General features: G+C 62.7%; 87 protein-coding genes, 1 tRNA gene, 2 rRNA genes and 5 pseudogenes (2 of these 95 running past the window's edge). 50 read left to right on the top strand and 45 right to left on the bottom strand.

Features of this window, described 5'->3' with window-relative positions; translation table 11 throughout:
- Together H7R73_RS22175 and rrf are read left to right on the top strand one after the other, a co-directional pair.
- Nucleotides 1-1,415: ribosomal RNA gene (locus H7R73_RS22175) — 23S ribosomal RNA — on the top strand; it begins 1,474 nt to the left of the window's first position.
- A 123-nt stretch (nucleotides 1,416-1,538) separates the two neighbouring features.
- A 5S ribosomal RNA gene (gene rrf / locus H7R73_RS22170) occupies nucleotides 1,539-1,653 on the top strand.
- Between the two features lie 101 nt (nucleotides 1,654-1,754).
- On the opposite strand, the gene H7R73_RS22165 is transcribed toward rrf, so the two are convergent.
- From H7R73_RS22165 to ilvY, 3 genes are all read right to left on the bottom strand, one after another.
- Nucleotides 1,755-4,328, bottom strand: a complete 2,574-nt coding sequence (locus H7R73_RS22165; protein WP_042864724.1) for a bifunctional acetate--CoA ligase family protein/GNAT family N-acetyltransferase — start codon at nucleotides 4,326-4,328, stop codon at nucleotides 1,755-1,757.
- A 90-nt stretch (nucleotides 4,329-4,418) separates the two neighbouring features.
- On the bottom strand, nucleotides 4,419-4,610 hold the full coding sequence (locus tag H7R73_RS22160; protein WP_010676124.1) for a hypothetical protein: 192 nt from the start codon (nucleotides 4,608-4,610) through the stop codon (nucleotides 4,419-4,421).
- A gap of 107 nt (nucleotides 4,611-4,717) precedes the next feature.
- The gene (gene ilvY, locus H7R73_RS22155; protein WP_010676123.1) at nucleotides 4,718-5,611 is read right to left on the bottom strand and encodes an HTH-type transcriptional activator IlvY; all 894 of its coding nucleotides are present in this window, start codon (nucleotides 5,609-5,611) and stop codon (nucleotides 4,718-4,720) included.
- A 193-nt stretch (nucleotides 5,612-5,804) separates the two neighbouring features.
- On the opposite strand from ilvY, the gene ilvC reads away from it, so the two are divergent.
- On the top strand, nucleotides 5,805-7,286 hold the full coding sequence (gene ilvC / locus H7R73_RS22150; protein WP_039041087.1) for a ketol-acid reductoisomerase: 1,482 nt from the start codon (nucleotides 5,805-5,807) through the stop codon (nucleotides 7,284-7,286).
- A gap of 163 nt (nucleotides 7,287-7,449) precedes the next feature.
- Here the strand turns inward: ilvC and pgi are convergent, their stop codons facing one another.
- Nucleotides 7,450-9,099 (bottom strand): glucose-6-phosphate isomerase, encoded by a 1,650-nt coding sequence (gene pgi / locus H7R73_RS22145; protein WP_103243929.1) that lies wholly within the window; start codon nucleotides 9,097-9,099, stop codon nucleotides 7,450-7,452.
- A gap of 421 nt (nucleotides 9,100-9,520) precedes the next feature.
- Here pgi and H7R73_RS22140 point away from each other — a divergent pair, with 421 nt between their 5' ends.
- Nucleotides 9,521-9,709, top strand: a complete 189-nt coding sequence (locus H7R73_RS22140; protein ID WP_029314882.1) for a hypothetical protein — start codon at nucleotides 9,521-9,523, stop codon at nucleotides 9,707-9,709.
- Between the two features lie 115 nt (nucleotides 9,710-9,824).
- On the opposite strand, the gene H7R73_RS22135 is transcribed toward H7R73_RS22140, so the two are convergent.
- The 6 genes and pseudogenes from H7R73_RS22135 to coaBC form a co-directional block, all read right to left on the bottom strand.
- Nucleotides 9,825-10,661 (bottom strand): mechanosensitive ion channel domain-containing protein, encoded by an 837-nt coding sequence (locus H7R73_RS22135; protein ID WP_042864726.1) that lies wholly within the window; start codon nucleotides 10,659-10,661, stop codon nucleotides 9,825-9,827.
- Nucleotides 10,662-10,945: 284 nt separating this feature from the next.
- Nucleotides 10,946-11,029: pseudogene (locus tag H7R73_RS24595) on the bottom strand (nucleoid occlusion factor SlmA); the annotation flags it as partial.
- 27 nt (nucleotides 11,030-11,056) lie between these two features.
- A pseudogene (locus H7R73_RS22130) lies at nucleotides 11,057-11,140 on the bottom strand (nucleoid occlusion factor SlmA); the annotation flags it as partial.
- Between the two features lie 138 nt (nucleotides 11,141-11,278).
- Nucleotides 11,279-11,986: pseudogene (slmA, locus tag H7R73_RS22120) on the bottom strand (nucleoid occlusion factor SlmA).
- A gap of 70 nt (nucleotides 11,987-12,056) precedes the next feature.
- Nucleotides 12,057-12,515, bottom strand: a complete 459-nt coding sequence (gene dut, locus H7R73_RS22115) for a dUTP diphosphatase (RefSeq protein WP_010676116.1) — start codon at nucleotides 12,513-12,515, stop codon at nucleotides 12,057-12,059.
- Between the two features lie 76 nt (nucleotides 12,516-12,591).
- Nucleotides 12,592-13,794, bottom strand: coding sequence for a bifunctional phosphopantothenoylcysteine decarboxylase/phosphopantothenate--cysteine ligase CoaBC (coaBC, locus tag H7R73_RS22110; protein ID WP_103260973.1), 1,203 nt, complete (start codon nucleotides 13,792-13,794; stop codon nucleotides 12,592-12,594).
- A gap of 147 nt (nucleotides 13,795-13,941) precedes the next feature.
- On the opposite strand from coaBC, the gene radC reads away from it, so the two are divergent.
- The 6 genes from radC to H7R73_RS22080 all read left to right on the top strand — a co-directional run bounded on the left by radC (nucleotide 13,942) and on the right by H7R73_RS22080 (nucleotide 17,590).
- Entirely contained in the window at nucleotides 13,942-14,616 is a 675-nt protein-coding gene (radC, locus tag H7R73_RS22105; protein ID WP_039040991.1) for a RadC family protein, read from the top strand.
- A gap of 136 nt (nucleotides 14,617-14,752) precedes the next feature.
- Complete coding sequence (gene rpmB / locus H7R73_RS22100; protein ID WP_005307492.1) at nucleotides 14,753-14,989, top strand: 50S ribosomal protein L28; 237 nt, start codon at nucleotides 14,753-14,755, stop codon at nucleotides 14,987-14,989.
- Between the two features lie 11 nt (nucleotides 14,990-15,000).
- Nucleotides 15,001-15,168, top strand: a complete 168-nt coding sequence (gene rpmG / locus H7R73_RS22095) for a 50S ribosomal protein L33 (RefSeq protein ID WP_005323752.1) — start codon at nucleotides 15,001-15,003, stop codon at nucleotides 15,166-15,168.
- 90 nt (nucleotides 15,169-15,258) lie between these two features.
- Nucleotides 15,259-15,714, top strand: a complete 456-nt coding sequence (locus H7R73_RS22090; RefSeq protein ID WP_102983710.1) for a hypothetical protein — start codon at nucleotides 15,259-15,261, stop codon at nucleotides 15,712-15,714.
- Between the two features lie 14 nt (nucleotides 15,715-15,728).
- Nucleotides 15,729-16,541 carry a bifunctional DNA-formamidopyrimidine glycosylase/DNA-(apurinic or apyrimidinic site) lyase gene (gene mutM / locus H7R73_RS22085; RefSeq protein WP_048209629.1) on the top strand — a complete coding sequence of 271 codons (813 nt, stop codon included), beginning with the start codon at nucleotides 15,729-15,731 and terminating at the stop codon, nucleotides 16,539-16,541.
- A gap of 176 nt (nucleotides 16,542-16,717) precedes the next feature.
- Nucleotides 16,718-17,590 carry a VirK/YbjX family protein gene (locus H7R73_RS22080; RefSeq protein WP_103260972.1) on the top strand — a complete coding sequence of 291 codons (873 nt, stop codon included), beginning with the start codon at nucleotides 16,718-16,720 and terminating at the stop codon, nucleotides 17,588-17,590.
- 79 nt (nucleotides 17,591-17,669) lie between these two features.
- On the opposite strand, the gene coaD is transcribed toward H7R73_RS22080, so the two are convergent.
- A complete protein-coding gene (coaD, locus tag H7R73_RS22075; protein WP_043153322.1) occupies nucleotides 17,670-18,152 on the bottom strand; it encodes a pantetheine-phosphate adenylyltransferase in 483 nt (160 codons plus the stop codon).
- A gap of 221 nt (nucleotides 18,153-18,373) precedes the next feature.
- Here coaD and H7R73_RS22070 point away from each other — a divergent pair, with 221 nt between their 5' ends.
- Nucleotides 18,374-19,417 (top strand): glycosyltransferase family 9 protein, encoded by a 1,044-nt coding sequence (locus H7R73_RS22070; protein ID WP_010676109.1) that lies wholly within the window; start codon nucleotides 18,374-18,376, stop codon nucleotides 19,415-19,417.
- Between the two features lie 341 nt (nucleotides 19,418-19,758).
- On the opposite strand, the gene H7R73_RS22065 is transcribed toward H7R73_RS22070, so the two are convergent.
- Nucleotides 19,759-20,535 carry a glycosyltransferase family 2 protein gene (locus H7R73_RS22065; RefSeq protein WP_010676108.1) on the bottom strand — a complete coding sequence of 259 codons (777 nt, stop codon included), beginning with the start codon at nucleotides 20,533-20,535 and terminating at the stop codon, nucleotides 19,759-19,761.
- Between the two features lie 282 nt (nucleotides 20,536-20,817).
- On the opposite strand from H7R73_RS22065, the gene waaF reads away from it, so the two are divergent.
- The 3 genes from waaF (at nucleotide 20,818) to H7R73_RS22050 (ending at nucleotide 24,178) form a co-directional block, all read left to right on the top strand.
- On the top strand, nucleotides 20,818-21,915 hold the full coding sequence (gene waaF, locus H7R73_RS22060) for a lipopolysaccharide heptosyltransferase II (protein WP_103260971.1): 1,098 nt from the start codon (nucleotides 20,818-20,820) through the stop codon (nucleotides 21,913-21,915).
- Nucleotide 21,916: 1 nt separating this feature from the next.
- A complete protein-coding gene (waaA, locus tag H7R73_RS22055) occupies nucleotides 21,917-23,185 on the top strand; it encodes a lipid IV(A) 3-deoxy-D-manno-octulosonic acid transferase (RefSeq protein ID WP_103260970.1) in 1,269 nt (422 codons plus the stop codon).
- A 111-nt stretch (nucleotides 23,186-23,296) separates the two neighbouring features.
- Nucleotides 23,297-24,178, top strand: coding sequence for a DMT family transporter (locus H7R73_RS22050; protein WP_042016405.1), 882 nt, complete (start codon nucleotides 23,297-23,299; stop codon nucleotides 24,176-24,178).
- A 139-nt stretch (nucleotides 24,179-24,317) separates the two neighbouring features.
- On the opposite strand, the gene H7R73_RS22045 is transcribed toward H7R73_RS22050, so the two are convergent.
- On the bottom strand, nucleotides 24,318-25,181 hold the full coding sequence (locus tag H7R73_RS22045) for a YicC/YloC family endoribonuclease (protein ID WP_052815767.1): 864 nt from the start codon (nucleotides 25,179-25,181) through the stop codon (nucleotides 24,318-24,320).
- Nucleotides 25,182-25,327: 146 nt separating this feature from the next.
- Between H7R73_RS22045 and rph the strand changes: the two genes are divergently transcribed.
- The 9 genes from rph (at nucleotide 25,328) to H7R73_RS22000 (ending at nucleotide 34,930) form a co-directional block, all read left to right on the top strand.
- Complete coding sequence (gene rph / locus H7R73_RS22040; RefSeq protein WP_045522734.1) at nucleotides 25,328-26,044, top strand: ribonuclease PH; 717 nt, start codon at nucleotides 25,328-25,330, stop codon at nucleotides 26,042-26,044.
- Between the two features lie 75 nt (nucleotides 26,045-26,119).
- Nucleotides 26,120-26,773, top strand: coding sequence for an orotate phosphoribosyltransferase (gene pyrE, locus H7R73_RS22035; RefSeq protein ID WP_010676102.1), 654 nt, complete (start codon nucleotides 26,120-26,122; stop codon nucleotides 26,771-26,773).
- 211 nt (nucleotides 26,774-26,984) lie between these two features.
- Nucleotides 26,985-29,414 (top strand): heavy metal translocating P-type ATPase, encoded by a 2,430-nt coding sequence (locus H7R73_RS22030; protein WP_103260968.1) that lies wholly within the window; start codon nucleotides 26,985-26,987, stop codon nucleotides 29,412-29,414.
- Nucleotides 29,411-29,800 carry a Cu(I)-responsive transcriptional regulator gene (gene cueR / locus H7R73_RS22025; RefSeq protein WP_010676100.1) on the top strand — a complete coding sequence of 130 codons (390 nt, stop codon included), beginning with the start codon at nucleotides 29,411-29,413 and terminating at the stop codon, nucleotides 29,798-29,800. The genes H7R73_RS22030 and cueR overlap by 4 nt, the downstream gene beginning before the upstream one ends.
- 153 nt (nucleotides 29,801-29,953) lie before the next feature.
- Nucleotides 29,954-31,108 (top strand): GGDEF domain-containing protein, encoded by a 1,155-nt coding sequence (locus H7R73_RS22020; protein ID WP_039039690.1) that lies wholly within the window; start codon nucleotides 29,954-29,956, stop codon nucleotides 31,106-31,108.
- Nucleotides 31,109-31,138: 30 nt separating this feature from the next.
- Nucleotides 31,139-31,402, top strand: coding sequence for a YihD family protein (locus H7R73_RS22015; RefSeq protein ID WP_010676098.1), 264 nt, complete (start codon nucleotides 31,139-31,141; stop codon nucleotides 31,400-31,402).
- 197 nt (nucleotides 31,403-31,599) lie between these two features.
- A complete protein-coding gene (ccoG, locus tag H7R73_RS22010; protein WP_010676097.1) occupies nucleotides 31,600-33,048 on the top strand; it encodes a cytochrome c oxidase accessory protein CcoG in 1,449 nt (482 codons plus the stop codon).
- Nucleotides 33,049-33,122: 74 nt separating this feature from the next.
- Nucleotides 33,123-34,112 (top strand): serine/threonine protein kinase, encoded by a 990-nt coding sequence (locus H7R73_RS22005; RefSeq protein WP_039039688.1) that lies wholly within the window; start codon nucleotides 33,123-33,125, stop codon nucleotides 34,110-34,112.
- A gap of 209 nt (nucleotides 34,113-34,321) precedes the next feature.
- Entirely contained in the window at nucleotides 34,322-34,930 is a 609-nt protein-coding gene (locus tag H7R73_RS22000) for a thiol:disulfide interchange protein DsbA/DsbL (protein WP_010676095.1), read from the top strand.
- Between the two features lie 74 nt (nucleotides 34,931-35,004).
- Here H7R73_RS22000 and pncB read toward each other — a convergent pair whose 3' ends face one another.
- Both pncB and H7R73_RS21990 read right to left on the bottom strand, forming a co-directional pair.
- Entirely contained in the window at nucleotides 35,005-36,183 is a 1,179-nt protein-coding gene (gene pncB, locus H7R73_RS21995; protein WP_010676094.1) for a nicotinate phosphoribosyltransferase, read from the bottom strand.
- 101 nt (nucleotides 36,184-36,284) lie between these two features.
- A complete protein-coding gene (locus tag H7R73_RS21990; protein ID WP_069652407.1) occupies nucleotides 36,285-36,920 on the bottom strand; it encodes a nicotinamidase in 636 nt (211 codons plus the stop codon).
- Nucleotides 36,921-36,994: 74 nt separating this feature from the next.
- Between H7R73_RS21990 and H7R73_RS21985 the strand changes: the two genes are divergently transcribed.
- Nucleotides 36,995-37,645 carry an NUDIX hydrolase gene (locus tag H7R73_RS21985; protein ID WP_029314880.1) on the top strand — a complete coding sequence of 217 codons (651 nt, stop codon included), beginning with the start codon at nucleotides 36,995-36,997 and terminating at the stop codon, nucleotides 37,643-37,645.
- Nucleotides 37,646-37,721: 76 nt separating this feature from the next.
- Nucleotides 37,722-38,207, top strand: a complete 486-nt coding sequence (locus tag H7R73_RS21980) for a DUF523 domain-containing protein (RefSeq protein ID WP_103255145.1) — start codon at nucleotides 37,722-37,724, stop codon at nucleotides 38,205-38,207.
- Here H7R73_RS21980 and H7R73_RS21975 read toward each other — a convergent pair.
- The 3 genes from H7R73_RS21975 to H7R73_RS21965 all read right to left on the bottom strand — a co-directional run bounded on the left by H7R73_RS21975 (nucleotide 38,153) and on the right by H7R73_RS21965 (nucleotide 41,666).
- Nucleotides 38,153-39,109 carry an acyltransferase gene (locus tag H7R73_RS21975; protein ID WP_039039684.1) on the bottom strand — a complete coding sequence of 319 codons (957 nt, stop codon included), beginning with the start codon at nucleotides 39,107-39,109 and terminating at the stop codon, nucleotides 38,153-38,155. The two genes, H7R73_RS21980 and H7R73_RS21975, sit on opposite strands and share 55 nt — an antisense overlap.
- 7 nt (nucleotides 39,110-39,116) lie before the next feature.
- On the bottom strand, nucleotides 39,117-40,016 hold the full coding sequence (locus H7R73_RS21970; protein WP_103255147.1) for an acyltransferase: 900 nt from the start codon (nucleotides 40,014-40,016) through the stop codon (nucleotides 39,117-39,119).
- A gap of 132 nt (nucleotides 40,017-40,148) precedes the next feature.
- Nucleotides 40,149-41,666, bottom strand: a complete 1,518-nt coding sequence (locus H7R73_RS21965) for a YifB family Mg chelatase-like AAA ATPase (RefSeq protein ID WP_042016430.1) — start codon at nucleotides 41,664-41,666, stop codon at nucleotides 40,149-40,151.
- Between the two features lie 384 nt (nucleotides 41,667-42,050).
- On the opposite strand from H7R73_RS21965, the gene ilvG reads away from it, so the two are divergent.
- The 6 genes from ilvG to ompA all read left to right on the top strand — a co-directional run bounded on the left by ilvG (nucleotide 42,051) and on the right by ompA (nucleotide 49,865).
- Nucleotides 42,051-43,697: an acetolactate synthase 2 catalytic subunit gene (gene ilvG, locus H7R73_RS21960; RefSeq protein ID WP_039039681.1), complete on the top strand. Its 1,647-nt coding sequence runs from the start codon at nucleotides 42,051-42,053 to the stop codon at nucleotides 43,695-43,697.
- Nucleotides 43,694-43,951: an acetolactate synthase 2 small subunit gene (ilvM, locus tag H7R73_RS21955; RefSeq protein WP_010676086.1), complete on the top strand. Its 258-nt coding sequence runs from the start codon at nucleotides 43,694-43,696 to the stop codon at nucleotides 43,949-43,951. The genes ilvG and ilvM overlap by 4 nt, the downstream gene beginning before the upstream one ends.
- A gap of 12 nt (nucleotides 43,952-43,963) precedes the next feature.
- Nucleotides 43,964-44,908, top strand: a complete 945-nt coding sequence (locus H7R73_RS21950; protein WP_182951416.1) for a branched-chain amino acid transaminase — start codon at nucleotides 43,964-43,966, stop codon at nucleotides 44,906-44,908.
- A 146-nt stretch (nucleotides 44,909-45,054) separates the two neighbouring features.
- The gene (gene ilvD / locus H7R73_RS21945; protein ID WP_103260967.1) at nucleotides 45,055-46,896 is read left to right on the top strand and encodes a dihydroxy-acid dehydratase; all 1,842 of its coding nucleotides are present in this window, start codon (nucleotides 45,055-45,057) and stop codon (nucleotides 46,894-46,896) included.
- Between the two features lie 64 nt (nucleotides 46,897-46,960).
- Nucleotides 46,961-48,493 (top strand): threonine ammonia-lyase, biosynthetic, encoded by a 1,533-nt coding sequence (gene ilvA, locus H7R73_RS21940; protein ID WP_041211987.1) that lies wholly within the window; start codon nucleotides 46,961-46,963, stop codon nucleotides 48,491-48,493.
- Nucleotides 48,494-48,734: 241 nt separating this feature from the next.
- On the top strand, nucleotides 48,735-49,865 hold the full coding sequence (gene ompA / locus H7R73_RS21935) for a porin OmpA (protein WP_041211986.1): 1,131 nt from the start codon (nucleotides 48,735-48,737) through the stop codon (nucleotides 49,863-49,865).
- A gap of 52 nt (nucleotides 49,866-49,917) precedes the next feature.
- On the opposite strand, the gene H7R73_RS21930 is transcribed toward ompA, so the two are convergent.
- A complete protein-coding gene (locus H7R73_RS21930) occupies nucleotides 49,918-50,376 on the bottom strand; it encodes an HPP family protein (RefSeq protein ID WP_420703384.1) in 459 nt (152 codons plus the stop codon).
- 87 nt (nucleotides 50,377-50,463) lie between these two features.
- Here H7R73_RS21930 and H7R73_RS21925 point away from each other — a divergent pair, with 87 nt between their 5' ends.
- The gene (locus H7R73_RS21925) at nucleotides 50,464-51,003 is read left to right on the top strand and encodes a TetR/AcrR family transcriptional regulator (protein ID WP_039039676.1); all 540 of its coding nucleotides are present in this window, start codon (nucleotides 50,464-50,466) and stop codon (nucleotides 51,001-51,003) included.
- Here H7R73_RS21925 and priA read toward each other — a convergent pair.
- A complete protein-coding gene (gene priA, locus H7R73_RS21920) occupies nucleotides 51,000-53,207 on the bottom strand; it encodes a primosomal protein N' (protein ID WP_103260966.1) in 2,208 nt (735 codons plus the stop codon). The genes H7R73_RS21925 and priA overlap by 4 nt on opposite strands.
- A 147-nt stretch (nucleotides 53,208-53,354) precedes the next feature.
- Between priA and rpmE the strand changes: the two genes are divergently transcribed.
- From rpmE to H7R73_RS21905, 3 genes are all read left to right on the top strand, one after another.
- Nucleotides 53,355-53,570, top strand: a complete 216-nt coding sequence (rpmE, locus tag H7R73_RS21915; protein ID WP_010676078.1) for a 50S ribosomal protein L31 — start codon at nucleotides 53,355-53,357, stop codon at nucleotides 53,568-53,570.
- Nucleotides 53,571-53,686: 116 nt separating this feature from the next.
- Nucleotides 53,687-55,120, top strand: a complete 1,434-nt coding sequence (locus tag H7R73_RS21910; RefSeq protein ID WP_103260965.1) for a DUF2867 domain-containing protein — start codon at nucleotides 53,687-53,689, stop codon at nucleotides 55,118-55,120.
- A gap of 179 nt (nucleotides 55,121-55,299) precedes the next feature.
- On the top strand, nucleotides 55,300-56,556 hold the full coding sequence (locus H7R73_RS21905; protein ID WP_103260964.1) for a malic enzyme-like NAD(P)-binding protein: 1,257 nt from the start codon (nucleotides 55,300-55,302) through the stop codon (nucleotides 56,554-56,556).
- Nucleotides 56,557-56,629: 73 nt separating this feature from the next.
- Here H7R73_RS21905 and H7R73_RS21900 read toward each other — a convergent pair whose 3' ends face one another.
- From H7R73_RS21900 to trmA, 6 genes and pseudogenes are all read right to left on the bottom strand, one after another.
- On the bottom strand, nucleotides 56,630-56,812 hold the full coding sequence (locus H7R73_RS21900; protein ID WP_182951415.1) for a hypothetical protein: 183 nt from the start codon (nucleotides 56,810-56,812) through the stop codon (nucleotides 56,630-56,632).
- Nucleotides 56,813-56,866: 54 nt separating this feature from the next.
- Nucleotides 56,867-58,159, bottom strand: a complete 1,293-nt coding sequence (gene rstB / locus H7R73_RS21895; protein WP_232092718.1) for a two-component system sensor histidine kinase RstB — start codon at nucleotides 58,157-58,159, stop codon at nucleotides 56,867-56,869.
- Nucleotides 58,160-58,179: 20 nt separating this feature from the next.
- A complete protein-coding gene (locus tag H7R73_RS21890) occupies nucleotides 58,180-59,127 on the bottom strand; it encodes an IS30-like element ISAs2 family transposase (protein ID WP_019706001.1) in 948 nt (315 codons plus the stop codon).
- A gap of 265 nt (nucleotides 59,128-59,392) precedes the next feature.
- Nucleotides 59,393-59,482 (bottom strand): annotated as a pseudogene (locus tag H7R73_RS24270) (two-component system response regulator RstA); the annotation flags it as partial.
- A 25-nt stretch (nucleotides 59,483-59,507) separates the two neighbouring features.
- Nucleotides 59,508-60,215 carry a two-component system response regulator RstA gene (gene rstA / locus H7R73_RS21885; RefSeq protein ID WP_010676073.1) on the bottom strand — a complete coding sequence of 236 codons (708 nt, stop codon included), beginning with the start codon at nucleotides 60,213-60,215 and terminating at the stop codon, nucleotides 59,508-59,510.
- A gap of 265 nt (nucleotides 60,216-60,480) precedes the next feature.
- Nucleotides 60,481-61,614 carry a tRNA (uridine(54)-C5)-methyltransferase TrmA gene (gene trmA, locus H7R73_RS21880; protein ID WP_103260961.1) on the bottom strand — a complete coding sequence of 378 codons (1,134 nt, stop codon included), beginning with the start codon at nucleotides 61,612-61,614 and terminating at the stop codon, nucleotides 60,481-60,483.
- A gap of 169 nt (nucleotides 61,615-61,783) precedes the next feature.
- Here trmA and H7R73_RS21875 point away from each other — a divergent pair, with 169 nt between their 5' ends.
- Complete coding sequence (locus H7R73_RS21875; protein ID WP_103260960.1) at nucleotides 61,784-62,905, top strand: DUF5610 domain-containing protein; 1,122 nt, start codon at nucleotides 61,784-61,786, stop codon at nucleotides 62,903-62,905.
- Between the two features lie 94 nt (nucleotides 62,906-62,999).
- Nucleotides 63,000-63,533: a cobalamin adenosyltransferase gene (locus H7R73_RS21870; protein ID WP_052815784.1), complete on the top strand. Its 534-nt coding sequence runs from the start codon at nucleotides 63,000-63,002 to the stop codon at nucleotides 63,531-63,533.
- A 154-nt stretch (nucleotides 63,534-63,687) separates the two neighbouring features.
- Here the strand turns inward: H7R73_RS21870 and malZ are convergent, their stop codons facing one another.
- From malZ to H7R73_RS21825, 9 genes are all read right to left on the bottom strand, one after another.
- Complete coding sequence (gene malZ, locus H7R73_RS21865; protein WP_103261197.1) at nucleotides 63,688-65,517, bottom strand: maltodextrin glucosidase; 1,830 nt, start codon at nucleotides 65,515-65,517, stop codon at nucleotides 63,688-63,690.
- Nucleotides 65,518-65,762: 245 nt separating this feature from the next.
- Nucleotides 65,763-66,611: an HDOD domain-containing protein gene (locus H7R73_RS21860; protein ID WP_039039670.1), complete on the bottom strand. Its 849-nt coding sequence runs from the start codon at nucleotides 66,609-66,611 to the stop codon at nucleotides 65,763-65,765.
- Between the two features lie 69 nt (nucleotides 66,612-66,680).
- A complete protein-coding gene (locus H7R73_RS21855) occupies nucleotides 66,681-67,100 on the bottom strand; it encodes an META domain-containing protein (RefSeq protein WP_010676067.1) in 420 nt (139 codons plus the stop codon).
- A gap of 178 nt (nucleotides 67,101-67,278) precedes the next feature.
- A complete protein-coding gene (gene yegD, locus H7R73_RS21850; protein ID WP_182951414.1) occupies nucleotides 67,279-68,640 on the bottom strand; it encodes a molecular chaperone in 1,362 nt (453 codons plus the stop codon).
- A 104-nt stretch (nucleotides 68,641-68,744) separates the two neighbouring features.
- Nucleotides 68,745-69,734 carry a 2-hydroxyacid dehydrogenase gene (locus H7R73_RS21845; protein ID WP_042864752.1) on the bottom strand — a complete coding sequence of 330 codons (990 nt, stop codon included), beginning with the start codon at nucleotides 69,732-69,734 and terminating at the stop codon, nucleotides 68,745-68,747.
- Nucleotides 69,735-69,811: 77 nt separating this feature from the next.
- Nucleotides 69,812-70,291 (bottom strand): CreA family protein, encoded by a 480-nt coding sequence (locus tag H7R73_RS21840; protein ID WP_041214236.1) that lies wholly within the window; start codon nucleotides 70,289-70,291, stop codon nucleotides 69,812-69,814.
- Between the two features lie 21 nt (nucleotides 70,292-70,312).
- A complete protein-coding gene (locus H7R73_RS21835) occupies nucleotides 70,313-70,759 on the bottom strand; it encodes an Mpo1 family 2-hydroxy fatty acid dioxygenase (RefSeq protein WP_041214237.1) in 447 nt (148 codons plus the stop codon).
- A 284-nt stretch (nucleotides 70,760-71,043) separates the two neighbouring features.
- On the bottom strand, nucleotides 71,044-71,904 hold the full coding sequence (locus H7R73_RS21830) for a hypothetical protein (protein ID WP_010676062.1): 861 nt from the start codon (nucleotides 71,902-71,904) through the stop codon (nucleotides 71,044-71,046).
- 156 nt (nucleotides 71,905-72,060) lie between these two features.
- Nucleotides 72,061-72,447, bottom strand: a complete 387-nt coding sequence (locus H7R73_RS21825; RefSeq protein WP_010676061.1) for a TraR/DksA family transcriptional regulator — start codon at nucleotides 72,445-72,447, stop codon at nucleotides 72,061-72,063.
- A gap of 462 nt (nucleotides 72,448-72,909) precedes the next feature.
- On the opposite strand from H7R73_RS21825, the gene H7R73_RS21820 reads away from it, so the two are divergent.
- The 9 genes from H7R73_RS21820 (at nucleotide 72,910) to H7R73_RS21780 (ending at nucleotide 82,211) form a co-directional block, all read left to right on the top strand.
- The gene (locus H7R73_RS21820; RefSeq protein ID WP_103260959.1) at nucleotides 72,910-74,241 is read left to right on the top strand and encodes a glutamine synthetase family protein; all 1,332 of its coding nucleotides are present in this window, start codon (nucleotides 72,910-72,912) and stop codon (nucleotides 74,239-74,241) included.
- A gap of 290 nt (nucleotides 74,242-74,531) precedes the next feature.
- The gene (locus H7R73_RS21815; RefSeq protein ID WP_010676059.1) at nucleotides 74,532-75,893 is read left to right on the top strand and encodes an aspartate aminotransferase family protein; all 1,362 of its coding nucleotides are present in this window, start codon (nucleotides 74,532-74,534) and stop codon (nucleotides 75,891-75,893) included.
- A gap of 54 nt (nucleotides 75,894-75,947) precedes the next feature.
- Nucleotides 75,948-77,045 carry a polyamine ABC transporter substrate-binding protein gene (locus H7R73_RS21810; protein WP_039039663.1) on the top strand — a complete coding sequence of 366 codons (1,098 nt, stop codon included), beginning with the start codon at nucleotides 75,948-75,950 and terminating at the stop codon, nucleotides 77,043-77,045.
- A 123-nt stretch (nucleotides 77,046-77,168) separates the two neighbouring features.
- Nucleotides 77,169-78,248, top strand: coding sequence for a polyamine ABC transporter substrate-binding protein (locus tag H7R73_RS21805; protein WP_045522886.1), 1,080 nt, complete (start codon nucleotides 77,169-77,171; stop codon nucleotides 78,246-78,248).
- 76 nt (nucleotides 78,249-78,324) lie between these two features.
- Nucleotides 78,325-79,479, top strand: coding sequence for a polyamine ABC transporter ATP-binding protein (gene potA, locus H7R73_RS21800; protein ID WP_010676056.1), 1,155 nt, complete (start codon nucleotides 78,325-78,327; stop codon nucleotides 79,477-79,479).
- Nucleotides 79,476-80,381, top strand: coding sequence for an ABC transporter permease subunit (locus H7R73_RS21795; protein WP_010676055.1), 906 nt, complete (start codon nucleotides 79,476-79,478; stop codon nucleotides 80,379-80,381). Before potA ends, H7R73_RS21795 begins: the two co-directional genes overlap by 4 nt.
- Entirely contained in the window at nucleotides 80,378-81,220 is an 843-nt protein-coding gene (locus H7R73_RS21790; protein WP_010676054.1) for an ABC transporter permease subunit, read from the top strand. The genes H7R73_RS21795 and H7R73_RS21790 overlap by 4 nt, the downstream gene beginning before the upstream one ends.
- Nucleotides 81,221-81,268: 48 nt before the next feature.
- Nucleotides 81,269-81,994, top strand: a complete 726-nt coding sequence (locus tag H7R73_RS21785; RefSeq protein ID WP_103260958.1) for an MOSC domain-containing protein — start codon at nucleotides 81,269-81,271, stop codon at nucleotides 81,992-81,994.
- Between the two features lie 140 nt (nucleotides 81,995-82,134).
- Nucleotides 82,135-82,211, top strand: a tRNA-Pro gene (locus H7R73_RS21780).
- 235 nt (nucleotides 82,212-82,446) lie between these two features.
- Here the strand turns inward: H7R73_RS21780 and H7R73_RS21775 are convergent.
- Together H7R73_RS21775 and H7R73_RS21770 are read right to left on the bottom strand one after the other, a co-directional pair.
- On the bottom strand, nucleotides 82,447-82,974 hold the full coding sequence (locus tag H7R73_RS21775; protein ID WP_182951413.1) for an AbiTii domain-containing protein: 528 nt from the start codon (nucleotides 82,972-82,974) through the stop codon (nucleotides 82,447-82,449).
- Nucleotides 82,975-83,097: 123 nt separating this feature from the next.
- On the bottom strand, nucleotides 83,098-83,562 hold the full coding sequence (locus H7R73_RS21770) for a thioesterase family protein (protein ID WP_182951412.1): 465 nt from the start codon (nucleotides 83,560-83,562) through the stop codon (nucleotides 83,098-83,100).
- Between the two features lie 131 nt (nucleotides 83,563-83,693).
- On the opposite strand from H7R73_RS21770, the gene recQ reads away from it, so the two are divergent.
- Nucleotides 83,694-85,529: an ATP-dependent DNA helicase RecQ gene (gene recQ / locus H7R73_RS21765; RefSeq protein ID WP_103260956.1), complete on the top strand. Its 1,836-nt coding sequence runs from the start codon at nucleotides 83,694-83,696 to the stop codon at nucleotides 85,527-85,529.
- Between the two features lie 48 nt (nucleotides 85,530-85,577).
- On the opposite strand, the gene H7R73_RS21760 is transcribed toward recQ, so the two are convergent.
- Nucleotides 85,578-85,880, bottom strand: a complete 303-nt coding sequence (locus H7R73_RS21760) for a c-type cytochrome (RefSeq protein ID WP_103260955.1) — start codon at nucleotides 85,878-85,880, stop codon at nucleotides 85,578-85,580.
- Nucleotides 85,881-85,984: 104 nt separating this feature from the next.
- Between H7R73_RS21760 and H7R73_RS21755 the strand changes: the two genes are divergently transcribed.
- From H7R73_RS21755 to H7R73_RS21745, 3 genes are all read left to right on the top strand, one after another.
- Nucleotides 85,985-87,412, top strand: coding sequence for a protein adenylyltransferase SelO (locus tag H7R73_RS21755; protein WP_103260954.1), 1,428 nt, complete (start codon nucleotides 85,985-85,987; stop codon nucleotides 87,410-87,412).
- Nucleotides 87,413-87,422: 10 nt separating this feature from the next.
- A complete protein-coding gene (locus H7R73_RS21750) occupies nucleotides 87,423-87,710 on the top strand; it encodes a DUF3630 family protein (RefSeq protein WP_041211964.1) in 288 nt (95 codons plus the stop codon).
- Nucleotides 87,711-87,854: 144 nt separating this feature from the next.
- Complete coding sequence (locus tag H7R73_RS21745; RefSeq protein ID WP_010676046.1) at nucleotides 87,855-88,529, top strand: 7-cyano-7-deazaguanine/7-aminomethyl-7-deazaguanine transporter; 675 nt, start codon at nucleotides 87,855-87,857, stop codon at nucleotides 88,527-88,529.
- A 271-nt stretch (nucleotides 88,530-88,800) separates the two neighbouring features.
- Here H7R73_RS21745 and rraA read toward each other — a convergent pair whose 3' ends face one another.
- Nucleotides 88,801-89,286 (bottom strand): ribonuclease E activity regulator RraA, encoded by a 486-nt coding sequence (gene rraA, locus H7R73_RS21740; protein ID WP_103260953.1) that lies wholly within the window; start codon nucleotides 89,284-89,286, stop codon nucleotides 88,801-88,803.
- A 154-nt stretch (nucleotides 89,287-89,440) separates the two neighbouring features.
- Entirely contained in the window at nucleotides 89,441-90,865 is a 1,425-nt protein-coding gene (gene mgtE, locus H7R73_RS21735; protein WP_167826166.1) for a magnesium transporter, read from the bottom strand.
- Nucleotides 90,866-90,997: 132 nt separating this feature from the next.
- Entirely contained in the window at nucleotides 90,998-92,404 is a 1,407-nt protein-coding gene (gene cysG / locus H7R73_RS21730; RefSeq protein ID WP_103260951.1) for a siroheme synthase CysG, read from the bottom strand.
- Nucleotides 92,405-92,416: 12 nt separating this feature from the next.
- Nucleotides 92,417-93,229, bottom strand: a complete 813-nt coding sequence (gene nirC / locus H7R73_RS21725) for a nitrite transporter NirC (RefSeq protein ID WP_103260950.1) — start codon at nucleotides 93,227-93,229, stop codon at nucleotides 92,417-92,419.
- A gap of 136 nt (nucleotides 93,230-93,365) precedes the next feature.
- Nucleotides 93,366-93,683 (bottom strand): nitrite reductase small subunit NirD, encoded by a 318-nt coding sequence (gene nirD, locus H7R73_RS21720; protein WP_039039697.1) that lies wholly within the window; start codon nucleotides 93,681-93,683, stop codon nucleotides 93,366-93,368.
- Between the two features lie 35 nt (nucleotides 93,684-93,718).
- Nucleotides 93,719-93,790 (bottom strand): annotated as a pseudogene (gene nirD, locus H7R73_RS24100) (nitrite reductase small subunit NirD); the annotation flags it as partial.
- Nucleotide 93,790, bottom strand: a 1-nt sliver of a protein-coding gene (nirB, locus tag H7R73_RS21715) for a nitrite reductase large subunit NirB (protein WP_182951411.1). Its footprint extends 2,546 nt past the window's final position; a 1-nt sliver of its 2,547-nt coding sequence is all that appears in the window; its start codon lies off the right edge, out of view — the gene reads right to left on this strand; the stop codon is cut by the window's right edge — 1 of its three bases falls inside, at nucleotide 93,790. The gene nirB and the pseudogene nirD (H7R73_RS24100), both read right to left, overlap by 1 nt.

Here is a 93,790-nt window from a genome sequence, read left to right as displayed (position 1 = left end):
TAGGCAAATCCGGAGACACAACACTGAGACACGAGACGAACGCACTACGGTGCGGAAGCCATTGATGCCCTGCTTCCAGGAAAAGCCTCTAAGCTTCAGATTACAAGTCATCGTACCCCAAACCGACACAGGTGGTCGGGTAGAGAATACCAAGGCGCTTGAGAGAACTCGGGTGAAGGAACTAGGCAAAATAGAACCGTAACTTCGGGAGAAGGTTCGCTCTTGATGGTGAAGTCCCTTGCGGATGGAGCTGTCGGGAGTCGCAGTGACCAGATGGCTGGGACTGTTTATCAAAAACACAGCACTCTGCAAACACGAAAGTGGACGTATAGGGTGTGACACCTGCCCGGTGCCGGAAGGTTAATTGATGGGGTTAGCGCAAGCGAAGCTCTTGATCGAAGCCCCGGTAAACGGCGGCCGTAACTATAACGGTCCTAAGGTAGCGAAATTCCTTGTCGGGTAAGTTCCGACCTGCACGAATGGTGTAACCATGGCCATGCTGTCTCCACCCGAGACTCAGTGAAATCGAATTCGCCGTGAAGATGCGGTGTACCCGCGGCTAGACGGAAAGACCCCGTGAACCTTTACTACAGCTTGGCACTGAACATTGAACCTACATGTGTAGGATAGGTGGGAGGCTTTGAAGGCGTGACGCCAGTTGCGCTGGAGCCGTCCTTGAAATACCACCCTTGTATGTTTGATGTTCTAACGCAGGGCCCTGAATCGGGCTCGCGGACAGTGCCTGGTGGGTAGTTTGACTGGGGCGGTCTCCTCCCAAAGAGTAACGGAGGAGCACGAAGGTTGGCTAATCCTGGTCGGACATCAGGAGGTTAGTGCAATGGCATAAGCCAGCTTAACTGCGAGACGGACAGGTCGAGCAGGTACGAAAGTAGGTCATAGTGATCCGGTGGTTCTGAATGGAAGGGCCATCGCTCAACGGATAAAAGGTACTCCGGGGATAACAGGCTGATACCGCCCAAGAGTTCATATCGACGGCGGTGTTTGGCACCTCGATGTCGGCTCATCACATCCTGGGGCTGAAGTCGGTCCCAAGGGTATGGCTGTTCGCCATTTAAAGTGGTACGCGAGCTGGGTTCAGAACGTCGTGAGACAGTTCGGTCCCTATCTGCCGTGGGCGTTGGATGATTGAAGGGAGTTGCTCCTAGTACGAGAGGACCGGAGTGAACGAACCTCTGGTGTTCGGGTTGTCACGCCAGTGGCACTGCCCGGTAGCTAAGTTCGGAATCGATAACCGCTGAAAGCATCTAAGCGGGAAGCGAGCCCTGAGATGAGTCATCCCTGACCCCTTGAGGGTCCTAAAGGGCCGTTGGAGACCACAACGTTGATAGGTGGGGTGTGTAAGCGTAGCGATACGTTGAGCTAACCCATACTAATTACCCGTGAGGCTTAACCATACAACACCCAAGAAGTGTTTCTGGCCTTGTAGCGAATGAGCGAACTACTTACGAATTCAGTGGTAATGACAACGCAAACTAGCGAAGTCGTTATACACATCAGCTTTCTGGATTAAGAATTTGCCTGGCGGCAATAGCGCAGTGGAACCACCTGACCCCATGCCGAACTCAGAAGTGAAACGCTGTAGCGCCGATGGTAGTGTGGCATTCGCCATGCGAGAGTAGGACACTGCCAGGCACCCAATACAAGAAACCCCGCTCACTCGAGCGGGGTTTTTTATTGCCTGAAGTTCACGTTATCCATCCATATCTGGTTGATTTACCACCACGATTGTATCGTTATACAACCTGATCAGCACAGGGCAGCTCCATGTTGACTATCCCATCTTCCAGCTGAATATCGATCTTGAAACCGAGCCGTTTGGCCAGATTGATCATGCCGCGATTGCTGGGCATGGTCATGCCAGAGAGCTGGCCTATGCCACGCTCTCTGGCATAGCGCACGATCTTTTCCATCATCAACTTGCCGAGTCCGAGCCCTTTCAAGTCTGAGCGGACCAGGATGGCAAACTCCGCATCCGATTGATCCGGGCTGGCAATGGCTCGCACCACTCCCAGGATCTGCTGGCTGAAAGGGCCGTCCTGACCCACGGCGACGAAGGCCATTTCCCGGTCATAATCGATCTGGGTCATGCGGGCCAGCTCCTCATGCCCCAGCTCCCCTACGTCGGCGAAGAAGCGTTTGTACCTGTCTTCATCAGACACCTGCCGCACGAACTGCTTGTGGGCCGGCTCGTCTTCGGGGCGGATGGGGCGCAGCAGTACATGACTCTGATCTTTCAGCCAGGCACCCTCTTCCAGTTCGGTGGGATAGGGGCGAATGGCCAGTGGCAGCACTTGTTGTCCTCGCTCTGCCAGGACGAGCCGGGCATCCAGGATCACCATCTCTTCACCACAGGCCTGCAGCGGGTGCAGATCCAGTTCTTGTATCTCGGGGAAGGCCAGCAGCAGCTCGGAGAGCTGGCACAGCACCTGGCCGAGGGCGTCGATATCGAGCCGTACCGGACTGGCCTGCTCGCGGATCTTGCCATCCTTGAGGGCACCAATGATCTGGTAGCGAGCCAGTGCCTGGTTGAGGGGAGGAAGGGCCGCGACCATCTCGCGGGGCTCGGCACCGGATTCCCCGAGCAGGATGACGGGGCCGAAAACCGGATCCTGCTGCAAGCGGATCCGTAGCTCCAGACCCCCGCTGCGGCGTGCCATGCGTTGTACCAGAAGCCCTTCTATGCGGGCGCCAGGATCGTGCTGACGTACCCTGTCCAGAATGGCATCCGCCGCCAGGGCGACTTCCGCCGAGGTGCGTAGGTTCAGCATGACACCGTGTACATCGGATTTGTGGGCGATGTCGGGAGATCGCAGCTTCACCGCTACGGGGTAGCCGATCTGTTCTGCAGTCAGTGCGGCCTCTATGGCATCGGAAACGATCCAGGTCGCGAGGGTGGATAGCCCGGCTGCCTGCAAGATGGGATGGGCCAGGTGGGTGTCCAGCACACGCTGCTGGCGCTCCAGCGCTTGCCCAAGGAGCTGCTGGCAGCGCTCGACATCGAGCCTGTCGCCCTGCAGGGAGGCTGGTGTTTCCATCAACTGCTTCTGGTTGCGGCGATATTCCACCATGTGCATGAAGGCCGTGACGGCGCTTTCCGGGGTGCGATAGGTCGGGATGCCCGCCTCGTTGAACAGGCGTCTCCCCTCCTGGGCGGAGTATTCGCCTGCCCAGTTGGTCAGGATGTTGAATCGTCTGGCCCTGGGATGCTGCTTGATGAAGTCGATCAGGCTGCTGGCGAGGGTGACACCTCGGGCGGTGAGGGACGGTGCATGGATCAGCAGGATGGCATCGGCACTGTCCCCTTGGAGCAGCGTCTCGAGTGCACTCTTGTAGGCCTCGATATCTGCATCGCTGCCGATGTCGAGGGGCGGCATCGCCAGCTTGCCTCCCCGAGACAGCAGTACGTCTGCGGCCATGTTAGCGAGGCCGCGCCCATTGGAGAGGATGGCGAGCCGCTCCCCCTTGAGGGTCAGGGAGTGGCTCAGGGTCTCGACAGTGGCAAACAGTTCGTGGGTATCCCGGACGCGCAGCATGCCAGCCCGGCGGATGGCGGCATCATAGACATTGTCGAGACCGTTGGCCGGGTCGTGCCGACCGCTCTTGAGGATCAGGATGGGTTTGTTGCGCGAGGCGGCACGGGCGGCGGAGAGAAAGTGCCTAGCATCGTGCAGCTTGTCCATGTAGATCAGGATGGCGCGGGTCGTCCCGTCCCGGGAGAGCTGATCCAGCAGTTGGCCAAAGTCGATGTCGCAATGATCGCCCAGGGAGATGAAGGCCGAGAAGCCGATTTCGCGCTGCTTGGCCCAATCCAGGATGGTGGTGCTGACCGCTGCCGACTGGGAGAGAAACGCCACCTGTCCCGGAGTCGCTGCAATGGGGGAAAAGCTGGCGTTGATACCCTGCCCGGGGAGCAGCATGCCCATGCTGTTGGGGCCGAGCAGCCGGATGCCGTATTGCTGGCACAGATGCTTGAGCCGCAGGCGCTCGTCAGTGGAGAACTGGGCGGCCAGTATGATGGCGGCTCCGGTTCCTTTCTTGCCGAGCTCCTCGATGAGCGGCAGTACCCGTTCGCGCCGGGTACAGACGATGGCGAGATCGGGGGAGAGGGGAAGGCTCTCTATGTCCGGATAGGCGAGCACGCCAGCGATGGCCTGGCTGCGGGGGGCTACGGGTAGTATAGGGCCCTGGAACTGACCCGCCAGCAGGTGCCGGATGACCACATGGCCTGCTTTCTGCGGATCACTGGAGGCGCCGATGACGGCGATCGAGTGAGGTTTGAAGAGCCGATCCAGGCCGCTTTGTTTCATGGGCACTCCTCGTGGTGGCCCCCGGGGCGAGGGGGACGGATGGTGCCAGTCTAATACGCTTTGCGTGCGGGTACTGTGACCGATTGCGGATCACGATCTGGCCAGTGCGCTGGCGCGCAGATAAAAGCGCAGCTCCCCCTGAATGCATTGCACCGTGGCGAGGTGCCTGTCCTGGAGATAGATCTCCTGCTCCCGATCGAGTTCATGGCGCTGGACCCCGAGGCTTTGCAGATATTCTGCGAACAGGATGGCACTGCGGATTTCGACAAGATGCTGGCTCACGCTCTATTCCTTGATGGTGGCTGGATGGTGTCGGCCAGTGTCCCCTCTTCTCCCCCACTTTCATACTGATACATTTGACACTCACTGTGGCTCCGACGCCTGCCGGATCAGCGAAGGCCTCCCTGGCCGCGTGCGGTGTCCCAGAAGGCGCGGATCAGCGGCTCTTCAAGCCGCTTCTTGAGCACGGCGATGCCGACGTCGAACGCCTTGAGCGCCGGTTTGGGCTCGACCACACGCACCTTGTCCCCCATGGGGCTGTGATCGATGACGGCGGCAGGCACGACACCTACACCGAATCCGAGGGCCACCATGGCGACGATGCCCTCGTTGCCCGCCACTTCTGCATAGATGTTGGGAGCTATCCCCTTGTTGCGAAACCATTGATCACAGCGCTTTCGGGCCAGCCCCTGTTCGGAGAGGATCAGCGGCAGGCGCTCCCAGTCAGGTTCGCCCTGGGGGAACCACTGACCCTGCTGGGGGGCATTGCGGGGGGCGATGAACACCAGAGGGACTTGTTGCAGGCTGGCGAATTCCAGCTTGGACGAGAGCGCATCCGGCCTCGCTGCGATGGCGAGATCGGCTTCGTCAGCCAGGATCTTGTCCACTGCCAGTGCAGGGTCGCCGGTCTCCAGCTTGATCTCCAGCTGGGGATAACGGCGACGAAAGCGTTCCAGTACCTCGGGCAGCAGAAAGTAGCTGGCGGTGACCGAGCAGAACACCCGCAGCCGCCCTTGCAGCGGCTCGTCGCTGCGCTTGAGCTCCTGTTTGAGTTGGCGCCACTCCTGCAGCAAGGCACCGCCAAACTCCCGCAGCTTGTCACCAGCAGGGGTGAGCCGCACCGAGCGGTTGTCCCGCTCGAAGAGCACGCAGCCGGTCTCCTGCTCCAGTCGCTGGATGGCGCGGCTCAGGGTGGAGGGGCTGACCGCCATGGCATCGGCGCTTTTGCCGAAGTGGAGGGAGTCGGCGAGGTGGAGAAACAGTTCGAGATTGCGAAGGTCCATCTTTTTATTCCTGCGGCGTTGTCAGGCGCCCTGTAGCACGATGGCTCGGCGGCGGGAGATTGCGGGAAATCACATTTCAATTCCTGCAACGTACTGTTTCGAATATATCAGTTCAGGCAATAAGTGTCCCGCGCTATAGTGGTTTCGACAACGCCGCTATCCGGCATGGAATCAATCGAACGGAGCAATCACCATGGCTAACTATTTCAACACCTTGAACCTGCGTCAGCAGTTGGCCCAACTGGGCAAGTGTCGTTTCATGCAGCGCGAAGAGTTCGCGGACGGCTGCAACGTGCTGAAGGGCAAGAAGGTGGTGATTGTGGGCTGTGGCGCCCAGGGCTTGAACCAGGGTCTGAACATGCGCGACTCCGGGCTGGACATCTCCTACGCCCTGCGCAAGGCCGCCATCACCGAGAAGCGCGCCTCCTGGCAGAAGGCCACCGACAACGGCTTCGTGGTCGGCACCTATGAAGAGCTGATCCCGACCGCCGATCTGGTGCTGAACCTGACTCCGGACAAGCAGCACTCCGACGTCGTCAAAACCGTGATGCCGCTGATGAAGCAGGGCGCCGCTCTGGGCTACTCCCACGGCTTCAACGTGGTGGAAGAGGGTCAGCAGATCCGTTCCGACATCACCGTCGTGATGGTTGCACCCAAATGCCCGGGCACCGAAGTGCGTGAAGAGTACAAGCGTGGTTTCGGCGTACCGACCCTGATCGCCGTCCACCCGGAGAACGATCCCCAGGGTGAGGGCATGGCCATCGCCAAGGCGTGGGCCTCTGCTACCGGTGGCGACCGTGCCGGCGTGCTGGAATCTTCCTTCGTCGCGGAAGTGAAATCCGATCTGATGGGCGAGCAGACCATTCTGTGCGGCATGCTGCAGGCCGGTTCCCTGCTCTGCTACGACAAGCTGGTTGCCGAGGGCACTGACCCGGCCTATGCCGGCAAGCTGATCCAGTTCGGCTGGGAGACCATCACCGAGGCCCTGAAGCAGGGCGGCATCAGCCTGATGATGGACCGTCTCTCCAACCCGGCCAAGCTGCGTGCCTTCGAGCTCTCCGAGCAACTGCGCACCCTGATGCGTCCGCTGTTCGAGAAGCACATGGATGACATCATCGCCGGCGAGTTCTCCCGCGGCATGATGGCTGACTGGGCCGAAGACGATGCCAAGCTGTTCGGCTGGCGCGAAGAGACTGGCAAGTCCGCCTTCGAGAATGCCCCTGCCTATGCCGGCAAGATCGCCGAGCAGGAGTACTTCGATAATGGCGTGGTCATGGTGGCCATGGTCAAGGCGGGTGTCGAGCTGGCGTTCGAAACCATGGTGGCCTCCGGCATCTATGAAGAGTCCGCCTACTACGAGTCTTTGCACGAGCTGCCGCTGATCGCCAACACCGTCGCCCGCAAGCGTCTGTACGAGATGAACGTGGTCATCTCCGATACCGCGGAGTACGGCAACTACCTGTTCGCCAACGCCGCCGTGCCGCTGCTGCGTGAGCACTTCATGCCGACCCTGCAAGCAGGGGACCTGGGCAGTGCCCGTGCCGAGAGCAAGGCGGTGGACAACCTGGCCCTGCTGGCTGCCAACGAAGCGACCCGCAACCACCCGATCGAGAAGATCGGCCAGACCCTGCGTGGTTACATGAAGGACATGAAGCGTATTGCCGTTGGCGGTTAAGCCTTCGCTGAGCGGCATCGGAAGGGGCGGGGATGACGATCCCCGTTACTGGCTGGCTTAGACACCTGGCCTGTCGTCCGGATGATGCAAACAGACAGATTGAAGCCTATAAAAAAGCCCCGCTCATCGAGCGGGGCTTTTGCATTCTGGAGGGCGCGAGCAATCAGGCCTTCCAGGCTTTCCAGGTGTTGATCAGGCCGTTGGTGGAGCCGTCGTGGCTGGTGACGGCCTCATCGGTGCCCAGCTCCGGCAGGATCTTGTTGGCCAGCTGTTTGCCCAGCTCCACACCCCACTGGTCGAAGGAGAAGATGTTCCAGATTGCGCCCTGTACGAAGATCTTGTGCTCGTACATGGCGATCAGGGAGCCGAGGGTTTTCGGGGTCAGCTGCTTGAACAGGATGGAGTTGGTCGGGCGGTTGCCTTCGAACACCTTGAACGGCACCAGATCCTTGACCTGCTCCAGGGTCTTGCCGGCGGCCAGGAACTCGGCCTCCACCGCTTCCTTGCTCTTGCCGAAGGCCAGGGCCTCGGTCTGGGCGAAGAAGTTGGCCAGGAGCTTCGGATGGTGGTCACCGATGGGGTTATGGCTGATGGCCGGCGCCAGGAAATCGCAGGGGATCAGCTTGGTGCCCTGATGGATCAGCTGGTAGAAGGCGTGCTGGCCGTTGGTACCCGGTTCACCCCAGATGATGGGACCGGTCTGGTAGTCAACCGGATGGCCGTCGCGGTCCACGTACTTGCCGTTGGACTCCATGTTGCCTTGCTGGAAGTAGGCAGGGAAGCGGTGCATGTACTGATCGTACGGCAGGATGGCTTCGGACTCGGCACCATGGAAGTTGTTGTACCACAGGCCAATCAGGGCCAGCAGTACGGGCACGTTCTGTTCATAGGCGGCAGTGGCGAAGTGCATGTCCATCTCGAAGGCGCCTTGCAGCAGGGCCTCGAAGTGCTCGAAGCCGAGGGAGAGGGCGATGGGCATGCCGATGGCGGACCAGGAGGAGTAACGACCGCCGACCCAGTCCCAGAACTCGAACATGTTGTCGGTGTCGATGCCGAACTCGGCCACGGCCTTGCCGTTGGTCGACAGGGCGGCGAAGTGCTTGGCCACGTGAGCCTTGTCACCGGCGTGACCGAGGAACCAGTCGCGGGCGGTCAGGGCGTTGGTCATGGTCTCCTGGGTGGTGAAGGTCTTTGAGGCCACCAGGAACAGGGTGGTTTCCGGATCGATCTTCTTGAGCGTCTCGGCGATGTGGGTGCCGTCGACGTTGGAGACGAAGTGCATCTCCAGGTGATTCTTGTAGGGGCGCAGGGCCTCGGTGATCATGACGGGGCCCAGATCGGAGCCACCAATGCCGATGTTGACCACGTGCTGGATGGCCTTGCCGGTATAGCCCTTCCACTCGCCACCGATGACCTTCTCGCAGAAGCCCTTCATCTTGGCCAGTACGGCGTTCACTTCCGGCATCACGTCCTTGCCGTCAACCTCGATGGGACGGTCGGAGCGGTTGCGCAGGGCGGTGTGCAGTACGGCGCGTCCTTCGGTCATGTTGATCTTGTCGCCGTTGAACATGGCGTCGATGGCGCTGCGCAGATCGGTCTCGCCAGCCAGGTTCACCAGCAGCTTGAGGGTCTCTTCGGTGATCAGGTTCTTGGAGTAGTCGACCAGGATGTCGCCACCGAAGGTGAGGGAGAACTTGTCAAAACGCTTGGGATCCTGTGCGAACAGATCCTTGAGACGCATCTCCTTGTTGGCTGCAAAATGGGCTTCCAGTGCCTGCCAGGCCTGGGTCCGGGTTGGATTGATATTTTTCATAGGATTATCAGTCTTCCAAGTTGTGTTTGAACCTTGCAGGCAAGGCTCCCGCCAAACCTTATTATGCGAGCATTATACCGGGCACTCCGTGCGCCCCGTGTAACAGAGCATTACCAATTGTCTGCAACGAGGGAGTGTACAACCAAAACAGTGCGATTATGAGTCACTCAGTACCCCGGGATCTTGCGTTCGCGCATGCTTGTTCGGGTTGAAAACGCTTTCATTTCAAGGGGAGCGCGGCCGTGGCTCTGGAAAGCTGGCGTGACAGATCAAAGGGTATTCAACAGACGCTCATCGGACGGTTTTTTGAGCAGGCGCAAATGGTGGGCAACAGACGCTGGCTATCATATGAGCCGAATGGACGAGATCTCCCAGGGATGGCCAAGGTATGGAATCAATGGTGTGGAATGAGGAGATCGAGATGAAAGCCCTGTTATCCCTGTTTGCCCTGAGCCTGATCGCCACCGGCCTCATCGGTTTGCTGACCCTGACGCTGGCCAATGCGGCGCCGACGCTGGAGATCCGCGTACTGGCGGTGATCGGAGCCGTGCTGGGGGGTTATGTGCTGATGCAGCCCCTGCTCAACCGGGTTGCACGCCGGCTGGGGTGAGAACGCGGTGCGACCTGGTGCGCAAGACCGGCCTGTGGCCGGTTTTTTCATGTCACAGAAGGCAGAAACGACAGTGCCAGCCCGAAGGCTGGCACTGGAGAACGCACACCGAGGATCAATCCGCCGTCTTTTGCATGTGGACCACACGCTGGGGGAAGGGGATCTCGATGCCCTCGGCGTCGAAGGTGAGCTTCACCTTCTCGTGGAAGTCGAACCAGACACCCCAGTAATCGCCGGTCTTGACCCAGGGACGCACCACTATGTTGACTGAGGAGTCGGCCAGCGCGGCAACGGCAATGGTGGCGGCCTGCTCCTTCAGGATGCGGGGCTCTTCGCTCACCAGCCGCTCCAGGATCTGTTTGGCCTTGCGCAGGTCGGAGCCGTAGCCGATGCCGAAGGTCATGTCGACGCGGCGGGTATCCATGCGCGAGTAGTTGACGATGGTGCCGTTGAGGATGGCGGAGTTCGGCACTACCACCATCTTGTTGTCACCCGAGGTGAGGGTGGTGGTGAAGAGCTGCACCGATTGCACAACGCCATTGGTGCCTGCCACCTCGATGAATTCCCCTGCCTTGATGGGGCGGAAGATGATGAGCAGGAAACCGGCGGCAAAGTTGGAGAGAGAGCCCTGCAGCGCCAGACCGATGGCCAGACCGGCGGCACCTATGATGGCTACGAAGGAGGCGGTCTGCACCCCGACCCGGCCCAGAGCGGCGATCACCACGAACACCAGAATGGTGTATTTGAGGATGCTGCCGACGAAGTGGGTGACGGTGGTGTCCAGCTTGCGGGTCTGCATCACCTTGACCACGCCACCGCTGAGAAGGTTGGCGGCAATGTAACCGACCAGCAGGGTGATCAGGGCGGCGGCGATGTTGACCGCATACTCGATGATCAGTCCCTGGTTGTTGGTCAGCCAGGTCTGTGCTTCGGTAATGATCTCGGGTTCCATAGGATGTCCTGTTGGTGTGAAGATTTATGGCAGATGAATCTAACATTTGAGCGCGACAAGCTGGGTCGCATCTGGTGCTTGTCTCTTCTTTTGTGCCACAAAAAGCAAGGGAGGCCAAGGCCTCCCGTTTTGTCACAACCCTGCTGGCGCAGGGACGCTGGGCATGTACGCACTCAGCTTTGCAGCTGCTGGCTGCGGATGAACTGCCACTGATCTTCAAACCCGGCGGTGGGTTTGATTTTGAACTCGGAGCTGACGTGCATTGGTTGATGCGGTCTGCTGGCTCAGCTTTGCAGCAGCTGGCTGCGGATGAACTGCCACTGATCTTCAAACCCGGCAGTGGGCTTGATTGTGAGCTCGGAGCGGACGTGCATTGGTTGATGCGGTCTGCTGGCTCAGCTTTGCAGCAGCTGGCTGCGGATAAACTGCCACTGATCTTCAAACCCGGCGGTGGGCTTGATTGTGAACTCCGAGCGGACGTGCATTGGTTGATGCGGTCTGCTGGCTCAGCTTTGCAGCAGCTGGCTGCGGATAAACTGCCACTGATCTTCAAACCCGGCAGTGGGTTTGATTGTGAGCTCGGAGCGGACGTGCATTGGTTGATGCGGTCTGCTGGCTCAGCTTTGCAGCAGCTGGCTGTGGATAAACTGCCACTGATCTTCAAACCCGGCGGTGGGTTTGATTTTGAACTCGGAGCGGACGTGCATTGGTTGATGCGGTCTGCTGGCTCAGCTTTGCAGCAACTGGCTGCGGATAAACTGCCACTGATCTTCAAACCCGGCGGTGGGCTTGATTTTGAACTCCGAGCGGACGAACTGGCTGATGCGGCCCTCGGTATAGGCCAGCAGCAGGTTGGCCAGCATGGTCTCGTCGAGCTGGAAGCCCTGGCCTTCCCGCAGCCGTTTCTCGCGCAGTACCTGCTTGATCTGGGTCTCCAGCTTGTCGAACAGGATGCTGATGCGATCCCGCAGCCGATCGTGTTCGCCCAGCAGGGCATCGCCATTGAGAATGCGGGTGATGCCGGGGTTGCGCTCGGCGAATACCAGCAGCAGCTGTAGTATGTGATGGCAGCGGGCCATGGTGTCCTTCTCTTCGGCCATGATCAGGTTGACCCGTGACAGCAGGGAATCCTCGATAAAGTCGATCAGCCCTTCGAACATCCTCGCCTTGCTGGGAAAATGCCGGTAGAGGGCCGCCTCGGACACGCCCACCTCGGCCGCGAGGCGTGCCGTGGTGATGCGCTGGCCCGGGCTGGTTTCCAGCATGTGGGCGAGTGCCTGCAGGATCTGATCGCGCCGACTCTGTTTCTGGTTACTGCTTGCCATGGATTCCCCTAAAAAAACAATGGCTTGATTCTATTATTTGGCACGTGCCCCAGGGGGGCGTGTGGTCTTGTTATTGGCGACCAGAAGAACCAAACCCGCCTTCACCCCGTTCACTCTGATTGAATTCGTCGACCAGCTGGAAGCTGGCCTGTACCACCGGCAGGATCACCAGCTGGGCGATGCGCTCGCCAGGCTGCATGGTGAAGCTGTCGTTGCCACGGTTCCAGACCGAGACCATCAACTGACCCTGGTAGTCGGAGTCGATGAGGCCGACCAGGTTGCCCAGCACGATGCCGTGCTTATGGCCGAGGCCGGAGCGGGGCAGGATGGTGGCGCACAGACCCGGATCCTGGATGTGAATGGCCAGCCCGGTCGGCACCAGCGTGGTGTCGCCCGGGGCCAGGGTCAGCGGGGCATCCAGCAGGGCGCGCAAGTCCATGCCAGCGGAGCCCGGTGTGGCGTAGGCGGGCAGCGGGAAGTCGGTGCCGATGCGGGCATCCAGGATTTTCAGTTCAATTTGTGTCGTCATGAATCTTTTTCAATTGGATCGCCTGGCGATCGGGTGGTACTGCAGGAGCCTGGGGCTCCCGGCATGTTCAATGGGCTCAGGGTCGATAATGGCGTGCAATCAGGGCGACAAGATGACGGGCCAGCGTCAGCTTATCGGCCAGGGGCAGGGCGGCTTGACCCCCTTGCCAGAAGACGGTCAGGGCGTTGTCATCGGCATTGAAGCCCTGGCCTGCACGGGACACATCGTTGGCGGCGATTATGTCCAGCCGCTTACGTCGAAGTTTGTCGAGGGCGTATTGTTCCACATCCACGGTTTCGGCGGCAAATCCGACGGTGAAGGGTTTGTCTGACAACGCCCCCACATCGGCGATGATGTCGGGGTTTTTGACCAGGGTCAGCTGCATCTGGTCGTTGTCGCCGGTCTTCTTGATCTTTTGCTCGGCCACCTGGGCGGGACGGTAGTCGGCGACGGCAGCGCAGCCGATAAAGAGGTCGCACTCACCGACCCGGCTCATCACTGCTTCGTGCATCTGCAGGGCACTCTCCACATCGATGCGGGTAACGCCGGCCGGGGTGGTCAGTGCCACCGGGCCGCTCACCAGGGTCACCTCCGCGCCCGCTTCGCGCGCGGCGCGGGCGATGGCGTAGCCCATCTTGCCGGAGCTGTGGTTGCTGATATAGCGCACCGGATCGAGCGCCTCGCGGGTCGGCCCGGCGGTGAGCAGCAGCCTGACGCCTGCCAGGAGCGATTCGGCGGCGAGCTGCTGGCAGCAGCGTTCCACCAGTTCCAGGGGATCCAGCATCCGGCCCGGGCCCACGTCGCCGCAGGCCTGGCTGCCGGAATCCGGCCCCCACAGCTGAATGCCGCGCTCGGCGAGGGTCTGGAGGTTGGCCTGGGTGGCGGCGTTGCGGTACATCTGCTGGTTCATGGCTGGCGCCAGGGCGATAGTCGCCGGGGTGGCAAGGCAGAGGGTGGTGAGCAGCTCGTCCGCCATGCCGGCGGCCATGCGGGCCATCAGGTTGGCGCTGGCGGGGGCGATCAGCACCAGATCGGCCCACTTGGCCAGCTCGATGTGGCCCATGCCCGCCTCGGCAGCCGGGTCGAGCAGACTGTCGGCCACCGGGTGGCCTGAGACGGCTTGCAGGGTCAGCGGGGTGATGAACTCCTTGGCGGAGCGGGTCATCACCACTCGCACCTCGGCCCCCTGATCTTTCAGGCGACGTACCAGTTCGGCACTCTTGTAGGCGGCGATCCCGCCACTGACACCCAACAGGATGCGTTTATCGGCCAATCTCATCTGCTGCTTCTCTTCCGGCTCACTCTGACTGGTCGGCTAAGATAGCACAGGCAATGGGTGGCGACAGAGGCTGACATGGGGGAGTTGTGGTCGGGCTCGCGGGATTCTTTGCTATGTTTTCTCTCAATAGCCATGAGGGAGAGACAAATGAGCATCAAGGAGTGGCCGGAAGAGGAGCGCCCGAGGGAAAAGCTGCTGCGCCGAGGGGCGGCGACGCTCTCCGATGCCGAACTGCTGGCCATCTTCTTGCGCACCGGGGTCAGTGGGTTGAGTGCGGTGGATCTCTCTCGCCAGTTGTTGCAGCAGTTTGGTTCCCTGCGGGCACTGCTGGGAGCCGAGCAGCAGGATTTTTGTGGCGCTCACGGGCTGGGACCTGCCAAGTATGCCCAGTTGCAGGCGGTGCTGGAGATGGGGCGGCGCCATCTGGCCGAACAGTTGCAACGGGGAGAGGCGCTCACCTCGCCCGGGCTTACCCGTGACTTTCTGCAAGCCCAGTTGCGGGATCGGGGGCGGGAGGTGTTCGCCCTGCTGCTGCTAGACAACCAGCACAGGGTCATCCGGTTTGTCGAACTTTTTTACGGCACCCTCGACTCGGCGAGCGTCTGGCCCAGAGAAATCGTGCAGATCGCGCTCAAACATAATGCAGCCGCCGTGATTCTGGCGCATAATCACCCGTCCGGCGTGGCCGAGCCCAGTCGGGCGGACCGCCAGATCACGGATCGGATCCTGGCCGCCCTGGCCCTGGTCGATATCAGAGTGCTTGATCACCTGGTGATCGGTGATGGCATCACGGTTTCTTTCGCAGAGCGTGGTTGGTTGTGACTGGGCTCTGGCACTGTATTAGTTGATCTTTGATCACGGATGCTGTATAAAATGCCGCCTTCTGTTTGCCCCGCAATCGAAGGCCAGCGGGGCAGATATTTGCTCGAGCAATGAAGTAAGATTTGGAGAGACTGACATGTCTAGAGTATGCCAAGTAACCGGCAAGCGCCCGGCAGTTGGTAACAACCGTTCGCACGCTAACAACGCTACCAAGCGTCGTTTCCTGCCGAACCTGCACACTCACCGTTTCTGGGTTGAGAGTGAAAAACGCTTCGTGAGCCTGCGCGTATCCGCAAAAGGCATGCGTATCATCGACAAGCGCGGCGTTGAAGTGGTTCTGGCTGAACTGCGTGCCAGCGGCGTTAAGGTATAAGGAATTAGATCATGGCTAAAGGTATTCGCGATAAGATTCGCCTGAACTCCAGCGCCGGTACTGGTCACTTCTATACTACTACCAAGAACAAGCGCACCATGCCCGAAAAAATGGAGATCAAGAAATTTGATCCCGTGATTCGTCAGCATGTGATCTACAAAGAAGGCAAAATCAAGTAATTACTTGGTTTCGCTGCAAAAACCCGGCCTCGTGCCGGGTTTTTTTATGGCTGGAATTCAGTACACTGCCGATTCGAAGGGAGGCTAGCCATGTTCAAACTGAGCCGCAAAGGCTGGAACAACGTGATCATCGTGGTCGTGTTGATCGTCATTACCCTGTTGCACCGGCTGGAGCAGGCCCAGCAGGAGAACAGTGCCAAACGCGCGCGTCCGCTGTTGCCGGAGAGCGCCGTGGTGTTGACCTGGCAGGGGCCGAGCTGGCAGATAGAGCGTATCGGCCAGGGCTGGCGCAGCGTGCCGGATCTGGGGCTTGGCAGCGCCCAGCTGGCGGCCCGCATCGAGATGTGGCAAGGCTGGCTGCTGCCCCCCGGCGAGCCCGTGCGTGGCACCCCGGTGACCCTCAAGATCTGGATCGCCGGACAGAGCGATCCGGTGGAAGTCGGGCTCTATCAGGACGACGGCAAGTTTGCCGCCCTGCTGCCCTCCTCGACCTGGCTCAGCCTGAGTCAGGCGCAATACCGTGACCTGATGCGTCCCATTCCCTGAACGAGAGATCGCCCATGCCTGAATTACCGGAAGTCGAAGTCAGCCGCCAGGGCATCTCCCCCTGGCTTACCGGCATCAAGGTGACCCGCGTGGTGGTGCGGGACGGCCGCCTGCGCTGGCCCGTGCCCGGCGAGATCCAGGAGCTGGTGGATCTCGTCATCCACCGCGTCAGCCGCCGCGCCAAGTACCTGCTGCTGGAGACCGACTTCGGCACCGCCATCCTGCATCTCGGGATGTCCGGCAGCCTGCGGGTGCTGGACATCGGCACCCCGGCCGAGAAGCACGATCACGTGGATATCGAGCTGGCCAACGGCAAGCTGCTGCGGCTCAACGATCCGCGCCGTTTTGGTGCCCTGCTGTGGACCCGCGAACCGGCCGAGGCCCATGCCCTGCTCGCCAAGCTGGGGCCGGAACCCCTCACCGACGCCTTCCATGCCGATTACCTGCGGGAGCGGGCGAGGGGGCGCAGCACCGCCATCAAGCAGTTCCTGATGGACAACCACGTGGTGGTCGGGGTGGGCAACATCTACGCCAACGAGGCGCTCTATGCCGCCGGCATTCATCCCAGGCGGGCGGCAGGCAACATCAGCGCCGAGCGGCTGGGCACCCTGGTGAGCGAGATCAAGCGGGTGTTGGCCGAGGCCATTCGCCAGGGGGGCACCACCCTCAAGGATTTCACCAGCGCCGACGGCAAGCCGGGCTATTTCGTCCAGCAGCTGCAGGTTTACGGCCGTGGCGGCCAGCCCTGTTTCCACTGCCACACCCTGCTCACCGAGGTGAAGATGGGCCAGCGAACCACGGTGTTCTGCTCCCACTGCCAACGCTGAAAGTGGGATTTTTGAGCCGGAACCGGCCAAGTTGTAAGAGAGTATTTCCGGTCTGTTGAAGCGGCGTCAGCCCATGACTACTATCTCGCCAGTTCAGGCTGCGAGGTAATAAAATGACAGCTAAATCAATAGACTGGGAACATTTATCCCGGCAGGGGCACTATTGTGCCCATGATATGGCCCGCTTCCTCTATCCCGAAGACAGCGCCCGCAAGACCTTCAATCGCGGCAAGTTTTTGCTGCGCAGTCTGCTCTACCGTGCGCAGTTGAACCGGGTGTTCGAGCTGTTCCAGAGCGCCCCCCTGCGGGCGCTTCCCGCCCGCCACCCCGAGCTGCTCGACAAGCCGATGCGCCCCTATCGCTTCGCCTGCTCGACGGTGAACCAGCGGGTCAAGATGGTGGAGGATCACTACCGCCTGCTGCTGGGCCTGTACCCCGAGCTCATCGACCCGCTCTATCTGGGGGAGGGGATAGTGCTGGGCCATTATCCCGATGGCGGCTGGCGCATCGTGCTGCGTCACGACGGCACCTTCCGCAGGGAGGCGGAGCTGGCGCTCTCCATCGTCAACGCGCGGGGGGAGCGACTCTACAGCTGTGCCTTCTCCCTGGCGGGCAACGAACAGGAGCTGGCCCTGGTGATCGGGTCGGTGCAGGGGCCGGAGCCCTGTGTCGAGCAGCCCCAGGAGCAGGTGCGGGCATTGACCCGGGCGGGTCAGGGTCTGAGACCCAAGTCGCTGGTGGTGATGCTGGTGATGGCGCTGGCCGGGGCCATGGGGGCCCACCGGGTCTGTGCGGTGCGCATGAAGGCCCACATCTTCCAGGCAAGACGGTACAGCAAGAAGAAGAAAGCCTGCCTGCAGGCGGACTACGACGAACTGTGGCAGGAGTTTGGCGCCCTCGATCAGGACGCCAACTTCGTGCGGCTGCAACCCGTGGTGCGCAAGCCGCTGGAGGAGATCGCCTCCAAGAAGCGGGCCATGTACCGGCGCCGTTACGAGTGGCTCGATCAGCTGGAGCTGGCGATCCGCCAGCAGTTTGCCCGCAGCTAGGCGTGCAGTGCCTTGATGCAACCAGGGCTACCCGCGGGTGCGGGTAGCCCTTGTTCGTTTCTGCCCATCAGGGGAGGGATTAGCGCTGCTGCTTGGCGGCGATGGCCTGGGCCACCAGGGGGTCGACGAACTGGTGGATGTCACCTCCGTGCAGCGCCACCTCCTTTACCAGGGTGGAGGAGATGAAGGAGTTCTCCTCCGCCGGGGTGAGGAAGACGCTCTCCAGGGTGGGCATCAGGCGACGGTTCATGTTGGCGAGCTGGAACTCGTATTCGAAGTCGGAGACGGCGCGCAGGCCGCGGATCAGCACGTTGGCCTGCTGCTCCCTGGCAAAATCCACCAGCAGGCCGGAGAAGCCCACCACCTTGACGTTGGGCAGGTGAGCCGTCACCTGCCGGGCCAGCTGAACGCGCTCCTCGAGATCGAACAGCGGCCGTTTGCTCGGGCTGTTGGCCACCCCGACCACCACCTCGTCGAACAGTCTGGCGGCGCGGCCAATGAGATCGGTATGGCCGTTGGTGATGGGGTCGAAGGTGCCGGGATAGATTACCTTGTTGGTCATGCTGCTGATTCCTGAAACCGGAAAACTGGTCGCATTATAGGGGCTGTTGCCGGTTTGTCGCGACCGGGATGGCGCGGATTTCTGGCGCTGATCGGCGGCCGGGGTCGCACAAATCGGAGCCCCGTGGCGTCTTCGCTTGAGAATCGCCCTGCATCAGGCAAGAATACCCGCATCGCGCATCAAGCCTCCTTCGCTGGTGACAGGGAGCATAGGGATTTTTTATGAAACGTATTCTGGTAGTCCGCAATGACAAGATTGGTGACTTCATGCTGGCGTGGCCGAGCTTTGCCATGCTCAAGCGCTCCATGGAGTGTCATGTGACTGCCCTGGTTCCCGCCTACACGGCGCCCCTGGCCCGCCTCTGCCCATGGATCGACGAGATCATCCTGGATCCGGGTGCCCGGGCCGACAAGGAGCAGCAACGCGCCCTGCTGGCGCGCATCAAGGCGGCCGCCTTCGATGCTTCCATCTGCCTCTTCTCCAACACCCGCAATGCCAAGCTGGTGTGGAAGGCGCACATTCCCTACCGGCTGGCACCAGCCACGAAGCTGGCCCAGGTGCTCTACAACCAGCGCCTGGTGCAGCGCCGCTCCCGCTCCCAGAAGCCGGAGTACGAATACAACCTGGATCTGGTGCGCCGCTTCCTCGCCGATCAGCATCAGACCGTGGTAGAGCCACAAGGACCCTACCTCGGCTTTGACCCCGAGAGCCTGCTGCAGGTGCGCGAGCAGGTTGCCGCCCGTCTCAGGCTCGACGCCAGCCGCCCCTGGCTGATGGTGCATGCGGGCAGCGGTGGCTCGGCCAACAACCTCTCCATCGAGCAGTACTCGCGCCTCATCATCAAGCTCAACCAGGCCTGTCCCGAGTTGCAGTGCGTGCTGACGGCAGGCCCGGGGGAGGAGGGGAAGGCGGAGCAGTTGGCGGCCGAACTGCTGGCCCATGGGGGCAACGGCTGGATCTATCGCTCCGACGAGGGGCTGCCGAAGTTCTGCCAGGTGATGGCCAACGCCGCCCTGTTCGTGGCGGGCAGCACGGGGCCCCTGCACATCGCCGCGGCCATGGACGTGCCGACCGTCGGCTTCTTCCCGGCACACCGTTCGGCGACGCCGCTGCGCTGGCGGCCGCTCAACGGCGAGGGGCGCCATCTGCCCTTCAGCCCGCCGGAAGACAGTGACCACCCGGAGGACATGAGCCAGCTCGATCCCAAGGCCATGGCGGCAGAGATCGCCCGCTGGGCGCCGCCCTTCTGGCGCGCCGAGCGCTGAGAGCGCACACAGAACATACAGACAGGGCCCCGCGGGGCCCTGTCTTGTATGGGAATGCGCCCTGCTGGTAGACCGGCCTACCGGGCGTGGCCCCCGACAGCCCCCTTGACGGGCCTGCCCGGGCCCCGGGCAGGGGAAACCTGTCGGTATAAGCCGGAGTCGGGTCATGTTGCCAATATCCATGCATTCGGCTTATAGCGGCCAGTTTTCGTCCGTGGCGCCCGGGTTTGCGCCGTGAGCGGCCCCGCGAGGGCTGCGCCCGCTCCATGGCAATAGGGTTTGCCCCTTGTCCCGCTGGAACAAGGGGTGAGTGATTAATGCGATGTTTGAGGCGCGATGCCCTATTTCGGCTGCTGGGGCTGCTGGCGAACCCAGAGATCGGCGTATTTGACGAAGGTGGAGTGGGCGGAGAGGATGGCCAGCAGCAGGCCCTGCTTGCCGTCGAGGAAACCGGCCTTGAGCAGGTACATCTTGAGGAAGCAGCCGACGGCGTGGACCAGCCCCTGGCCGAGGGATCCCTTCTTGCCGCGGGCGGTGCGCTGATCGGCCCATGCGCGGGCGTAGCCGGCGGATTTGACCAGGTAGTGTTCCAGATCCCGGTAGGTGTAGTGGAGGAGGTCGCCCTGCAGGTTGACGATCTTCATGTTGGCGCGCACCTCCACCTTCTCGTGTACCAGCGCCTCGTTGTAGCCGGTCAGCGCCTTGGGGTAGAGGCGCAGCACCCGATCCGGGTACCAGCCGCTGTGGCGGATGAAGCGGCCGAACACCCAGGAGAGGCGCGGGATGGAGTAGATGGTGTCGCTGGCCGGGTTGGCCATGACCCCCTGGATGGCTTCCCTGAGTTCCGGGGTGAGCCGCTCGTCCGCATCCAGCCACAGCACCCATTCCGACTGGACATGGGACTGGGCGAGGCGGCGCTGACGGCCGAAACCGGGCCAGGTGGTGTTGACGAAGAAGCGGGCGCCAAATTCGGCGGCGATGGCCGGAGTGTCATCCTGACTGCCGGAGTCGAGAATGACGATTTCATCCGCCAGGCCTTCGAGGGAGGCGAGGCAGGCACGGAGGTTGTCGGCTTCGTTCTTGACGATCAGGACGGCCGCCAGGGTCGGTTTTTTCACAGGCAAGGGACTCTTGTTGGCACCCGGCGGGCGGGTCATGCTCGGATTGGCGCCCATTCTAGCCTAAAACCCCGCGCGGGGCATGACCCGAGGGCCCGGTGGGCCCGCTTTTGAATGCGGGGGAAGAGGGCCTCAGGAGGGATGCGCGGGGGAGCAGATCCTGCCAGGTAGGCGTTTTGCGGGAGCAGACGGGTATCTTCTGTTATTTCTTCTGCCTTTCTTGGGGCATAATCTCGCCCAGTAACGATCAACAGCCGGGCCAGTCCCGAGAGAAGACGCGCGATGAAGATATTGGTGATCGGCCCCTCCTGGGTCGGCGACATGGTGATGTCCCAGAGCCTCTACAAGGCGCTCAAGAGCAACCACCCGGGCAGCGAGCTCCATGTGATGGCGCCGGCCTGGTGCGTTGCGCTGCTGGAGCGCATGCCCGAGGTGGACAAGGCCATCCCCATGCCGCTTGGCCACGGTGACTTCAAGCTGGGGGCACGCCGCCGCCTTGGCAAGCAGTTGGCCGCCGAGCAGTACGATCAGGCCATCATCCAGCCCAACTCCATGAAGTCGGCCCTCATCCCCTGGTTTGCCAGGATCCCGGTGCGCACCGGCTGGAAGGGGGAGCACCGCTTCGGTCTGCTCAACGACATGCGCAGCAACAAGCAGGCCTTCCCGCTGATGGTGGAAGGCTATGTGGCTCTGGCCTACCCCAAGGGGCAGATGAAGAGTCGGGACGACATTCCCGCTATTCCCCATCCCTCCCTGCACGTGGATCTCATCAACCAGGGCAAGGCGCTGGAGCGGCTCGGCCTGAATCGTGCTCGCCCCGTGCTGGTGCTCTGTCCGGGGGCCGAGTTCGGCCCGGCCAAACGTTGGCCGGAAGGGCACTACGCCGTGGTGGCGCAAAAGCACCTCGACGAGGGATGGCAGGTGTGGATCTTCGGTTCGGGCAAGGACGTGGACGTGGCCAACACCATCCGCGATCGGATCAACCCCCTGTCGCGCCCCAACTGCCACGTGCTGGCGGGCAAGACCAGCCTGCACGAGGCGATCGATCTGATGGCGCTGGCCGGTCGGGTCATCGCCAACGACTCGGGCCTGATGCACGTGGCGGCCGCCCTCAACCGGCCGCTGATCGGCGTCTACGGCTCCACCTCGCCCCTCTATACCCCACCGCTGGCGGACAGGGTCGAGATCGTCCACACCGACATCGAGTGCCGCCCCTGCTTCAAGCGCACCTGCAAGTTCGGCCACCTCAAGTGCCTGATCGAACTGATGCCGGAACAGGTCATCGAGGCGGGAAATCGGCTGGAGCGTGGGGAAACGGCAGATCTGACCATAGTGCGGCAGCCGGTGGAATCCTCCGCTGCTGTACCAGGTAATAGCTAGCATGATCTACCGGTTGCTCTACAACCTGCTGATCCACTTGGGGTTGCCCCTGGCGCTGCTGGCGCTCTACAAGCCCAAAAAAGGCAAGCCCGGCTTCGGGGCACGCTGGGCCGAGCATCTGGGACGATTGCCGCCGACCGGACAGGAGGCCCCCCTCTGGATCCATGCGGTGAGCGTGGGGGAGACCCTGGCCATCACCCCCTTCATCCGCGCCCTCAAGGCCGAGCGCCCCGAGCTGCCCATCCTGCTCACCACCACCACCCGCACCGGCGCCGAACAGGCGGCCAAGCTCGGGGATCTGGTGGTGCACCGCTATGCGCCTCTCGACTATACCTGGGCCGTCTCGGCGTTTCTGAGCACCGTCAAGCCCCGCGCCCTCTGGGTGATGGAGACCGAGCTTTGGCCGAACTGGCTGGCGGCCTGCGAGGCACGGCACCTGCCGGTGACCATCCTCAATGCCCGCCTCTCGGAGCGATCCTGTCAGCGCTATGGTCGCTTCCAGGGCGCATTCGATGCCCTGAGCCGCCCGCTGACCCACCTGCTCTGCCAGCATCAGGACGATGCGGATCGCTTCCATCGACTGGGGATAGGGCGCAACCGGCTGGCGGTGACCGGCTCCATCAAGTTCGACATCCAGTTTGGCGACGAGGTGCAGGCCAGGGGCCGCGCCCTGCGCCAGCAACTGGGGGAGGCACGACCTGTCTGGATCGCCGCCAGTACCCACCAGGGGGAAGACGAGCAGGTGCTGGCCGCCTTCGATCGGGTACTCAAGGTCCATCCCTCCGCCCTGCTGATCCTGGTGCCGCGCCATCCCGAGCGTTTCGATCGGGTGGCCGAGCTGTGCGCCCCCTACGGCTGCGTGCGGCGTACGGCGGGCAGTGCGGTCGGCGAGAGCGACAAGATCTACCTAGGTGACACCATGGGCGAGCTGCCACTGATGCTGGCGGCGGCGGATCTCGCCTTTGTCGGTGGCAGCCTGGTGCCCGTGGGCGGTCACAACCTGCTGGAACCGGCGGCGCTGGGCAAACCCTGCCTGACCGGCCCCGTCTATTTCAACTTCAGCGACATCACCCGCCAGCTGGTGGCCCAGGGGGGCGCCGCCGTGGTGGCGGACGCCGAGGCGCTCGGCGACAAGGTGAACGCCTTGCTCGCCGATGCGGGCGCCCGCCGCGAGATGGGGGAGCAGGCCCGCGCCGTGGTGCTGCGCAACCAGGGGGCGCTGGCGCGCACCCTCTCCCATTGCCTCGCCAGCCTGGAAAGTGACGACTGAGGCGGGGCGGCGTGGTGGCCGACCCGCCAGCATGTCTGCCAAACCCCGGGAGACAATCCGCGTCCCTTTCCTTTATGCTCTGCCCTTTGCCCCTGACCCTGTGATGCCCCGATGAACCGCGCTCCCCTGCTGTTGATGATACTGGTCACCCTGCTGGCCGCCGCTGGCTGGCTCTTCTCGAAAGAGGCGATTCGTGAACTGCCCACCGCCGCCTTTATCGGCAGCCGCTTCCTGCTGGCCGCCCTGCTGCTGTTGCCGCTCGCCTGGTTGCGCGAGCCGCCCCCCAGTGGCTCACAACTGCTGCGCGCCGCCGGGTGCGGCACCTTGCTCGGGGCCAGCCTGCTGTTCTGGGTTACCGCCATCAGCCAGAGCGATGCGCTCGGCAGTGGCGCCTTCATCATGAGCGTGGCCACCCTGATGGCGCCGCTCGCCGCCTGGGCCGCCTTCAAGGCCAGACCCGGCCGCCACTACTGGCTGACTCTGCCCGTGGCCGTCGCGGGTCTGCTGCTGCTCTCCAGCAGCACCCACTGGGGCGTGTCGCTCTCCCTGTTCTGGTTTCTGGCGGCGGCCGCCACTCTGGGGGTCCAGCTCGCGGTGCACCGCCACTTCGCCCAGTCCATCCCTCCTACCTGGCTCACCTGCATCCAGTTGGCGGTGACCGGACTGCTCGGCACCCTGCTCTCCCTGCTGACCGAGCAGTGGCCCGCCAGCATCGGCACTGGTATCTGGGGCTGGTTTGCGGCCAGCGTCCTGATCGCCACCACATTGCGTTACTGGCTGCTCACCCACGCCCTGAGCCGGATGACCACGGCCCACGCCGCCCTGCTGATGCTGCTCGAACCGGTCTGGACCCTGATCTTAAGCACCCTCTTCTATGACGAACCCCTGGGCCCCGCCAAGCTGGCCGGCGCCGGCCTGGTGCTGGGGGCTCTGGTGCTCTACCAGCTTCCCTTGCTGCTGCGAAGCCGCAAGTTCAAAGCGTCAAACGGATAGAAAGCCGCCCCCCATCGCCTCGATAACAAGATGGCTCAGATTGCGGTGGATTGAGCGACGAGGACATGTCGTTGATCATACTGGGGATATGACATAAAAAAGCCCCCGCGTGGCGGAGGCTGGTGCATCGATGAGGGGATCACTCGATGTTTTGGATCTGCTCGCGCATCTGCTCGATGAGCACTTTCAACTCGACGGCGGACTGGGTCACCTCGGCGTTGATCGACTTGGAACCGAGGGTGTTCGACTCGCGGTTGAACTCCTGCATCATGAAGTCGAGACGACGGCCGCAGGCGCCACCCTTCTTCATGATCTTGTTGGTTTCGCTGATGTGCATCTCCAGGCGATCCAGCTCTTCGGCCACGTCGATCTTCTGGGCCAGCAGCACGATCTCCTGCTCGATGCGGGCCGGATCCAGCTCCACCTTGGCCTCGGCCAGCCGGTCGGTGAGCTTCTGGCGCTGCCACTCGATGATCTGCGGCAGGTGCTCGCGCACCTTCTTCACTTCCACCTGGATGCCGGCCAGACGCTGTTCGATCAGCGCCTTGAGGTTGGCCCCTTCGCTGGCGCGGGAGGCGAGGAAGTCTTCCATGGTCAGGTCGAAGCCGGCCATCAGCTCGGTGGCGACCACGTCCATGTCCTGCTCGGCGGCAGCCATGACCCCCGGCCAGCGCAGCACGTCCACCGGATTGAGCTGACCTTGGCCCGCCTCTTTCATCACCCAGTTGGCGCTCTCGATGATGAGTTTGGCCAGATCTTCATTGATGTGGAGCTGGCTGGCGGCGGCCTGGGCGGCCTCGAAGCGCAGGTTGCACTCCACCTTGCCGCGCTGCAGCTTGGCGCGGAAGCGCTCACGCAGAACCGGCTCCAGGCTGCGCAGTTGTTCCGGCAGGCGAATGTAGGTCTCCAGATAGCGCTGGTTGACCGAACGAATTTCCCAAACGGCTGTGCCCCAGTCGCCCTTGAGTTCCTTGCGGGCGTAGGCGGTCATGCTGTGAATCATTGATTGTTCCGGGCTTGATGAAGTGTGCGGCCAGTATACTCAGCCAGGCCTGTTCCGTCAGCCGACGAGGTGGTTTTAGCGGCTGATATTTGAGTAGCGATCGCTTATACTCCTGCGCCAATTCAGCCAGCCCAGAGGTCAGTCCCATGTCCCGTCCCAGCGATCGCAGCGCCGCCCAGGTGCGTCCGGTAACCATCACCCGCCACTTCACCAAGCATGCTGAAGGGTCCGTGCTGGTGGAATTCGGCCACACCCGCGTGCTCTGCACCGCCAGCGTCGACACCAGCGTGCCGCGCTTCCTCAAAGGCAAGGGGCAGGGGTGGGTCACTGCCGAGTACGGCATGCTGCCGCGCTCCACCCACTCCCGGATGAACCGCGAAGCGGCCTCCGGCAAGCAGAGCGGCCGCACCCTGGAGATCTCCCGTCTGATCGCCCGCTCCCTGCGCGCGGCGGTAGACTTGAGTGCCCTGGGCGAGCACACCATTACCGTTGACTGCGATGTGTTGCAAGCCGACGGCGGTACCCGTACCGCCGCCATCACCGGTGCCTGCGTGGCGCTGGTGGATGCGCTGAACTGGATGGTGGAGAAGGGGCTGATCAAACAGAGCCCGCTCAAGCAGATGATCGCGGCCGTCTCCGTCGGCATGTTCGAAGGGGAGGCAATCTGCGATCTGGAGTACATCGAGGACTCCGCCGCCGAGACCGACATGAACGTGGTGATGACCGAAGATGGTCGCATCATCGAGGTGCAGGGCACCGCGGAGGCCGAACCCTTCACCCACGAAGAGTTGCTGGAGATGCTGGCGCTCGCCAAGGGCGGCATCGCCGACATTATTGCGCTGCAGAAGCAGTCGCTTGCATGATTTTAAAAACGCGGCATTGACCGCGTTTTTTTATACCCCCACACAAGTAAACGACAAGCCAAGCAAGGAGCCAGAATGAAAGCCTACCAGCGTCAATTTATCGAGTTCGCCCTGGAGAAGCAGGTCCTCAAATTCGGTGAATTTACCCTGAAATCCGGTCGTAAAAGCCCCTACTTCTTCAACGCCGGCCTGTTCAACAGCGGCCGCGATCTGGCCCGTCTCGGCCGCTTCTATGCCGCCGCCCTGATGGATGCCGGTATCGAGTTTGATGTGCTGTTTGGCCCGGCCTACAAGGGGATCCCCATTGCCTCCGCCACCGCGGTGCAGCTGGTGGAGCAGCACGACGTGGACGTGCCCTGGTGCTTCAACCGCAAGGAGGCCAAGGATCACGGCGAGGGTGGCAATCTGGTGGGCAGCCCGCTCAAGGGGCGCATCATGCTGGTGGACGATGTCATCACTGCCGGCACCGCCATCCGCGAATCCATGGATCTGATCCAGGCCAACGGCGCCTCCCTGGCTGGCGTGCTGATCGCGCTGGACCGTCAGGAGAAGGGTAAGGGCGAGCTCTCCGCCATTCAGGAAGTGGAGCGTGACTACGGCGCTCACATCATCGCCATCATCCAGATGAGCGACTTGATCCAGTATCTGGAAGAGAAGCAGGCCGAACAGCCGGAGCTGGCGGCGCAACTGGCCGCCATGAAGGCTTACCGCGCCCAGTACGGTATTTGACGACCCGGTTTCCCCCTCATCCCCGGCCCTTCTCCCGCGAGGGGAGAAGGGAACAGATCGGCATGCAGCCGATCCCGTCAACGGCGCCCAACGGCGCCGTTTTTTATTTTCACAAAAAGTCGGTGTGCTCACTTGAGCTTGCCCTTACAGTAAAGGTTAAGGTTTGGTCATCGGCGCGGGTTTCGGCCGACGGGTTCCGGGGAGAAACAACATGACCACTCATCTTCAATCACCCATTCATCTGCAATTGCCCCTCACGGGCATGAGCTGCGCCAACTGCGCCGGCCGCATCACGACCGCCCTCAACAAGCTCGACGGGGTATCGGCCACCGTCAACTTCGCGCTGGAGCAGGCGGCCATCGAGCTGGCCAGCTCTGACCGTTTGCTGGCGGTACTGGAGAGCATCCAGGCGCAGGGTTATGACTACGGCAGCGAGACCATATTGTTTCAAATCACCGGCATGACCTGTGCCGGTTGCTCGGCCCGTCTGAACAAGATGCTGGCGGCGCTGCCCGGCGTCATCTCTGCCGACGTCAACTTCTCCATCGAGCAGGCCCGTATCGTGCTGGTACCCGGGATGCAGACGCCCGCGGCCCTGCGCGAGCAGATCGAGGCCCTCGGCTTTGGCGCCCAACTGGCGCAGGGCTCGGCCAGCGGCCGCCGCCAGCAGTTGCTGGCGCGGGAAGCGCTGGAGGCCGCCAGCGCCCGTCAGGCGCAAACCCGGGTCATCGTCTCGGCTTTGCTTACCCTGCCGCTGCTGGTGGGGATGCTGGCCATGGCCGGGTTGTTCCCCTGGCATCTGCCCGCCTGGCTGGAGCTGCTGCTCGCCACCCCGGTACAGTTCTGGATCGGGGCCCGCTTCTATCGCGGCGCCTGGCTCGCCATCAAGAACCGCTCCGCCAATATGGATGTGCTGGTGGCGACCGGTACCAGCGCGGCCTACTTCTACAGCCTCTATCTGCTGCTTAATCTGGGGATGGCCGCCAGTGGCCAGCTCTACTTCGAGGCGAGTGCCATCATCATTACCCTGATTTCCCTCGGCAAGTTGCTGGAAGCGCGAGCTAGACGCAGTACCCAGTCCGCCATTCGCGAGTTGATGGCGCTGCGGCCGGAAACCGCCACCGTCTGGCGTGGCGAGAGCTGGCAGAGCGTGGCCATCGACGAGGTGCTGCGCGGAGATCGGCTGCAGGTGCTGGTGGGGGAGCGGGTGCCGGTGGATGGCAGAATCGTGAGCGGTGAGAGTGAGCTGGATGAGTCGATCCTCACCGGTGAGAGCCTGCCGATTCCGCGCGGTGAGGGCGACAAGGTGCTGGGCGGTGCCATCAACCGCTCCGGCGTGCTGGAAATTGAAGCCACTACGGTGGGGGAGGACTCCAGCCTCAGCAAGATCATCGCATTGGTGGAGAACGCCCAGATGGGCAAGGCGCCGTTGCAGCAGCTGGTGGACAAGGTCTCCGCCGTGTTCGTGCCGGTGGTGATGGCCATCGCCCTGTTCACCCTGCTGGTATGGTACGCCATCACCAGCGACTTCGGTCAGGCGCTGCTGGCGGCGGTAGCCGTGCTGGTCATCGCCTGTCCCTGTGCGCTGGGGCTGGCGACGCCGGCGGCCATCGTCACCGGTACCGGGGTGGCGGCGCGCCACGGCATTCTGATAAAAGACGTCGATACCCTGCAGAAGGCCCACGCCATCAAGGCGCTCATCTTCGACAAGACCGGCACCCTGACCCAGGGCCGGCCGGTACTGGCGAACTGGAGCGGCAACGATGAGCAACTGCGCCTCGCTGCCGCTCTGCAGCAGGCGAGTGAGCACCCACTGGCGCTGGCCATGCGCGAGGCGGTCGGCAAAGATGCCGTGCTGCCCCAGCCGGAGGCGGTGGAGGTGCGGGTCGGTGCCGGTATTGTCGGTGAGGTCGCCGGTCATACGGTCGCCATCGGCAATGGCTCTTTGCTGGCCCAGCTCGGCATTGAGGTGCCCGCGCAGGATAAACAGCCTGCCGACGGCGCGACCCGGGTCTGGGTGGCCATCGACGGCGTGGTGGCTGGCATTGCGGCGCTGGCCGATACCCTGCGCCCCGAGAGTCCGGATGCCATCGCCACCCTGCGTCAGCGCGGCATCGCCAGCTGGCTGGTGAGCGGTGATGCGCCGGCGCCGGTGGCCCATATCGCCGCCAAGCTGGGACTGGACGGGGCCTTTGACTCCGTGCTGCCAGCCGGCAAGGTGGAGAAAGTGGAGGCGCTGCGGGCGCAAACCAGCGGGCTGGTGGCCATGGTGGGGGACGGGGTGAACGACGCTCCTGCGCTGGCGGCGGCGGATGTGGGTATCGCCATGGGCTCCGGCTCCGACGTGGCGATGGAGACCGCCTCCATCACCCTCATGCGGTCTGATCCGCGGCTGGTGGCCGATGCTATCGACATCTCGGCGGCCACCTGGCGCACCATCCAGCAGAACCTGTTCTGGGCCTTCGTGTTCAACATCATCGGCATTCCGCTGGCGGCACTGGGTTACCTCAGCCCGGAACTGGCGGGGGCGGCCATGGCCTTGAGCAGTATCACCGTCTTGAGCAATTCCCTGTTATTGAAGCGCTGGCAGCCCCGGGCGGGCAGCCTGCGTGCATCTGAATCCCAAAGGAGTCATTCATGAACATCAGCAAGGTCGCCAAGGCCACCGGCCTGACCGCCAAGACCATCCGCTACTACGAGAGCATCGGCCTCATCTCGTCGCCGGTGCGCAGCGACAACGGGTATCGCAGTTATACGGATGCCTCCCTGCGGGAGCTGCGCTTCGTCAAGCGTGCGCGGGAGACCGGCTTCAATCTGGAGGAGTGTCAGGAGCTGCTGGCGCTCTATCGGGACGAGCACAGAACCAGTGCCCAGGTGAAGAAGCTGGCCCAGGAGAAAATCGTCGATCTGCGCTCCCGCATCGCCGGTTTGCAAGCCATGCTCAGCGCCCTCGAGGAGGTGGTGAGCTGCTGTCACGGAGATGCGAATCCCCAGTGCCCCATCCTCGACGAGCTGGAGAAAGGGTGAGGGAGGGCTGCGCCATTCGACCCTGCAGAAAAGGGTCTGTCGGGGCCTGTGCGAGAGGGGACGCGCTGAGTGGCAGCTTAATAGCGGTCGATTGATTGTTGAGCAGGAAAGGGGAGTGTTAAACTGTGCGGCTCTTGTACAGGGAGTACCCAGTTGACACAGAGTGTGAAATATCAGGTGCGGCGGGCCATCATGGTCCAGCTCTATACCCATGCCTCCTTCAGCCTGCCTTGCCTGGGGCTGCTGGCGATCAGCTGGAGCCTGCTGTTCCACGATTACCTGCCGGCCAGCGAGTCGCTGGGCTGGCTCGGTCTGGTCCTGCTGCTGTTGCTGGGGCGCTGGTGGCATCTGCGCTGGCGCCAGCCCAGGCTGGCGGAGCTTCCGCTGCCGGTGCTCGAGCGCGAGCTCTTTGTCGGGGTGACCATCACCTCCATTGTCTGGGCACTGGGCGTGCTGCTCTACATGGACAAGCTGCCCGACACCTATCGTGCCGCCATGATGATGCTCTCCAGCCTGATCCTGACCGGCAGCGCCATCATGCTGTTCGGCAGCCGTCGTACCCTCTATGGGGCCGTGCTGCCCCTCGGGTTTGCCATGTTGTTCGAGCTCAGTGGCGGCAACACCCAGGAGCGTATCGTCTCCTGCATGCTGGCGGGGTATCTGTTCGTCTTTCTGCCGACCCTGCTGCGGCGCCTGCGGCGGGATCAGGTGGCCTCTCTCTACCACAGTTTTTCCAATGCGGATCTGGTGGCCGAGCTGAAGGCGGTCTCCGAGCACCTCAAGCTCACGTCCCGCCTCGACGGTCTGACCGGCATCGCCAACCGGGCCCATCTCGACGACTCCCTGGCGCGCGCCTGGCGTCGCTGCCACCGTGCCAGGGCGCCTCTTTCTCTGGTGCTGGTGGATGTGGACTACTTCAAGCAGTTCAATGATCACTATGGTCATCAGGTGGGGGACCAGTGCCTGCAACAGGTGGCGAGCCTGCTGGCCGAAGTGCTGCGGCGGGAAGACGATCTCGCTGCCCGTTACGGCGGAGAGGAGTTCGCCCTGCTGCTGCCCTGCACCACCTTGCAGGGGGCCATGCAGATCGCCGAGCAGGTGCGTACCTCGTTGCGAGCCCTCGGCATTCCCCACCACAAATCCCGGGTCTCGGGGCGGGTCAGTTGCAGCTTCGGGGTGGCGACCCTGGTGCCGGATCAGCATCACTCCATTGCCGAGCTTATCCAGAAAGCGGATGCGGCGCTCTATCAGGCCAAGCATAATGGCCGGGATCGTATCGAAGTAGCCTTGATGGGTAAGGTTGCCTGAGTTTCACAAGACAGATTAAAGAGGTCGTCTATGCAATGTCATCGTATCGAAGAGCTGCTGGAACTGCTGCAGCCTGCCTGGATCAAGGAGCAGGATCTCAGCCTGGTGCAGTTTGTTGCCAAACTGGCCGAGGAGGCGGGATTTGACGGTCCCCTGTCCGCACTGACCGACGACATGCTGATCTACCACCTCAAGATGCGGGAATCCGACAAGCAGGCGATGATCCCGGGGCTGGCCAAGGATCACGTGCCCGACTTCAAGGAGGCCCTGCTCAAGGCACGCGGCATCAAGTAATCCGGCCGTCACATCGCCATCAGAGAAAGGTTTCAAGAGAATCTGTGAAAAGGCGCATAGTCAACTGGCTATGGGCCTTTTTTGTTGCCTGAAATTGCGACGGGACTCGAACTATAGATACATTTAACCCACACAATTAGCAGGTTGTTTAAGATATAATCGCTTTCATAACAATATGAGTGGAGCGATGTGTTGCAATGGCCGACAAGGACAAGATCGACATCAAGGATGTGACCGGTGACGTCACCGGGACCTTCAATCCCAACACCTTCAAGGCGGGAGATGACAGGTTCAACCCCGGCAACCGCATCTATGTCCGCTCCCAGACCGGCTACTGGCAGCGGGTGCGCAAGGCCATGGGCTGGTTCTTCGTCGCGCTCTTTGTCCTCCTGCCCTGGCTGCGTTATGACGGCCGTCAGGCGGTGCTGTTCGATCTGGAGCACCAGCAGTTCCACATCTTCGGTGCCACCATCTGGCCGCAGGATCTCACCCTGCTGGCCTGGGTCTTCATGATCGCGGCCTTCGCCCTCTTCTTCGTGACCACCTTCCTGGGCCGGGTCTGGTGCGGCTACCTCTGTCCCCAGACGGTGTGGACCTTCCTGTTCATCTGGTTCGAGGAGAAGCTGGAAGGGGCCGCCAACAAGCGTCGCAAGCTGGATGCGGCGCCCTGGAGCGGCGAGAAGCTGGCCCGGAAGGGCGCCAAGCACCTGGCCTGGATCTTGCTGTCGCTGGGCACGGGGCTGACCTTCGTCGCCTACTTCCAGGATGTCTTCCACCTGGTGCCCGATTTCTTCACCCTGCAGGCGGGAGGCTGGGTCATCTTCTGGGTGCTGTTCTTTGCCGCCTGCACCTATGGCAACGCCGGTTGGATGCGCGCCATCATGTGTATCCACATGTGCCCCTATGCCCGATTCCAGTCCGCCATGTTCGACAAGGACACCTACATCGTCGGCTATGACAGCCAGCGTGGCGAGACCCGCGGCGCCCGTGGTCGCAAGGCCGATCCCAAGGCTCTGGGGCTGGGGGATTGCATCGACTGCGACCTCTGCGTGCAGGTCTGCCCGACCGGTATCGACATCCGTGACGGTCTGCAGTACGAGTGCATCAACTGCGGCGCCTGTGTCGACGCCTGCGATCAGACCATGGAGCGGATGGGGTATCCGAAGGGGCTCATCAGTTACACCACCGAGCACAAACTGGCCCACAGTGAAACCCAGGTGGCGCGGCCCAAGCTGATTGGCTATGGCCTGGTGATGGTCGTCATGCTGGGGGTCTTCGTCTATAACGCCATGTCCATCATGCCCATGGGGCTCGACATCCTGCGGGATCGCAACCAGCTGTTCCGGGAAAACAGTGAAGGGCTCATCGAGAACACCTATACCCTGAAGATCCTCAACAAGACCCTGAACTCCCAGACCTACCGGCTGGACGTGGAAGGGCTGCCGGAGTACCAGTGGTTCGGACCCCGCGAGGTGACACTGAAGGCGGGCGAGATCTATACCCTGCCGGTGAGTCTGGCGGTGGATCCCTTCAACCTGAAGCGCCCCACTCTGGACGTCCAGTTCGTGCTCAAGCGGGAAGGCGCGGCGCCGGACGACAGCAAGGGGACCTTGCGCCAACCGAGCAAGTTTATCAGCAGGTTGTGACGGCAAGGCGCACCGCCATGCACGGCAACGGCAGACAGTGGTGATAGAATGGGGCGCAACAGCGCCCCTTTTCTATGGTGGATGACATGCGTTTCAACTATTCCGACCTCAATCCCGATCTCATCATGGATGCCATCGATCTCAGCGGCTTGCGCATCGACTCCGGCCTTATCGAGCTCAACAGTTACGAGAACCGCGTCTATCAGTTCCAGGATGAGGATCGCCGTCGCTACGTGGTGAAGTTCTACCGCCCCGGTCGCTGGAGCCGGGCCCAGATCCTGGAAGAGCACGCGTTTGCCGCTCGCCTCTGTGAAGCTGAGATCCCGGTCGCCGCTCCCATTGCCTTTGCCGGCGAGACCCTGCTGGAGCATCAGGGCTACCCGTTTGCCATCTGGCAGAGCGTTGGGGGGCGTCAGTTCGAGGTGGACAACCTGGACCAGCTGGAGTGGGTGGGGCGTTACCTCGGTCGCATCCACAGCGTCGGTGCCAGCCATGCCTTTCATCACCGGGTTCCGCTGGATGTGGAGAGCATGCTGCACGAGCCGCGTCAGTTGCTGGCGGCAGGCGAGTGGTTGCCGAGCGGGCTGGCCAAGTCCTTCTTCGGGGTGCTGGACGAGCTGATCCGGCACGTATGCGACGCCATGACCCTGGATGTGGCGCGCATCTCCCTGCATGGGGACTGCCACCCGGGCAACATCCTGTGGCGTGACGGCCCCCTGTTTGTCGATCTCGACGATTGCCGCACCGGCCCTGCCATCCAGGATCTCTGGATGATGCTGAACGGGGAGCGTCATGAGCAGCAGATCCAGCTCGATACCCTGCTGGCGGGGTATGAGGAGTTCATGGAGTTCGACCCGCGGGAGCTGGCGCTCATCGAGCCGCTGCGCGCCATGCGCATCGTCCACTACATGGCCTGGCTGGCAAGACGCTGGGAAGATCCCGCCTTCCCCCGCCACTTCTCCTGGTTCAACACCGAACACTACTGGCGCCAGCAGATTGCGACCCTGCATGATCAGCTCGAGGCATTGAAGGCCCCGCCGCTCAGCCTGATGCCGCAGTGGTAGGGGCGTGAACCCGGCAGATCGCCACGCCACGGGGCGTCCGTTGGTGGTGTCGCCCGCACCATTGCCACAGCGGCAAGGTGCCCGTGGGAGGCGGGATGGCGGTCCCGCCTGTCTGCCTTTGCCATTGACGGCACGAGGGTGAGGCAATAGGCTTGGACTGCTTCGGTTCGCCGGGCGTGCCTCACAGTGATCCCTTAACAGGAAACGTCATGAAAAAAGTACTATTTTTCCTCGCTGCCATGCTGATGATCCCCATGGTTCACGCCGCCCCGCAATTCAAGGAAGGTGTCAACTATGACGTGGTCAGCCAGACCGGCAGCGCCCAGCCGGAAGTGATGGAGTTCTTCTCCTATTTCTGCCCGCACTGCGCCAAGTTCGAGCCGATTGCCGAGGATCTGAAGAAGAGCCTGCCGGAAGGCGTGCCGATGAAGAAGAACCCGGTGGCCTTCCTGGGCCGTGAAATGGGCCCCGAGATGCAGCGTGCCTACGCCGTCGCCAATCTGCTGAACGTGGAAGGCAAGCTGACCCCGGCCATCTTCGACAAGATCCACACCCAGCGCCAGATCCCCCAGAGCCGTGCCGACGTGAAGCAGGTCTTCGTGGACAATGGCGTGCCGGCCGAGGAGTTCGACGGTGCCGTCGACAGCTTCGCCGTCTCCGGCATGGTCTCCCAGTTCGATCGCAACACCGAGAGCTACAATGTGCGCGGTGTGCCGGCCTTCCTGGTCAACGGCAAATACATGGTGAAGATTGAATCCATCACTTCCCAGGAGCAGTTCAACCAGCTGGTGAAATTCCTGCTGGCCAAGAAGGACTGATCATTCCTGAGTCGATACCAAAGCCCGCCGGTGCAAACCGGCGGGCTTTTTGTTTGGCGTCTCGCGGGCCTGACTCAGACCCCGACGTGGAAGGCCTGCTTGAGGTTGCGAATGAAGTCCGCATCCCGGCAGAGGGTCTTGCCCGGGCTGTCGGATATCTTGGCGACCGGGCCGCCGTTGCACTCCATCAGCTTGAACACGATGTTCATCGGGCTGACGCCGGGCAGATCGCAGGTGAGCTTGGTGCCGATGCCGAAGCTGGTGTTGATGCGGCCGCGGAAGTGGCGCAGCAGCTCGACGGCCTTGTCGAGGTTGAGCCCGTCGGAGAAGACCAGCGTCTTCTCGGCAGGGTCGATGCCGAGCCGCTGATAGTGGCTGATGGCCTTCTCTCCCCATACCACGGGATCGCCGGAGTCGTGGCGCAGCCCCTGGTAGCGGCTCGCCAGCTCGAAGTCGAAGTCACGCAGGAAAGCATCCATGGTGATGCAGTCGGTGAGCGCGATACCGAGGTGGTTGGTGAATTCGTCCAGCCAGCTGGTGAGGGCGGCGCGCTGGCTGAGCTCCAGCGGGAAGCCGAGCTGCTGGTGGGCCTGGAACCACTCGTGGGCCTGGGTGCCCACCGCGGGCAACCGGTACTTCTGGGCCAGCAGGTAGTTGCTGGTGCCGCGAAACGCTGGCAGCCGCTCTTTGAGGCGACCCACCACGGCGTCTTGTACCGCGAGGGAGAAGCGGCGACGGGTGCCGAAGTCGATGAGGTTGAACTCGCTCATCTCCTCCCGGCTCAGCTCCCGTTCCAGCTTGTCGATCTTCTGATCGAGCCGCTCCAGTGCCTGGCTGACGCCGAACTGGGGATAGCGGAAGCGGTTGCGCATCTCGCTGATGATGGCGAGCACCGGGATCTCCCACAGGATCACGTCCTGCCAGGGGCCTTCGACCCGCACATTGATGCGGCCATCCTGCTCGAACACCTTGAGCAGGGAGGCGTCCAGCGGCTTGCGGCGCAGGTGGTCCAGGTAGTCAGGCGTGAAGAAGGGGCGTTCGGCCAGAAAGTCGAGTTCGGACCGGGTCAGGCGCAGGGAGCCGGCGAGGCGCAGTTGTTCCTCGATCTGGCCCATCATGGGCAGCAGGTCTTCTTCGTTGCGGCTGTGGAACTCGGCGACGACGTCGGCATCCGGATAGCGATGGAACACCGCCTGCTGCATGTGCAGCTTGTAGGCATCGGTGTCGAGCAGGCTGTGGAGGATGGGAGGCATATCAGGCTCCTGTGATGAGTGCTGCGCGGGCAACGCACTCTGGCTGCATCTGTGACGGGTGGGCGCCGGTGTCGGGTGGGCAGTGGAAAATGGAAGGCATGTCAGGCATCCAGCAGGCGTTGAATGTCGGCCAGGGTCTGGGCCAGCTCGGCGCCGGCCTCGATCATCCGGGTGCGGGCCTGGTCGATTGTCTCGGGGGCGATGCCGCGGCAGGCGTCGAGGTGGACGATGACCCGGAAACCGGCGCGACGCAGTTGCAGCACGCTGGTCTTGACGCAATAGTCGGTGGCGAGGCCGCCGACCAGCACGGTAGTGACGCCGCGGGCTTGCAGAAACTCGATAAGCCCGGTGCTGCGCCGCTCCGCCAGGTCGTGATAGCAGGCGCCATAGGGGTGCAGGTCCGGCTCGACCCCCTTCCAGACGAAGAAATCGTAGTCGATGGGGGCGGGCAGGCCGTCGAGCAGCTCGAACCCAGGTGTGCCGGGCACGCAGTGGGCCGGCCAGGTGAGATCGGCATTCGCCAGAGCAAGGGGTTGCAACATGGCGCCGGGTTCGGTCACCACCCAGGGGGCGTTCGCGGGGTGGGCATCCTTGCTGCCGGTTCGCAGGGTGGCGAGGGCAGCCTGGGCATTGAGCGCCGCCACTATGGTATCCCCGCCAGCGACGGGCAGCTCGTTCGGGCAGAGGGGGGTGAATCCCTTCTGCGCATCAATATCCAGGCTGGCGATGATTCCCATGGATAGCTCCTTCACATAATATTCTTGTGATATTATCTACCAAACATTATTAGAAGGCGAGCAGGTCGACCAGGATGCCGAGAATGAGTCTGGATATGGTGGTGCTGCGGTTGCGCGAGGAGCGGCTCGAGCTGCTTCTCGAGACCCGGGATCGCCCCCCCTTTGCCCACTGCTGGCAGTTGCCGGCCCTGCGCATCGACGAGACCCGGGATCGGGATCTGGACGCGGCTCGCCATCGCCTGCTGGCAGAGTGGGGGCTGGAGCACTGCTACAGCGAGCAGGTCTGTACCCTCGGCAACCTGGAGCGGGATCCCCGCGGCTGGTCCACCACCCTCGTCTATCTCTGTCTGGCGGATCCCGATGGGGGGGCGGTGCGCGGTCGCTGGCATCCTCTGGACGATCTGCCCGGCCTGCAACTCGCCTTCGATCACGGCAAGCTGGTCGCCATGGGGCTGGAGCGGCTGCGCATCAAGAGCCGCTACAGCACCTTGCCGCTGCATCTGCTGGGGGCAGAATTCACCCTCTCCGAGGTGCAACGGGCGTTCGAGATCGTCCTGCAGACCCCCATGAACACGGCCGCATTTCGCAAGCGGCTCCACCGTGCCGACATCCTGGTGGATACAGGGCGCAAGCGCACCGGCAAGCAACGTCCCGCCATCCTCTATCGGCTGGAGACCCCCTGTTGCGTCATGTTCGATCAGGTGATGCACGGTGCGGAAGCATAAGCCGATGTCTGCGAAAGCCGGATTGTCGCCCCATAGCGGGTCTGGTGCACTGGCACCTCACACAGGAAGTGAAAGCATGGGAGAGACGGGAATGCACAAGGTGCTGGTGAGCGCCTGTCTGCTGGGGCAGCCAGTGCGTTACGACGGCCAGAGCAAGGGGATTGTCAGCGACTGGCTGCAGGCGCTGGGAGCCGAGGGGCGGGCGCTGGCCTTCTGCCCCGAGGTGGCGGGTGGCCTGCCGACGCCACGCCCCCCTGCCGAGCGCCAGGGGGAGCGGGTGGTCACCGAAAGCGGGCTGGATGTGACGGAGGAGTTCGATCGGGGCGCCGCCCTTGCGCTGGCCCTCTGTCAGCAGCAGGACATTCGCTTCGCCCTTCTGAAGGAGGGGAGCCCCTCCTGCGGCAGCGGTCGCATCTACAATGGCCGCTTCGAAGGGGTTTCACTGGCGGGAGAGGGCAAGACCACGGCTTTGCTGCGCCGCCATGGCATCGCGGTGTTCAGCGAGGATCAGCTGCCCGAGCTGGCCTCGGCGCTCGCCTTGGCTGCCTGCGGATCGGTCTGAGCCGCCGCATCGGCCGCCTGCCACTGCGCCAGCACCTCGTCTTTTTCCTTCCAGCGTGCATTCAGCCACTCCTGGAAACCGCGTTTGAACTGCTTGTCGTTGAAGTAGTCCCCCACCAGTTGCTCGTCCACCGGCAGCTCCTCGATTCGCACCCGGATGCGCTTCATCTTCCCCATCAGGAAATCCTTGAAGGGGGTGTCGGGGTTGTCCGGGTAGCTGATGGTGACGTTGATCAGGCTGTCGAACTGATCGCCCATGGCTGCCAGGGTGAAGGCGAGTCCTGCCGCCTTGGGGGGCATGAGATGGCGATAGCGGGAGCGGGCGGCCTCGCGCTTCTGATCGGTGAAGCGGGTCCCCTCCACGAAGTTGATGACGGTGGTGGGAATGTGGCGAAACTTCTCGCAGGCGTTGCGGGTGGTCTCGATATCCTTGCCCCGCAGATGTGGATTTCTTAACAGAAACTCTCTCGAATAGCGGCGCATAAAGGGCATGTCCAGCCCCCAGCACGCGAGCCCCAGCAGCGGTATGTAAATGAGCTCGTGCTTCATGAAGAACTTGGGCACCGGCAGACGATTGCGAAACAGGTGGCCGAGCACCACGATATCGGTCCAGCTCATGTGGTTGCTGATGATGAGATACCAGCCATCCTTGCGCAGCCGGGTATTGTCCTCAATCTGCCAGTCGATGCGGGTAGTGAGGCGGATCACCAGGGCGTTGCAACCGAGCCACAGGCCCATGAAGCGGTTGTTGAGCCGGCTGCAGGCGCGACCAAAGGCCGGCACGGGCAGCAGCAGTTTGGCCAGTGACACCAGCAGGATCAGGCTGGCGCACAGGGCGGTAAACAGTATGGTCAGGCCGGCGCTGATGAACAGCACCAGGGGGCCCGGGAGCAGGTTTGGCATGAGTGTCTTACTGCGTCTTGTCCGCCAGCAGCTTATCCAGGGTCTGGTCCTTCTCGTGCCAGATCCCGTTCAACCACTGTTGAAACTCTTGTTGGAACTCGGGGTCATTGAAGTAATCCCCCACCAGATTGCGTTCGATCGGCAGAAAGCGGACCCGAACCTTGATCTCCTTGACCCGACCGCACATGAAGTCCCAGTAGCTGGGGACGCCGCCGGGATAGGCGATGGTCACATCCACCAGCTTGTGCAGTTGATCCCCCATGGCCGCCAGGGTGAAGGCGATGCCCCCTGCTCTCGGGTGCAGCAGATGACGATAGGGTGCCCCTTGCCTGTCGTGCTTGCCGACGGTGAAGCGGGTCCCTTCCACGAAGTTCATCACACTCACCGGCATATGGCGGAAACGGGCACACGCCTTGCGCGTGGTTTCTATGTCTTTTCCCCTCAGATGCGGGTGCTTTTCCAGAAATTTTCGGGAATAACGCCGCATGAATGGGAAATCCAGCGCCCACCAGGCCAGACCGAGAAAAGGTACCCAAATCAGTTCTTTCTTGAGGAAAAACTTCAGGAAGGGGATTTTTTGATTAAAAATCCGCTGCAATACCAGTATGTCGACCCAGGATTGGTGGTTGGCAATCACCATATACCACTCATTCCGGCGCCCTTTGTCCACTCCGACCACATCGAAAGGGGTGTTGATGATGGTTTTCTGGATCAGATTGTTAAAACCTATCCAGTGGGTGGCGCAGCCGTCCAGGAGGGTGTTGCAGAGACGTCGCGCCCCCTGGAAGGGCAGCAGCAGCTTGATGAGGCCAAGCAGCAGGACGGGGACAAACCAGAACAGGGTGTTGATGAAATAGAGCAGGGTCGAGAGGCTGCCGCGCAGTCGCTCTATCAGCTTGTTGGGCATGGTGGAATCCGTCTTCGTATCGGTGGATGGCAACCAAGTGGTCAGATCTGTTGCCATAATATCAGCCGGCCCACGACTAGACCATGGTGGCGCCCTTTCAGAGTCGGGTGGTGGCTGCTGCCGTTCCCCCGTTCACTGGCCCCCGCGCAGCCGCGACAACAGCCTGTCCATGGCACGATAGCCCAGGGCTTCGATCAGATGGGCTCTCTCGATGGTGGCGTGCCCCGCCAGGTCGGCGATGGTGCGCGATACCCGCAGGATGCGGTGCCAGGCCCGGATGCTGAGCCCCAGCTTCTGGATGGCACCTTCCAGAAACTCGGCATCCTGTGGCGATAATCTGCAAACATCTTCGATTTCACGACTATCCAGCAGATTGTTGAGTTTTCCGCTGCGACTCAGCATGCGCTCTCGCGCCCCCAGCACCCGTTCGCGTATCTGCTGGCTCGATTCCCCCCGCTCCGCCTTGCCGGTCAGGCTCCCCCTGGGCAAGAGCGGGACCTCTACCGTCAGATCGAACCGGTCGAGAAAGGGGCCGGAGAGCTTGCCCAGATAGCGCAGGATCTGATCCGGGCTGGAGCGGGTCTGGCCGTCGCCATAATGGCCGCAGGGGCTGGGATTCATGGCACCCACCAGCTGGAAGCGGGCGGGAAAATCCACCTGGCGGGCGGCACGACTGATGGTAATGTGCCCGGTTTCCAGCGGCTCGCGAAGGGAGTCGAGCACCTTGCGCTCGAACTCCGGCAGTTCATCCAGAAACAGGACTCCGTTGTGGGCGAGGGAAATTTCGCCAGGCCTGGGATGGGTACCCCCGCCCACCAGCGCCACCGCCGAGGCGCTGTGATGGGGAGTGCGATACGGCCTGTGGTGCCAGTGGCCGGCGCGGGGAGTGAGGCCGCCGATGGAGTGAATGGCTGCGGTCTGCTGCGCCTCCTGTTCGCTCAGCGGTGGCAGAATGCCGGGCAGACGGCTGGCCAGCATGCTCTTGCCGGTGCCGGGGGGGCCGATGAACAGCAGGTTGTGGCTGCCAGCTGCGGCGATCTCCAGCGCCCGCTTCGCCTGGGACTGACCGATCACATCCTGCAGATCCGGCACGTCGGGCAGGATCTCCGCGCTCTGGGGTTCCGGCAGCGGTAGTTCGTACTGGCCCGCCAGCCAGGCGGTGACCGCCAGCAGCTGGTGGGCGGTGCGCACCTCGGCATCCTGGATGAGGGAAGCCTCCGGACCGTTCTCCCGTGGGACCAGCAGGGTGCGCCCTGCGTCGCGGCAGGCGAGCACCGAGGGGAGCACCCCAAGCACGGGGCGGATCTCGCCCGTCAGGGCCAACTCCCCTAAAAATTCGTGATCGAGCAGGTATTTTGCGGGTATCTGCTTGGATGCGGCGAGAATGCCGATGGCGATGGCCAGGTCGAAGCGGCCCCCCTCTTTGGGCAGATCCGCAGGGGCCAGGTTGACCGTGATGTGCTTGGCCGGAAATTCGAAATTGCCGTTGAGCAGGGCGCTGCGCACCCGATCCCGCGACTCTTTCACCGAGGTTTCCGGCAACCCCACCATGTTGAAGGCGGGCAGGCCGTTGGAGAGGTGCACCTCCACCGTGACTTGCGGCGCCGCTATCCCCAGGCTGGCACGGCTATAAACAACAGCTAATGACATAAATACCGTCCTTGGTTTGATGTATATGCTGGTTAACCGTTTTTTATTAGTTTTTTGTTCCAGTTGTCAGGTTTCAGAGCAGTTAAAATCAGAGTCTTGTCAGGTAAAAAGTGCTTGCCCAATAAAAATCACCGTGCTAGTTCTAATAGCCATTCGCGGCAAGCTCCGCTCCCATTTCACAGGATTTCCGGTTGTAACTATGAACATGGCCTCCCGTTTCGTCAGCATTATTGTGGTCCTAGTGGTGATTATTATCTCACCGCTCGGGGCTCGTTTGGCTGCACGGAACAAGGGATAGACCCACCACCGGACAGAACGAAACAAGCGACCCCCGAGCCTCACGGCCCGGGGGTTTTTTTTCGACCAAAGGACAGGATTTTCCACATGAACGGCGCGCAGTTTTTGGTACAGGCTCTCAAGAAACAGGGTGTGACCCAGGTGTTTGGTTACCCGGGCGGGGCCATCATGCCGGTCTATGACGCCCTGTATGACGGTGGCCTGGCCCATCAGCTCTGCCGCCACGAGCAGGGTGCCGCCATGGCTGCGGTGGGTTATGCCCGCGCTTCCGGTCAGGTGGGGGTCTGCATCGCTACCTCTGGCCCCGGCGCCACCAACCTGGTCACCGGCCTCGCGGAGGCACTGCTCGATTCGGTACCGCTGGTGGCCATCAGCGGCCAGGTGCCCTGCGCCGCCGTCGGTACCGATGCCTTTCAGGAAGTGGACGTGCTCGGCATGTCCCTTTCCTGCACCAAGCACTCCTTCATGGTGACGGACCCGGCGGATCTGGGACGGGTCATTGCCGAAGCCTTCGCCATCGCCACCGAAGGGCGTCCGGGCCCCGTGCTCATCGACCTGCCCAAGGATGTGCAACTGGCCGCCGTTCCCTCTCAAAGCCCGCTGTTTGCAGTGGAGGAACCCGAACCCCTGAATCCGGCCGAACTGACGGTCGCCCGTACCCTGCTGGCCGGTGCTGAGCGTCCGGTACTCTACGTCGGCGGCGGGGTGGGCATGGCCAATGCCGAGCAGCAGCTGCGCGACTTTGCCGCCACCACGGGGATGCCGGCGGTCACCACCCTCAAGGGGATAGGTGCCCTCGACCCCGACAGCCCCGTTTATCTGGGCATGCTCGGCATGCACGGTACCAAGGCCGCCAACCTGGCGGTGCAGCAGTGCGATCTGCTGGTGGTGGTAGGCGCCCGTTTCGATGATCGGGTGACCGGCAAGCTGGAAGAGTTTGCCCCCGAGGCGAAGGTGATCCACCTGGATGTGGACGCCGCCGAGTTCGGCAAGCGCCGCGCCGCCGATGTGGGCATCACCACGGATCTCAAGCGTGTGCTGCCCGCCCTGGCGATGACGCTGACCCTCGACCCCTGGCGCGAGCACTGCGCCACCATGGCTCGGGAATACGCCTTCCGCTACGACCATCCGGGTCAGGCCATCTACGCCCCGGCCCTGCTCAAAGAGCTTTCAAGCCAGCTGCCTGACACCAGCGTGGTGGCCTGCGACGTGGGTCAGCACCAGATGTGGGTGGCCCAGCACATGCGTTTCACCAGCCCGCGCAACCACCTCTCCAGTGCCGGCCTAGGCACCATGGGCTTCGGCCTGCCCGCCGCCATCGGCGCCAAGATGTCGCGCCCCGATGACGAGGTGGTGCTGGTGAGCGGTGACGGCTCCTTCATGATGAACGTGCAGGAGCTCGGCACCATCCGCCGCGCCCGGCTCAAGGTGAAGATGGTGCTGCTGGACAACCAGCGCCTCGGCATGGTGCGCCAATGGCAGGAGCTGTTCTTCGACGGTCGCTACAGCGAGACCAATCTGTCCGATAACCCCGATTTCGTCGCCCTGGCTGCCGCCTTCGGCATCCCCGGCGAGACCATCACATGTAAAGAAGAGATAGGTCCGGCACTGGATCGCCTGCTGGCGAGCGAGAGTGCCTATCTGCTGCATGTGGCTATTTCAGAGGAAGAAAATGTCTGGCCCCTGGTTCCGCCAGGAGTCGCCAACCACAAGATGATGGAGCAACGCCCATGAACCAGCTCAATACCAGCACCCTGGAAATCCATGCCCAACCCAGACCCGAAGTGATGGAACGGGTGCTGCGGGTGGTCCGTCACCGCGGTTTCAATCTCTGCGCCCTCAACATGGAGCAGGATTGCCAACAGCTGCGGATCACGGTTACTGTCGAGTCGGTACGTCCCATCCAGCAGTTGTGGAGCCAGCTGGTGAAGCTGGTGGATGTCTCCCGGGTCGATGCACTGGAACAGCAACCCCGGATCAGAGCTTAAGGAGCCAAGCCAATGTCACAGCCTTCCCAATCCGCCGCCCACCCCCAATACATCTGGTTCAACGGCAAGCTGGTCCCCTGGCAGGATGCCCAGGTGCATGTCATGAGCCATGCCCTGCACTACGGATCCTCGGTGTTCGAGGGGGTGCGGGCCTATGACACTCCCAAGGGGACCTGCATCTTCCGCCTGCAGGAGCACACCCGCCGCCTGTTCGACTCCGCCAAGATCTACTGGATGGACGTCCCCTACAGCGAGTCCGAAGTGAATGAAGCCTGCCGCACCGTGGTGCGCGAGAACGGCCTGAAGAGCGGCTACCTGCGCCCGCTGGCCTTTGTCGGCAACGTGGGGCTGGGGCTGCATCCGCCGCAGGATGCCAAGGCCGACCTCATGGTCGCGGCCCTGCCCTGGGGCGCCTACCTCGGTGAAGAGGGGTTGAAAAACGGAGTGGATGTGTGCGTCACCTCCTGGAACCGGCTCGCTCCCAACACCATCCCGACCGGTGCCAAGGCGGGGGGCAACTATCTCTCTTCCCAGCTCATCAGCCGCGAGGCCAAGCGCAACGGCTTCGCCGAGGGGCTGGCGCTGGATGTGAACGGCTATCTGAGCGAAGGGGCGGGGGAGAACCTGTTTCTGGTGAAGAACGGCGTGCTGTTCACCCCGCCCGCCACCGCCGCCATCCTGCCCGGCATCACCCGCGACACCATCATGACGCTGGCGCGCGACTTGGGTTACGAGGTACGCGAGCAGGCGCTGCCCCGTGAAGCGCTGTACGTCGCAGACGAAATCTTCATGACCGGCACCGCCGCCGAGGTGACCCCGGTGCGCTCGGTGGATCAGATGAAGGTGGGCGCCGGTTGCCGTGGCCCGGTGACCGAACAGTTGCAGAACGCCTTCTTCGGCCTGTTCAACGGCAAGACCGAAGACAAGTGGGGCTGGCTGACGCCGGTCAACGACTGATGATAGCGGGGAGGCGTCACGCCTCCCCGAGTCGCTTCCGGTGAAGGCTCCCCGAGGTGCCTTCACCAGGATCGATTCCCGATCCGCGAATCACACATTCATGTTGAAAGACAATGCGCCCCAGGGGCATTCAGGGAGTAGAGACAATGCCGAAGTTGAGATCCGCCACCACCACCCACGGACGTAACATGGCCGGGGCCCGCGCCCTCTGGCGTGCCACCGGCATGACCGATCAGGATTTCGGCAAGCCCATCATCGCCGTGGTCAACTCTTTCACCCAGTTCGTGCCGGGCCACGTCCACCTCAAGGATCTGGGCCAGCTGGTCGCCCGCGAAATCGAGGCGGCTGGCGGGGTCGCGAAGGAGTTCAACACCATCGCCGTGGATGACGGCATCGCCATGGGCCACGGTGGCATGCTCTATTCCCTGCCGTCCCGCGAACTCATCGCCGACTCGGTGGAGTACATGGTCAACGCCCACTGTGCCGACGCCATGGTCTGCATCTCCAACTGCGACAAGATCACCCCGGGGATGCTGATGGCTGCCCTGCGCATCAATATCCCGGTCATTTTTGTCTCCGGCGGTCCCATGGAAGCGGGCAAGACCAAGCTCTCCGACCAGATCATCAAGCTGGATCTGGTGGACGCCATGATCCAGGGCGCCGACCCCAAGGTCTCCGATGCACAGAGCGATCAGATCGAGCGCAGCGCCTGCCCCACCTGCGGCTCCTGCTCCGGCATGTTCACCGCCAACTCCATGAACTGCTTGACCGAGGCACTGGGTCTCTCCCAGCCGGGCAACGGCTCCCTGCTGGCAACCCACAGCGACCGCGAGCAGCTGTTCAAGCTGGCGGGCCAGCGTATCGTCACTCTGGCCAAGCGCTGGTATGAGCAGGACGATGCCTCGGCACTGCCGCGCAACATCGCCACCAAGGCGGCGTTCGAGAACGCCATGGCGCTCGACATCGCCATGGGCGGCTCCACCAACACCGTGCTGCACCTGCTGGCGGCAGCCCAGGAGGCGGGTGTCGACTTCACCATGGCCGACATCGACCGCATGTCCCGCAAGGTGCCCCAGCTGTGCAAGGTGGCGCCCTCCACCCAGAAGTACCACATGGAAGACGTGCACCGCGCCGGCGGCGTGGTCGCCATCCTGGGTCAGCTGGAAAAAGCGGGCCTGGTGCACGGCGATGCCCGCAACGTGCTGGGCACTTCCCTGGTGGAGCTGCTGGCCGAATATGACGTCAGCCGCAGCCATGACAAGGGGGTTCACGACTTCTACCGTGCAGGCCCTGCCGGCATCCGTACCACCAAGGCGTTCAGTCAGGATTGCCGCTGGCCCGAGCTGGATCTGGACCGCGCCGAGGGGTGCATCCGCTCCTTCGATCACGCCTACAGCCAGGAAGGTGGCCTGGCGGTCCTCGCTGGCAACCTCGCCCTCAACGGGGCCATCGTCAAGACCGCCGGGGTGGACGAGGAGAACCTTACCTTCCGCGGCCCGGCCCGGGTATTCGAGAGCCAGGAGAGCGCGGTGAGCGGCATCCTGGACGGCACGGTGAAAGCCGGTGAAGTGGTGGTGATCCGCTACGAGGGCCCGAAAGGGGGCCCCGGCATGCAGGAGATGCTCTATCCCACCACCTATCTCAAGTCCATGGGATTGGGCAAGGCGTGTGCCCTCATCACCGACGGTCGCTTCTCCGGCGGTACCTCGGGTCTCTCCATCGGCCATGTCTCCCCGGAGGCGGCCTCTGGTGGCACTATCGGTCTGGTGGAGGATGGCGACATCATCAACATCGACATCCCGGCCCGCAGCATGGTGCTGGAGGTGGCCGACAGCGTGCTGGCCACTCGCCGCGCCGCCGTCTCTGCCCGTGGCTGGAAGCCGGTCGATCGTCAGCGCGAGGTCTCCTTTGCCCTGCGTGCCTACGCTATGTTCGCCACCAGCGCCGACAAGGGCGCGGTGCGCGATCGCACCCTGCTGGGGGAGTGAGAGAATGAACTGTCATGATATGGGCGCATTGCGCGCCCTTCGCCACGAGACGGGGGTATAAACCATGGTCTCTGCGGCGGATTATCTACGCAAGGTACTGCTCTCCCCCGTCTACGAGGCGGCGAGGGTCACCCCTTTGCAAACCCTGAAGAAACTCTCCGAGCGGCTTGGCAATCACGTCAGCCTGAAGCGGGAGGATCTGCAACCGGTTCACTCCTTCAAGCTGCGCGGCGCCTACCACAAGATCGCCACCCTGACCCAGGAGCAGAAAGAACGCGGCGTCATCGCCGCCTCCGCCGGCAACCACGCCCAGGGGGTCGCCCTGTCGGCCGCCAAGCTCGGCATCAAGGCGATCATCGTGATGCCCAAGACCACGCCGGACATCAAGATCGACGCGGTGCGCCGTCAGGGCGGCAACGTCATGCTGTTTGGCAACAGCTTTGATGAGGCCTACGGCGAGAGCCGCCGACTCGCCGAGTTGGAGGGCTACACCCTGATCCCGCCGTTTGACGACGTCGAGGTGATCGCCGGTCAGGGCACCATCGGCAAGGAGCTGCTGGAGCAGGATACCCACCTCACCCACGTCTTCGTGCCGGTGGGTGGCGGCGGACTGGCCGCCGGGGTGGCGGTCTATATCAAGCAACTGCTGCCGGATGTGAAGGTGATCGGGGTGGAGGCGGAGGGCTCCGCCTGCCTCAAGGCCGCGCTGGCGGCTGGCGAGCCGGTCAATCTGGAGCGGGTCTCGCTGTTTGCGGACGGGGTGGCGGTCAAGCGCATCGGCGAGGAGACCTTCCGCCTGTGCAACCAGTATCTGGACGAAGTGGTAACCGTCTCCAACGACCAGATCTGCGCCGCGCTGAAAGACATCTTCGACGACTGCCGCGCCATTGCCGAGCCGTCGGGCGCCCTGTCGCTGGCGGGCCTCAAGGCCTACAGCGAGCGAGAGCAGGTGAAAGGGGGGCGGATGGCGGCCATTTTGTCCGGCGCCAACGTCAACTTCCACAGCCTGCGCTACGTGTCGGAGCGCTGCGAGATCGGCGAGAAGCGCGAGGGCATGCTGGCGGTGACCATCCCCGAGCGCAAGGGGGCCTTCCTCGACTTCTGCCGTCAGCTGGGGCCGCGCATGGTGACCGAGTTCAACTATCGCTATGCGGACGCGGAGCAGGCGTCACTGTTCGTCTCGGTGCGCCTCACCGGCGGTGACGAGGAGCTGGGCCAGATCATCGATCAGCTCGGCGGCAACGGCTATCCGGTGGTCAACATGACCGAGAGCGAGCTGGCCAAGAACCACGTGCGTTACATGATTGGCGGCCGCCCGGCCCGGCCCCTCGGTGAACGCCTCTACAGCTTCAAGTTTCCGGAGCAGCCGGGGGCCCTGATGCGCTTCCTGGAGACCCTGGGCTGTCGCTGGAACATCAGCCTGTTCCACTACCGCAACCACGGCGCCGACTACGGACGGGTGCTCTGCGCCTTCGAGCTGCCGGACGAGGACGTGGCGGCTTTCCACGACTACCTGCACGAGATTGGCTACGGCTGGAAAGAGGTGAGCGAGGATCCCGCCTACCGCCTGTTCCTGGCGAGCCAGGGCAGCCAGTGAGCCATCCCCTTGCCAGATGAAAAACGAAGAGCCCGGCTCTTCGTTTTTTTATGGGCAGCGCGCCGGCCCCCATGATTGGGGGCACGGTGGCTGATAATGTCGCCAATATCACACTCCTGAGTCCCTGGTCGTTTGAGGCTGGTTGCAGATGGGATAATCTGAATGCGGGGCTTGGGTTCAGGGCCTCGTCAGGGAAGAGAGACGCAGCCGCGTCATAACAATTCATTGCAGGGGCTCATCCATGAACAGATCTATGCTCGCCGTCCTGATCGGCGCTTTGATGGCAACAGGGACGGTGCAGGCTGCCGCCCAGGACAACACCTGGTATGTCGGCGGCAAGGCCGGCTGGTCAAATTATTACGGGGTGGATTACAACGCCCAGGTCGAAGAGCTGTTCGATGCGACCAAGGTGAACGAGAACAGCGATGATCTCGGTCTGGGGCTGTTTGCCGGTTATCAGGTGAACAGAAACGTGGCGATTGAGCTCGGCTATGACTGGCTCGGCAAGTATCAGGTGGACAAGCACTACTCGGGCAACGGGGTTGATTTCGCACTCGATGGCGAGGCCAAGGCCCAGATGGTGCAGGCCACCATGAAGATTATCCTGCCTGCAACCTCGGCACTGGATATCTACGGTCGTCTCGGGGGGGCCTATGCCTGGACCGAGAGCTCACTCAACGTCAGGGCCAGCGATGGCACCAGCAGCCTCTCCGAATCCCATGAGGGCAACAAATATCATGGTGCCGCCTTTGTCGGGGCGCTGGGGGTCGAATACGCCATCGACAAGGATTGGGCCGCCCGCCTCGAATACCAGTACACCACGCCCCTGGGCAAGACTTCCCTCGACGAGTCAGGCATCGAGATGGACAACGGCCTGCTGTCGGTCGGCATGCTCTATCGCTTCGGCCAGATCGGCGACGAGCCGGTGGCACCAACGCCTGCGCCCGAACCTGCGCCCGCCCCGGCCCCCGTGCTGGTGGAGAAACAGTTCAGCCTGGATTCCGATGTGCTGTTCGAGTTCAACAAGGCGACCCTGAAGCCAGCCGCCAGTCAGGCCCTCGACAACCTGTTTGCCCAGATCCTGGCGGCCAATCCGAAAGACGGGGTGGCGACGGTGATCGGTCATACCGACCGCATCGGCTCGGAGGCTTACAACCAGTCCCTCTCCGAACAGCGTGCCCGCACGGTGGCGGATTATCTCATCGCCAAGGGATTGTTTGCCGACAAGGTGCGTGCCGAAGGGCGGGGAGAGTCTTCGCCCGTGACTGGGGGCAGCTGCCCGGATGGCGCCAAGGCGCAGATGATCGCCTGCCTGGCCCCAGATCGCCGGGTCGAGGTACGCCTGACCGGGGTCTCCCAGGTCGCCGAATAAGCCATCTTTGCCTTGCTATTAAACAACGAGGGGGCCTTGGCCCCCTCGTTGTTTATGTGGTTGTGAGTCGTGACGTTTGCAGCCGCCTGGCGCAATGACTCACCATGATCAGCAGCAAGGCGCCGGGCAGCACTGTTTGCCAGAGGAAAGGCCAGGACTGGGTGGTGAGCAGGATCAACAGTGGATTGGCTCCGGCAGGGGGGTGGATCAGCCCCAGTCCCTGCATGAGTGCAATGGACAGGCCCACACCCAGCGCCAGCTTGAGTTCCATCGGTAGCGGTAGCAATTGCACCACTAACCCCACGGTGGCCGATAACAGGTGGCCTCCCAGCACGTTCTGCGGACGGGCCAGCGGACTGTCCGGCAGTGAGAAGAGTAGCACACAGCTTGCCCCGAACGGTGCCATCAACAGGGTCGACTGCCAGCTCATGTCCAGCCAGCCGAGCAACATTATGGCCAGGCAGGCACCGAGCCCTGCCAGCCAGGCACTTCGCCATCGTCTTGTTTCCATCTCCTGTCTCCTTGTCTGTGCCGGATCACTTGATCCAGCCTGCGACATTAGGTAGACAGATCGGTGTACTTCAAGAGGAAAGTCACCATGAGCGACAAACGGCAACAGCTGATGACGACAGCCTATCGGTTGTTCAATCGTCACGGCTTTCACGCCACCGGCATCGATCGCATCTGGGCCGAGGCAGGCAGTACCAAACGCACCCTCTATCGCCACTTCCCCACCAAGGATGCCTTGATCGAAGCGGTGCTGATGGCGCGGGATGCGGAGTTCTTTGCCCTGCTCGATGCCAGGATGGATGGGGTGTCGGGGCGGGAGGCCAGGTTGCTGGCGCTGCTCGATGGCTTTGCGGACTGGTTTGGTCGCAGTGACTTCTACGGCTGCAACTTCATCAACGCGAGCGCCGAGTTCTCCGATCCTCGCCATCCGGTGCGCAAGCTGGTGGTGGCCCACAAGCGGGCGTTGCTGAACTGGGTCAGGGAGGCCCTCGAATGCACCGAGGTGCAGGCCACCGGATTATGCCTGCTGCTGGAAGGGGCCGTGGTGATGGCCCACAGCTATCAGCAGCCCCTGGCTCTGGAACAGGCCAGGGTGTTGGCGGAGGCCGTGCTGGCAGAGCCGCGCTAGTTCAGTTCCGTGGGGTCGATATCCAGGCTCCAGCGCACCCGCTTGGTCTCGGGCCACCCCTCCAGCTCCTTCACCGCCCAGTCGAGCAGCTGGGCCAGTGGTGCCCGGCTGGGCCCCTGCACCAGCAGCTGCATGCGAAACTTGCCCGCCTTGCGCTCCATGAAGCCGCTGATGGGCCCGAGCACCTGCACCTGGGGATAGCGGGCGCTGCGCAGGGTATCGGCGAGACGACTGAGGAACAGCTGTACCTCGTCGCGGCCGTTGGCCTCGGCCCGAAACAGCCCCTGATGGCTGAACGGTGGCAGCCCCAGCAGGCGGCGCTCTTTCAGCGCCGTGTCGGCGAAGTGGCCATAGCCGTTCTGGGTCAGATCCTGCAGCAGGGCGTGTTCGGGATGGTGGCTCTGCAGCACCACCAGCCCCGGTTTGCTGGCGCGACCAGCCCGGCCCGCCACTTGGGTGTAGAGCTGGGCCAGCTTCTCGGCGGCGCGAAAATCGGCGCTGAACAGGGCGCCATCCACATCCAGCAGCCCTACCAGGGTCACATCCGGGAAGTGGTGGCCCTTGGCCAGCATCTGGGTGCCGATCAGGATCTTGTACTTGCCCGCCTTGATGTCGCCGAGGTGCGTCTCCAGCTCCCCCTTGCGGCGGGTGTTGTCCCGGTCGATGCGCACCACCGGATATTGCGGGAACACGGTGCCGAGCAGTTGCTCCAGCTGTTCGGTGCCGACCCCGGAGCCGATGAGCTCGCTGCTGCCACACTCGGGACAGTGGTGGGGCAACGGGCGCACGCTGTCGCAGTGGTGGCAGTGCAGCCGTCGCCCGGCCTGATGCCAGGTGTACCAGGCGTCGCAGCGCTCGCAGGCGGCACTCCAGCCGCACTGGTGGCAGATAAGAGCCGGGGCATAGCCCCGGCGGTTGAGAAACAGCATTACCTGGTTGCCCGCCGCCAGATGCTCTGCCATCAGCTGTTCCAGCTGGGGGGAGAGCCCGGCCTGTAGCCGCACGTTCTTGATATCCAGGATCACCTGGCGAGCGGTCTGGGCGTTGCCGGCGCGGCGAGTGAGAGTGAGGTGGTGATACTTGCCGCTGCGGGCATTGTGCAGCGTCTCCAGCGACGGGGTGGCAGATCCAAGCAGGATGGGAATGCCGGCGCGATGGGCCCGCATCACCGCCAGATCCCGGGCGTGGTAGCGAAAGCCGTCCTGTTGCTTGAAGGAGCCGTCGTGCTCCTCGTCGATGATGATGATGCCGAGGTCCTTGAACGGCGTGAACACCGCGGATCGGGTGCCGATCAGAATGGCGGCACCACCGTCGCGGCAGGCGAGCCAGGCATCGAGCCGCTCCCTGTCGTTCATGGCGGAGTTCATCGCCACCACGGGCACGTTGAAGCGGCGCCGGAAGCGGTTGATGGTCTGGGGGGTGAGGCCGATTTCCGGCACCATCACCAGCGCCTGCTTGCCCGCCTTGAGCAGGGGCTCGAGGATGCTGAGGTAAACCTCGGTCTTGCCGGAGCCCGTGATGCCGTCCAGCAGGAAGGCTCCGAACTTGTTGCTCTGGCTGGTGACGGCGGCCACCGCCAGCGCCTGCTCGCCGTTGAGGCGCAGCCCCTCACCCGGCTCGAAGCGAGTGGCCCAGTCGCCATCATGGCTCGGCTCCAGCGAGCGCTTCTCCAGCAGTCCCTTCTTCTCCAGCGCGGTGAGGGCTGCGCTCTGGATCTCCTCCTGTTTGAGGGCGGAGGGGGTCTGCGGCCCCTTGCGCAGCAGGGCGAGGGCCTGCTGCTGCTTGGCCGCCCGCTTGAGCTCGTTGAGGTCGATGGCCATGCCGGCCTCGGTGGCAAACCAGAACTCCAGCTCCCGATAGGCGGCGGGCTCCCCCTTGCGCACCAGCACCGGCAGGGCGTGGGGCAGTACCTCCCCCAGCGGGTGCTGGTAGTAACCGGCGCTCCAGGCCATCAGCGCCAGGATGTCGGGCCCCAGCACGGGGGCGCTGTCGAGCACCCTCTTCAAGGGCTTTAATTTGTTGCGGGGGACCTGGCTCTCGGTCGGGTGATCCACCACCAGACCGACCAGGGTCTGCGGGCCGAACGGGATCTCGACCCGGCAACCGGGGGCAGGCAAGGGCAGGGGAGAGAGATAGTCGAAATGACGGCGTAACGGCACCGGCACAGCCACACGAACCAGATCCAGCGTTTGGGAAGAATTCACCAGGGGTTGCCTATTTTTTCTGCGAAGCCACTTGCCTGATCTCAGGCGTTTCCTATATTATTCGCAGCCTTTGAAACTGTGTTCAACAATCGTGTGGTGTCCGACAAGAGATCGGATGGCGACACGGCCTGATAATTGAGGTTGTCCATGAAAGCTGGTATCCATCCTGACTACGTAGCCATCACCGCCAAGTGCTCTTGCGGTAACGTCATCAACACCTTCTCTACCATCGGTAAAGATCTGAACCTGGACGTGTGCTCCGAGTGCCACCCGTTCTACACCGGCAAGCAGAAAGAAGTTTCTAGCGGCGGCCGCGTAGACAAGTTCAACAAGCGTTTCGGTGGCTTGACCTCCAAGAAGTAATCTTGCTTCTGAAGAATTCTGAAAAAGGCGCCCGTCGGGTGCCTTTTTTATTGGCCGCCATTCTGTAATTCCCCGCTTTGCCCTATGGTGTTGGCTCAACCAAGGGAGAAGAGCCGATGCGCACATGTCTGGTGATGGGAGCTGCCGGGTACATAGGATCCTACCTGGTGCCTCATCTGCAGGGTCTGGGGTACAGGGTCATCGCCGGGGCCCGTCGTCCCTGCCGTCTGCCGGAGGGGGTGGCGTTTCGCCTCGCCGACAGCCTCAAGCCTGCCACCCTGCCCCCTGCGCTGGCGGGGGTCGACACCGTCTTATATCTGGTACACGCCATGGGGGCGGGGGCCGGTTTTCACCGGCTGGAGCAGCAGGGGGTGAAGAACTTCGCCGCCGCCGCCCGCGCCGCCGGGGTGCGTCGCATCATCTATCTGGGCGCCATCCAGCCCGAGCCCTGCAACAGCCGCCACCTCAACTCCCGCCGTTATTGCGGCGAGTTGTTTCGCGAATCTGGCGTACCGACGGTAGAGCTGCGTGCCGGCATCATCATAGGCCCCGGCTCGGCGGCGTTCGAGGTGATGCGGGATCTGGTGTACAACCTGCCCATGATGGTGACGCCCAAGTGGGTGCGTTCCCGCACGCCCCCCATCGCCCTCTCCAACCTCTTGCACTATCTGGGCGGGCTGGTGGAAGCCGACGGGGTGGAAGGCCAGATCTTCAACGCGGCGGGCCCCGAGCTGCTCAGCTACCAGCAGCAGCTCCAGAAATTCGCCGCCCATATCGGCAAACGCTGCCCCATCATTCCGATCCCCTTTTTGAGCCCCCGGCTCTCCGCCTGGTGGCTGCAGTTCGCCACCTCGGTTCCCCAACCCATCGCCAAGGCGCTGGTGGGGGGGCTCAAGCACGACATCCCGGCGGATGATGGCCCCTTGCGCGCCCTGTTGCCCCAGCATCTGCTCAGCTTCGACGAGGCGCTGGCGGAGAGCCTGGCGCTGGAGCAGAGGCTCGGTGCCGAGCAGCACGGGGAGGAGACGCCCCTGGGTCTGCGCTGGCGCCATCCCGAATATGGCTTCTACGACCGCACCGCCAGCGGGGAGGCGGATTGCCTCGCCGCCCCCGAGGTAGTGTGGCAGGTGCTGCAGCAGCTGGGGGGCGAGCAGCGCTACTTCTACATGAACGAGCTGTGGGTGGTGCGCGAATGGATGGATCACCTGATCGGCGGCCCGGCCCGGACCCGGGGACGCACCAACCCGGATCGCTTCGTGAAGGGGGACATGCTGGACTCCTGGCAGATCCTCGGGGTGGATGAAGGACGCAGGCTGGATCTGCTGTTCAACATGAAGGCCCCCGGCGTCGGTCGGCTGGAGTTCAACATCCAGCCCTTGGAGTCCGGCCTGACCCGGCTGCGGGTGACGGCCCACTGGCATCCGCAGGGGGCCTGGGGGCTGGCCTACTGGCTTGCCATGCTGCCGTTTCACCTCTTCATCTTCCAGGGGATGACGGAGGCCATCGCCCGGCAGGCAGAGGCAAAAGCCGGCATTCCAGTCATGGATTGAAATCGAATCTATAACTAATTGGGTAGTTTTGGGTGGCATGACATGCTACTGATTAGCCTGTCATTGCTATCCAGCGATATTTTATGCTGTGAAAGGGCGGGGGATTTCTTTATGATCCTCAGCCCTCGCCCGCTGGCGAGCCAACGCATCACTCATTCATTTCCGTATCGGGGTCCCCCATGTCCGATCAGCAGCACGATCTCCGCCAACAGGCACTCGACTACCACGCCCAACCCGTTCCGGGCAAAATCGCCATCGCCCTCACCAAGCCCGCCGAGACCGCTCGCGATCTGGCGCTGGCCTACAGCCCGGGCGTTGCCGAACCGGTACGCGAGATCGCCGCCAATCCGGCCGATGCCTACCGCTACACCGGCAAGGGCAACCTGGTGGCCGTCATCTCCAACGGCACCGCCATCCTGGGGCTGGGCAATCTGGGCCCGCTGGCCTCCAAGCCGGTGATGGAGGGCAAGGCCCTGCTGTTCAAGCGCTTTGCCGGCATCGACGCCATCGACATCGAGGTGAAGCACGAGACCAGCGCCCAGTTCATCGATACGGTGGCCGCCATCGCCGACACCTTCGGCGGCATCAACCTGGAAGACATCAAGGCCCCCGAGTGCTTCGAGATTGAAGAGGCGCTGATCGCCCGCTGCGACATCCCGGTGTTCCACGATGACCAGCACGGTACCGCCATCGTCACCGCCGCCGGCCTGCTCAACGCGCTGGAAGTGCAGGGCAAGGAGATTGGCACCAGCCGCATCGTCTGCATGGGCGCCGGTGCCGCCGCCACCGCCTGCATGGATCTGCTGATCAAGTGCGGGGCTGCGCCGCACAACATCTTCATGCTGGACCGCCAGGGTGTGATCCACAGCGGCCGCACCGATCTCAACCAGTACAAGCAGCGTTTCGCCAACGACACCCCCCTGCGTACCCTGACGGATGTCATCGACGGGGCTGACGTCTTCGTCGGCGTCTCCGGCCCGGACGTACTGCCCGCCGAGGCGGTGGCCCTGATGGCCCCCAACCCGGTGATCTTCGCCTGCTCCAATCCGGACCCCGAGATCAAGCCTGCCCTGGCTCACGGTGTGCGCGGGGATCTCATCATGGGAACCGGCCGCTCGGACTACCCGAACCAGATCAACAACGTGCTCTGCTTCCCCTTCATCTTCCGCGGCGCCCTCGACGCCCGTGCCAGCCGCATCAACGATGCCATGAAGATCGCGGCAGTGGAGGCGATCCGCGCTCTGGCCAAGGAGCCGGTGCCCGCCGAGGTGCTGACCGCCGCTGGCGTGAGTGAACTCGCCTTCGGCAAGGATTACGTCATTCCCAAGCCCATGGACGCCCGCCTGCTGCCGCGGGTTGCCCGTGCCGTGGCACTGGCGGCGGTTGCCTCCGGGGTGGCCCGCATCGAACTGCCGGCGGATTACATGCTGGGTTGAGTCACGGCAAGCGCGTAAAAAACAGAAGGGGCCCCCTGTCGGGGGCCCCTTTTTCATGGCGGAAGCGGGCAGCTTACTTGGTCTTGGGGGCAACCTTGACGGCCGGCACCTTGGCGTGGGCAGCCTTGTGATGCTTTTTCACTACCTTGGTCTGGGTGGCGTGGGGAGCGGCGGCCTTGGTCGGGGTGGCGGCCATGGTGAAGCCGGAGGTCAGGGCGAAGACAGCGGCCAGAGTCAGGGGGATCAGCTTGTTCATATTCCAGTTCCTCGTTCGGTTTGATGACATGGAGCGTTTCTCCATGACTTCATCCTAGGGCTGTTCGACCTGCGGTTCAGTGAGCGACTGGTGACGGTTTGTATCCAAATGTACGGGCAGGGTCAGGCAGAAACGGGCACCGCTGCGGCTTGGCAGCAGTTGCACCTCGCCGCCGTGGTGGTGGGCGATGCTGCGCACGATGGCCAGCCCCAGCCCGGCGCCGCCGGTGCGTCTGTTCCGGCTCTGATCCAGGCGCACGAAGGGCTCGAAGATTTGCGGGGCCAGCGCGGGATCGATGCCGGGGCCATCGTCGGCCACCTCCAGCAGATAGTCGTCCCCCTGTCGCGCTATGCAGAGGCTTGCCTGGCTGGTGGCATGGCGCAGGGCGTTGCCGATGAGGTTCTCCAGCGCCCGGTCCAGCAATCGGGTGTCGCCGCGCCAGGGCAGAGCCATGGCCGGGCGCACGAAGTCGAGCCGCTTGTCCGGCCGCAGGGCCTGCCAGTCGGCCAGGCGGCTGCCGGCCCAGCTGCCGAGCTCCAGATCGCTGCATTGCAGCGGCAGTTCGGGGCGATCGAGCCTGGCATAGGTGAGCATCTCCTCGATGAGGGCATCGAGGGCGCCGAGGTCCCGCTCCAGTCCCTGCTGCTCCTCGGGTGAGGGAGGCTCGGCCAGCATGGCGAGGCGATAGCGCAGCCGCACCAGGGGGGAGCGCAGCTCGTGGGCGATGGCGTCGGTCAACTGTTTGCGACTGGCCAGCATGGCCTGCAACTGCTCCGCCATCTGGTCGAAGGTGCGGCCAACCCGGCTCAGGCTGCTGCCGGGCGGCAAACCGGTGCGACAGGAGAGATCCCCGTCGCCGACCCGGCGGGCGGTCTGTTCGAGCTGTTGCAGGCCGCGCCAGTGGGGGCGCAGCCAGAGCAGGATGGGCAGGCCGAGGGAAAGGCCGATGAGCAGCAGCAGCCCTACGTCCACCCAGTGCAGCTCGTGCAGGTAGGAGAGGTAGGGGACGGGGCCGACGATCAGCACCTTGTCGGTGTTCGGGATGCGCTGCAGGAAGGTGTCATCCTCCTCGACGATGACGATGTTGCCCGCCTCGAGGAAGGCCTGATCCTCGCTGGCCAGGGGCTGGTTGGCGAGGACGCCGATCTGCAGCGGCAGATTGAGCTGGCGGCTCTGCTCGCCGGTGCGGGTGGCCCAGTGTTCCGGCGGCAGCCGGGCCAGCTCGCCAGTGAGCAGGCCGAGGGAGCCTTGCATCATCCGCTCCAGATAACGGTCCCCCGCCCGCTCTGCACTGACCTGATAGACCAGCCCGATGAGCAGAATGGCGAGGGTGAAGCGCGAATTCAACTTCGAAGTGCGACACTCGCCTATGCCGCCTGACGGTACTCTTCGAATACCTTGACAGGCTGCCTGAATCCGAGACATTTCCGAGGTCGTAGGTTGAGCCACTGCTCCGCTCTCCTGACATCCTCGTCCGTGACCTCTCTCAGGTCTGTTCCCTTTGGGATAAACTGCCTCAACAGCCCATTGCTGTTCTCGTTCAGACCGCGCTCCCACGAAGAGTAAGGGTGCGCAAAGTAAGTCTCGGCACCCAGCGCTTCCTCTATCGCCTTGTGTTCGGCAAACTCGCCGCCGTTGTCAAAGGTGATGGTATGCACCTGCTCGATGTAGGGCGTTAACATCTCGATTATCGCATCCCGCACCACCCCAGCCTGTTTGCTCGCGACCCGCTTGACCAGATAGAGCCGGCTCTTGCGCTCCACCAGGGTGACCAGTGCACCTGTGCCTTGCTTGCCCAGCACCGTGTCCGCCTCCCAATCACCGAGCCGCTCCCGGCTATCGACGATAGCCGGCCGTTCATCAATAGAGCGGGCTTCCTTGATGGGAGAACGCAGGCTGCTCGCCCCCTTGCGGTAGCGCTTGTGGCCCTGGCGCAGATGGCGGTACAACTGGCCACCCCGGGCTTTGTCGGCGGCCACATGGCGGTATATCCACTCGTGACTCACCATGAGGCCTATCTGCTTGCCCACCGCGCTTATCTGCTCCGGGCTCCACCACCAGGCGAGTGTCAGCTCGACAAACTGGATGACATCGGCAGATAGCCGAGATTTGGCCGCACTGGCCCGTCGGTGGGTGGCGTGCTGATGCGCATTGTCTGGCTGGTAGCCCTGCGGCCCGGCGTTACGACGCAGCTCCCGGTAGAGGGTGGAGCGATGAACGCCAATGGCGCGTGCGGTGGCAAGGATGGACATCCCCTGTGCGCGAAGCACCGATAACTGGTATCGTTGCCCCTCGGTCAACTGCTGATAGCTCATGGTGATACTGCTTTTACTTTGGCGAGCAGAAGGGTACCACCAATCAGCAGTTGGCCACCTCTCGCCATTCATCCATGAGTGTCGCACTTATTATCTGAATTCCCGAAGCAGCCTATCAGCAGCAGATAGAACTGGATAAACAGGCGTCGCATCGGGGCTCTCCTCTTGCCTGGATTGCGTCTGGGCATTGCCTTGTTGCCCCTCATCCCCAACCCTTCTCCCGCAAGGGGAGAAGGCTGAGTGCATCAAGGTCATTCGGTGGGGCTTATTCCCAGGCCTGGGGCACCAGCAGGTAACCTTTCTGGCGCACCGTCTTGATCCAGATCGAGTTGTTGCTGTCATTCCCTGGCTTCTGGTGTGCAGGCGTGTGAGACACCAGCTCATTCCCAAGCCTGGGGTACGAGTAGATAACCCTTCTGGCGCACAGTCTTGATGCGGGTCGGGTTGTTGCTGTCATCCCCGAGCCGGCGGCGCAGACGGGAGATGGCCACGTCCATGCTGCGATCCTGGCCGTCGTAGTCGCGCCCCCGCAGGCTGCGAAACAGCGCCTCCCGCCCCAGGATCTGGCCGGCGTGGCAGGCCAGCTCCCACAGGAGGTCGAAATCGGCGGTGGAGAGGGGAATGCTCTCCCCATCGAGGCGCACGTCCCGACCCGGGCCGTCTATCTGGAGGCGGCCGAACTGCAGGCGCTGGGGTGGGGCGGCGGGGACCACGGCCTGCTGGCTCTGCCCCTGCTGGCGAAACTGGACCCGCAGCCGGGCCAGCAGCACCGGGGGGGGCGTGGTCTTGAGGATGTAGTCGTTGGCCCCCAGCTCCAGGCTCAGGATCTGGTTCATGTCGCTGTCGAGCGAAGTGAGCATGACGATGGGGCCGGCAAAGCGCGGACGCAGATCCCGGCACAGGGAGAGGCCATCCTGCCCCGGTAGCATGATGTCAAGCAGCACCAGATCAGGCTGCTCGGCCAGGGCCCTGTCGAGTGCCCGGTCACCCCGGGTCTCCAGCAGCACCTCGATGTCGTGGCGACCGAGCCAGCTGCTGATGAGCTGGCCTATCTCGGGATCGTCTTCAACAAACAGAACGCGTGGCATGGTGGCGTGATTCCCCGGTCATGGCGTGAGTGGGCGTGTCGCCAGCATAACGGCTGCGTCCGCGCTCTGCACCGGGATAACTAATCAATGCGGGGGTTTTTGCCCCTTCTCCCGGGGGAGAAGGGGGGACAGGATGAGCCGGTTGGCATCGGGCCGCCCCCACTTGTCCCGTGGCGGGTCGGGGCGGCGCGATGAGGCAGGATCCGTGCCCTTCAGTGGCCATAGCGGCCCCGGCTGCCATGGGGCAGCCGGGGAACCGCCCGGATCAGCCGCCCTTGCGCTTCAGGTACACCCCGGCTTCCATGTGGTGGGTCCAGGGGAACTGATCGAACAGGGCGAAGCGGGCGATCTCGTGGGTTTCGCCGAGCACCGCCATGTTGGCCTGCAGGGTCTCTGGGTTGCAGGAGATGTAGAGGATGTTGTCGTAATCCTGCACCAGCTTGACGGTGGCGTCGTCCAGACCGGCCCGGGGCGGGTCGACGAAGATGGTGTTGCACTGGTAGGCGGAGAGATCGACCCCCTTGAGGCGGTTGAACTCCCGCTCGCCGCGCATCGCCATGGTGAACTCCTCCGCTGACATGCGCAGGATGATCAGGTTGTCGACGCCGTTGGCGGCGATGTTGAATTGGGCGGAGTCCACGCTCGGCTTGGCGATCTCGGTGGCCAGCACCTTGCGAAAGTTCTGCGCCAGGGCGATGGAGAAGTTGCCGTTGCCGCAGTAGAGCTCCAGCAGGTCCCCCTCGCTCCCCTTGGTCACGTCCAGGGCCCAGCCCAGCATCTGTTCGTTGATGGCGGCGTTGGGCTGGGTGAAGCTGTTTTCCACCTGCTTGTAGACCAGCTCGCGCCCCTGCACGGTCAGGCGTTCGATGACAAAGTCATCCCCCAGGCAGATCTTCTGCTTGTGGGCGCGGCCAATCAGTTGCAGCTCGAACCCCTTGGCACGCAGGTCGGCCTGCAGCGCCTCGGCGGCCTGCTGCCACTCGGCTTCCAGCTTGCGGTGGTAGAGCAGGCTGACGCAGATCTGGCCGGACTGGGTGGAGAGATAGTCGATCTGGAACAGCTTCTTGCGCAGCACGGGGTGCGGGCGTAGCCCGGCCAGCAGCACCGGCATCAGCCGGTTGATGAGCAGGCTGGCGGTGGGGAAGCTGTCGACCCGGATGATCTCCTTGGTGGCCGGTGCATACATGCAGTGGAAGAGGTCGTCCCCCTCGTGCCAGATGCGGAACTCGGCGCGCATCCGGTAGTGCTCGGCGGGAGAGGCGTGCAGCTCCAGCGCAGGCGGATTGAAGGGGGCGAACAGCTGGGTGAGGCGATCGCGCTTCTCGTCGAGCTGGGCCTGGTAGTCGGCAGGAGTCCGTCTGCCCTGGGCGTCGGCGGAAGAGGGCTGGGATTGAGTCATGGATACCTCGCATGCACCGGGCTGAGCCGGGGAAAGACCGGGGGAAGGCCGCAGCCAACCAAAGGGTGGGGATTTTAAAAGGCCGTTGCGGATTGTCCAAGTTTTTTGTGGTCAAGAAGTGGCCAGTCGGGCCGATAACCGATCCACCACTATAGGCGGGAGAGTAATGATGCAAATTGATGGCATGGGCGCAGCCCAACCCAAGGGAGTGGGCATTGCTCCCAAATCGCCTCAACAGACGGAGTCGAAGACGGCGGACAAGGGGGATGAGGTCTCCCTGAACAAGCCCCCGAAATGGGCCCAGGTGCTGATCCAGCAGGCGCTGCAATTTGCGCTGGAGATCAACGGCCAGGGCTACAAGGCACCCAAGGTGAAGGAACCCCAGGAGATCACCCCGGAGACCCTGTTCGATTTCCAGTCGGTGGCGGACAACGTGTTGCAGTTCGTCACCGGGCGGATAGGCGCGGCCCGTGCCGACGGCAAGTCCGACGACGACCTGACCAAGATGATGGAGCAGGCCCGCAAGGGGGTGGACAAGGGCTTCGGTGACGCCAGGAAGCAGCTCGGTGACTGGGCGGACAACGAGGACATCAAGACCGGCATGGATCAGAGCTACAAGCTGATCCAGAAGGGGCTCGACGAGTTCGAGAAGGAGTTCTTCGGCAAGGTGTCGACCACGGATCTGGGGGATGCCAGGATGGCCAGCCGCCAGCAGGCCCTCCTCGAGATCGAGACCCGGGACGGGGACAAGGTGATGCTGCGCTTCAGCGACAGCTGGCAGTTCAAGTCCCAGAGCGACGGGGGCGGCAGCCAGTTCAGCCTCAAGTCGAGCCAGAGCTTCGACTTCTCCCTGGAGGGGGATCTCGACAGTGCCGAGATGGATGCCATCGGCACCCTGGTCAAGGGGCTGGACGAGCTGGCCGGGCAGTTCTTCAAGGGGGGCGACGGCAAGACCCTGGCGGACGGGCTGAACGGGCTGCAACTGGATGACAGCCAGCTGGTCTCCTACTCCCTCAAGCTCAAGCAATCGGCCAAGTTGAGTCAGACCTACCAGGGGGCCAGTTCCCTGCAGGAGAGCCTCAAGCCCCTGGCGGACTACCTGCCGAGGCTCAGCCGGTTGCAGCAGCAGGCCGACGCCCTGCTGCCCCCTTCCCAGCAGGAGGCGCTGACACCCACCGTGCTGGCGGCGCGGGGTCAGGACGGGGCGACCCAGGGGGCAGGCTTCATGGGCTTCAACCAGCGGATGCTGGAAGCCATGCGACTGCTTGGCCAGCAGATGGCGACCGGCTAGTCTGGCGACGCCCCCGTGATGCTGGCGGGGGCGGGGTGTTTGCCAGCCCGTCCCCGGGCTGGCACACTGCCCTTTTCCCCAGCCCGGCGATGCCATGAACCCCAAGAAGCCAAGAGACAAGCGCGAGCTCTGCTACCCCTTCATCTTCGAAACCCAGTTCCAGTGCGACTACGAGATCGCCACCGACGAGCTCTGCTGCCAGGTGGGGGGCGTGCTCTCTCATCTGATGCCGGATGAGGATACCCGGCCCGTGATGGCGGATCTGGCGACCCTGCAGCGGCTCATCTACAACCTCAACGGCTCGGTGCGGGGACGGCTCGGCATCTTCGAGGAGGATCTGGACTGGCTGAAGGGGCGGTACGATCACTACAACGAGGCGAGTCGCGGCCGGGTGACCGGCTTCGTGCTGCCCCAGGGGCCCCAGCCCATTCCCACCCTGCACCTGTGCCGCTGTGGCAGCAAGAAGGTGGTGCGTCTGCTGGTGCGCCTGGAAGAGAGCGGCGTGCGCTTCGATCCCATCCTCTATCGCTTCGCCAATCTGCTGGCCAACTTCTTCTTCGTGCTCACCGTCTACCTCAAGCAGGCGTGGGATGTGACCGAAGTCCCCTATGTCAGCATCAACTACTGATGAAGAGATGATGTTTGATGTATTCGTCGCATCACACATGGTGACGTAGGGCTATCGGATCGAAAAACAGCGATGAGGCAGCATCCGCCACTTCGGGGGATGCAGGCATAAAAAAACCGGCGCCCCGAGCGCCGGTTTTCTATTGCCGCTATCCCTAGCTCGACAGCAGTACCCTGGCGGAGTTGGCCGGGATCGTGAGCTGCACCTCCCCCTGCACCACCTCGAACTTGTCGCCGTTGAAGGCGTCGGTGAAGCGGCTGGCGGGGCTGGCGGTCTGCCACAGGGGCAGGCTGATGGTGCGCGGCTCCGTGGGGTGGCGGTTGCAGGCGACCACCACCTGATCGCTTTGCAGGGTACGGGCGAACACATAGCTGTGGGGGCCGGCGTAGAGGGTCTGGATGTCTCCCCGACGCAGGGCCGGGCGCTGGCGGCGCAGCTGGATCAGGCGGCGATAGTGGTCGTGCAGCACGTGATCCCAGTCGGTGGTATCCCAGGGGAAGCAGCGGCGGCAGTCCGGGTCGTTGCCGCCGGAGAGCCCCACCTCGTCGCCGTAGTAGATGGAGGGCACGCCGATGTAGGTGATGAGCAGGGTGGCGGCGAGTCGCATCCGCTGCTTGTCTTCCCCCAGCAGATGCAGGAAGCGGGCGGTGTCGTGGCTGTCCAGCAGGTTGAACTGGGCCAGCTGGTTCTTGAACGGAATATGGGCCCGCGCCAGCTTGAGCCAGTGATCCAGCTCGGTGGCGCTGATCTTGATGGGATGATAGGCGATGTCCTGCCCCGCCAGGAAGGCGCGGATGGGGTGGGCGAAGCCGTAGTAGTTCATGGCGCCGTCCTCCTGATCCCCCTGCAGCCACTGGCTCGCTTCGAAGAAGTGCTCGCCCAGCACGTAGGCGTCCGGATTCTCCTGCTTCACCGCACCGCGAATGGCGCGCACATGGCCGCGATTGCCCTCGGCAGTGCCCCGCTCCCCCAGCATGTGGATGACGTCAAAGCGCCAGCCATCGATCTGGTAGGGGGCGCGCATCCAGTAGCGCAGAATGGCGTTGTCTGCCCGATAAACGGCGTCCTGCACCTGTTCACTTGAGAAATCCAGCTTGGGAAGGCTGCGGATCCCTTTCCAGCTAACATAATCCCCTTCCTGATCGAAGGTGTAGAAGCTGCGCCAGGGGGAGTCCGGGTTGCTCTGGGCGCCCAGCGGCGGGCAGAACCAGGGGTGCTCGGTGGAGGTGTGGTTGACCACCGCATCCAGGATGATCCTCATGCCGCGCTGGTGCAGGTTGCGGGTCAGCTCGGCAAACTGGGCATTGGTACCGAGGTGCGCATCCACCTTGAAGTAGTCCTGGGTGTCGTACTTGTGGTTGCTCGGCGAATCGAAGATGGGGTTGAGGTAGAGCGCCGTCACCCCCAGGGATTGCAGGTAGTGCAGCTTGGCGTCGATGCCCGCCAGATCCCCGCCGTAGAATTCACAGGCGCCGTGCCCCTCTTCGTGGCGGCTGACCGGCTCGCCCCAGGCCTTGCTGATGACCGCCTTGCCCCTGTACTCGTACTCGTGATGCTTGACGCTCAGCGACGGGTCGCCGTTGCAGAAGCGGTCGGGGAAGATCTGGTAGAACACCTGATCCTGCACCCAGGCCGGGGGCTGGTGATGGCTGTTGAAGCGGAAATGCTGCTCCCGCGGCGGCATGGCGGCGCTGACGCCTGCCCCGTGCAGCCACCACTGCTCCTCGTCGGTGAGGCACTTGAAGCAGTAGAGGTGGATCTCCTGCCCCTTGGCCAGCGGCAGTTCGACCTGCCAGACCTGAAGCCTGTCCCGGGTGGCGACCGGCGTCATGGCGACCAGATACTCCTCGTTGTCCGGCTCGTGGCGCAGCCACACCTCGCGGATGGGGACGTCCAGCTCGCTGAACAGGGTGAGCTGCAGGGTGTCGGCACTCTCTTTGAACCAGGGTGCCGCCTGGGGGTGAAACAGGAAGGGATGGGTCATGGTATCTACTGTGTCAGAGAGGCTCAGGAGTGGGGGATGGGCGCAGGCCATCTTATCCCGTCCATGGGCGTGTGTATGTGACGACCGGCCAGAATGAGACGGTGCTTCCGGCTTGGCTGGGCGGTCTGCCGTGACGCTATTGGGTCAGCAAATCGGCAAGGACGTTGCCCTGCTCGTGCAGCTGTTCGAGCTGTTCCGCCAGAATGAGACGGGGATCCGGCTCCTGCTGATCGGCCGTTGTGCATCTACTGGGTCAGCAAATCGGCCAGGGCGTTGCCCTGTTCGTGCAGCTGCTCCAGCTGATCCGCCAGGCTGGCGGGATCCAGCCCCAGCTGGTCAGCCAGGGTTCTGGGGAAACGGGCGATGATGGCCTGGGCCGGTACGCCGGCCTGCCAGGCGAAGGAGACGAAGACGGCGAGCCGGATGAGCACGGCCTCCTTGCTGACCGGATCGTGGGAGAGGGGGTCGAGCTGCTGGGCGATGGCATCCACGAAGGCGGGCGACAGGTTCCAGCGCCGCGCCAGCTCTGCGCCGAGCTGGGCATAGTCGTAACCCAGCATCTCCCGCTGGGCATCGACCCGGCTGCTGCCTTTCTCGATGGCCAGATTGATGAGCCCCGCCTCTTCCGGCAGGGTGCTCTGGATCAGCAGCTCGCCGATGTTGTGAATGAGGGCGCAGGTGAAGGCGGTCTCGGGATCCACCGAGGTGGTCTGCTGTGCCAGGGTGCGGGCAATGGTGGCGACCTGGAAGGTCTGGGTCCAGAAGTGGAGCTTGTCAAAGCCGGGGGGGGCCTTGAAGCTGCTGATGATGCCGGAGGCGACCACCACGGAGCGCAGGCGGTTGAAACCGAGGCGGATCACCGCCTGTTCGATGGAGGTGATTTCATTGCCACGGCGCAGGGCGGCGGAGTTGGCCATCCGCAGTACCTTGACGCTGATCACCTGGTCCATGGCGATCTTGGCCGCGATCTCGTCGATGCGGGCATTCTCGTCGTTGAAACTCTGCATCAGCTCGTGCAGCAGTTTCGGAATTGTGGGCAGTTGCTTGATCTTGCCAAACAGGCGATCCATCGACATGGCTGAGGCAGCCTCCATTGCTAACAATGCCTCATATTGTGCCACAGCCTGGCCAGTTGTTCCTGCTGGCGAGCGGTTTTGTGAGCCCTAGTACACCCAGTCTTGCAGTCTGTATTCCAAACGGTGCCGTTTTCCCTGGAGGATCAGGGTCTGGGTGGAGCCGCTCAGTGTGGCCCCCTCCGTCAGGGTGGCGAGCACGGCCTGCTCTATCAGATCGAGTTCGGGGGGGCAGGCCATGGCGGTGCTGCCGAGGCTGGTGACCCAGAGCTTGTTCCCCTTGAGGTGACCCTGGCCGAAGTAGCGGTTGCAACCGGCGATGCCGTTGACGGTGAAGTGTTCACCGATCTCGATGTCGGGGGGATTGCTGCGGCGGCTGGCGATGGCCTGGCCATCCAGCCGATCGAGCACCCAGTGATGGTGTTGCAGATCTTGCGAGGCAAAGCGGGGAGCACTGCTGCAGGCGCTGAGCAGAAGCAGGGCGAGCAGCAGTAGCAGGTATCTGGGCATTGAAGGGGCTCCGGTGGTGGGTATGACAAGCATACCCGTCCCCGGGCCCGGGCGGCAGGGCGAGGGGGGAGGAGCCCGACCGCTTCTGTCGCCCCGGGGGAAGAGGGGGTGTCGGCAAATGGCAACACCCGCCCCGAGCGAACCTGTCTACCGGTTGCCCATGGCTCCCCTGGCCGTCTCAGTCCGCAAACAGGCGCTCGGCATAGCGGGCGAGGCCCGAGGCCACCGAACCGAAGTCATCACCCCCCTCCAGCGGTACCTTGGGCAGTTTCTGCTGGATGAAGGCCTTGATGAGGGGGGAGCGGGCACTGCCGCCGGTGACGAAGACCCGGTCAGGCTGCACGCCTGCCGCCAGGATAGCCTCGTCCATCAGCTCGCCAATCTTCTCCAGCAAGGGGGCGGAAGCACTGGCCAGCTGGGGGCGGGTGAGTGCCGCCTCCAGCCCTTTTTCCAGCTCGTTCAGGGTCTGGTGATTGTGCTCGTGGTCGGAGAGGGCGATCTTGCCCTGCTCGGCGCGCCACACCAGTTGATGGCTCAGCTTGTGGGCCCGCAGGCTGGCAAGGCGCGGGAGCTTGCTGCCTGGCTGGCTGTCGAGCTGGAGATCCTGCAACTGGCGGGCGGTATCCAGGCTGTAGAAACGGCTCTGGGCACTGACGTCATTGATGGCGGCGGCGTCCCAGAACAGGGGATGGGGCAGTGGCTTGCCGGTCTTGAGGGTCTCGTGCATGCCGAGCAGCGGCATCATGCCCTCCACGGTCAGGCGGATGTCGAAGTCGTTGCCCCCGATGCGCTGGCCGCTGTGACCGAGCAGATCGCCGCTGCGATCCAGCTGGTCACGGTGGCTCGGGCCCATGCGCAGTACGGAGCAGTCGGTGGTCCCGCCCCCGATGTCCACCACCAGCACCACCGCATCCTCGGTGAGGCGCGCTTCGAACTCGAAGCCGGCGGCCACCGGCTCATAGAGGAACTCCACCCGCTCGAACCCGGCGAGGCGTGCCGCCTCCCTCAGGATGGCGATGGCCTGGCGGTTGCTCTCTTCCCCCGTCAGTCCCTGGAAGTTGACCGGTCGGCCGATCACCGCCTGGCGGATGGTGCTGCCCGTCTGCTGCTCCGCCTCCCGGCGCACGTGCAGCATCATGGCGCAGACGATGTCCTCGAACAGGGCGATCTGGGGAGCCTTGAGGCCATAGGCCCCGAGAAAGGATTTGGGGGACTTGATGTAGTAGCCCTCGTCCGGCTCTTCCAGATAGCGCGCCAGCGCCGCACCGCCGAAGCTCAGCTCGTCGATGAGTCCCTCTTCGCGCATCTGGCGGCGCACCGCCTGGGCCCGGGTCACCACGGGACCGCGCAGCTTGAGGTATTCGCTCTGCTGGACGGGGGCCAGGCCTTCGGCCAGGAGGCCGGCGATGGCGTCCCGGTGGGGGGCGTGCAGGGTGGAGGGAAGGTAATGGGAACCGGAGAGGGTCAGCAGCCTGGGGCTGCCCTGTTCCATCACGGCGACGGCACAGTTGGAGGTACCGTAATCAAATCCGATGAACATGCTGGCCAGACTCCTGTACAAAAAAGGGCTGGTAGCCTACCCGATGCCGCCGGGTCTCACAACCCGGCGGCGGGATCAATGGCGTGGCGACAACGCCTCAGGGATCACTCCACTTCGTTGTCAGAGCGGCCCTGGCTCTCGATGGCCTGGATGTTGCTGAGGGTGGTGTCGGCGATGGCGTGCAGCGCCTCCCGGGTCAGGAAGGCCTGGTGACCGGTGAACAGCACGTTGTGGCAGGCAGACAGGCGGCGGAAGACGTCGTCGGTGATCACCTCGTTGGACTTGTCCTCGAAGAAGAGGTCTTCCTCCTCCTCGTAGACGTCCAGCCCCAGGGCGCCGATGCGGGCAGTCTTGAGGGCCTCGATGGCGGCGTTGGAGTCGAGCAGGCCGCCCCGGCTGGTGTTGATGATCATCACCCCGTCCTTCATCTTGGCGAAGGCCTCCTTGTTCAGCAGGTGATAGTTCTCCTTGAACAGGGGGCAGTGCAGGCTGATGACATCGGACTGACGGAATAGGGTGTCGAGATCCACGTACTCGGCGCCCAGATCGATGGCCGCCTGGTTCGGATAGGGATCGCTCACCAGCAGGCGCATGCCGAACCCCTTGAGGATGCGCAAGGTGGCGATGCCGATCTTGCCGGTGCCTATGATGCCGGCGGTGCGGCCATGCATGTTGAAGCCGACCAGCCCCTCCAGGGAGAAGTTGGCGTCCCGGGTGCGCTGATAAGCCTTATGGATGCGGCGGTTGAGGGTCATCATCAGGCCCACCGCATGTTCGGCAACGGCCTCGGGGGAGTAGGCAGGCACCCGCACCACCTTGAGTCCCAGCTCCTTGGCGGCGGCCAGATCCACGTTGTTGTAACCGGCGCAGCGCAGGGCGATGACCCTGGTGCCGTACTGCGCCAGCTCGGTCAGCACTTCGCGGTCGGCATCATCGTTGACGAACAGGCAGACCACGGGGAAGCCGTGGGCGAGACGGGCCGTCTTGGCCTCCAGCCGCACGTCGAAGAACTCCAGATCGAAACCGTACTGGGCGTTGGCCTGGTGGAAATGTTCCTTGTCGTAGCTCTTGGTACTGAAAACGGCGACTCTCATGGTGCGCTCTCCGTAGATAATGATGTGGTTAAATTACAACAAATAGTGACCGTCATCACGGGATAAGTGGTGCTGTTTCAACCCCAGGGCATGATGGGGACGGCACTCACTGCACTCTTGTACGAACCATCCACCAACTTGGTGCTGTAAGTCAGATAGACAAGGGCATTGCGCTTCTCGTCGTAAAAACGCACCACCTTCTGCTCCTTGAACACCAGCGAGGTGCTGACGTCGAACACCTCTTCCCCCGCCTTCAGCTTGGCGGGCAGGGTGATGGGGCCGATCTGGTGGCAGGAGAGGGAGGCGTGGGAGGGATCTTCCGCCAGCCCGAGTCCACCCTTGACGCCGCCGGTCTTGGGGCGGGCCAGATAGCAGGCGACACCGGCGATTTTAGGGTCGTCGAACGCCTCCACCAGGATCTTGTGGTTGGGGCCGAGCAGCTTGAAAGCGGTGCTCACCTCGCCGACGGGATCGGCCTTGTCGGCCAGCACCGGGCCGGCCATCAGTGCCCCCAGCAGCAGGGGCAGGGTGCGAGCAAGGGTCTGAAGATGTCTCATGGTCTCTCCTGTTGGCCTCCCTCAGAAAGGGATGCCCAAACGACGATAGAGGCTGGCCAGCACCCAGGCGGGGCCTACCAGCAGAAATTGCAGGTCGGTGAGAAAGGAGGGGCGTTTCCCTTCGATATGGTGACCGACGAACTGGGCTATCCAGAACAGCACGAACCCGATGAGGGCAGGCCACAGCAGCGGCCCCTGCCAGACGTGGCAGAAGGCCAGTCCCAGGGCGGTCAGGGCCGTCATCCCCGTAAAGATCGTCAACGACAGCCGCAGGTAGAAGACCAGCACCGGGATGGCCACCAGCCCCGCCCAGTTGAAGGACGCTGGCAGGGGACCGGCGGGCAGGCACCAGAGCAGTGCCAGGATGCAGAGGTAGATGCCTGGCACCGCCACCTTGTGGATGGCCACATTGACGGGGTGTTGATGGCTCTGGCCGTAGTCGCGAAACCAGTCATCCAGTCGTTTCATGGCACCTCCCTGGTGCGCGTATTGAGGCCGGGCGACCTCGCGTTCCTGTGCGTCTGCGGCGGGCTGCGCCCACCGGATGGGATGACCCGCGGCTGATCACGCTCCCGGCGGCGGATATTCCCAACGCCGGAGACCCTGTCCGTTCACGCTCGCAGCGGTGGATATTCCCAACGTCGGAGACCGTGTCTGCTCATGCTCGCAGCGGTGGATATTCCCAACGTCGGAGACCGTGTCTGCTCATGCTCGCAGTGGTGGATATTCTCAACGCCGGATATCGTATCCGTTTACTCCTGCGACGGTGGATATTCCCAATATTGGGCCGGAATGCTTTTGAGCAAGGGGGTCATGTCGGGATTGGGCAGGGCGATGGTGACTCTCTGCTCCAGATTGGCGCTGGCCAGGGCCTCGCGGATCTTGGGGTTCTCCCGAAAGAACGCCATGAAGCTGCCGTCGGCATAGGCACGCTCGAGGCCGGTCTGGATCGCCTTGGCCAGCTTCGGCGACTCCGGGCTGACGAAGAAGAACTCGGCGAAGGGGTAGCGGATCAGCAGGTGCTGATCGATCACCAGGTTGGGATATTGTGCCGCCAGCTCGCTGCGTTCGGCGAAGATTTCCACCAGACCACGGGGGAAGAAATCCAGCTTGTCGCCGTCATTCATCAGGCGAAACAGGTTGCTGTAGCGCCCGGCATAGGTGGGAATGCCTGCCAGTTCCAGGATCTTGTTGTCGGCCCAGCCCACCCCCTGTGCGGCTTTCAGTTTCTTGAGGTCTGCCAGGGTGTTGATCTGGTTGAACCGCTCCTGGGCATCAGCGTGGATGAAGGAGAGGCGCAGCCCTTCCAGGCCACGAAACAGCGGGATTGGTACTGCGGTGAGGGAGGATTCCAGCGCGCTGGAGGTACCCATCCAGAACACATTGATGACCTTGCCCTTGGCAAGCGCCTGCTGGAGGCTGTACTGGTTGAGATTGAGGTCGACCCGCTCCAGCTTGTAGGGCTGCCCGGCGTGGTTGAGCGCCAGTTCCAGCAGCTTGAGCTGGTATTCGTTGTCGAGATCGTTGATCGGTCGGCTGGGGACCTTGACGGTGAGCGTCTGTGCTTGTGCCAGCAATGGCAGGCACAAGCACAGCCTGATGAGCCATTTCACGCTTTGATCTCCTGTAGGATCCGGGACTTGCCCGGAGTCTAACAGAAGTTGTCACGCTCTTGCTGTGAAAGGGGCCGGGGATCACCCGGCCGCGTCATCTTCGGGCATGACCTGCCCTGTGCCCGGCTCGTACCGAGGCCGGGCTTGTTCGCCGCATCAGGCGACGCGACGGAACACATGAGTGTCGTTGAATTCCTTGGTGCTCTGGCATTCAACACAGAAGCGGGACTCGGGACGGGCCTGCAGCCGCTTGAGAGAGATCTCGTCGCCACAGGATTCGCAATAGCCGAAATCCCCTTCATTGATCCGCTTCAACGCCCCTTTCAGCTTGCGCAGGTGCAACTTGTCGTGCTCGATGCGGTTCAGCTCCAGGCGACGGGCCTCCTCGACACTGGCACGGTCAATTTCATCCGCCATCTCGTTGGTATCGGTGGCGATAGCCTGGCTGGCCTGGGAGTTGAGACGTTCTTCGAGCTCAAGGATTTGTCGCTCGATCTGGCCTTTGTAGAAGGTCAGTTGGTCTTCTGTCATGAAATCACACATACGGTTTGCTACCAGTCAGTTTCCCAATGTTACCCATTGATGGGGGCTGTCTGTCGTCAGACCAAGCCCTTGTATCCCGTTTTGCACCAAATCCATGCAGGAGAGTGCAAATCAGGGCGGGCCTTGTACCAAAAAAATGCAGACATGCAAAGGAAATTGGATAAGGAGTGTGCGCCCTTGCAAAGAAATGGGCCTTCTCCGACAGGGTCTGACTGAGTATCGAACGAGATCCCGCCGCCGTTGGCATCGAGTTTGCAGTGGGCTGATCGTGACACAAAGTGTTTAGTATTTGGTGCCGCGCTGGTCATTATACAGGCCGTTGTTTATAGTTTTTTAAACACCGCTGCTTGACAAAGGCCTTTATCACGGGCTTTTATGGTGTGGTCGATTACATTTTCTTAACAAGGGTGTTCCTTATATTAGACACCCTTGACAATGGCAACCGTAAAGTCGGGGTTTAACATGGACAGTATCAAGGGCTGGATGGAGAGCAATCGCATCACGGAAGTGGAGTGCCTGTTTCCGGATTTCACCGGCAATGCCCGAGGCAAGATCATTCCAGCCAACAAGTTTCTGCGCGAAGGGGGCATGCGGCTGCCCGAGGTCATCTTCACCCAGACGGTGACCGGCGAGTACCCGGATGACGACAGCATGATAGACCCGCTGGAGCGGGACATGCAGCTCTATCCCGATCCCAACACCATTCGTTTCGTACCCTGGGCGCTGGAGCCCACCGCCCAGGTGATCCACGACTGCTTTGACGTCAACGGCAAGCTCATCGACATAGCTCCCCGCTCCGTGCTGCGCCGGGTTCTGTCATTCTACGAGAAGCAGGGCTGGAAGCCGGTGGTGGCGCCGGAGCTGGAGTTCTACCTGGTGACCCGCAACGAAGATCCCGACTATCCGCTGGTACCGCCGGTGGGCCGCAACGGCCGCCCGGAAACGGCCCGCCAGTCGTTCAGCATCGATGCGGTGAACGAATTCGACCCCATCTTCGAGGACATGTACGACTACTGCGAGGCCCAGGAGCTGGAGGTGGACACCCTGATCCACGAATCCGGTGCCGCCCAGATGGAGATCAACTTCCTGCACGGGGATGCCATCGATCTCGCCGACCAGGTGTTTCTGTTCAAGCGCACCATGCGCGAGGCCGCCCATCGCCACGGCATCTATGCCACCTTCATGGCCAAACCCATGAGCAACGAACCGGGTTCCGCCATGCACATCCACCAGAGCCTGGAAGACATGGATGGCAACAACCTGTTTGGTACCAGCGAAGGGGGCAACTCTAATCTGTTCATGCACTTCATCGCCGGCCTGCAGAAATACACCCCGGCAGTGACCGCCCTGCTGGCGCCGAACGTCAACTCCTACCGCCGCCTCACCTTTGGCGAGAGTGCGCCGCGCAACGTGCAGTGGGGTGTGGAAAACCGCACCTGCGGCCTGCGGGTCCCCTTCTCCGAACCGAGTGCACGCCGGGTCGAGAACCGCTTCGCCGGGGCCGATGCCAACCCGTATCTGGCCCTGGCCGCCACCCTGGCCTGCGGCTACCTCGGCATGCTGGAGAAGCTCGAACCCATGCAGGAGATGAAGGCGAGTGCCTATGACCTGCCCTACAGCCTGCCCCGCTCGCTGGAGGAATCGCTGAGCCACCTGGAGCAGTGTGAACCCATCAAGGACATGCTGGGGGAGCGCTTCATCCGCGCCTTCGTGGCCGTCAAACGCAAGGAGTACGAGACCTATTTCGGCGTGATCAGCCGCTGGGAACGGGAATTCCTGCTGCTGAACGTCTGATCTGTCCCCGGGGGAGGCGAGGCCTCTCCCCGTCATATCGCAAGCAAGGGGCCGAAGGCCCGTCTCGCGGCGGTGCCCGCGACCCGGAAGGCACCGAGTAAAGGTGAGGCCCGCTCCCGCAATGGAGAGGGGGTCACCTGCAATCAACTGGCGACGATGTTCGCCCCATGGAAAGGCATCGAGCAGGCAAGAGAGTGCCAGCCCCGTGAATGGCAGTGACCGGGCAGGCCATCCGTGCCCTCATGAATGGCGACAAGATTCGCCGAATCGAAGGAACCGAGGAGCAAGCAATGCAGCACACCACCCGTGAGTGGCAGCAACTGGAAGCCAGCCATCATCTGCATCCGTTTACCGATTTTCAGGCCCTGAACAAGAAGGGCAGTCGCATCATCACCAAGGCCGAAGGCGTCTATCTGGAAGACTCCGAAGGCAAGCGCATTCTGGACGGGATGGCGGGTCTGTGGTGCGTCAACATGGGCTACGGCCGTCAGGAGCTGGTGGATGCCGCCACTCGCCAGATGCAGCAGCTGCCCTACTACAACCTCTTCTTCCAGACCAGCCACCCCCCTGCTGCCGAGCTGGCCACCCTGCTGGCCGAGATCACCCCTTCCCACCTCAACCACGTCTTCTTCACCGGTTCGGGTTCCGAGTGCAACGACACCGTGCTGCGCATGGTGCGCCACTACTGGGCCAGCAAGGGACAACCTGACAAGCAGGTGATCATCAGCCGCCACAATGCCTATCACGGCTCCACCGTGGCGGGGGCCAGTCTGGGCGGCATGAAGGGGATGCACGCCCAGGGCGGCTTGCCCATTCCGGGCATAGTACACATCGACCAGCCCTATCACTTCGGTGAGGGAGAGGGCATGAGCGCCCACGAGTTCGGTCTGGCCCGTGCCCGCCAGCTGGAAGAGAAGATCCTGGCACTGGGGGTGGACAAGGTGGCCGCCTTCATCGGCGAACCTATCCAGGGTGCGGGGGGGGTCATCATTCCCCCCGAGAGCTACTGGCCCGAGATCCAGCGTATCTGCGACCAGTACGGCATCCTGCTTATCGCCGACGAGGTGATATGCGGCTTTGGCCGCACCGGCCACTGGTTTGCCAGTGAAGGTTTTGGCATCAAACCCGACCTCATGTGCCTGGCCAAGGGCATTACCTCCGGCTATCTGCCGATGGGCGCCGTGATGGTGGGGGACAGGGTCGCCAGGGTGCTGGTGGAAGAGGGGGGGGAGTTCAACCATGGCTTCACCTATTCCGGCCATCCGGTCGCCTGCGCCGTGGCCATTGCCAACATCCAGCTTATGCAAAGGGAGAGCATAGTTAAGCGAGTTCATGATAGTATCGGCCCCTATTTGCAGCGCCGCTGGGCTGAGCTGGCGGACCATCCGCTGGTGGGGGAAACCCGTGGAAAAGGCCTGGTCGCCGCGCTGGAAATAGTGCAGGACAAGCAGACGAAACGTCGCTTCCCGGCCGAGCTCCATGCCGGGATGACCTGTCGGGAGTTCTGTTTTAACAATGGCTTGGTGATGAGGGCTGTCGGCGATACCATGATCATATCGCCCCCCTTGGTGATCACCGAGGAACAGGTGGATGAATTGGTCAAACTGGCCAGGCTCAGTCTGGACCTGACGGCTGCAAAGCTGCGGGAATAGGCGGGAACCGGGCAGGTTGGCTTACGCATACAATTTGCTTAGGAGACAAGGACTATGTCTTTTAAAAAGGGAATGATGGCTGCTTCCGTGGCGCTGGTCATGATGAGTACCGGGGCGATGGCCGACGAGAAGGTGCTGCACGTCTACAACTGGAGCGACTATATCGCGCCGGATACGCTGGAAAACTTCCAGAAGGAGACGGGTATCAAGGTGGTCTACGACGTGTTCGACAGCAACGAAGTGCTGGAAGCCAAGTTGCTGGCAGGCAAGTCGGGCTATGACATCGTCGTACCGTCCAACCCCTTCCTGGCCAAGCAGATCAAGGCAGGTGTCTTCCAGAAGCTGGACAAGTCCAAACTCTCCAACTGGCAGAACCTGGACGTCGACCTGCTCAAGGCGCTCGAACCGAGCGATCCGGGCAACCAATACTCCATCCCTTACCTGTGGGGCACCATCGGCTATGCCTACAACGCCGAGAAGGTGAAGGCCGTGCTGGGGGCCGATGCCCCGGTGGACTCCTGGGATCTGGTGTTCAAGCCGGAGAACATGGCCAAGCTGAAGGAGTGCGGTGTCTCCTTCCTCGACTCGCCGACCGAAATGCTGCCGGCCGCCCTGCAATACCTGGGCTTCAAGCCGGACAGCCAGAAGCCGGATGAGCTGAAGAAGGCAGAGGAGCTGTTCCTCTCCATCCGTCCCTATACCGCTTATTTCCACTCCTCCAAGTACATTTCGGATCTGGCCAACGGCAACCTGTGCGTGGCGGTCGGTTACTCCGGTGACCTGCAGCAGTCCAAGGCGCGTGCCGCCGAGGCCAAGAACGGTGTCAGCCTGACTTACACCATTCCGAAAGAGGGGGCAGGCAGCTTCTTCGACATGATCGCCATCCCGGCGGATGCCAAGAACGTCGAGGCGGCCCACACATTCATCAATTACCTGATGAAGCCGGACGTGATCGCGAACATCACCAACGTGGTGCAGTTCCCGAACGGCAACAAGGCGGCCACGCCGCTGGTGGACGAGGCGATCCGTACCGACCCGGGTATCTACCCGACGCCGGATACCCTCAAGAAGATCTACACCTTCCCGGATCTGCCGGCCAAGGTGCAGCGTCTGATGACCCGCAGCTGGACCAAGATCAAGTCAGGCAAGTAAGAGTGACGAGTACCCCTCCCGGTCCGCAGTTCGGCCGGGAGGGTGGTGACCACCCGACAGGTTGGACGGCGCGTATGGATGCGCGACTGGCAAAATCACACAAATGAGGACTGATAAGTGCACATGACCAAGATGGCAACGCTGGCCCTGACCCTGGGGTTTGCAAATCTGACCCAGGCAGCCCCTGTGGTTCATTTTTACAACTGGTCCGATTATATCGGCGAGACCACCCTCAGTGACTTTCAGCAGAAGACCGGGATCAAGACCGTCTACGACGTGTTTGACTCCAACGAGACGCTGGAAGGCAAGCTGCTGACCGGACGCACCGGCTACGATCTGGTCGTGCCCTCCAACAATTTCCTGGCCAAGCAGATCAAGGCGGGGGCCTTCCAGAAGCTGGACCTCACCCTGCTGCCAAACCTGAGCAACCTGGACCCCATGCTGCTCAAGCAGCTCGAGAAGGTGGATCCGGGCCATCAGTACGCCGTGCCCTACCTCTGGGGCACCAACGGCATCGGTTACAACGTCGACAAGATCAAGGAAGTACTGGGTGTCGACAAGATTGACTCCTGGGCGACCATCTTCGAGCCAGAAAACATGAAGAAGCTCTCCCAGTGCGGCGTGGCCTTCCTCGATTCGGCGGACGAGATGATCCCGGCTGCCCTCAACTACCTGGGGCTCAACCCCAACAGCCATGAGCCGGCGGACATCAAGCGGGCCGAAGAGCAGCTGCTCAAGGTGCGCCCCTACGTGGCCTACTTCCACTCCTCCAAGTACATCGGTGACCTCGCCAACGGCAACATCTGCGTGGCGGCGGGTTTCTCCGGCGACATCCTGCAGGCGGCGTCCCGGGCCGAGGAGGCGGGCAAGGGGATCAATATTGCCTACAGCATCCCCAAGGAGGGTGGCAATCTCTGGTTCGACATGATGGCGATCCCGGCCGATGCCACCAACGTGAAAGAGGCTCACGCCTTGATCAACTACATTCTCGAACCGCAGGTCATCGCCAAGGTGAGCGACTATGTGGGTTACGCGAACCCGAACATCAAGGCGGGAGAGTTCATGGACAAGGCCGTGCGCGAGGACGAGTCTGTCTATCCCCCCCAGGCGGTGCTTGAGCGTCTGTATGTGCAGGAAGCACATCCCCGTTCGGTGCAGCGCCTGATCACCCGGAGTTGGACCAAGATCAAATCCGGAACCTAACCTTGGCGCCCATCCCGGGGCGCCAGATTGTATTGATGGATCGGCCCAGGCCGGAATCACCTTTGGGAGTTTGGTAATGGCGATAGCCTCCAGTGCCTACAAGAAAGCCCTCGAGGGCAGCCAGCAGCGTAAAGAAGTGCTGGTCAAAATAGACAGGGTAAGCAAGCAGTTCGACGAAACGCTGGCGGTCGACAACGTGTCTCTCAACATCCACAAGGGCGAGATCTTCGCCCTGCTGGGTGGGTCCGGCTCCGGCAAGTCCACCTTGTTGCGGATGCTGGCCGGGTTCGAGCGACCCACGGAAGGACGGCTGTTCCTCGACGGCGTCGACATTACCGACATGCCGCCCTATGAACGCCCCATCAACATGATGTTCCAGTCCTACGCCCTGTTCCCCCACATGACGGTGGCCCAGAACATCGCCTTCGGCCTCAAGCAGGATGGCCTGCCCAAGGCGGAGATCGATGCCCGGGTGGAAGAGATGCTCAAGCTGGTGCAGATGACCCAGTACGCCCGCCGCAAGCCGCACCAGCTCTCCGGTGGTCAGCGTCAGCGGGTGGCCCTGGCTCGTTCCCTGGCCAAGCGTCCCAAGCTGCTGCTGCTGGATGAGCCCATGGGAGCGCTGGACAAGAAGCTGCGCTCCACCATGCAGCTCGAGCTGGTCGAGATCATCGAGCGGGTCGGCGTGACCTGCGTCATGGTGACCCACGATCAGGAAGAAGCCATGACCATGGCCGAGCGGATCGCCATCATGCACCTGGGTTGCATCGAGCAGATCGGCAGCCCGATGGACATCTACGAAACCCCGGCCAGCCGGCTGGTGTGCGAGTTCATCGGCAACGTCAACCTGTTTGACGGCCTGCTGGTGGAGGATGAGCAGGACCACGCCATCATCGCCTGTGCGGATCTGGAGCAGCCCATCTATGTGGGTCACGGCATCAGCTCCCGGGCGGAGAACAAGAAGGTCACCTATGCCCTGCGTCCGGAAAAACTGCTGATGAGCCTGCAAAAGCCGGAAGAGATCGAGCATCCGGACTTCAACTGGACCAAGGGCGAGGTTTATGACATCGCCTATCTGGGCGGCCATTCCGTGTATCACATCCAGTTGCCCTCGGGCAAAATCGTTCAGGCTTTCATCGCCAATGCCGAACGCCACGGCAAACGGCCGACCTGGGATGACCAGGTGTTCCTCTACTGGGAAGATGACAGCGGCGTGGTGCTGCAATCATGAAGGCATTGAGACGACTCAAACAGGTGGGAGGGCGGCAGCTGGTCATCGGCATCCCCTTCTTCTGGCTGTTCCTCTTCTTCCTGCTGCCCTTCATCATCGTCGTGAAGATCAGCTTCGCCGAAGCGGACGTGGCCATCCCGCCCTACACGGACGTGGTGAGCTGGGCAGACAATCAGCTCACCATACTGCTCAACCTGGGCAACTACCTGCTGCTGCAGGAGGATGAGCTCTACATCGCGGCTTATCTGGGGTCCCTCAAGATAGCCCTGGTCAGCACCCTGCTCTGCCTGTTGATCGGTTATCCCATGGCTTACGCCATTTCGCGGGCCAACAAGGAGACCCAGACCGTTCTGCTGCTGCTCATCATGATGCCGACCTGGACGGCGATCCTGATCCGGGTCTACGCCTGGATGGGGATCCTCAGCAACAACGGCCTGCTCAACAGCGTCCTGCTGGGCATCGGGGTGATCGACGAACCGCTGCAGATCCTCAATACCAACCTGGCGGTCTATATCGGCATCGTTTATTCCTACCTGCCGTTCATGGTGCTGCCGCTCTATGCCAACCTGGTCAAGCACGACCAGAGCCTGCTGGAGGCGGCCTCCGATCTGGGTGCCCGCAACCTGACCCGGTTCTGGCAGATCACGGTGCCACTCTCCAAGAACGGCATCATCGCCGGTTGCATGCTGGTCTTCATCCCGGTGGTGGGCGAGTTCGTCATCCCCGAGATGCTGGGTGGCCCGGAGACCCTGATGATCGGCAAGGTGTTGTGGCAGGAGTTCTTCAACAACCGTGACTGGCCGGTGGCCTCCGCCCTGGCGGTGGTGATGCTGGCGGTGCTGATCATTCCCATCATCCTGTTCAACCGCAACCAGGCCAAAGAGCTGGAGGGCAAGGCATGAGACGTTTCGGTTTTGCCAAGCTGATGCTGTGGCTGGGGCTGCTGTTCATCTACCTGCCCATGATCATCATGGTCATCTACTCCTTCAACGCCTCCAAGCTGGTGACGGTGTGGGGGGGCTGGTCGCTCAAGTGGTACTTCGGCCTGCTCGACAACAAACAGTTGATCGGGTCCGTGTTCCGCTCCCTGGAGATCGCCTTCTACACCGCCATCGCGGCGGTGGCGCTGGGGACAGTGGCGGCCTTCGTGCTGACTAGGATCCCTCACTTCCGTGGCCGGACCCTGTTCGGCGGCATGGTGACGGCGCCGCTGGTGATGCCCGAGGTGATCACCGGTCTCTCCCTGCTGCTGCTGTTCGTGGCCATGGCCCAGCTGGTGGGTTGGCCCGCGGAGCGGGGCATGCTGACCATCTGGATAGCACATACCACCTTCTGTACCGCCTATGTGGCGATCGTGGTGTCGGCGCGGCTGCGGGAGCTGGATCTCTCCATCGAGGAGGCGGCCATGGACCTGGGTGCCAAGCCCTGGAAGGTGTTCTTCCTGATCACCATCCCGATGATCGCCCCGTCGCTGGCGGCGGGTGGCATGATGTCGTTCGCCCTGTCGCTGGATGATCTGGTGCTGGCGAGCTTCGTCTCCGGCCCGGGTTCGACCACCTTGCCGATGGAAGTGTTCTCGGCGGTGCGCCTCGGCGTGAAGCCCGAGATCAACGCCATCGCGAGCCTGATCCTGCTGTCGGTATCCCTGTTCACCTTCGGTAGCTGGTATCTGATGGCCCGGGCGGAGAAACGCCGCCGTGCCGAAATCGCCATGACCACCCAGATGCAGGCAGTTGCCTGACCTGCCCCGTGATAAGATCCGCATTCCCCCATCCGTCAGGAGAATGGAATGCGGATCTCCCTCTTCATCGGCCAGAGTGCCGAACTGAACCCAGAGCAGGCCCCCGGCCTCATCAGTGCCATCCACAAGCAGCCTGCCGACGCCCCTCTGTGGTGCGATTTCCTCGGCCTTCGCGGGGATGAGCAGAGCGACAGACGCCATCATGGCGGCCCGGATCGGGCCCTGCACCATTACCCTGCGGAGCACTACGCCTGGTGGAAAACCTGGCAAACCGCGCTGGGACTGCCTGTACCACGCACACCCTGGCAGCCTGCCGCCTTTGGCGAGAATCTCTCTGGTTCGGGGCTGACGGAGGCGCAGGCCTGCATCGGCGATGTCTATCGACTTGGGGAGGCGCTGATCCAGATAAGCCAGCCCAGATCCCCCTGTTTCAAGCTCAACCAGCGCTTTGGCTATGGCCAGCTCTCCCAGGTGATGCAGCTGAGTGGTCGCTGTGGCTGGCTGCTGCGGGTGCTGGAAGAGGGAAGGGTGGATCCGCAGGGGGAGCTGACACTGGTGGACAGACCCTACCCTGAGCTGACGGTGAAGCGCACCGCCGACATCCTGTTCAACCAGGCCCGCAACGAGGAAGACCTGCAACTGCTGCTGGAGAACCCGGCGCTCTCTCCCAACTGGCGCCAGCATGCGGCTCATTGGCTGGAACATGGAGTGGTGGCGGATTGGAGCCGGCGTTTGCTGGGGCCGACCGAGTTCAGGTTGTCTCGACAGGGCTGAAGGCAGGCGGAAAGATGCCTTGTGGCGATTTTTGCTGCGACTCGCTGAATTATTGAGCGTAAAGCCATTTTTTTAGAGTGAATGCAAAAAAAGGCTTGTGTCGGGTCGGGGCTTTCGGTAAATTCTCGCCCCGCAGACATCGGTGTGTAGCGCAGCTTGGTAGCGCACTTCGTTCGGGACGAAGGGGTCGGAGGTTCGAATCCTCTCACACCGACCACATTTGAAAAGGCCGCTCAATGAGCGGCCTTTTCGCATTTGGTTTGTTGAAGCAAAGCTGACATTTCCATTGTCGATTGCTTCTACTGCTCCGATCTCCCTCATTTGCCCAACTAAAAGGGCCACCGCTCGGTGGCCCCACTGGTGGAGTCTGATCCTGACTCCGGCACTCTAGATTGTGACAATCTCGTTATGGGTCTTGTCGATGGTGCCCTCCTTGCGCCCCAGGCGCTCATTCAGATATGCCAGTGTTGATGCCGCAATGCCTTGAAACCGTGTTGGGTTTGCAGGGCCGCATGCTTGGGGTACTCACTAATGAAATGTGCTATTCCCTCCATCAGTTGTGAACGCAGCGAAGACACGGGCTCATGCCAGGCTTGCAGGCAGAGATGACCAGGGATCAGCTGCTCTCGATACGCTTCCAGCAGCGATTCCGGCCAGGGCTCGATATGGGAATCGTGACGCAGTAAATAGTGGGCGGCGGGTTCACGGGCATAGATGAACTGAACTTGGGCCAGGTCGCGTTGGCTTAGCGTTTGGCTGCCGATATGGCAAGTCAGATATTTTCCCGTCTTCAGATTCAGGAAGTGACCGCGTTGCCGACAGGCAATGATGCGATACCAAGGCAGGGGTGAGCAGAGAGAATACCCCTCCAGCTCCTGTTCCAACCAGTGACGGCACTCTGGGGTCTGCACTTCTTCGCGCATGGCCTCAAGTCGTGTCAGCAAGGCTCTGGATGGTTGGGTAGTCAGTATCGCGCTCATCGTCTGCAATCCTCCCTCTGCACAGAATCCCGACTTTCAGTATGGACCCTGAGCGGAGGAGGGGGTAAGAATTCTAATGATTAAAATCAGCTTAGAAGCGCACTTTTTATGCAATAAAAACCATTAGCCGACGAGGTAGGTCCCCGTGCCGAAGGCGATGTGAGTGCCCTCTTCGTTGTGCAGCTCCATGCGGGCGACTGCGACCTTGCTGCCTGCCCGGATGATGTGGGCGGTGGCGATGAACTCGTTGCCGCGACCGGGACGAAGATAGTCCACCCGCAGATCGATGGTGCCAAGCCGCGAGAAGCGCTCCTTGAGATAGCTGGGGGAGAAGTCCGCCAGCTCGTCGATGCAGGAGGCGGCGACTATCATGCCGCCCGCCACGTCGAGCAGGCTGGCGGTGACCCCGCCGTGCAGTATGTTGTGAAAAGGGTTGCCGATGAGCTTCTCCTCCATCTTGATGCGCAGCTCCACTTTATCGAAGTCGTAGTGGGTGACTTGCATGCCGATCAGCTTGTTGAAGGGCATCTTTTCGGCGAACAGGTTGGCTATGCCACTGAGCGCCATCTTCTTGAGCATCTGTTTCATTCCTTCAGTCCGCCCTGTCATCAAAGCCGAGTAAAAACTCCAGCCAGTCTGCAACATTTCCTTAACACTCGCAATGGCAGGTTTATTGTGGGCGGCGGCTGCTTTAGAATGGCGACCCCAAAGGAGAGCCCATGACCGTCATTGCCGAAACCCTGCCTGACCCTCAGCCAGAGAATCCCCTTGCCCTGTTGCAGGCGGTGTTTGGCTATCAGCAGTTTCGGCCGGGCCAGCTCGAGATCATCGAGCAGATAGTGGCGGGGCGCGATGCCCTGGTGCTCAAACCCACCGGCGGCGGCAAGTCGCTTTGCTACCAGATCCCGGCGCTGCTGCGACCCGGGCTCGGTGTGGTGGTCTCCCCCCTCATCTCGCTGATGAAGGATCAGGTCGACACCCTGCGCGCCAACGGCGTGGCGGCGGTCTACATCAACTCGGCCCTGAGCCGGGAAGAGATGATCCAGAACTTTGCCGCCATGCGCCGGGGCGAGATCAAGCTGGTTTATGTTTCCCCCGAGCGTTTGCTGCAGCACGAGTTCATGGACCGGTTGGCGGAGCTGCCCCTCGGCCTGTTCGCCATCGACGAGGCGCACTGCGTCTCCCAGTGGGGGCACGATTTCCGGCCGGAATACGCGGCGCTGGGACGGCTCAAGCAGTGGTTCCCCCAGGTGCCCGTGGTGGCGCTCACCGCCACCGCCGACGAGGCGACCCGCAGCGACATGCTGCACCGGCTGGAACTGAACGATCCCTTCATCCACACCGCCAGCTTCGATCGGCCCAATATCCGCTACAGCCTGGTGGAGAAGTTCAAGGCAGCGGAGCAGCTGCTGCGCTACGTGCAGAGCCAGAAGGGCAACTGCGGCATCGTCTACTGCTCCAGCCGCAACCGGGTGGAAGAGGTCGCAGAGCGGCTCTCCCGTCACGGCTGCAAGGCGGCGCCCTATCATGCGGGCCTGCCGCTGGAGCTGCGTCAGCAGACCCAGGAGGCCTTCCTCAAGGATGACATCGAGATCGTGGTGGCGACGGTGGCGTTTGGCATGGGGATCGACAAGCCCAACGTGCGCTTCGTGGTGCACTACGACATCCCGAAGAACATCGAATCCTACTATCAGGAAACCGGCCGCGCCGGTCGCGATGGCACCCCGGCCGAGGCGCTGCTGCTGTACGATCCCGCCGATATCGGCCGGGTGCGCCGGCTGCTCGACAACATAGAGAATCCCCAACAGTTGCAGGTGGAGCAGTACAAGCTCAACGTGATGGCGGCCTTCGCCGAGGCGCAGACCTGCCGCCGTCAGGTGCTGCTGAACTACTTCGGCGAGTACAACGACAAGCCGTGCGGCAACTGCGACATCTGTCTCGATCCCCCCAAGAGCTATGACGGCACCGAAGATGCCCAGAAGGCGCTCTCCTGCGTCTGGCGGGTGGGGCAGAACTTCGGGGTGGGCTATGTGGTGGAAGTGCTCAGGGGCTCGCTCAACCAGCGCATCAAGGATCACGGTCACGACAAGCTCTCGACCTACGGCATCGGCAAGGATCAGAGCCACGAATACTGGATGAGCGTGATCCGCCAGCTGATCCACAAGGGACTCTTGACCCAGAACATCACCCGCAACCTGGTGTTGCAGCTGACCGAGGCGGCCCGCCCCGTGCTGCGCGGCGAGACGACGCTGGCGCTGGCGGTGCCACGGCTGCAGCCCATCTCCAGCCGCAAGGAGAAGCGCAGCGGCCTGCTCGACAACGCCAACTACGACAAGCGGCTGTTCAAGGAGCTGCGCGCCCTGCGCAAGCAGATCGCCGAGGATGAAGAGGTGCCGCCCTATGTGGTGTTCAACGACGCCACCCTGGTGGAGATGGCACAGCTCATGCCGATGACCGAGGAGGAAATGCTGGCGGTCAACGGTGTCGGTCACCGCAAGCTGGAGCGCTTCGGTGAGGCCTTTATGGACCTGATCATCGACTATTGCCGTCGGTAGGCTGGCACAACAAACAGTGGAAAGGCGCCCGTTGGTCGGCGCCATGCATTATTTGAGGCTGGCGTAATAGGCCGCCAGATTCTCCATGTCCGCCTCGGTCAGCATCGCCATGAAGGGAACCATCAGCGGCTCGGTACGGGAACCCCCCTTGAACGCCTTCATCTGCTTGAGCAAATAGGCCTGGTTCTGGCCCGCGAGGTGGGGGTAGTTCGGGACGCTCGCCTTGCCATCCGCGCCATGACAGGCGGCACAGACCACGGATTTGGCCTTGCCTGCGTCTATGTCGGCCGCCTTGGCCTGATGGCCCCAGGCAAGCGCCAGCAGGGGCAGGGTATAGACCCACTTTTGCATCGTCTTCTCCTTGAAATGAATAATCGTGATCGCCTGTTAGCCTCGACGAGCCGACGGCGGTATAAAGAGTGACACGAGCATACGCAGGGACAACCCCCATCACCATGAAGTTGATCAACACTTTTGCCACCGAACTCCCCTGGGCTTGCGAGCCTGTTGCCCCGCAGCCGCTGCATGGCCCCAGATTGCTGCATCTGAACCGTGCGCTGCTTGGTGAGCTTGGGCTCGGGGAAGTGAGCGAGGCGCAGTGGCTCGCTTGTTGCGGCCAGGGGCAGCCCCTGCCGGGCATGCAGCCGGTGGCCCAGGTCTATGCGGGCCACCAGTTCGGTGGCTACAGCCCGCGCCTCGGGGATGGCCGCGCCCTGCTGCTGGGGGAGCAGCTGGCGCCGGATGGCAGCCGCTGGGACCTGCACCTGAAAGGGGCGGGCAAGACGCCATTCTCCCGCTTCGGCGACGGCCGTGCCGTGCTGCGATCCAGCATTCGCGAGTACCTGGCTTCCGAGGCGCTGCATGCCCTCGGCATTCCCACCACCCGGGCTCTGGTGCTGCTGGGCAGTGACGAGCCTGTCTACCGGGAGCAGGTGGAGAGCGGGGCGACCGTGCTGCGCACCGCGCCGAGCCATCTGCGCTTCGGTCACTTCGAGTATTTCGCATGGAGCGGACAGGGGGAGAAGATCCCGGCCCTCATCGACTATGCGCGGCGTTACCACTTCCCCGAGCTGACCGATGGCGCCGAGCTGTTTGCCGAAGTAGTGCGCCGCACCGCGCGGCTCATCGCCAAGTGGCAGGCGGCGGGGTTCTGTCACGGGGTGATGAACACCGACAACATGTCCCTGCTCGGGCTGACCCTGGATTACGGCCCCTACGGTTTCATCGACGCCTATGTGCCGGACTTCGTCTGCAACCACTCGGATCCGGATGGCCGCTATGCGCTGGATCAGCAGCCTGCGATCGGCTACTGGAACCTGCAGAAGCTGGCCCAGGCGCTGGCCGGCCATGTGGATGGCGACGCGCTCGCGTCGGCCCTGGCCCAGTACGAGCACCAGCTGATGTTGCACTACTCCGAGCTGATGCGCGCCAAGCTGGGGTTGGCGGTGTGGGAAGAGGAGGATCCGGCGCTGTTCCGCGAGTTGTTCCGGCTGCTGGCGGCGCACAAGGTGGATTACCACCTCTTCCTGCGACGGCTGGGGGAATTGACCGCTCAGGGTGACTGGCCCGCCAGCCTGCTGGCCCTGTTGCCCGATCCTGCCGTCTGGCAGGGGTGGCTTGAGGCCTATCGGGCACGCCTCGCCCGGGAAGGGAGCGTGGATGGTGTGCGCAAGGGGCAGATGGACGCGGTCAATCCCAAGTATGTGCTGCGCAACGCCCTGGCCCAGCAGGTGATAGAGGCGGCTGAACGGGGCGACATGGCGCCGTTCGAGCGGCTGTTCGCGGCCCTGCAGCACCCCTATGATGACCAACCCGAATACGAGGATCTCGCCACCCCGCATCCGGGCTGGTATTGCGGGGGCGAGCTCTCGTGCAGCAGTTGAGGAGCCGCAGATGAACTGGCGTATCACGCAGACAGACAGGGAAGCCGGGGTGGTGATGCTGACCTGCCCGGGCCTTGACTGGGACAGCTTCCCGACTCTGGCCGAGGCCCTGTTGCAGGAGTGGGAGCTGGCGGCACTCGAGCGGGAGTGGGGGGCGGATCGCCACAGCTGGCTGCTGGAGTTTGAAGGCAGCCGCTTTCGGCTCGAGTACGAACATTACAGTGGCTGCTGGCTGGCGGCGGTGCAGCCGGACGACGCGGAGGCGCTGCTCTGGCTGGCTCGGCAGTCCCGGGAGTGAGCTTGGCGTGCGATGCGAGTCAATCCCTTGAGATAACCGCATAAAGATTGAACTATCAATTTTGGGGCGTATAATCTCGCCCCTTGATTATCGCCATGGTGGCGATATGGGTTCCCTAACCCCATTAACCAAAAAGGTCACAATATGAACCTGACTCCGGCTCAGTACCAGACGGCACTGATGCGTCTCTCATTGTTCCACATCCTGATCATTGCCAGCAGCAACTACCTGGTGCAGCTGCCGATCACCATCTTTGGCTTCCACACCACCTGGGGTGCCTTCAGCTTCCCGTTCATTTTCCTGGCCACCGATCTGACGGTGCGGATCTTCGGCGCAGGCCTGGCGCGCAAGATCATCCAGACCGTGATGCTGCCGGCATTGACCGTGTCCTACGTGCTCTCGGTGCTCTTCTTCGAAGGGAGCTTCCAGGGGGTGGGCAATCTGGCAGAGTTCAATCTCTTTGTTGCCCGGATCGCGTTAGCCAGCTTTATGGCCTATCTGGTGGGCCAGTTCATGGATGTGGTGGTGTTCAACCGCCTGCGCCTGCTGAAAGCCTGGTGGGTGGCACCGGCGGCCTCCACCCTGTTCGGCAATCTGGTGGATACCATCGCCTTCTTCAGCATCGCCTTCTGGCGCAGCACGGATCCCTTTATGGCCGAGCACTGGGTCGAGATCGCGACCGTAGATTACGTATTCAAGCTGCTGATAAGTCTGGGGTTGTTTGTGCCGCTTTACGGTGTGCTGCTGCGCTATCTCAGCCGCAAGCTGGTGGGGGAGGCCGGATTGGCTGGCCTGCAAGCTGCTACGCGACAAGCCTGATGAGATTGACCACCCCCATGGGTGGTCAATTTTTTTGCGATCTTCGCAAATAAGGCTTGCACAGTTAAATGAGAATGATTATTGTTACCTTGTTTTCCGGGAAAGACTTCATTTGTTCCAACGTGATGGACTTCTTGTGAAGGCACGACATTGCTCACATTGCTTCCAGTTAAGGGGCCAGTAGTTTACTGGCCCTCTTTTTTGGCGTCTTTTCCGCCATCAGCGGGCATAAAAAATGGGAGCCAGGGCTCCCATTTTCACTCAGCGCTGTTTACTCGATGTCGAGGGCATCGGGGGAGAGGATCACCCCTGTGGTATCGGCATAGAGGTGGTCATCCGGCAGGAAAGTGACGCCGCCGAAGTTGACCGGCAGATCGGTTTCCCCGATATCCTTGCTGTCGGCGCCCACCGGAATGGCCGCCAGGGCCTGAATGCCGATGTCGAGATCTTCCAGGATATCGACCTCACGGACGCAACCGTAGCAGACGATCCCTTCCCACTCATTTTCCGCCGCCGTGGTGGCGATCTCGCTGTCGATCAGGGCACGCCGCATGGAGCCGCCACCGTCGATCAACAGCACGCGACCAACGCCGTTCTCCTTGACCAGTTCACGGATCAGGCCGTTTGATTCGAAACATTTGACTGTGGTGATGACGCCGCCGAAAGAGGCGCGGCCGCCGAAGGAGCAGAGCATGGGGTCGAGCACATCCACCATGTCCTGATAGATGTCACACAGTTCTGAAGTGTTGTATTCCATTGTGTCAGATCCACCGCTGGAAACAGGTGGATCCAGTATAAGGAGTGGGGTTGGCATTTCAACGACTATTCCTTGCCCAGTGGCGGGAAATGCCGTTTTTGCGCGAAAGCGGCCCCGCGTCATGGCAGGAGCCGCAGACGGTCAGCCTCGGGCCCTAGAGCAGGAACAGGGTCGCCAGCCCCAGGAAGATGAAGAAGCCGCCGGTGTCGGTGATGGCGGTGATCATCACGCTGGCCCCCACCGCCGGGTCGCGCCCTAGCCGACTCATGGTCATGGGGATGATGACCCCCATCAGGGCCGCCACCAGCAGGTTGAGGATCATGGCGAGCGTCATCACGCCCCCCAGCGCCGCATCCTGATAGAGCAGGAAGGTGGCGATGCCCATGATGCCGCCCCACACCAGGCCGTTGATCAGGGCCACCCCCAGCTCGCGCCACAGCAGGAAGGAGACGTTGCCTGTCTGGATATGCTGCAGCGCCAGCGCCCGCACTATCATGGTGATGGTCTGGTTGCCGGTGTTGCCGCCGATCCCGGCGACGATGGGCATCAGGGCCGCCAGCGCCACCAGCTGGGAGATGGTGTGCTCGAACAGGCCGATCACCCGCGATGCCACGAAGGCGGTGCAGAGATTGATGGCGAGCCAGGCCCAGCGGGTCTTGACCGCCTTGGAGACGGGGGCGAACACATCTTCTTCCTCGCTTATCCCCCCCATGCGGCGCAGGTCGGTGTCGCTCTCCTCATAGACCAGGTCCACCACCTCGGCGACGGTGAGCCGTCCCATCAGCTTGCCCCTGGCATCCACCACGGCGGCGGAGACCAGGTCGTCCCGCTCGAAGGTGCGGGCGGCGGCCTCGTCGTTGTCTTCCGGATCGAAGGTGACCGGATCCTTCTCCATCGCGTCGCTCACCAGGGTTTCGGGCTTGTGCAGCAGCACGACGGTGAGGGGCAGCTCCCCCTGCAGCCGGTTGCGCCGATCGGTGACGAACAGCTTGTCGGTGTTCTCGGGGATCTGGCCGCGCAGGCGCAGATAGCGCTGGACGGTGGCCAGGGTCACGTCGGGCCGCACCGTGATGAGCTCGAAGTCCATCATGGCGCCGACCGTGTGCTTGCCGTAGCGGATCACCTCCCGCACCTTGTCCCTGTCCACCGGCGCCATGGAGGTGAGCAGCCGCCCCATCAGGTTGCGGGGCAGGTGCTGGCCCAGGTAAATCTGGTCGTCGATGTCGAGGGTGCTCAGGGCGTGCAGCAGCTCCTTGTCGCTCATGCCGCTGATGAGGCTGTCCCACACCGTCTCCGACGCTTCCACCAGGATCTGGCCGTGCTTGTCTGCATCCACCTGCTGCCACAGCACGTGGCGCTCGTCCGGCGGCAGGGACTCCAGCGCATCGGCGATATCGGCGGCGGGCAGGCTGTTGACCAGCCGGGTCAGCTCGCTGGTCTGGTCCCGAAGCGCTGCGTCCTGCTCCCCTTGCGGGTCGAGCAGGCTCTCGGTGAGGGCGTCATCGGCCAGCAGCAGCGTGAGGATGCGGGCTCTGTCGTGTTCACGCTGTTTGGCGCTGTTCTTGGGGGGGAGGGACATGAAGCAGAATTCCTGAATTCGGTGATCCGGCGGACAGTCCCCATAGGATACCAGACTCAAAACAAGAGGTTATGACTGTAAATGCAGAAAAAGAAACGCCACCCGAGGGTGGCGTTGGAATGGATGCCGCGATCAGGCCGAGGCCAGGGCCGCGTTGGCGGTGCATCCTTGCCCGAACCAGGCAAGCTGGTCGGCCAGGGTCACCACAGATCCCACCATGATGAGGGCCGGGCTCTCGACGCCCACCGCCAGCGCGGGCAACTGATCGAGGGTACCGCGAATGACCCGCTGGCTTGGCTGGGTGCCTCGCTCGATCAGCGCCACCGGGGTGTCGCCCGCCTTGCCGTGGGCCAGCAGCTGCTCGCGGATGGTGGCACAGGAGGAGAGCCCCATATAGAAGACCAGCGTTTGCCGATCTTTGGCCAGCAGCGGCCAGTCGAGATCCTGAGCGCCACCCTTGCCGTGGGCGGTGACGAAACGCACGCTCTGGGCGTGATCGCGGTGAGTCAGCGGAATACCGGCGTAGGCCGCGCAGCCGCTGGCCGCGGTGATCCCCGGCACCACCTGAAAACCGATGCCGCTGCCGACCAGCGTCTCCAGCTCCTCGCCGCCACGGCCGAAGATAAAGGGGTCACCCCCCTTCAGCCGCACCACCCGCTGGCCCTTCTTCGCCTCCTCCAGCAACAGCTGGTTGATCCCCTCCTGCGGCACGCAGTGGTTGCCCGCCTGCTTGCCGACGAAGATGCGTTTGGCGTCGCGGCGCACCAGCGCCATCACCTCGTGCGAGACCAGCCGGTCATAGACCACCACGTCGGCCTGCTGCATCTGGCGCAGGGCGTGCAGGGTGAGCAGACCTGGATCGCCGGGGCCAGCTCCCACCAGTACCACCTCGCCACCGGTCTGGCTTTCGTCGGCAAACAGATTGTCGGCCAGCTGATTGGCTGAGGCGCTATCACCCCGTGCCAGTGCCTGCCCGAGCCGATCCGTCCCGAGCAGCCGTTCCCAGAAGCGGCGCCGCTCGCCCATGGTGGCGAAGCGGGCCTTGACCCGCTCCCGCAGGCTGCCGGCGAAGGTCGCCACGGCGCCCAGATGTTGCGGCAGCAGGGCCTCGAGTTTTTCCCGCAGCAAGCGGGCCAGCACCGGCGCCTTGCCACCGGAGGAGATGGCCACCATCAGCGGCGAGCGGTCGATGATCGACGGCATGATGAAGCTGGAGCGCTTGGGGTCATCCACCACGTTGGCAAAGATCCGCGCCTGATTGGCGCTCTGGTAGACCAGGGCGTTCACCTCGCGCCGATCGGTGGCGGCCACCACCAGCCACTTGCCCGTCAGTTGCGGCGGCGCGAATTCACCGGCCAGCCACTCGATGCTGCCGTTGGCAGCCAGTTCCGCCAGCTCGGGGTCGAGCTCGGGCGCGACCACGGTGAGCTGGGCACCGGCATCCAGCAGCAGGCGCGCCTTGCGCTCCGCCACCTCGCCGCCGCCGACCAGCAGCACGGGTTTGTTGTCGAGTCGGCAAAAGATGGGCAAGTAGTCCATGAGGCCTCCTGATCAGGCGGTTTGGGTCTGGCTGGCAGTGGTGGTGGTCTCGCTCACCGCGACCGGGCGCTCAGCCTTGGGGGTGGCATACCAGTAGCCGAGGCCCATGAAGAGGGCGCCGGAGACGGTGTTGCCCAGGGTCACCCACAGCAGGTTGTGGCCGATGCCGCCCAGGGTGTAGGCCTCGGAATGGGCACCGAACCAGGAGAGGGCGAACAGGGTCATGTTGGCGATGGAGTGCTCGTAGCCGGAGGCGATAAAGGCCAGCAGGCACCACCAGATGGCGATGAACTTGGCGGCACCCTCGGTGCGCAGCGCCATCCAGATGGCGAGGCAGACCAGCCAGTTGCACAGCACGCCCTTCATGAGCAGGGTCAGCGCCGGTGCCTGGGTCTTGGCCAGCGCGACCTTGTGGGCCAGGCTGCCCGCGTCCGGCAGCAGGCTGCCGCCGTAGGAGTAGATGAGCGCCACCACGACGGAGCCAATCAGGTTGCCGGCCCAGGTCTGCGGCAGGATGCGCAGCAGGTCGGCCATGGTGATCTTGCCCGTTTTCACCCCGAAGGTGAGGAACATGGTGTGGCCGGTAAACAGCTCGGAGCCGGCGATGATGACGAGCGTCAGGGCAATACCGAAGGTGGCCCCCATCACCAGCGGCCGGATGGCGGGATCCACCAGATTGCCCAGGGTGAAGATAAGGATGATGCCGAGGCCCACATAGGCCCCCGCCATGGCGGAGCTGAGCCAGAAGCCAAGCTTGTCGCTGCGCTCGAAGCGGTTGATGCGGGCCGCGTTGGCGGCGCACTTGTTGATGGTTTCGGTATACATCTTTGTTTCCTTCAAGAGGGCCGCCCGCGGGCAGCCCTGACTGTTTTTTAACCCCCTCCCTGCCTCCCCCTTGTCAAGGGGGAGGAGCTTTTTGCTCCCTCACCTGTGAAGGGGAGGGCCGGGGTGGGGTCTGGTGTTAGACGGCGACCCAGACCTGCTGGTCGCGCACTTCAACGGGATAGCTCTGCACCGACATCGCAGGGTTGTCGAAACAGTGGCCATCGCTCAGGCGAAAGCGCTGCTTCTTGAGCGGGCTGGCCACCCAGAGTTCGCCGTCGTGTTCGCAGATCAGGCCCCGCGACAGCACATTGGCGGCGAAGAAGGGATCCCGGTTGTCGATGGCGAACACCTCGGCGGCTGCGCTCGGGCGGAACAGAGCGATCTGACGACCCTCGATCAGAGCACAGACGCCGGTGCCAGGCAGGATGTCGTTGAGTTGGCAGGCGAATTTCATGATTGAACCTCCACATCGAGCGGAACAGGCATATTCTGGCGCCCCTCGAGCAGGGCGCAGACACCGGTTCCCGGCAGGATATCGTTGAGTTGGCAGGCGAATTTCAT

The organism is Aeromonas sp. WP2-W18-CRE-05, assembly GCF_014168615.1.
Classification (GTDB): domain Bacteria; phylum Pseudomonadota; class Gammaproteobacteria; order Enterobacterales; family Aeromonadaceae; genus Aeromonas; species Aeromonas caviae.
The sequence above is the reverse complement of the archived record's forward strand: the minus strand, read 5'-3'. Positions and strand labels throughout refer to the sequence as shown.

Bases quoted from the DNA above. Each gene is read 5' to 3' on its own strand.
- H7R73_RS22165 (WP_042864724.1), bottom strand. From the start codon at position 4,328: ATGAAACAAAGCGGCCTGGATCGGCTCTTCAAACCTCACTCGATCGCC.
- ilvY (WP_010676123.1), bottom strand. From the start codon at position 5,611: ATGGACCTTCGCAATCTCGAACTGTTTCTCCACCTCGCCGACTCCCTC.
- ilvC (WP_039041087.1), top strand. From the start codon at position 5,805: ATGGCTAACTATTTCAACACCTTGAACCTGCGTCAGCAGTTGGCCCAA.
- pgi (WP_103243929.1), bottom strand. From the start codon at position 9,099: ATGAAAAATATCAATCCAACCCGGACCCAGGCCTGGCAGGCACTGGAA.
- H7R73_RS22140 (WP_029314882.1), top strand. From the start codon at position 9,521: ATGAAAGCCCTGTTATCCCTGTTTGCCCTGAGCCTGATCGCCACCGGC.
- H7R73_RS22135 (WP_042864726.1), bottom strand. From the start codon at position 10,661: ATGGAACCCGAGATCATTACCGAAGCACAGACCTGGCTGACCAACAAC.
- dut (WP_010676116.1), bottom strand. From the start codon at position 12,515: ATGACGACACAAATTGAACTGAAAATCCTGGATGCCCGCATCGGCACC.
- coaBC (WP_103260973.1), bottom strand. From the start codon at position 13,794: ATGAGATTGGCCGATAAACGCATCCTGTTGGGTGTCAGTGGCGGGATC.
- radC (WP_039040991.1), top strand. From the start codon at position 13,942: ATGAGCATCAAGGAGTGGCCGGAAGAGGAGCGCCCGAGGGAAAAGCTG.
- rpmB (WP_005307492.1), top strand. From the start codon at position 14,753: ATGTCTAGAGTATGCCAAGTAACCGGCAAGCGCCCGGCAGTTGGTAAC.
- rpmG (WP_005323752.1), top strand. From the start codon at position 15,001: ATGGCTAAAGGTATTCGCGATAAGATTCGCCTGAACTCCAGCGCCGGT.
- H7R73_RS22090 (WP_102983710.1), top strand. From the start codon at position 15,259: ATGTTCAAACTGAGCCGCAAAGGCTGGAACAACGTGATCATCGTGGTC.
- mutM (WP_048209629.1), top strand. From the start codon at position 15,729: ATGCCTGAATTACCGGAAGTCGAAGTCAGCCGCCAGGGCATCTCCCCC.
- H7R73_RS22080 (WP_103260972.1), top strand. From the start codon at position 16,718: ATGGCCCGCTTCCTCTATCCCGAAGACAGCGCCCGCAAGACCTTCAAT.
- coaD (WP_043153322.1), bottom strand. From the start codon at position 18,152: ATGACCAACAAGGTAATCTATCCCGGCACCTTCGACCCCATCACCAAC.
- H7R73_RS22070 (WP_010676109.1), top strand. From the start codon at position 18,374: ATGAAACGTATTCTGGTAGTCCGCAATGACAAGATTGGTGACTTCATG.
- waaF (WP_103260971.1), top strand. From the start codon at position 20,818: ATGAAGATATTGGTGATCGGCCCCTCCTGGGTCGGCGACATGGTGATG.
- waaA (WP_103260970.1), top strand. From the start codon at position 21,917: ATGATCTACCGGTTGCTCTACAACCTGCTGATCCACTTGGGGTTGCCC.
- H7R73_RS22050 (WP_042016405.1), top strand. From the start codon at position 23,297: ATGAACCGCGCTCCCCTGCTGTTGATGATACTGGTCACCCTGCTGGCC.
- H7R73_RS22045 (WP_052815767.1), bottom strand. From the start codon at position 25,181: ATGATTCACAGCATGACCGCCTACGCCCGCAAGGAACTCAAGGGCGAC.
- rph (WP_045522734.1), top strand. From the start codon at position 25,328: ATGTCCCGTCCCAGCGATCGCAGCGCCGCCCAGGTGCGTCCGGTAACC.
- pyrE (WP_010676102.1), top strand. From the start codon at position 26,120: ATGAAAGCCTACCAGCGTCAATTTATCGAGTTCGCCCTGGAGAAGCAG.
- H7R73_RS22030 (WP_103260968.1), top strand. From the start codon at position 26,985: ATGACCACTCATCTTCAATCACCCATTCATCTGCAATTGCCCCTCACG.
- cueR (WP_010676100.1), top strand. From the start codon at position 29,411: ATGAACATCAGCAAGGTCGCCAAGGCCACCGGCCTGACCGCCAAGACC.
- H7R73_RS22015 (WP_010676098.1), top strand. From the start codon at position 31,139: ATGCAATGTCATCGTATCGAAGAGCTGCTGGAACTGCTGCAGCCTGCC.
- ccoG (WP_010676097.1), top strand. From the start codon at position 31,600: ATGGCCGACAAGGACAAGATCGACATCAAGGATGTGACCGGTGACGTC.
- H7R73_RS22005 (WP_039039688.1), top strand. From the start codon at position 33,123: ATGGTGGATGACATGCGTTTCAACTATTCCGACCTCAATCCCGATCTC.
- H7R73_RS22000 (WP_010676095.1), top strand. From the start codon at position 34,322: ATGAAAAAAGTACTATTTTTCCTCGCTGCCATGCTGATGATCCCCATG.
- pncB (WP_010676094.1), bottom strand. From the start codon at position 36,183: ATGCCTCCCATCCTCCACAGCCTGCTCGACACCGATGCCTACAAGCTG.
- H7R73_RS21990 (WP_069652407.1), bottom strand. From the start codon at position 36,920: ATGGGAATCATCGCCAGCCTGGATATTGATGCGCAGAAGGGATTCACC.
- H7R73_RS21985 (WP_029314880.1), top strand. From the start codon at position 36,995: ATGCCGAGAATGAGTCTGGATATGGTGGTGCTGCGGTTGCGCGAGGAG.
- H7R73_RS21980 (WP_103255145.1), top strand. From the start codon at position 37,722: ATGGGAGAGACGGGAATGCACAAGGTGCTGGTGAGCGCCTGTCTGCTG.
- H7R73_RS21975 (WP_039039684.1), bottom strand. From the start codon at position 39,109: ATGCCAAACCTGCTCCCGGGCCCCCTGGTGCTGTTCATCAGCGCCGGC.
- H7R73_RS21970 (WP_103255147.1), bottom strand. From the start codon at position 40,016: ATGCCCAACAAGCTGATAGAGCGACTGCGCGGCAGCCTCTCGACCCTG.
- H7R73_RS21965 (WP_042016430.1), bottom strand. From the start codon at position 41,666: ATGTCATTAGCTGTTGTTTATAGCCGTGCCAGCCTGGGGATAGCGGCG.
- ilvG (WP_039039681.1), top strand. From the start codon at position 42,051: ATGAACGGCGCGCAGTTTTTGGTACAGGCTCTCAAGAAACAGGGTGTG.
- ilvM (WP_010676086.1), top strand. From the start codon at position 43,694: ATGAACCAGCTCAATACCAGCACCCTGGAAATCCATGCCCAACCCAGA.
- H7R73_RS21950 (WP_182951416.1), top strand. From the start codon at position 43,964: ATGTCACAGCCTTCCCAATCCGCCGCCCACCCCCAATACATCTGGTTC.
- ilvD (WP_103260967.1), top strand. From the start codon at position 45,055: ATGCCGAAGTTGAGATCCGCCACCACCACCCACGGACGTAACATGGCC.
- ilvA (WP_041211987.1), top strand. From the start codon at position 46,961: ATGGTCTCTGCGGCGGATTATCTACGCAAGGTACTGCTCTCCCCCGTC.
- ompA (WP_041211986.1), top strand. From the start codon at position 48,735: ATGAACAGATCTATGCTCGCCGTCCTGATCGGCGCTTTGATGGCAACA.
- H7R73_RS21930 (WP_420703384.1), bottom strand. From the start codon at position 50,376: ATGGAAACAAGACGATGGCGAAGTGCCTGGCTGGCAGGGCTCGGTGCC.
- H7R73_RS21925 (WP_039039676.1), top strand. From the start codon at position 50,464: ATGAGCGACAAACGGCAACAGCTGATGACGACAGCCTATCGGTTGTTC.
- rpmE (WP_010676078.1), top strand. From the start codon at position 53,355: ATGAAAGCTGGTATCCATCCTGACTACGTAGCCATCACCGCCAAGTGC.
- H7R73_RS21910 (WP_103260965.1), top strand. From the start codon at position 53,687: ATGCGCACATGTCTGGTGATGGGAGCTGCCGGGTACATAGGATCCTAC.
- H7R73_RS21905 (WP_103260964.1), top strand. From the start codon at position 55,300: ATGTCCGATCAGCAGCACGATCTCCGCCAACAGGCACTCGACTACCAC.
- H7R73_RS21900 (WP_182951415.1), bottom strand. From the start codon at position 56,812: ATGAACAAGCTGATCCCCCTGACTCTGGCCGCTGTCTTCGCCCTGACC.
- H7R73_RS21890 (WP_019706001.1), bottom strand. From the start codon at position 59,127: ATGAGCTATCAGCAGTTGACCGAGGGGCAACGATACCAGTTATCGGTG.
- rstA (WP_010676073.1), bottom strand. From the start codon at position 60,215: ATGCCACGCGTTCTGTTTGTTGAAGACGATCCCGAGATAGGCCAGCTC.
- trmA (WP_103260961.1), bottom strand. From the start codon at position 61,614: ATGACTCAATCCCAGCCCTCTTCCGCCGACGCCCAGGGCAGACGGACT.
- H7R73_RS21875 (WP_103260960.1), top strand. From the start codon at position 61,784: ATGCAAATTGATGGCATGGGCGCAGCCCAACCCAAGGGAGTGGGCATT.
- H7R73_RS21870 (WP_052815784.1), top strand. From the start codon at position 63,000: ATGAACCCCAAGAAGCCAAGAGACAAGCGCGAGCTCTGCTACCCCTTC.
- malZ (WP_103261197.1), bottom strand. From the start codon at position 65,517: ATGACCCATCCCTTCCTGTTTCACCCCCAGGCGGCACCCTGGTTCAAA.
- H7R73_RS21860 (WP_039039670.1), bottom strand. From the start codon at position 66,611: ATGGAGGCTGCCTCAGCCATGTCGATGGATCGCCTGTTTGGCAAGATC.
- H7R73_RS21855 (WP_010676067.1), bottom strand. From the start codon at position 67,100: ATGCCCAGATACCTGCTACTGCTGCTCGCCCTGCTTCTGCTCAGCGCC.
- yegD (WP_182951414.1), bottom strand. From the start codon at position 68,640: ATGTTCATCGGATTTGATTACGGTACCTCCAACTGTGCCGTCGCCGTG.
- H7R73_RS21845 (WP_042864752.1), bottom strand. From the start codon at position 69,734: ATGAGAGTCGCCGTTTTCAGTACCAAGAGCTACGACAAGGAACATTTC.
- H7R73_RS21840 (WP_041214236.1), bottom strand. From the start codon at position 70,291: ATGAGACATCTTCAGACCCTTGCTCGCACCCTGCCCCTGCTGCTGGGG.
- H7R73_RS21835 (WP_041214237.1), bottom strand. From the start codon at position 70,759: ATGAAACGACTGGATGACTGGTTTCGCGACTACGGCCAGAGCCATCAA.
- H7R73_RS21825 (WP_010676061.1), bottom strand. From the start codon at position 72,447: ATGTGTGATTTCATGACAGAAGACCAACTGACCTTCTACAAAGGCCAG.
- H7R73_RS21820 (WP_103260959.1), top strand. From the start codon at position 72,910: ATGGACAGTATCAAGGGCTGGATGGAGAGCAATCGCATCACGGAAGTG.
- H7R73_RS21815 (WP_010676059.1), top strand. From the start codon at position 74,532: ATGCAGCACACCACCCGTGAGTGGCAGCAACTGGAAGCCAGCCATCAT.
- H7R73_RS21810 (WP_039039663.1), top strand. From the start codon at position 75,948: ATGTCTTTTAAAAAGGGAATGATGGCTGCTTCCGTGGCGCTGGTCATG.
- H7R73_RS21805 (WP_045522886.1), top strand. From the start codon at position 77,169: ATGACCAAGATGGCAACGCTGGCCCTGACCCTGGGGTTTGCAAATCTG.
- potA (WP_010676056.1), top strand. From the start codon at position 78,325: ATGGCGATAGCCTCCAGTGCCTACAAGAAAGCCCTCGAGGGCAGCCAG.
- H7R73_RS21795 (WP_010676055.1), top strand. From the start codon at position 79,476: ATGAAGGCATTGAGACGACTCAAACAGGTGGGAGGGCGGCAGCTGGTC.
- H7R73_RS21790 (WP_010676054.1), top strand. From the start codon at position 80,378: ATGAGACGTTTCGGTTTTGCCAAGCTGATGCTGTGGCTGGGGCTGCTG.
- H7R73_RS21785 (WP_103260958.1), top strand. From the start codon at position 81,269: ATGCGGATCTCCCTCTTCATCGGCCAGAGTGCCGAACTGAACCCAGAG.
- H7R73_RS21775 (WP_182951413.1), bottom strand. From the start codon at position 82,974: ATGAGCGCGATACTGACTACCCAACCATCCAGAGCCTTGCTGACACGA.
- H7R73_RS21770 (WP_182951412.1), bottom strand. From the start codon at position 83,562: ATGAAACAGATGCTCAAGAAGATGGCGCTCAGTGGCATAGCCAACCTG.
- recQ (WP_103260956.1), top strand. From the start codon at position 83,694: ATGACCGTCATTGCCGAAACCCTGCCTGACCCTCAGCCAGAGAATCCC.
- H7R73_RS21760 (WP_103260955.1), bottom strand. From the start codon at position 85,880: ATGCAAAAGTGGGTCTATACCCTGCCCCTGCTGGCGCTTGCCTGGGGC.
- H7R73_RS21755 (WP_103260954.1), top strand. From the start codon at position 85,985: ATGAAGTTGATCAACACTTTTGCCACCGAACTCCCCTGGGCTTGCGAG.
- H7R73_RS21750 (WP_041211964.1), top strand. From the start codon at position 87,423: ATGAACTGGCGTATCACGCAGACAGACAGGGAAGCCGGGGTGGTGATG.
- H7R73_RS21745 (WP_010676046.1), top strand. From the start codon at position 87,855: ATGAACCTGACTCCGGCTCAGTACCAGACGGCACTGATGCGTCTCTCA.
- rraA (WP_103260953.1), bottom strand. From the start codon at position 89,286: ATGGAATACAACACTTCAGAACTGTGTGACATCTATCAGGACATGGTG.
- mgtE (WP_167826166.1), bottom strand. From the start codon at position 90,865: ATGTCCCTCCCCCCCAAGAACAGCGCCAAACAGCGTGAACACGACAGA.
- cysG (WP_103260951.1), bottom strand. From the start codon at position 92,404: ATGGACTACTTGCCCATCTTTTGCCGACTCGACAACAAACCCGTGCTG.
- nirC (WP_103260950.1), bottom strand. From the start codon at position 93,229: ATGTATACCGAAACCATCAACAAGTGCGCCGCCAACGCGGCCCGCATC.
- nirD (WP_039039697.1), bottom strand. From the start codon at position 93,683: ATGAAATTCGCCTGCCAACTCAACGACATCCTGCCTGGCACCGGCGTC.